Source organism: Priestia sp. FSL W8-0001, from assembly GCF_038050335.1.
Lineage (GTDB): Bacteria > Bacillota > Bacilli > Bacillales > Bacillaceae_H > Priestia > Priestia flexa.
Genome location: NZ_JBBPAL010000001.1, coordinates 993,097 through 1,108,439, shown reverse-complemented (window position 1 = coordinate 1,108,439; position 115,343 = coordinate 993,097). Strand labels below are relative to the sequence as shown.

General features: G+C 38.6%; 109 protein-coding genes, 4 pseudogenes and 2 riboswitches (2 of these 115 only partly in view). Of the genes and pseudogenes, 38 read left to right on the top strand and 75 right to left on the bottom strand.

Features of this window, described 5'->3' with window-relative positions; genetic code table 11:
- The 4 genes and pseudogenes from MKZ18_RS05780 to MKZ18_RS05765 all read left to right on the top strand — a co-directional run.
- Positions 1–385: pseudogene (locus tag MKZ18_RS05780) on the top strand (transposase) (its annotated part extends 662 nt beyond the left edge of the window); the annotation flags it as partial.
- Between the two features lie 122 nt (positions 386–507).
- Positions 508–1,770, top strand: coding sequence for an IS21 family transposase (istA, locus tag MKZ18_RS05775; protein WP_251385950.1), 1,263 nt, complete (start codon positions 508–510; stop codon positions 1,768–1,770).
- Positions 1,767–2,531, top strand: a complete 765-nt coding sequence (gene istB, locus MKZ18_RS05770) for an IS21-like element helper ATPase IstB (RefSeq protein WP_000980839.1) — start codon at positions 1,767–1,769, stop codon at positions 2,529–2,531. Before istA ends, istB begins: the two co-directional genes overlap by 4 nt.
- A 61-nt stretch (positions 2,532–2,592) precedes the next feature.
- Positions 2,593–3,108 (top strand): annotated as a pseudogene (locus MKZ18_RS05765) (transposase); the annotation flags it as partial.
- Between the two features lie 101 nt (positions 3,109–3,209).
- Here MKZ18_RS05765 and MKZ18_RS05760 read toward each other — a convergent pair.
- Together MKZ18_RS05760 and MKZ18_RS05755 are read right to left on the bottom strand one after the other, a co-directional pair.
- Positions 3,210–3,914, bottom strand: a complete 705-nt coding sequence (locus MKZ18_RS05760; protein WP_340842844.1) for a CpsD/CapB family tyrosine-protein kinase — start codon at positions 3,912–3,914, stop codon at positions 3,210–3,212.
- A complete protein-coding gene (locus MKZ18_RS05755; RefSeq protein ID WP_340842845.1) occupies positions 3,904–4,656 on the bottom strand; it encodes a YveK family protein in 753 nt (250 codons plus the stop codon). Before MKZ18_RS05755 ends, MKZ18_RS05760 begins: the two co-directional genes overlap by 11 nt.
- Before the next feature lie 205 nt (positions 4,657–4,861).
- Here MKZ18_RS05755 and MKZ18_RS05750 point away from each other — a divergent pair, with 205 nt between their 5' ends.
- Entirely contained in the window at positions 4,862–6,448 is a 1,587-nt protein-coding gene (locus tag MKZ18_RS05750) for a glycosyl hydrolase family 28-related protein (protein WP_340842846.1), read from the top strand.
- Between the two features lie 49 nt (positions 6,449–6,497).
- Here MKZ18_RS05750 and MKZ18_RS05745 read toward each other — a convergent pair whose 3' ends face one another.
- Genes MKZ18_RS05745 through MKZ18_RS05705 form a run of 9 tightly spaced genes read right to left on the bottom strand, consistent with a single transcriptional unit; the run spans position 6,498 to position 15,496 of the window.
- On the bottom strand, positions 6,498–7,913 hold the full coding sequence (locus MKZ18_RS05745) for a UDP-glucose dehydrogenase family protein (RefSeq protein WP_340842847.1): 1,416 nt from the start codon (positions 7,911–7,913) through the stop codon (positions 6,498–6,500).
- Between the two features lie 19 nt (positions 7,914–7,932).
- Positions 7,933–8,904, bottom strand: coding sequence for a UDP-glucuronic acid decarboxylase family protein (locus MKZ18_RS05740; RefSeq protein ID WP_340842848.1), 972 nt, complete (start codon positions 8,902–8,904; stop codon positions 7,933–7,935).
- A 25-nt stretch (positions 8,905–8,929) separates the two neighbouring features.
- A complete protein-coding gene (locus MKZ18_RS05735; protein WP_340842849.1) occupies positions 8,930–9,682 on the bottom strand; it encodes a WecB/TagA/CpsF family glycosyltransferase in 753 nt (250 codons plus the stop codon).
- On the bottom strand, positions 9,675–10,868 hold the full coding sequence (locus MKZ18_RS05730; protein ID WP_340842850.1) for a glycosyltransferase family 4 protein: 1,194 nt from the start codon (positions 10,866–10,868) through the stop codon (positions 9,675–9,677). Before MKZ18_RS05730 ends, MKZ18_RS05735 begins: the two co-directional genes overlap by 8 nt.
- 25 nt (positions 10,869–10,893) lie before the next feature.
- Entirely contained in the window at positions 10,894–11,826 is a 933-nt protein-coding gene (locus MKZ18_RS05725; protein ID WP_340842851.1) for a glycosyltransferase family 2 protein, read from the bottom strand.
- A gap of 31 nt (positions 11,827–11,857) precedes the next feature.
- A complete protein-coding gene (locus MKZ18_RS05720; RefSeq protein WP_340842852.1) occupies positions 11,858–13,141 on the bottom strand; it encodes an oligosaccharide flippase family protein in 1,284 nt (427 codons plus the stop codon).
- A gap of 19 nt (positions 13,142–13,160) precedes the next feature.
- Complete coding sequence (locus MKZ18_RS05715) at positions 13,161–13,784, bottom strand: sugar transferase (protein ID WP_340842853.1); 624 nt, start codon at positions 13,782–13,784, stop codon at positions 13,161–13,163.
- Positions 13,784–14,668, bottom strand: a complete 885-nt coding sequence (gene galU / locus MKZ18_RS05710; RefSeq protein WP_340842854.1) for a UTP--glucose-1-phosphate uridylyltransferase GalU — start codon at positions 14,666–14,668, stop codon at positions 13,784–13,786. Before galU ends, MKZ18_RS05715 begins: the two co-directional genes overlap by 1 nt.
- Positions 14,669–14,725: 57 nt before the next feature.
- Complete coding sequence (locus MKZ18_RS05705) at positions 14,726–15,496, bottom strand: tyrosine-protein phosphatase (RefSeq protein WP_340842855.1); 771 nt, start codon at positions 15,494–15,496, stop codon at positions 14,726–14,728.
- A 507-nt stretch (positions 15,497–16,003) separates the two neighbouring features.
- Here MKZ18_RS05705 and MKZ18_RS05700 point away from each other — a divergent pair.
- Positions 16,004–16,450, top strand: a complete 447-nt coding sequence (locus MKZ18_RS05700) for a VanZ family protein (protein ID WP_062954540.1) — start codon at positions 16,004–16,006, stop codon at positions 16,448–16,450.
- 311 nt (positions 16,451–16,761) lie between these two features.
- Here the strand turns inward: MKZ18_RS05700 and MKZ18_RS05695 are convergent, their stop codons facing one another.
- From MKZ18_RS05695 to galE, 4 genes are all read right to left on the bottom strand, one after another.
- Entirely contained in the window at positions 16,762–17,223 is a 462-nt protein-coding gene (locus MKZ18_RS05695) for a competence protein ComK (protein WP_062687092.1), read from the bottom strand.
- 132 nt (positions 17,224–17,355) lie between these two features.
- Positions 17,356–17,847, bottom strand: coding sequence for a sigma-70 family RNA polymerase sigma factor (locus MKZ18_RS05690; protein WP_035321392.1), 492 nt, complete (start codon positions 17,845–17,847; stop codon positions 17,356–17,358).
- Positions 17,848–17,993: 146 nt separating this feature from the next.
- Positions 17,994–18,260 carry a hypothetical protein gene (locus MKZ18_RS05685; RefSeq protein ID WP_251385924.1) on the bottom strand — a complete coding sequence of 89 codons (267 nt, stop codon included), beginning with the start codon at positions 18,258–18,260 and terminating at the stop codon, positions 17,994–17,996.
- A 275-nt stretch (positions 18,261–18,535) separates the two neighbouring features.
- A complete protein-coding gene (gene galE / locus MKZ18_RS05680; RefSeq protein ID WP_340842856.1) occupies positions 18,536–19,516 on the bottom strand; it encodes a UDP-glucose 4-epimerase GalE in 981 nt (326 codons plus the stop codon).
- A gap of 205 nt (positions 19,517–19,721) precedes the next feature.
- Between galE and MKZ18_RS05675 the strand changes: the two genes are divergently transcribed.
- A complete protein-coding gene (locus MKZ18_RS05675) occupies positions 19,722–20,207 on the top strand; it encodes a DUF2062 domain-containing protein (protein ID WP_328101064.1) in 486 nt (161 codons plus the stop codon).
- Between the two features lie 368 nt (positions 20,208–20,575).
- Here MKZ18_RS05675 and MKZ18_RS05670 read toward each other — a convergent pair whose 3' ends face one another.
- On the bottom strand, positions 20,576–20,875 hold the full coding sequence (locus tag MKZ18_RS05670) for a DUF7668 domain-containing protein (RefSeq protein WP_076512515.1): 300 nt from the start codon (positions 20,873–20,875) through the stop codon (positions 20,576–20,578).
- 302 nt (positions 20,876–21,177) lie between these two features.
- On the opposite strand from MKZ18_RS05670, the gene MKZ18_RS05665 reads away from it, so the two are divergent.
- Positions 21,178–22,329, top strand: a complete 1,152-nt coding sequence (locus MKZ18_RS05665; RefSeq protein WP_340842857.1) for a hypothetical protein — start codon at positions 21,178–21,180, stop codon at positions 22,327–22,329.
- Positions 22,330–22,577: 248 nt separating this feature from the next.
- Here MKZ18_RS05665 and MKZ18_RS05660 read toward each other — a convergent pair whose 3' ends face one another.
- Positions 22,578–23,426: a hypothetical protein gene (locus MKZ18_RS05660; RefSeq protein ID WP_341344509.1), complete on the bottom strand. Its 849-nt coding sequence runs from the start codon at positions 23,424–23,426 to the stop codon at positions 22,578–22,580.
- Here MKZ18_RS05660 and MKZ18_RS05655 point away from each other — a divergent pair, their 5' ends adjacent.
- The gene (locus MKZ18_RS05655; protein WP_445936764.1) at positions 23,427–23,720 is read left to right on the top strand and encodes a UPF0715 family protein; all 294 of its coding nucleotides are present in this window, start codon (positions 23,427–23,429) and stop codon (positions 23,718–23,720) included.
- Between the two features lie 71 nt (positions 23,721–23,791).
- Here MKZ18_RS05655 and MKZ18_RS05650 read toward each other — a convergent pair whose 3' ends face one another.
- Positions 23,792–24,115 (bottom strand): hypothetical protein, encoded by a 324-nt coding sequence (locus tag MKZ18_RS05650; protein WP_340842860.1) that lies wholly within the window; start codon positions 24,113–24,115, stop codon positions 23,792–23,794.
- A gap of 265 nt (positions 24,116–24,380) precedes the next feature.
- On the opposite strand from MKZ18_RS05650, the gene MKZ18_RS05645 reads away from it, so the two are divergent.
- Positions 24,381–24,635, top strand: a complete 255-nt coding sequence (locus MKZ18_RS05645) for a hypothetical protein (RefSeq protein WP_340842861.1) — start codon at positions 24,381–24,383, stop codon at positions 24,633–24,635.
- A gap of 109 nt (positions 24,636–24,744) precedes the next feature.
- Entirely contained in the window at positions 24,745–24,963 is a 219-nt protein-coding gene (locus MKZ18_RS05640) for a hypothetical protein (RefSeq protein WP_016766044.1), read from the top strand.
- 348 nt (positions 24,964–25,311) lie between these two features.
- Here the strand turns inward: MKZ18_RS05640 and MKZ18_RS05635 are convergent, their stop codons facing one another.
- The 6 genes from MKZ18_RS05635 to MKZ18_RS05610 form a co-directional block, all read right to left on the bottom strand.
- Positions 25,312–25,995: a hypothetical protein gene (locus MKZ18_RS05635; RefSeq protein WP_253346904.1), complete on the bottom strand. Its 684-nt coding sequence runs from the start codon at positions 25,993–25,995 to the stop codon at positions 25,312–25,314.
- A 14-nt stretch (positions 25,996–26,009) separates the two neighbouring features.
- Positions 26,010–26,552, bottom strand: coding sequence for a matrixin family metalloprotease (locus MKZ18_RS05630; RefSeq protein WP_098279016.1), 543 nt, complete (start codon positions 26,550–26,552; stop codon positions 26,010–26,012).
- Positions 26,553–26,669: 117 nt separating this feature from the next.
- Complete coding sequence (locus MKZ18_RS05625; protein WP_340842862.1) at positions 26,670–27,017, bottom strand: hypothetical protein; 348 nt, start codon at positions 27,015–27,017, stop codon at positions 26,670–26,672.
- Between the two features lie 158 nt (positions 27,018–27,175).
- Positions 27,176–27,565 (bottom strand): Y-family DNA polymerase, encoded by a 390-nt coding sequence (locus MKZ18_RS05620; RefSeq protein WP_224840148.1) that lies wholly within the window; start codon positions 27,563–27,565, stop codon positions 27,176–27,178.
- A 181-nt stretch (positions 27,566–27,746) separates the two neighbouring features.
- Positions 27,747–27,917 carry a hypothetical protein gene (locus MKZ18_RS05615; RefSeq protein WP_340842863.1) on the bottom strand — a complete coding sequence of 57 codons (171 nt, stop codon included), beginning with the start codon at positions 27,915–27,917 and terminating at the stop codon, positions 27,747–27,749.
- Between the two features lie 161 nt (positions 27,918–28,078).
- The gene (locus tag MKZ18_RS05610) at positions 28,079–31,168 is read right to left on the bottom strand and encodes an efflux RND transporter permease subunit (protein ID WP_340842864.1); all 3,090 of its coding nucleotides are present in this window, start codon (positions 31,166–31,168) and stop codon (positions 28,079–28,081) included.
- A 204-nt stretch (positions 31,169–31,372) separates the two neighbouring features.
- Here MKZ18_RS05610 and MKZ18_RS05605 point away from each other — a divergent pair, with 204 nt between their 5' ends.
- The 6 genes from MKZ18_RS05605 (at position 31,373) to MKZ18_RS05580 (ending at position 36,574) form a co-directional block, all read left to right on the top strand.
- Positions 31,373–32,227 carry a TetR/AcrR family transcriptional regulator gene (locus MKZ18_RS05605; protein ID WP_025911769.1) on the top strand — a complete coding sequence of 285 codons (855 nt, stop codon included), beginning with the start codon at positions 31,373–31,375 and terminating at the stop codon, positions 32,225–32,227.
- A 245-nt stretch (positions 32,228–32,472) separates the two neighbouring features.
- Complete coding sequence (locus tag MKZ18_RS05600) at positions 32,473–32,748, top strand: hypothetical protein (protein ID WP_340842865.1); 276 nt, start codon at positions 32,473–32,475, stop codon at positions 32,746–32,748.
- A 161-nt stretch (positions 32,749–32,909) separates the two neighbouring features.
- Complete coding sequence (locus MKZ18_RS05595; RefSeq protein ID WP_341344508.1) at positions 32,910–34,106, top strand: methyl-accepting chemotaxis protein; 1,197 nt, start codon at positions 32,910–32,912, stop codon at positions 34,104–34,106.
- Between the two features lie 9 nt (positions 34,107–34,115).
- Entirely contained in the window at positions 34,116–34,622 is a 507-nt protein-coding gene (locus MKZ18_RS05590; protein WP_341344606.1) for a methyl-accepting chemotaxis protein, read from the top strand.
- 388 nt (positions 34,623–35,010) lie between these two features.
- Complete coding sequence (locus tag MKZ18_RS05585; RefSeq protein ID WP_076512520.1) at positions 35,011–36,264, top strand: C40 family peptidase; 1,254 nt, start codon at positions 35,011–35,013, stop codon at positions 36,262–36,264.
- 91 nt (positions 36,265–36,355) lie between these two features.
- Positions 36,356–36,574, top strand: coding sequence for a hypothetical protein (locus MKZ18_RS05580; RefSeq protein ID WP_025911774.1), 219 nt, complete (start codon positions 36,356–36,358; stop codon positions 36,572–36,574).
- A gap of 404 nt (positions 36,575–36,978) precedes the next feature.
- On the opposite strand, the pseudogene MKZ18_RS05575 reads toward MKZ18_RS05580, so the two are convergent.
- The 10 genes and pseudogenes from MKZ18_RS05575 to MKZ18_RS05530 form a co-directional block, all read right to left on the bottom strand.
- Positions 36,979–37,095: pseudogene (locus tag MKZ18_RS05575) on the bottom strand (GNAT family N-acetyltransferase); the annotation flags it as partial.
- Positions 37,096–37,315: 220 nt separating this feature from the next.
- A complete protein-coding gene (locus MKZ18_RS05570) occupies positions 37,316–37,441 on the bottom strand; it encodes a hypothetical protein (protein WP_257788889.1) in 126 nt (41 codons plus the stop codon).
- A 146-nt stretch (positions 37,442–37,587) separates the two neighbouring features.
- Positions 37,588–38,019, bottom strand: a pseudogene (locus tag MKZ18_RS05565) (PepSY domain-containing protein); the annotation flags it as partial.
- 176 nt (positions 38,020–38,195) lie between these two features.
- Entirely contained in the window at positions 38,196–39,431 is a 1,236-nt protein-coding gene (gene nagZ / locus MKZ18_RS05560) for a beta-N-acetylhexosaminidase (protein WP_144594258.1), read from the bottom strand.
- 2 nt (positions 39,432–39,433) lie between these two features.
- Positions 39,434–40,825, bottom strand: a complete 1,392-nt coding sequence (locus MKZ18_RS05555; protein ID WP_340842866.1) for a zinc ribbon domain-containing protein — start codon at positions 40,823–40,825, stop codon at positions 39,434–39,436.
- A 70-nt stretch (positions 40,826–40,895) separates the two neighbouring features.
- Entirely contained in the window at positions 40,896–41,792 is an 897-nt protein-coding gene (locus MKZ18_RS05550; RefSeq protein ID WP_340842867.1) for a DUF6574 domain-containing protein, read from the bottom strand.
- Between the two features lie 34 nt (positions 41,793–41,826).
- Complete coding sequence (locus MKZ18_RS05545) at positions 41,827–43,761, bottom strand: zinc ribbon domain-containing protein (protein ID WP_340842868.1); 1,935 nt, start codon at positions 43,759–43,761, stop codon at positions 41,827–41,829.
- Between the two features lie 454 nt (positions 43,762–44,215).
- Positions 44,216–45,484: a PTS ascorbate transporter subunit IIC gene (locus tag MKZ18_RS05540; RefSeq protein WP_076512525.1), complete on the bottom strand. Its 1,269-nt coding sequence runs from the start codon at positions 45,482–45,484 to the stop codon at positions 44,216–44,218.
- 26 nt (positions 45,485–45,510) lie between these two features.
- The gene (locus MKZ18_RS05535) at positions 45,511–45,777 is read right to left on the bottom strand and encodes a PTS sugar transporter subunit IIB (RefSeq protein WP_062687283.1); all 267 of its coding nucleotides are present in this window, start codon (positions 45,775–45,777) and stop codon (positions 45,511–45,513) included.
- Positions 45,778–47,841 carry a BglG family transcription antiterminator gene (locus tag MKZ18_RS05530; protein WP_341344507.1) on the bottom strand — a complete coding sequence of 688 codons (2,064 nt, stop codon included), beginning with the start codon at positions 47,839–47,841 and terminating at the stop codon, positions 45,778–45,780.
- 753 nt (positions 47,842–48,594) lie between these two features.
- On the opposite strand from MKZ18_RS05530, the gene MKZ18_RS05525 reads away from it, so the two are divergent.
- Together MKZ18_RS05525 and katA are read left to right on the top strand one after the other, a co-directional pair.
- The gene (locus tag MKZ18_RS05525) at positions 48,595–48,888 is read left to right on the top strand and encodes a WXG100 family type VII secretion target (protein WP_025909237.1); all 294 of its coding nucleotides are present in this window, start codon (positions 48,595–48,597) and stop codon (positions 48,886–48,888) included.
- 188 nt (positions 48,889–49,076) lie between these two features.
- Positions 49,077–50,537 (top strand): catalase KatA, encoded by a 1,461-nt coding sequence (gene katA, locus MKZ18_RS05520; RefSeq protein WP_138117284.1) that lies wholly within the window; start codon positions 49,077–49,079, stop codon positions 50,535–50,537.
- A gap of 386 nt (positions 50,538–50,923) precedes the next feature.
- Here katA and MKZ18_RS05515 read toward each other — a convergent pair whose 3' ends face one another.
- The 3 genes from MKZ18_RS05515 to MKZ18_RS05505 all read right to left on the bottom strand — a co-directional run bounded on the left by MKZ18_RS05515 (position 50,924) and on the right by MKZ18_RS05505 (position 52,864).
- Complete coding sequence (locus tag MKZ18_RS05515; RefSeq protein ID WP_076512530.1) at positions 50,924–51,058, bottom strand: YjcZ family sporulation protein; 135 nt, start codon at positions 51,056–51,058, stop codon at positions 50,924–50,926.
- Positions 51,059–51,232: 174 nt separating this feature from the next.
- Positions 51,233–52,168 carry a nucleoside hydrolase gene (locus MKZ18_RS05510; protein ID WP_144594270.1) on the bottom strand — a complete coding sequence of 312 codons (936 nt, stop codon included), beginning with the start codon at positions 52,166–52,168 and terminating at the stop codon, positions 51,233–51,235.
- A 45-nt stretch (positions 52,169–52,213) separates the two neighbouring features.
- Positions 52,214–52,313: riboswitch (purine riboswitch) on the bottom strand.
- A 68-nt stretch (positions 52,314–52,381) separates the two neighbouring features.
- Entirely contained in the window at positions 52,382–52,864 is a 483-nt protein-coding gene (locus MKZ18_RS05505) for a GGDEF domain-containing protein (RefSeq protein ID WP_340842870.1), read from the bottom strand.
- Between MKZ18_RS05505 and MKZ18_RS21045 the strand changes: the two genes are divergently transcribed.
- Complete coding sequence (locus tag MKZ18_RS21045) at positions 52,858–52,986, top strand: IS3 family transposase (protein ID WP_420910144.1); 129 nt, start codon at positions 52,858–52,860, stop codon at positions 52,984–52,986. The genes MKZ18_RS05505 and MKZ18_RS21045 overlap by 7 nt on opposite strands.
- A 102-nt stretch (positions 52,987–53,088) precedes the next feature.
- Here the strand turns inward: MKZ18_RS21045 and MKZ18_RS05500 are convergent, their stop codons facing one another.
- Positions 53,089–53,934 carry an AraC family transcriptional regulator gene (locus MKZ18_RS05500; RefSeq protein ID WP_239428989.1) on the bottom strand — a complete coding sequence of 282 codons (846 nt, stop codon included), beginning with the start codon at positions 53,932–53,934 and terminating at the stop codon, positions 53,089–53,091.
- Positions 53,935–54,125: 191 nt separating this feature from the next.
- Between MKZ18_RS05500 and MKZ18_RS05495 the strand changes: the two genes are divergently transcribed.
- Together MKZ18_RS05495 and MKZ18_RS05490 are read left to right on the top strand one after the other, a co-directional pair.
- Positions 54,126–55,487, top strand: coding sequence for an IS4 family transposase (locus MKZ18_RS05495; RefSeq protein WP_239428988.1), 1,362 nt, complete (start codon positions 54,126–54,128; stop codon positions 55,485–55,487).
- Between the two features lie 97 nt (positions 55,488–55,584).
- A complete protein-coding gene (locus MKZ18_RS05490) occupies positions 55,585–56,133 on the top strand; it encodes a TauD/TfdA family dioxygenase (protein WP_239428987.1) in 549 nt (182 codons plus the stop codon).
- Between the two features lie 225 nt (positions 56,134–56,358).
- Here the strand turns inward: MKZ18_RS05490 and MKZ18_RS05485 are convergent.
- Both MKZ18_RS05485 and MKZ18_RS05480 read right to left on the bottom strand, forming a co-directional pair.
- A protein-coding gene (locus MKZ18_RS05485; protein ID WP_318757758.1) for an IS3 family transposase occupies positions 56,359–57,488 on the bottom strand; the annotation gives its coding sequence in 2 pieces (ribosomal slippage) (positions 56,359–57,209 and positions 57,209–57,488; 1,131 coding nt in all).
- 47 nt (positions 57,489–57,535) lie between these two features.
- A complete protein-coding gene (locus tag MKZ18_RS05480; RefSeq protein ID WP_340842871.1) occupies positions 57,536–58,696 on the bottom strand; it encodes an MFS transporter in 1,161 nt (386 codons plus the stop codon).
- A gap of 541 nt (positions 58,697–59,237) precedes the next feature.
- Between MKZ18_RS05480 and MKZ18_RS05475 the strand changes: the two genes are divergently transcribed.
- The 5 genes from MKZ18_RS05475 (at position 59,238) to MKZ18_RS05455 (ending at position 67,272) form a co-directional block, all read left to right on the top strand.
- The gene (locus MKZ18_RS05475) at positions 59,238–60,668 is read left to right on the top strand and encodes an IS4 family transposase (RefSeq protein WP_047933940.1); all 1,431 of its coding nucleotides are present in this window, start codon (positions 59,238–59,240) and stop codon (positions 60,666–60,668) included.
- 220 nt (positions 60,669–60,888) lie between these two features.
- Positions 60,889–62,319, top strand: a complete 1,431-nt coding sequence (locus MKZ18_RS05470; RefSeq protein ID WP_047933940.1) for an IS4 family transposase — start codon at positions 60,889–60,891, stop codon at positions 62,317–62,319.
- 220 nt (positions 62,320–62,539) lie between these two features.
- On the top strand, positions 62,540–63,970 hold the full coding sequence (locus MKZ18_RS05465; RefSeq protein ID WP_047933940.1) for an IS4 family transposase: 1,431 nt from the start codon (positions 62,540–62,542) through the stop codon (positions 63,968–63,970).
- Positions 63,971–64,190: 220 nt separating this feature from the next.
- On the top strand, positions 64,191–65,621 hold the full coding sequence (locus tag MKZ18_RS05460; RefSeq protein WP_047933940.1) for an IS4 family transposase: 1,431 nt from the start codon (positions 64,191–64,193) through the stop codon (positions 65,619–65,621).
- Positions 65,622–65,841: 220 nt separating this feature from the next.
- Entirely contained in the window at positions 65,842–67,272 is a 1,431-nt protein-coding gene (locus MKZ18_RS05455) for an IS4 family transposase (protein WP_047933940.1), read from the top strand.
- A 100-nt stretch (positions 67,273–67,372) separates the two neighbouring features.
- Here the strand turns inward: MKZ18_RS05455 and MKZ18_RS05450 are convergent, their stop codons facing one another.
- Complete coding sequence (locus tag MKZ18_RS05450) at positions 67,373–67,714, bottom strand: histidine kinase N-terminal 7TM domain-containing protein (protein WP_282023315.1); 342 nt, start codon at positions 67,712–67,714, stop codon at positions 67,373–67,375.
- 251 nt (positions 67,715–67,965) lie between these two features.
- Positions 67,966–68,052: riboswitch (cyclic di-GMP riboswitch) on the top strand.
- A gap of 26 nt (positions 68,053–68,078) precedes the next feature.
- On the opposite strand from MKZ18_RS05450, the gene MKZ18_RS05445 reads away from it, so the two are divergent.
- From MKZ18_RS05445 to ftsZ, 3 genes are all read left to right on the top strand, one after another.
- Entirely contained in the window at positions 68,079–68,210 is a 132-nt protein-coding gene (locus tag MKZ18_RS05445; RefSeq protein ID WP_081801837.1) for an anti-repressor SinI family protein, read from the top strand.
- 124 nt (positions 68,211–68,334) lie between these two features.
- A complete protein-coding gene (locus MKZ18_RS05440; RefSeq protein ID WP_062686569.1) occupies positions 68,335–68,589 on the top strand; it encodes a hypothetical protein in 255 nt (84 codons plus the stop codon).
- A gap of 202 nt (positions 68,590–68,791) precedes the next feature.
- Positions 68,792–69,745, top strand: coding sequence for a cell division protein FtsZ (ftsZ, locus tag MKZ18_RS05435; protein ID WP_025909243.1), 954 nt, complete (start codon positions 68,792–68,794; stop codon positions 69,743–69,745).
- 34 nt (positions 69,746–69,779) lie between these two features.
- Here the strand turns inward: ftsZ and MKZ18_RS05430 are convergent, their stop codons facing one another.
- The 12 genes from MKZ18_RS05430 to iolG form a co-directional block, all read right to left on the bottom strand.
- Positions 69,780–72,257, bottom strand: a complete 2,478-nt coding sequence (locus MKZ18_RS05430) for a GGDEF domain-containing phosphodiesterase (protein WP_253346863.1) — start codon at positions 72,255–72,257, stop codon at positions 69,780–69,782.
- A gap of 141 nt (positions 72,258–72,398) precedes the next feature.
- On the bottom strand, positions 72,399–73,007 hold the full coding sequence (locus MKZ18_RS05425; RefSeq protein WP_061785302.1) for an ABC-2 transporter permease: 609 nt from the start codon (positions 73,005–73,007) through the stop codon (positions 72,399–72,401).
- A complete protein-coding gene (locus MKZ18_RS05420; protein WP_340842872.1) occupies positions 72,988–73,869 on the bottom strand; it encodes an ABC transporter ATP-binding protein in 882 nt (293 codons plus the stop codon). The genes MKZ18_RS05425 and MKZ18_RS05420 overlap by 20 nt, the downstream gene beginning before the upstream one ends.
- On the bottom strand, positions 73,869–74,246 hold the full coding sequence (locus MKZ18_RS05415; RefSeq protein ID WP_025909247.1) for a GntR family transcriptional regulator: 378 nt from the start codon (positions 74,244–74,246) through the stop codon (positions 73,869–73,871). Before MKZ18_RS05415 ends, MKZ18_RS05420 begins: the two co-directional genes overlap by 1 nt.
- 123 nt (positions 74,247–74,369) lie before the next feature.
- Positions 74,370–76,709 carry an immune inhibitor A domain-containing protein gene (locus MKZ18_RS05410; RefSeq protein ID WP_076512532.1) on the bottom strand — a complete coding sequence of 780 codons (2,340 nt, stop codon included), beginning with the start codon at positions 76,707–76,709 and terminating at the stop codon, positions 74,370–74,372.
- Between the two features lie 513 nt (positions 76,710–77,222).
- Complete coding sequence (locus tag MKZ18_RS05405; RefSeq protein WP_328101216.1) at positions 77,223–77,744, bottom strand: YtxH domain-containing protein; 522 nt, start codon at positions 77,742–77,744, stop codon at positions 77,223–77,225.
- Positions 77,745–77,851: 107 nt separating this feature from the next.
- Positions 77,852–78,643 carry a 5-deoxy-glucuronate isomerase gene (locus MKZ18_RS05400; protein WP_025909250.1) on the bottom strand — a complete coding sequence of 264 codons (792 nt, stop codon included), beginning with the start codon at positions 78,641–78,643 and terminating at the stop codon, positions 77,852–77,854.
- A gap of 27 nt (positions 78,644–78,670) precedes the next feature.
- A complete protein-coding gene (gene iolE, locus MKZ18_RS05395; RefSeq protein ID WP_061785305.1) occupies positions 78,671–79,567 on the bottom strand; it encodes a myo-inosose-2 dehydratase in 897 nt (298 codons plus the stop codon).
- A gap of 36 nt (positions 79,568–79,603) precedes the next feature.
- Positions 79,604–81,538 carry a 3D-(3,5/4)-trihydroxycyclohexane-1,2-dione acylhydrolase (decyclizing) gene (iolD, locus tag MKZ18_RS05390; RefSeq protein WP_340842873.1) on the bottom strand — a complete coding sequence of 645 codons (1,935 nt, stop codon included), beginning with the start codon at positions 81,536–81,538 and terminating at the stop codon, positions 79,604–79,606.
- An 81-nt stretch (positions 81,539–81,619) separates the two neighbouring features.
- On the bottom strand, positions 81,620–83,077 hold the full coding sequence (locus MKZ18_RS05385; RefSeq protein WP_318757665.1) for a CoA-acylating methylmalonate-semialdehyde dehydrogenase: 1,458 nt from the start codon (positions 83,075–83,077) through the stop codon (positions 81,620–81,622).
- Positions 83,078–83,098: 21 nt separating this feature from the next.
- Positions 83,099–84,109 (bottom strand): 5-dehydro-2-deoxygluconokinase, encoded by a 1,011-nt coding sequence (gene iolC, locus MKZ18_RS05380; RefSeq protein WP_025909254.1) that lies wholly within the window; start codon positions 84,107–84,109, stop codon positions 83,099–83,101.
- Positions 84,110–84,175: 66 nt separating this feature from the next.
- The gene (iolG, locus tag MKZ18_RS05375; protein ID WP_025909255.1) at positions 84,176–85,201 is read right to left on the bottom strand and encodes an inositol 2-dehydrogenase; all 1,026 of its coding nucleotides are present in this window, start codon (positions 85,199–85,201) and stop codon (positions 84,176–84,178) included.
- Positions 85,202–85,540: 339 nt separating this feature from the next.
- On the opposite strand from iolG, the gene MKZ18_RS05370 reads away from it, so the two are divergent.
- Positions 85,541–86,815 carry an MFS transporter gene (locus MKZ18_RS05370; protein WP_163070746.1) on the top strand — a complete coding sequence of 425 codons (1,275 nt, stop codon included), beginning with the start codon at positions 85,541–85,543 and terminating at the stop codon, positions 86,813–86,815.
- Positions 86,816–86,865: 50 nt separating this feature from the next.
- Here MKZ18_RS05370 and MKZ18_RS05365 read toward each other — a convergent pair whose 3' ends face one another.
- The 9 genes from MKZ18_RS05365 to MKZ18_RS05325 form a co-directional block, all read right to left on the bottom strand.
- Positions 86,866–87,366, bottom strand: a complete 501-nt coding sequence (locus MKZ18_RS05365) for a Gfo/Idh/MocA family oxidoreductase (RefSeq protein WP_341344506.1) — start codon at positions 87,364–87,366, stop codon at positions 86,866–86,868.
- Between the two features lie 2 nt (positions 87,367–87,368).
- The gene (locus MKZ18_RS05360; RefSeq protein ID WP_341344505.1) at positions 87,369–87,905 is read right to left on the bottom strand and encodes a Gfo/Idh/MocA family oxidoreductase; all 537 of its coding nucleotides are present in this window, start codon (positions 87,903–87,905) and stop codon (positions 87,369–87,371) included.
- 15 nt (positions 87,906–87,920) lie between these two features.
- Entirely contained in the window at positions 87,921–88,925 is a 1,005-nt protein-coding gene (locus MKZ18_RS05355; protein WP_025909258.1) for a LacI family DNA-binding transcriptional regulator, read from the bottom strand.
- A gap of 144 nt (positions 88,926–89,069) precedes the next feature.
- A complete protein-coding gene (locus MKZ18_RS05350) occupies positions 89,070–90,029 on the bottom strand; it encodes a sugar ABC transporter substrate-binding protein (protein ID WP_340842874.1) in 960 nt (319 codons plus the stop codon).
- Between the two features lie 46 nt (positions 90,030–90,075).
- On the bottom strand, positions 90,076–91,071 hold the full coding sequence (locus tag MKZ18_RS05345) for an ABC transporter permease (RefSeq protein ID WP_061785308.1): 996 nt from the start codon (positions 91,069–91,071) through the stop codon (positions 90,076–90,078).
- A 5-nt stretch (positions 91,072–91,076) separates the two neighbouring features.
- Positions 91,077–92,585, bottom strand: a complete 1,509-nt coding sequence (locus tag MKZ18_RS05340; protein ID WP_035320431.1) for a sugar ABC transporter ATP-binding protein — start codon at positions 92,583–92,585, stop codon at positions 91,077–91,079.
- 215 nt (positions 92,586–92,800) lie between these two features.
- Positions 92,801–93,124 (bottom strand): hypothetical protein, encoded by a 324-nt coding sequence (locus MKZ18_RS05335; RefSeq protein WP_340842875.1) that lies wholly within the window; start codon positions 93,122–93,124, stop codon positions 92,801–92,803.
- A gap of 97 nt (positions 93,125–93,221) precedes the next feature.
- Complete coding sequence (locus MKZ18_RS05330; protein WP_318757662.1) at positions 93,222–93,992, bottom strand: EAL domain-containing protein; 771 nt, start codon at positions 93,990–93,992, stop codon at positions 93,222–93,224.
- A 171-nt stretch (positions 93,993–94,163) separates the two neighbouring features.
- Positions 94,164–95,345, bottom strand: coding sequence for an amidase (locus tag MKZ18_RS05325; RefSeq protein WP_144593640.1), 1,182 nt, complete (start codon positions 95,343–95,345; stop codon positions 94,164–94,166).
- A 192-nt stretch (positions 95,346–95,537) separates the two neighbouring features.
- Here MKZ18_RS05325 and MKZ18_RS05320 point away from each other — a divergent pair, with 192 nt between their 5' ends.
- The 3 genes from MKZ18_RS05320 (at position 95,538) to MKZ18_RS05310 (ending at position 98,794) form a co-directional block, all read left to right on the top strand.
- Entirely contained in the window at positions 95,538–96,248 is a 711-nt protein-coding gene (locus MKZ18_RS05320; protein WP_025909265.1) for a M50 family metallopeptidase, read from the top strand.
- Between the two features lie 790 nt (positions 96,249–97,038).
- Positions 97,039–98,292 carry a L,D-transpeptidase family protein gene (locus tag MKZ18_RS05315; RefSeq protein WP_076512540.1) on the top strand — a complete coding sequence of 418 codons (1,254 nt, stop codon included), beginning with the start codon at positions 97,039–97,041 and terminating at the stop codon, positions 98,290–98,292.
- Positions 98,293–98,605: 313 nt separating this feature from the next.
- Complete coding sequence (locus tag MKZ18_RS05310) at positions 98,606–98,794, top strand: hypothetical protein (protein WP_025909267.1); 189 nt, start codon at positions 98,606–98,608, stop codon at positions 98,792–98,794.
- Between the two features lie 30 nt (positions 98,795–98,824).
- Here the strand turns inward: MKZ18_RS05310 and MKZ18_RS05305 are convergent, their stop codons facing one another.
- Together MKZ18_RS05305 and MKZ18_RS05300 are read right to left on the bottom strand one after the other, a co-directional pair.
- Positions 98,825–99,727 carry an NAD(P)/FAD-dependent oxidoreductase gene (locus MKZ18_RS05305; protein ID WP_340842876.1) on the bottom strand — a complete coding sequence of 301 codons (903 nt, stop codon included), beginning with the start codon at positions 99,725–99,727 and terminating at the stop codon, positions 98,825–98,827.
- A 101-nt stretch (positions 99,728–99,828) separates the two neighbouring features.
- Positions 99,829–101,715, bottom strand: coding sequence for a hypothetical protein (locus MKZ18_RS05300; protein WP_340842877.1), 1,887 nt, complete (start codon positions 101,713–101,715; stop codon positions 99,829–99,831).
- Positions 101,716–101,854: 139 nt separating this feature from the next.
- Between MKZ18_RS05300 and MKZ18_RS05295 the strand changes: the two genes are divergently transcribed.
- A complete protein-coding gene (locus tag MKZ18_RS05295; RefSeq protein WP_025909270.1) occupies positions 101,855–102,448 on the top strand; it encodes a YdbC family protein in 594 nt (197 codons plus the stop codon).
- A 32-nt stretch (positions 102,449–102,480) separates the two neighbouring features.
- On the opposite strand, the gene rpiA is transcribed toward MKZ18_RS05295, so the two are convergent.
- A complete protein-coding gene (gene rpiA, locus MKZ18_RS05290; RefSeq protein WP_076512543.1) occupies positions 102,481–103,149 on the bottom strand; it encodes a ribose-5-phosphate isomerase RpiA in 669 nt (222 codons plus the stop codon).
- Between the two features lie 15 nt (positions 103,150–103,164).
- Entirely contained in the window at positions 103,165–104,673 is a 1,509-nt protein-coding gene (cls, locus tag MKZ18_RS05285; protein ID WP_061786236.1) for a cardiolipin synthase, read from the bottom strand.
- 293 nt (positions 104,674–104,966) lie between these two features.
- On the opposite strand from cls, the gene MKZ18_RS05280 reads away from it, so the two are divergent.
- Complete coding sequence (locus MKZ18_RS05280; RefSeq protein WP_025909273.1) at positions 104,967–105,461, top strand: NUDIX hydrolase; 495 nt, start codon at positions 104,967–104,969, stop codon at positions 105,459–105,461.
- Between the two features lie 55 nt (positions 105,462–105,516).
- Complete coding sequence (locus MKZ18_RS05275; protein WP_062686582.1) at positions 105,517–106,626, top strand: AI-2E family transporter; 1,110 nt, start codon at positions 105,517–105,519, stop codon at positions 106,624–106,626.
- A gap of 31 nt (positions 106,627–106,657) precedes the next feature.
- Here MKZ18_RS05275 and MKZ18_RS05270 read toward each other — a convergent pair whose 3' ends face one another.
- The 3 genes from MKZ18_RS05270 to MKZ18_RS05260 all read right to left on the bottom strand — a co-directional run bounded on the left by MKZ18_RS05270 (position 106,658) and on the right by MKZ18_RS05260 (position 108,519).
- Positions 106,658–107,317, bottom strand: coding sequence for a haloacid dehalogenase type II (locus MKZ18_RS05270; protein WP_340842878.1), 660 nt, complete (start codon positions 107,315–107,317; stop codon positions 106,658–106,660).
- 91 nt (positions 107,318–107,408) lie between these two features.
- A complete protein-coding gene (locus tag MKZ18_RS05265; protein WP_025909276.1) occupies positions 107,409–107,882 on the bottom strand; it encodes a hypothetical protein in 474 nt (157 codons plus the stop codon).
- 469 nt (positions 107,883–108,351) lie between these two features.
- Complete coding sequence (locus tag MKZ18_RS05260; protein WP_165932531.1) at positions 108,352–108,519, bottom strand: hypothetical protein; 168 nt, start codon at positions 108,517–108,519, stop codon at positions 108,352–108,354.
- Positions 108,520–108,678: 159 nt separating this feature from the next.
- On the opposite strand from MKZ18_RS05260, the gene MKZ18_RS05255 reads away from it, so the two are divergent.
- Complete coding sequence (locus MKZ18_RS05255; RefSeq protein WP_062686584.1) at positions 108,679–109,140, top strand: staygreen family protein; 462 nt, start codon at positions 108,679–108,681, stop codon at positions 109,138–109,140.
- A 16-nt stretch (positions 109,141–109,156) separates the two neighbouring features.
- On the opposite strand, the gene MKZ18_RS05250 is transcribed toward MKZ18_RS05255, so the two are convergent.
- From MKZ18_RS05250 to pgsB, 6 genes are all read right to left on the bottom strand, one after another.
- Positions 109,157–110,716 carry a gamma-glutamyltransferase family protein gene (locus MKZ18_RS05250; RefSeq protein WP_061786241.1) on the bottom strand — a complete coding sequence of 520 codons (1,560 nt, stop codon included), beginning with the start codon at positions 110,714–110,716 and terminating at the stop codon, positions 109,157–109,159.
- 384 nt (positions 110,717–111,100) lie between these two features.
- Positions 111,101–111,298, bottom strand: coding sequence for a CapE family protein (locus MKZ18_RS05245; RefSeq protein ID WP_025908231.1), 198 nt, complete (start codon positions 111,296–111,298; stop codon positions 111,101–111,103).
- A gap of 16 nt (positions 111,299–111,314) precedes the next feature.
- Complete coding sequence (locus MKZ18_RS05240) at positions 111,315–112,877, bottom strand: gamma-glutamyltransferase family protein (protein ID WP_100347250.1); 1,563 nt, start codon at positions 112,875–112,877, stop codon at positions 111,315–111,317.
- A gap of 21 nt (positions 112,878–112,898) precedes the next feature.
- Positions 112,899–114,128 (bottom strand): CapA family protein, encoded by a 1,230-nt coding sequence (locus MKZ18_RS05235; RefSeq protein ID WP_025908233.1) that lies wholly within the window; start codon positions 114,126–114,128, stop codon positions 112,899–112,901.
- Between the two features lie 32 nt (positions 114,129–114,160).
- The gene (pgsC, locus tag MKZ18_RS05230; RefSeq protein WP_025908234.1) at positions 114,161–114,610 is read right to left on the bottom strand and encodes a poly-gamma-glutamate biosynthesis protein PgsC; all 450 of its coding nucleotides are present in this window, start codon (positions 114,608–114,610) and stop codon (positions 114,161–114,163) included.
- Between the two features lie 16 nt (positions 114,611–114,626).
- Positions 114,627–115,343 carry the 3' portion of a poly-gamma-glutamate synthase PgsB gene (gene pgsB / locus MKZ18_RS05225; protein ID WP_025908235.1) on the bottom strand. The gene runs 465 nt beyond the window's last position, so 717 of the gene's 1,182 nt are visible here — the last part of the coding sequence; the start codon falls outside the window, past its right edge — the gene reads right to left on this strand; it ends in the stop codon at positions 114,627–114,629.

The window sequence follows — 115,343 nt, the reverse complement described above, 5'->3', positions numbered from 1 at the left end:
CGATGAACGAAAACAACTGCGATCAAGCAGAAAAGAACCGAAGAAAGCGTATAAGCAATTTCAAGACTTTGTGAAACGTAAGTTAAAGTATGAAAAAGACATGGAGATTTTTAACGAACGGAATAGTTATTCAAAAACAGATCATGATGCCACGTTTATGCGTATGAAGGATGACTACATGAAGAATGGCCAACTGAAGGCGGGGTATAATGTGCAAATTGCGACAGAAGGTCAATATACACTTGCTTACGATGTCTTTTCAAATCCAACGGACACACGAACACTTTGTCCGTTTCTTGACGCAATTGAACATCACTACTTCGAACTCCCAGACTATATTGTCGCAGATGCGGGATATGGAAGTGAAGAGAATTACCTCGATGTGCAGAAAAGAAAGCGTACGCTGTAATCAACGATTGTAAAATACCCAATAACAACGGTTTTAAATTCCCCAAAAATAACAGATAATCGTTTCGAAACAAACATCAAAGATGGAGTGAAGAAACGGTGCTGAAGATTGGGGAGTTTTTTATGATTAGAGAGTTATTTCAGAAAGGGTGGACGAAAACAGCCATTGCAGAAGCAACAGGCTTCGATCGTAAAACGATCAGCAAATATCTAAAAAGCAATCAGTTGCCGGAACGTAAGGCAAGCGAGCAGCAGAAAGAGAGTAAGCTCGAACCCTATAAGTCCTACATCCTTCAACGAGTCAAAGAAGGAACAACCAACTGTGTCGTACTGTTAGAGGAAATTCAAACGATGGGTTACGAGGGGAAGATGACAATTTTAAGAGACTTTGTTCGTCCTCTTCGTCAACAGCCAAAGAAACAGGCAACCTTACGGTTTGAAACACCACCAGGGAAACAAGCCCAAGTGGATTGGGCGTACGTGGGAAAATACTTAGTGAATGGCAATCTGCAAGACATTTATGCATTTGTGATGATATTAGGTTATTCCCGAATGAAGTACGTAGAGTTTACAACCAACATGAATCTCGAAACCCTCATGAAGTGTCATATGAATGCTTTTTCTTACTTTAATGGGGTACCAGAACAAATTCTCTATGATAATATGAAAACCGTTGTAATCAAGCATAGTCCTGTAGAGATTCGTTTCAATCGCAAGTTTGAGGATTTCTTAGCCTACTATGGGATTGTGCCAAAAGCCTGTCGTCCTAAACGTCCGCAAACAAAGGGGAAAGTAGAAAGAACCATTAAGTATTTGAAAGATAACTTCTTTCAGCGAAAACACGAACCAACTTTACATGCATTAAATGAAGCCGTACGTACATGGTTGGATCAGATAGCTAACAAGAAAACCAATCAGACTACTAATGAGTCACCATTTCAACGATTTGAGCAGGAACAGAAGTTCCTGCAGATATGGGGAGTGAAGCCTCTGTTTCCCACTTCACATTGGGAAACCAGAGAAGTCAGTCGGGACTGTGTGGTGTCGTACCGCGGAAAAAGGTATTCAGTTCCTTACCGTTACGCTGGACAAATGGTTAAGATTAAAGAAACACTCGATCATCATTTAGAGATTTACGATGAACGTGAATGTATCGCAAAGCATCCGGTTCTTACAGGAAAAGCAACTACTCATATCCGAATGGAACACTATGATGGGCTACATACAAAAGAAAAAGGGCAGAAAGCGAAGAACGTTGAAGATTTGGCGACCGACGGTCTTCACTCTCATACCCCATCTCCAAATGTGGAAAAACGCCCTCTCGCTGCTTACGCAGCACTGGAAGAAGGTGAGTCTGTATGATGAACGAACTCTTATTGGAGCGTTTAAAGAAGCTCGGCTGGCATCATACAGCCAACCAACTTGATAGTTTACTAGAAGACGCTTCTAAGGATAATGTATCATATTCTGAGTTTCTTCACACTATCGTTTTGCATGAAACGGAGCAACAAGATTCTGATCAACTAGAAAAGCGAATGAAACGGGCAAAGCTGCCTTACACCAAAACGATTCATGATTTTGACTTTACATTTCAACCAAGTCTGAGCGAGAAAAGGGTCAAGGAAACCTTAACATGTCGCTTTATTGCCAATGGGGAAAATCGCATATTACTGGGTCCTCCGGGTGTAGGAAAAACTCATTTAGCCGTCTCCTTTGCGATTGAAGCGATTACCCAAGGATATACAGCCCTATTTTTGTCGGCCGACGACTTAGTGGCTCAGTGCCGCAAGGCCAATGATAAAGGGACACTCCAGCGACTCGTAAATCGTTGGAGTCGTCCAGACGTGTTAATTGTAGATGAAGTAGGTTATTTTCCTTTTGATGAACTAACCGCCAATGTTTTCTTCCAGGTTGTTTCAAAGCGATACGAACAAGGAGCAATGATTTTAACATCTAATAAATCGTACCTTGAATGGGGAAAAGTTTTTGGTGACGATGTATTGGCAACGGCTATCTTGGATCGCCTCTTACATCATGCGATTACATTTAACATCAAGGGTGACTCCTACCGTTTGCGAGAAAAGAAAAAAGCAGGAATTTATCCTGCCCAAACAACGATTTAGCCGTTCATAATGGGGAATTTCATTTCGTTGAAATTGGGGAAATTTGAATCGTTGTTGACATACGCCTCTTATCACATATAGTATGTATCGAAAAGAGAAGAAAAAACGCGTTAAGAATGACCCATTTCAGACAGCGAATTGGGATTATCATGAAGAAGATGATTCCTTTACTTGTCCCAACGGGAATAAGTTGACGTTTCGTTACAAATCGCATCGCACAGACCGTTACGGATTTACAAGGTTATTCAATGTGTACGAATGTGAAGACTGTTCAGGTTGTCCTTTTCGTTCACAATGTACGAAGGCGAAGGAAGGAAAGAACCGAAGAATCCATTATAACGAAAAGTGGGAACAACAAAAGAAAAGCATTCAACAGCTGCTTTCAGAAGAAAAAACGGGTAAAATCTACGGAAAACGTAAGATTGACGTAGAACCAGTTTTTGGATATCTGAAGGCTAATTTGCGTTTCACTCGAATGTCCGTAAGAGGCAAAGAGAACGTGAAAAACGAATTAGGGTTTGCGTTCATGGCGGTGAATGTACGAAAGTACATCGCCTCCAGTGTAAAATGTGCATAGACCAATCAAACAGATCAACAAAAAAAGGGTTCTCATCATCAAAATGCGATGATGAGAACCCTTTTTCATTATTTTTGGCTAGTTATGTCCCAGCCTCAATTTCAATTACCATAATAGTAATAATAGTTTCCACTTTCCTCAACTTTTCTGTTGTTTAGTACTACTCCTAATATATTAGCATTGGCATTAATTAAAAGCTCCTTAGCTCTTATTGCACTACTTTTTTCGGCTTTTCCACTACTAACAACTAAAATAGTACCATCCGCTTGATTAGCCAGTATTTGTGCATCCGTAACTGCTAAAGTAGGTGGGGTATCTAAAATTATAAAGTCAAACTCTTCCTTCATTTCTTGTAACAACTTTTTCATTTGGATAGAAGCCAAAAGTTCTGACGGGTTTGGTGGGATAGGACCACTGGTTAAGACTGATAAATTTGGAATTTCAGTGCTTTGCACGGATTCTTTTAATAAAGTATTTTTAGTCAAAATGCTTGTAAACCCTATAAAATTTTCAAGTTTAAATGAGTAATGAGCGGTTGGTTTTCTCAAATCAGCATCTACCAGTAACACTTTACTACCTTGTTGAGCATATACTATGGCTAAATTAGCCGCTGTAGTAGACTTTCCTTCTCCAGGCCCTGAAGAAGTCATAACAATTGATTTAATATCTTTATCTACATTTGAGAATTGAATATTTGATCTTAAAGTACGATATTGCTCAGCTGTAGGTGACTTAGGAATTATATGAGATATAATTCTACGATGAGCTGTCAATTGCTTATTATTATGTTTTTGCTTACGAGCCAATTGACTCCCCCCTAGCTCTATGATGATTTGAAACTCGTGAACTTCGGCTATCTTTAGCATTAGGTACGTCTGTAATACTTGTAATTACTCCTATTATAGGTAGTCCTAATATTTTTTCAACATCTTCCTCAGATTTAACTGTATTGTCTAAGAATTCCAATAAGAACACTATTCCAATGCTTAAGACCAGGCCTAAAATAATACCTATCGCTATATTTAACATAGGATTAGGCTTAACTGGAGAAATATCACCTTCGACAGCTGCAGGTGACACAATGCTAACGTTGTCTATTTTCATCATTTTCTGTATTTGTTCTTGAAATATTGTTGCTGTAGTATTTGCAATACGCACTGCTGTATTTATTGAATTATCTTCAACTGTAATCTCTACAATTTGCGAATCTTTTACGCTAGTAACCTGAATTTGTTGATCTAACTCTTCAACAGTTTGCTTTAAGTTTAATTCTTCTTTCACTAACTCTAATATTGCTCTACTTTTAATAATTACACTATACGTATTTACCAATTGGATATTAGCTTGTACTTCATTAAAATTATATGCTTGCTGCTCTGTCTTTTCTTGGTTAACAAGTAATTGAGTTTTCGCTTGGTAAACCGGTGTTAAAATAAAAAAGCTAATTACTGCACTAAAAATTGCAATTAAAATAGTTATTATCCCGATTAACCACAAGCGTTTTTTCAATACTTGAAACAATTCAATAAAACTAATTGTTTCTTTCATGATGACCTCCGATATTTATAAATTCAAGCAGTTTCTATTATAATAAAAAATACCTATAACTTCTATAAATTTCTAATAAAAATTTCATATTAATATTCCTAGAATTTAAGAAAACCTATATATATCATGCTTTTTTACTGTATAATAGAAACAAAAACATTTTATTCCAATTAAAACCCAAAAAATAGGATTCTAGGTGAGTATATTGAAATTAAAAATAGTACTAATATCACTTTTTTTCTTACTGATATCTATATCGTTATATTTACAATTACAGAAGTATTATTATGTTAATATAGAAGACTTTGGTGCAACTCCAAATGATAATAAAGACGATACTACCGCAATAATATATGCTATAGAATATGCTAAAGAAAACCATTTAAAAACTGTATATATTCCTCCAAAAGAATACTTAATTAAAGCTCATACATATTCTGAATTTGAAGGGGGTATTTCTATTCCCTCGGGTATTACATTAAGAGGAAAAAAAAATAAAAGCACCCTTAAACTTAACCCAAAAAGTATAAACAAAAAGGGTATATATGCAGGTATATCTCTACAAAGTAATACAAAATTAAAAAATTTAATAATAGATGGTCAAAAAAATCTGATTAATATGGAAAATAAAGAATATATTGGGTTTCGAGCTATACGGTTAAAAGACCCCTATACTAAAAACGTAAGTATTAAAGCTTTAGAAACCAAAAATTTAGCTGGAAAAAATAAAGAAAGCTTTGGAATCTTTTTAAATGATGCTTCTTCAAATATAAATGTAAAAGATATTAAAGCTTTTAATATTGATGGAACCGGCATACATATAAATGGAAACTACCTAAACGGTATGCTTTCTACAAATATATCTGTTAAAAACATCCTTGTTTATAACAATTCTTGGTCTGGCATAAGTACCTATGGGGCAAAAAATGTAAAGATATCAAATGTTATTGCGTTTAATAATAAGAAACATGGCCTTAATTTTGAATGGTGTTATAACACAGTTGCCAAACGCATTATTTCTTTTCATAATGGTGCAGGTATAGGCAGTTTTGGAAAAACAAGCTTTGATTTGTCTTATGCCGTATTGTATCATAACAACCGCAAATTTTCTCAGTCAGAGCTAAATCTCAGGGCTGGTAGTTGGTGGGCTGGTACACCTCCTCCACGTGGAGTCGCAAGAAACATTAATATTAGTAAATCTATTATCATCCCATCTTTAAAAAGCAAATTATTAACAGCGGAGTCAGACAATAAAGTAACTACAGGTTTACAAAGTCCTTATAACATAACAATTAGTAAAACTTACTCTACTAATTGGCAATATATAATTATAACTTCACACAAAGAAATTAAATATAATTGGAGTATTCCTAATATAAGAGTTAATCCGTTATTACAGCCTCATCTACTCTACAAAGGTAATGCTAGTTCATTTAAAAGTTGGAATACATTAACTCAGTCTAATAAAAATGGTAGTACTTCAATTATCAGTTATAAATTATATGGAAACGTTTCTTCTATGCCTATTCTACCAGCTAATAAGAGGTTATTAATAATGATTAATTATAAAGCTTCGCCCAACAGTAGATGGGTTTTAGGAATTAAAACTATTGCTCCTGCTTCTTCTATAACTCAAGGTATACTATTGTTACCAGAATCAAGAAGTAAACAGTGGTCAAAAGCTGAATTAATTATAGAACCGAGCAACGAAAAGAGACTAATTCAATTACAAAGTAATTATGAATCTCAAACAAAAATTAAAATCAAAGAAATAAAAATATTAGAATTTTAATTTCCATAAATACCCCCACTGCTTCCATAAGTTGCAATGGGGGTATTTTTTACACTGAAGCTTCTACATTATAAGGAATAGTATTATACTGTGAGATACCTAGACCTTCATATTTAAATCCAATTTCTACCATACTAAAGTGATTTAACACATTTCTAGTATCAAAGACATACGGGTTGCGTACACTATCAAATATAGTTTTCCAGTCAAGTTCTATATATTCATTCCAGTGAGTTAGTAAAATAATTCCATCAGTGTTTCGAGTCATTTCTATAGGGTTTTCATAATATTCAATATCAAGATTATTATTTAAAGATTTAAACATTTCCATACCTTGTGGATCATGAACTTTAACTCTAGCACCTAAAGCAATTAATTTTTCTATAATATAGGATGCTTGAGTTTTACGAGCATCATCAGTATTTGGTTTAAAAGTCAATCCTAATATACCTATAGTTTTACCATTTAAACTTTTAAGTTCATGCTGAACCTTGCTGACACAATAATCATGCATCTCTAAGTTTGAGCTTACAGCAGCCTCTACTACAGATAATTTTGTATTGTAACTAGTACTAGTAGCTAAAATTTCAGCGGTATCTTTAGGAAAACAGCTTCCGCTCCAACCACTAGAAGCTTGTAAGAATTTGTTACCTATTCTAGAATCTAAGCCCATACCTAAGGCTACATCTAGAATGTTAGCATCTAAAGACTCACATAGCCTGGCCATTTCGTTAACATAACTAATCTTCACTGCTAGAAATGCATTAGATGCATATTTAATTAATTCTGAACTTTTATCATCAGTTTCAAAATAAACTGGACTTGGACTATTTAATTTTTCTGCATAGTTAAATTGAAAGCCTTCAATTAATTCACCATAGCCTTGACGGTTAATTAAATTCGAATATAAATCTCTCATGATTAAGCGTGCTTGTTCACTTGTTGTACCAATAACAATTCGATCTGGGAAGAATACATCTTCAATTGCAAATCCTTCTCTTAAAAATTCTGGGTTACTTACTACAGCAAAGTCAGCATTTCTACGTAAACCCGACGTATCTTCAATAATACCACTTACTAAGTCAGCTGTTCCTACTGGTACAGTAGATTTATTAACAATAACAGTAAATCTATTAGAATTTAAGTTCTCTCCAATGTTTTTAGCAGCAGATTTAATATACGCTAAATCTGCTGTTCCATCTTCTCTCGAAGGTGTACCTACACCTATAAATACTACATCTGCTTCTTTAACACACTCATAACTAGTTGTAGCTGACAAGGTTTTACCAATAAATTTTTCAATTAAATTATCTAACCCCGGTTCATAAATAGGACTTTGTCCATTTAAGATTGTGTTAACTTTATTAATATCAATATCTACTACCGTTGTTTGATGACCTAGTGCTGAAAAAGCGATACCAGTTACGCTTCCGACATATCCTGAACCAATTACTACTACCTTCATAAATGAACTCCCCTAACAATTAATTTGTAATTTTTTGATTTAACTTTTCTTTATACACTTCAATTGTTCTTGACAACCCTTCTTTTATATCTACTTTGGGTTCCCAATTAATTAGCTCTTTCGCTCGATTGATAATTGGTCTTCTAACCTTTGGATCATCCTGAGGTAGTGGATGGAATGTAATCTCACTATTAGAATTTGTCAATGCCTTGACTAGGTGCGCAACTTCTAAAATAGAGTATTCACAAGGGTTTCCAACATTAATAATTTCTCCTGATGTATTATTAGAGGCCATTACTAATTTTAAAGCTCTAATGTTATCGTCAACATAACAAAATGACCTTGTTTGTGAACCATCCCCATAAACTGTTAAATCTTCTCCCTTAATTGCTTGAGTAACAAAATTGGAAATTACGCGCCCGTCATCATTTCTCAGTCCCGCTGAATACGTATTAAAAATTCTAACTACTTTTACATCAACTTTAAAACGATTAAAGTATTCATAACACATTACTTCACCTAAACGCTTAGCCTCATCGTAGCAAGCTCTCGGACCCCAAGTGTTTACATTTCCACGATAGGATTCTGGTTGAGGATGAATCTCTGGATCCCCATACACTTCACTTGTACTTGTAAAAAGAAGCTTTGCATTATTTTTTTTCGCAATACTTAGCATGTTCTTAGTACCAATTGTGTTAACATAAATTGTATCAAAAGGATTTTCTTGATAAAAAACAGGTGACGCGGGTGATGCCATATGATAAATTTCATCAATCTTTTCGAAGATAGCTTTATTAACAATTTGAGGATTCGAAACATCTTCACATAAGAAAGTGAAGCATTTATTATTCATATGCTGTTCAATGTTTTCTTGTTTTCCTGTTGACATATTATCAATACCAATTACACTATTACCTTCTTTTAATAACTCCGTTAGAAGGTGTGACCCTAAAAACCCTGCTACACCCGTAATAATTATCTTTCGTGACATTTAATTTCCTCCCTAAATTAATTACTTACTTTTTATATAGTTCTTTCAAAATAATGGGTATTAAAAACAAAGGTTCAATTAAGTATCTTTTCCATAACCTTTTTGGTTCACCTATTAATCTAAAAAGCCATTCTAATCCAAATTTCCCCATCCATCTAGGCGGTGTTGCCACTTCTCCAGCGACATAATCCATACAAGCACCACTTTGTAAAATTACATTTGCATTGATATGCTGAAGATGTTCCTGAATCCACTTTTCTTGTCTAGGCATACCCATTCCCATAAAAAGAATATGAGGTTGGAAAACATTAATATCATTAATGACCTTTTCATTTTCCTCAATATTATTAACATTGAAATAGCCATGATGAAATTTAAATTTCACATTTTCGTATTTCTCTGCGTATATATCAGAAACTTTCTCTCCAACCCCAGGTTTGGATCCTAAAAAATACACTTTCCAACTTTCTTGATTTGCCAAAGTCATTAGTGGATCGACCCAATCTACATAGGTAACTCTATTGGCTTTTTCTAAATTTTGTTTGAATATGTTTCCTAATAAGACAACTGGCATACCATCTATATGAGTATAATTAGCTAATGAATAGAACTCCCGCATTTTGGGATCTTTGTGAAAAAGATATAAACTATGTAAATTATGATTAGCTATAATACTCTTAGATGAAGTACTAACTACCTCTTTTACAATGGCGTTCAAATGTTTAACACTATAAGCATTTATTTCAATCCCAAGAAAACTTTTTTTGTCACTAAACATTTGTATCCTCCGTTATTTCAATCACTTTTGGAATTAATTCTTTTACTCTCTGTTCCCAACTATGATTTAAAAGGATTTCTTGTCTAGCATTTTTACCATAATTTACAAGTCTATCATTCAAAGAATAAGCTACATTAATTTTTTCAGCTAGATCGTTAACATTTTTGGGAATAAACAAAAAGCCTGTTTCTTTCCCTTCAATGAGTTTTTTTGCATCTTTATATGAGGTTGCTATCACAGGTTTCCCCATAGACATATATTCATACAACTTAAGTGGGGAATGATACATTTTTTCATTTTCAAGGTCTACTTGGCCAGAAAAACATAAATCAAATCCCTCCACATAATTAGGAACTTCATTCCCAGGAACTCTTCCTACAAATTTGACTTGAGAACTTAACCCTAAATTCTTACTCAATTCTTCCCACTCATTCTTTTTAGGACCATCACCAACTATTGTTAAATTGATAGTAATGCCTTTTTCTTTTAACAAATGAATTGCTTGAACTAAGTAATTAATACCTTGCCATGGATATAAACTACCAACAAAGCCAATTGTAAATTCATCAGACAATTTCTTTGGTTCATATATTCCTGGGGCAAACCTATTTGTATCTACTCCATTTGGTACAACTAAAACTTTATTCTCTGGAATATTTGCTTCCCGAACAATAATTTCTTTTAAGGTATCACTTACACAAATTAAGACATCGCACTTACGATAAGCTCTTAATTCTAAAAATTTCGCTATTTTAGATAGTACAATAGCATTTCTTTCGGTAACAGCTTCTTTGTATATTATTCCGTTTGTTTCCAATATCCACGTTTTTTTATTTTTTTTAAATTTATTACCTAATGCTTGCATAGCTGCATATCTTTCATACACCCAATCGACATCATGTCCAAAGTTCTTCCACGCTTTTTTAGAATTAGAATACCCTAGTAGTATTCTCACAATGTCGGATGCTAAAGTAAAAAGTTTATTCTTAGTGAACTTTTCTTCAGACTTCGTTTTAATATTTTCAGAAATCATATTTCCTAATATGTATTCTTTCACTTCTATTTCACTTGCCTGAAAACCGTTAATTACGCCTAAAACATGCGATCTTGCTCCGCCTTCTTGGGCATTTTCTTTAGTGCTTACTCTTGGTGCACCTGATAAATATCCTAACTTTTTAGGAATCATTAAAATTCCTCCTGGTTTTTTAAGTTTATACTTTGTGAATTTTTTTATATTCATCATATTTAAACCCAAACGTTGCCATGATGAAACCCAGGCCCCTAGATACTCCACGTAACACTCTTATTAGCTTATGCTTTCCGAATGCTAATGATGGTATTGCCAATATAGTACCTAACACAACACGCCCCATCCCTCTAACTAATTGCTTAATATTAAAAAGCTTACTAGGGAAAATCTCTCTCTCACAAATTGTATCTGTAATTCCGATTCGATAGGCTCTCTTTAAAATCCATTTCACATTTGCCCTACTTACAGGAACCCATTCATATACCACAGCTTCGTTAGCCCAAATCATTTTAAAACCTTTTTTATACACTCTTAAAAAGAAATGGTTATCTGTTCCCCCTGTTAGGGACATTTTTTCATTAAATAATTGTGTTTGTTTCATATAATCGATTACGTCTTTACTAATTAACACATTATTTGTAGCTACATGTTTCATATCTGTACCAGATACATGTCTAGTTCGCGCAAAGAAGTTTCCTTCTTCAATCCATCTTGGGGGGGCTTTAGTAAATTTAGGTATAACAGGACCTGTTACTACATCTGCATTATATTCTTTTTGAGCTATTAATAATTCCTCTAGCCATAAAGCCTCTACATACTCATCATCATCAATAAATACAATATAATCAAAGTTATCACTACAATTATAAATAGCAGTATTTCTTGCAAAAGGAATACCTCTTCTCTTTTCACACACATATTTTATTGACCAGCGATATGACTTCTGTAAAGTTGATACGAATTCCTGACTAGTAGCTTGCGGGTCGTTATCTACAACGATAATTTCAATTACTGGACAAGTAATTTTCTTAAATGTCAACTTTTCAATACTACTTAGTAGCTGTCCTAAAGCTTCTTGGCGTTGCATTGTAGCTACACATATGGAAACATTCACTTTATTCTCACCTCGCTACTTAGCTTTATTTTTAAGATATATTATAAAATTTTTGTTTCTTTGTTCCTTTTGATTCTTTAACAATTAAATAAATGATATTAGATCCCAATAATATAATCAGTAGTACCTCACAAACAACTGTAGCAATCACTGCACCTAACCAACTATATTCTGGAATTAAATAAAAGCACAGACATACGTTAAGAATTGCCGAAGAAATTTGACAACATGTACGAAATAAGTGATTCCCTGAGCATGTTAAAGTATTAGATAAAAAATATTGAACACCTTTTATTAAAGGAATTATCGCTAAGTATTGAATGGCTACAATAGTACTCTCATATGCATCCCCTAATACTATAGGGACAAAAGGAGCAAATAAATATAAAAACGTACCAATGGCTACTCCATAACAAAGAGAAATTAAATAAAATTTCAGTGAGTACTTAAATAATTTTTTAATACCATCTTTTCCAAATGCAAAAAAACTGGTATAAGATGCATTAATTAATGACCGCATTGGCATGAACGCAGCTTCTATTAAACGATAAGCAGCTGCGTATATCCCTGTGGCTTGAAATGTAGAAAATTTACTTAACATGGTTTTATCAATATCATTTTGAATAGTTATAAAAGAAATATTTAAAGAAAAGAAGAAACCTTCCTTAATATCATCTATAAGTCCTTGTAAATCACATACAGGTGTACCAATTTTCTTAGTTACCATAACAAAAGAATAAATTGCTGTAATACAAGTAGAAAGACAATATAATATGGCCCAGTATGTTAATTCGTTGTTTGAAACTAGGAGATATAAAATAATCGCTGAAATAAACCTATTTAAACTAATAATTAACTGAAACTGCGCCGTTAGCTTCATCTTATTAATGGCTTGGAAAGCTTGGCCACTAACTTCTACTACTTTTGCAAATATTAATTCTGCTAATGCAATTAATAGAATCACGGTCAGACTTACTTTGCTTGTCCATAAAAGCTGAGATATCCCAACAAATAAAATCGACAATACAAATCCTAAAAAAACCGTAACGAATAGCGTCTTCCCCCATTGCTTATTAAATTGCTGTTTATCTCTTGATACTTTTTTAACAAGTGTATGACCAAGTCCAAGGTTAGAAAACGGTGATAGAATTAAAGCAAGGGCTACAACACCCGTAAAAACACCATAATCATCTACACCCAGACTTCTGGCGATAATTACAAAATACCCTAGTTGTAGTACTGTTTTTCCACCTAGTCCTAATAACATCCACATTGTATTTTGTACTAATAAGTTCCCTTTTAATTTATTGATCATAAATTCAACTCATTACTTTCTAATGTGTATTGCTTTTAATTAGCATTACTTGAACAGTTCCTAAAATTACACGCATATCAGTTGTAAAACAAACATTATTTATGTATACAAAATCATGCTCTAAATGATCGTGTATTGGTTGAGTTCTGTGTTCACTAATCTGCCACAAACCTGTAATTCCGGGCTTAACTAGAAATCTTTGTGATTCATATTCACCATAATATTCTTTTACAATCAATTCTTGCTCTGGTCTAGGTCCAATAAAACTCATTTGTCCCAATAAAATATTAAATAATTGTGGCAATTCATCTAGACTAGTTTTTCTCAAGAATCTGCCTACTCTTGTAATTCTAGGATCAAAAGACGATGTAGGTGACTTTCCTTGTGACGGAGCAACAGTATACATTGTACGAAATTTAAATATAGTAAATTTTTCACCTTTATAACCTATCCTTGGTTGTCGAAAAATAGCTGGTCCTTTAGAATCCAGTTTAATTGCTAAAAAAATGAGTACAAAAATAGGTGATGAAACGATTAAAGTAATTAATGCAGTAACTATATCAATAACCGGTTTAAAGAACTTTATATAGATTGTAGATTTCACTTTAACTTTTATCTCTTTGATAGAAGGTGCTCCTTCCATTAACTCGTCACCACTTCTTTTTCCTCAATTAAATTCTTAAGATAATTAGAGAACTCATGCTTTAACTCTGGTGATTTTAATGCATATTCAATATTAGCTGCTAGGAAGCCAATTTTACTTCCTACATCAAATGTTTTATCTGTATATTCTTTGCTATACATTTGCTTTTCTTTTGCTAACACATTTAATGCATCCGTTAATTGAATTTCTCCACCAGCACCCTCACCAATATGCTCTAAGATATTAAAGATAGTTGGATCTAATACATATCTTCCTAGGATTGCTAAATTCGACGGTGGGTTTACTTTTGGCTTTTCAACTAATTGTTTAATCAAATGTTTTCCTGTTTCAATTTCATCCCCATCAATTACACCATATTGGTGAATATCTTTAGTTGGTACTTGTTGAACAGCAATTGTTGAAGTTTGTGTTTCTTCGTAACAATCAATTAAGTCTTTTAAACACGCATTGCCTTTATCAATAATAATATCTCCTAATAGTACAGCAAAAGGGTCATCTCCAATAAAAGTACGCGCGCACCAGACCGCATGCCCTAAACCTTTTGGCTCTTTTTGGCGTATATAATGTACATCTACCATATTACTTATACTTCTTACTGTTTCTAACAATTCTAGTTTTTGTTTTTCAAACAAATTTTGTTCGAGCTCAAATGCGTAATCAAAATGATCTTCGATAGCTCTTTTATTTTTCCCTGTTACAATAATAATGTCTTCAATTCCTGCTGCTACAGCTTCTTCAACAATGTATTGAATTGTAGGCTTATCTACAATTGGTAACATTTCTTTAGGCATTGCTTTTGTTGCTGGTAAAAAACGTGTTCCTAGACCTGCTGCTGGAATAATTGCTTTTTTGACTTTTTTCATAAATATGCACCCTTTTTTAAGTTTTATTTTCAAAGGAAAATTATTATTTAGTTCTCTTTAAAATATATGCCAAAATTTCTTCTTCACTTTCACCTTCTCAGGCGAATCTTTAAAACATGCATTTCCCTTCACAATCGCATCTGCGTTGTCTTGGAACAAATACAGCATGTCCACACCGAACTCAGACTCAATCACATCATTTGCTTGCTCCATGTAGAAGTTACGCCCCGATACGTTATGAGCATCTGAAGCGATGACGTGCGTTAGATTGGCTTCTATTAAGTCTAGTGAGAATTTTTTGATTTTCTTTCCGAATCGTCCCGTTAGGCTTCCGGCAGTTACTTGAGTGAGAGCTCCTTTGTTAACAAAGTTATAAAGTAGATCTGGCTCTTCAATTAACCGACTGTTTCGCTCAGGGTGAACGATAATTGGCGTTAAGCCTTCTGATTGAATGTCATATAGTAAACGTTCTGTATAACGCGGCACTTGGCTAGAAGGAAACTCTACGAAGACGTATTTTGACGTGTCGTTTAAGGTTAGTATTTTACCAGCCTGATAGTCCTCTACTAGTTCTCCATATATACGAGACTCTTGTCCTGGTAAAATAGTTAAAGGTATATTCTCGTCTAGCAGGCGGTTGTTCAGCTGCTGTACAAGTTCTAGAATGTCTTGTTTCTCATTTATGTACTTTCCGTTCTGATGATGGGGCGTTGCCACAATGGTACGAATGCCTTCTGAAACTGCTTGTCTCGCCATTTCAATACTATCATCAATCGTTTGCGCACCGTCGTCCACTCCAGGTAGTATATGGCAATGTATGTCAATCATTTCTTTACACCTTCAATCCTTCCAAAGTCCCGAAAATCTTTTTTAATGTTATCACAGCGACAAAACAGGTTCAATGAATTATTTTGTCGAAAAATATCGAATACAGATTTTGTGTCACTTCATGTCTTTTTTCGCCCTTAAAATAGGTCTTATGCTTTACTTTTACTGTCGAACTCTACGGCTAAATTATAGTCTATTTAAATAGTCCTAACAACCTGTTTTTACATAAAAATTCCTTTGCTAAAAGAATTATGAAAATGAAAACGGCTTTGTTATAGGGTTTAACAAGATATCTCTCTATTTTTTCTAGGAATCAAAATGACAACGTTTACATATTTATAATAGAAGAAAGACGTTTTTAAATAAAAAGAACCACTTCTTTCCGACTTATATAATTAAGTCTTTCAATATAGTTCTATCGGTGTATGAATTCTCACCATTTTTCTTGCATTTACCTGTTGTTTTCCCTACTATAAAAGAATCTGGTAAAGAATAGGACGTAGTTATATGTTGAAACGAGTGTTATTAATTGGTTTACTGTTAGCCATTTCAAATTTTTCACATACGCCGCACTTAAAGGTGACGGACCCAGGCACGTGGCAAAATGAATCGGTATGGGATCACACGGCTACGCTTCAATCCATATTGGACCCAAGCGGTGAGTTTTTCACGCAGTATACATATGCGTTTGATGCAGAGTTTGTTTTGCGAAAGATTGCTCATCTTTCTTTCTTTGGATTGCTAGCTCTGTTAATCTATTGGAACCTACCAAAAATGAAAGGACGCTTTGTCCTTGCGTGGCTCTTGCTTGCAGGATTTGCGTTTATGGATGAAGTTCATCAAGCATTTATCGTAGGGCGCGATGGGCGCATTATTGATGTAATCATTGATTCGATTGGCGGAGCGTTGTTTTTATATTTATATGACCGATTTAAGAAATCAAAAAAAGCGTAGCAAGAGTAATCTTGCTGTGCTTTTTCGTTTAGACAAATACCATTTTCATATTCTGAACAACATCTCTTCCAATCGAGTCATAAATCATCTTTTCTTTCTTCACGTCTTCCAAGCAATAGCAATTTCGTCCGTCTAGCACGATGGAGGTTCTCATAAGCTCAGAATAGCGCTTTCGCTCATGAATTAACTGCTCGTATGGTTCCCTTTATATAATGCATCATGAACTATGCTCATTCCTGTCTAGAAAGCAACTTTACAAAATCTTAGCAATCCGCACCTATCAGCTAACCCTACAACCGAATATGTACCCACTACTTACGAATATCGTGCTGTACGGTTAAAGCCTTTGATAGCTTTTCTTTTAAGCTGTGCCGAGAAAGTGACGTTGGAAGATAAGTTTGATCGTGAAAGTAGATGATCTGTGAAGCTTGTTTCGAAGAAGAAAGCGTCTGAGTAACGTCGATATGGGATAGAAAATACCAGCTGCACAAATGTGATGTTGGAGACTTTGTCGGAATGACAATGAGCTCGTTGGCTTTATCGATGACAAGCGGAGGTTCTTTCGTGAAGCCAAATCGTTTTCTGACGGCGTATAGTGCGCCCTCGAAGGTTGTGAGGTGCTGAATGCAAGATTCCATGAGTAGTTCTTTGCACGTTTTCGTGGAATAGTACTCGCCTTTCGCATCTACAATTTTTGTTTGGTACTGAAAGTGTTGAACTGGCTTCAACGCTTTTGTGTCAACGTTTATAACATAGTTTTCGTTTACTTCCATTTCACCAACCCCTTTACTTTTTTACTATTTTATAAAAAAGAGTTGTAAAAATCTAGTATTTTTTACTCAAAATTCATAATTATTAGTTTAATTATAAAAAAGCAGAAAGCTACCGCCTTCTGCTTCTTACTCTTATAAATACGGAAGCGTCTCTTTCAACTTTTTCCTAGCTGTTTTCCCCCAGTTTTTCACCGCTCCTGTTGATACCCCGTACTTATCTGCAAGCTCCTTATAAGAATAGCCTCCTAATAGGTATTCCAGAATATAAATCTTTTCTCTTGGCGTGAGGTGTTGGATCATGTCGTTAATAATGGACGACTGCAGCGCCACGGGAAGCGAATCGTCTGGGTGCATCACCAACAGCGTATCTTCTGTCAGCGCTTCTCGCTCGTCTCGTTTTACGCTTGCTCTTAGCTCCATTAAAATGGTGCCGCGCACGGTGCTGTAAGCATAAGCCGAAAACGAACCTTTGCTTTCATCAAACTTTTGGTAAGCTTTCCACAACCCAATAAGAGCGAGCTGATAGTATTCTTCTTGTTCTTTATAAATATGATGCTTTTGAATCATCGAGACAATGAGAGGATGAAAGGATTCTGCGATTTGTTCAAACGATACAGATTTCATAGATTTGTCCTTTTGAAAAGCGCGCTTTTTCTTGTATTCCGCCGGTAGGTTTACTTTATCGAAAAGAAGATTTGAAGAACACTGACCTAATTTGACGATAATGGTTAGACACCATTCGTACTTTCCTGGGAAATAGTGAGGTTATTCTACAAGCGTAGTAATGGTAAAGGGTTCTTAAATAAAAACAGCTTAGAGTTTAAACTAGCATTCTGTGATTGTAAGCCCTCGTTCACGCTACTTGTCATCACTTCATCTGCTTCATCTGCAACATCACCGAGCTGATCTGCTAGAAAGTTTCCTACATCTGAACCAAATTTATCAATTAATGTACTTCTTATCGTATCAGCTCGTAATACATTTCCACTTAGCGTATCTGTCATGTTGACCGATTCTTTCCGTTTATCCCACATCACAACGACTTTTCCTAGCTCTGGAAAATGACGATTCAGTAGACTAAGACCGTCATTTAAGTTGATGTATTCCGTTAAGCGCTCGCGATAGTCTCCGTTTTTCGCTTTTTCTTAAAGATCTTTTGTCAAATTGGCGTTGGCATTTGGATTTTCACACGTGACGCCCTGCTTTACAAAGTCATTGTCTACAACTACGTAAGAAGCTCTTAATGAACAAGAACAAAAGAAGCATGAAGGAAAGTAAAAAGCCGAGACCCCGGGTGTCTCGGCTTCCTTCATTACTTCACTACCTTCACTTGACTTTGATGCCACTTCCACGCAGATGCAATAATTTCTTCTAGCGAACGCTCTGCTTTCCAGCCTAGCTCACGGTAAATTTTTTCCGAAGACGCAACGAGTCGAGCCGGATCGCCAGCACGGCGGTCCGCCATTACGACGTTGGCTTTTTTGCTCGTTACGCGCTCGCACGTATCGATCACTTCTTTTACTGAGTAGCCAAGGCCGTTTCCTAGATTGTACGTCGCTGTTTTGGTTTCGTTTGCTAAAAGTGACTGAAGCGCAGCGATATGTGCGTTGGCAAGATCGGTTACGTGAATGTAATCGCGAATGCACGTGCCGTCTTCTGTATCATAGTCAGAACCAAACACGGAAATGTGTTCTCTCTCACCTAGTAAGTGCTCAAGAATAATTGGAATGAGGTGCGTTTCCGGGTCATGGGACTCGCCAATTTCTGCTGTTTCGTACGCACCCGCTGCATTAAAGTAGCGAAGTACAACGTATTCCATATCGTACGCATGCGCGTAGTCCGCTAAGATGTGTTCAATCATCAGCTTAGAGCGACCGTACGGGTTGATTGGACTTGTGCTTGTTTCCTCTGTAATCATATCAACAGACGGAATGCCGTACGTTGCCGCTGTGGATGAAAAGATAAACTTTTTCACGTTATGTTTCATCATTGTTTTCAATAACGTAAGCGTCGCTGCAACGTTGTTTTCATAGTACTTCACAGGATCAACAACCGACTCTCCTACTAAGCTGTTCGCCGCAAAGTGCATCACCGCGTCAATTTGATACGTAGAAAAAACGTGCTCCAAATCCGCTTCGCTCCCTAAATTACCTTCTACAAACTGCGCGCGTTCATCAATCGACCAGCGGTGTCCTGTTGATAGGTTATCTAAGACAACGACTTCATTTGTTTTCACTAATTCTTTTACAAGGTGGCTACCGATATAGCCAGCTCCTCCAACTACTAAAATCATAAAACCTCTCCTTTAGTCCATTTTGACTAGTTTTATCGTACTCTCTTCCCCTACTATTGTAAATGAGTTTTGTGAACTGAAAATGACTACTTTTCTTTATCTTAGTGAAATATGCGAAAAAATGCTTCTTCCAGCATTTTCATGATGTAAAATGGTGATATAGGTCTTAACCGAAACTGAGTTACCATAGAAGGGAAAGAATGATGTGAGCAAACTAAAGATCCTCAAGCGTCGATTTAAATATCTTCTTATCAAACTATTACGACTAAAAGATCATTCGCATAAAGTTGCACTTGGTTTTAGCCTTGGTTCAATTGTTAACTTTGTTCCTACCTTTGGGTTTGGACTAATCCTTTCTGTAGGTTTAGCCAAATTATGTAGAGGCAACAGCATGGCGGGCCTTATTGGTGGAATGCTGTTTATGTGGGCTTTTCCGCTCATGTTTTACTTAAACACGGTAGTTGGCGAATATCTCGTTCCCATCGATTTAGATCATGCGTTACTAGAAGTTGCCGACGATGATTTAACCGATCACTTAGAAACGGGGGCACACATCGGCAAAATATTTCTAGCCGGAATGCTTGTGAATGTGGTGCTGTTTGGCGGTCTTCTTTACGCTGGCGTTTATTATATGATTAATCAGTATCGAGCTGAGCTTTTATACTACGTTTATAAAAAATGGGTTGTATAATTTCTTAACAGCAAGAAAGGTATTACGCATGCCAAAAACCATTTCCTATCCGTTTCAACCAAAATCAAATCGCTATCTTATCCCTGGACAATTTGCCTGCGGAAGAGTAATGGTGTCTTAAAATAAAAAGAGGCTGGGACATAAGTAATTCAGCCAATGATAAACAATATTGGAAACAGGGTGGAATGGAGCGTAGGACACTCGACTCCTGCGGGAAAGAGAGGGAAAACTGAGATCCCGCAGCGCAATGGAACGAACGTGTTCAGACAAACCAAAGAGATGGGAACAGCTAGTGTTCGTCTCTTAGAAGCAATCATTTTGTTATGTCCCAAACCCTTTTTGACATTATTAGAACATGTAGGCACTTTTCACATCACGTGAATATCACTGACTTTGATCATCCAGTCTCCAGACTTATTTTCATAAATATTACACTGAAGTGTTAAATTACTGCGCTCATTATCGTAATACAAATCAAAATCGACCATATAGATTAATTTAGGGAATTGCTTCTTCACATTTTTCTTACCTAAACTAAAATGTGGAGCATCCGGTTGATCAATATAGAAACCATCTTCTAATTGATCGTAAGCTACTTCGGGAGGAAGTGTCATAACTCCTGGATACAAACTCAACTCTTCTTTTAAATTACTTATCTCTGCTATCATCAACTTATTACCAAATCGAAAATTGACTTAACGTCCTCCTGCCCTTCGTAAGCTTCAAACTGAATATCACCGAGCTTCGTTCCGGCATCAAACTCACCCATTAAGCTATCAAGCATGGTGATTATTTTTTTATATAAGTTTGAAAATTCACATCTTTTAGTTGATGACAAACACTATTTTTTTCATTACAATTGTAATATTACTGTAATATTTATTGAAATTAAACACATTTTTTCTAGTTAGTTGTAATTTAAGAATGAAACAAAACGATCAAACTATAAACGCACATAAAAGGTGAAGACATGAAAAAAAAGGTGCTTATACTGAGCTTGTCGATGTTCGGATTATTATCCACAAATACGTTTATACCGACCAAGGTGCTGGCTACTACTGCCGTGGAGCCCAATGAAAATACCGCTCCTGAAGAGGAGTTGGACGTGCTGTATGAACGCGTATATGATAATGGCTATGCGCTTGGAGAAAGCGATGGCTATAGCGGTGAGAAATTCATAAGCTTTGACGGAAACAACCAGCTTGCAGCTTATCCCTCAGAAGCTGCAAGCTGGTTCATGCTAGGCTATTCGGTCGGCTTTGAAAGCGGAAAGCGAAGTAAGACAGAAGAAGAAAAGACTGAAAAAGAAACCGATTATAGCGCTGGTGAAAAAGCAGGATACGAAATCGGAATTCAAGACTATGAGAACGCGACGGTCGCTTATACCCCTCCCACTATGAAAAGCAAGTCGGCTGACTGGAACGAAGGCTTCACGTTTGGCTACGAAAAAGCGATTGAAACGATGGATCTTTCTGTAAAAGCAAGAGAAGAAGGATACCAGCAAGGCGTACAAGATGAAGCAATGTCGGTACCAGAGCTTTATACCGAAGACCCTATGACGCAAAAAGCATTTGAAGAAGGCTTTCAAAAAGCAATGAACGAAAAAGAAGCGGCTAAAAACGTACAGTATGAAAAAGATGGCTATAAGCTTGGATACAGCATGGAGCCACTCGTTGTTCCCGATGGCCTTACGCCTGCCGGCACCGAAGCATTTACAAAAGGTTACAATAAAGGTGAAAAGAAGCGCTTAGAAGATGTGAAGATGGAAGGATTTAATGCTGCTTTTCTGAATGAAAAGTACAAAGTACCAAAAGTGTATGAATCGAATGTTCAGCTTCTAGAAGTCTACCAACAAGGATTTGTTTCTAATAAAAAAGCAGCCCAGTTCAAAAAACAAGCGTACCAAGACGGCTGGAAGTTAGGCACCAAAATGGATGTTCCCGCTGCCTATAAGAAAAACAAAGCAGCGGTGACAGCGTATAAAGAATACTATCAGCTTGGCCAAGAAAAGCAGGAAAAGACAGTTTACGACGTGTTGATTGCCCTTGGTATTTTGCTGAGTGGAATTGGCTTATTCCGCGTGATTAGAAAGCGCAAGAAAAAGGGAGATTTTTCGGTTTAGCTCCTCTTCTTTTTTATACTCTTACTTTTGGCTTGGTTTTTCCATTGTTTATTTTTGGAATCGGAACTCTTAGAAAACAAAATCTACACTTAAAGCAGTGAAGTACTTAGTTTTTGTTCTGTTGCATATTAAACTCCCTCACTCATAAAGGTTGAAATGGGGGAGTTACAAGCGATTCTATCTAAAGGATATGCTAAATTGACTTTTTATAAATTATAAAAATGAACAACGAATATACCCCTTGTTCACTATTCAGCTTCGTTGGGTGTAAATCTATATACCCCTTCATCCGTCCGCAAATAAATAGAAGCTCCTTTATAGAAACAGTCCCAAAAGTCCAGTCGGTTTCCTTGTTCGTCAACAGCAATAGCCGAAGAAAACTCTTTCGTTTGTAGCGAATAGGTCATCAACTCTTGTTCTGCAGCTTCAAATAGAAGTACGTTATCCCACACGGCAAAGCCTCCTGATAAATAATCCCTTAGGTTCGTATCAGGCCACCAGTTATGTAAGTGATTGTTTTTTAATTGCACAACAGGAAATTCCGCATAATAATAAAGCCAAATCTCATCACCCAACACGTTCATTCCGTAGCAATCATCAATAGACGGCAAATTATGCACATTAACTATATCTCCATAATCGAAAATTATGTTACCGTCTATGTCGAGTGCTACTAAACCAGATCGGCTCATTTCAAATCCGCTAAATATCCCCTCATCAAAATAAGTAATCCAGATTTGGTGTACATCATCTACCTGACAGTCTGCGATTCCTTCTCCTACTGAAAATTCTTTCATCACTTCTCCTTCACAGCTAAACACACAAATCACATTCGTTTCTTTTTCTTCATCATAATGCAGAAGCATCCATCTATCAGGCTTTACTTGCTGTACCGTTAACACATAATCTGCATGTACCACATGGCGAGGCAACACAGCAATGATCTTGCCCCTTCCGTTATGAATTTGAATAGGCCCCTTGTTGCTTTCCACTAAATAAAACAGCACATTATCTTTGCTAACATAGATGTGCTCTGGATTTTCTGCTTGGATAAAAGCTGAGTCTGCTTTCATTTTGGTAAAGGTAATTTTGTTCATATTTCTAAAACCTCACTGTTTGCCGTTTTATTGTTCATAATAGTATACATTTACGAACTTGTACCACTGCAAGCATTTTTAAATAAATGGCCTAAGAAATTTGATATACTCTACTTATTTATCTATTGTTTCGTAGCAATCCTATTCCTTTATATCTCTTATAAGCTTCAAGGAAATTGGTCTGATCCAATATGGGATTATCGTAGAATGTTTATATTTGCATTAGGTGCAGCAGTTATATACTGGTTTTGGGATTCCATTATCATGAACAAGAATGAATATCCTTATTACTAAAAATCAAACCTAAATTAGTTGATTAACTAATTTACATAAAACGGATCTCGGCAGCAAAGGTTTAGTTAAAACTACAATCTTACAGTTTTTAACGAAAAATGTGGTTTGAAACTAATTTCTACTTCCGTGTTACAATCATTTCCGAGAATTGTTAAGCAATTATTCTCACCTTTAATTTGGCTAATATCTTCTAATTCAAAATTAAAGATTAACCCTTTAAAGTGTTTATAACTTAAGCTTACACTACATTGACTTTCATGTACCGACATCGTCAATAGTAAATGAAAGCCATGATCGTCATCTTTGCTATACATAAACATACCTGTCTGATAATCAACTATTACTGAAGGTTCAGCTTCAAATAACTCAAGCAGCTCGTATTCATCGTACTTCATTAATGTTTAAAGCCTCCTATCTTATTGCTGTAATAACATGGATATTATTATTTACAACAACCTTAAATGTATCAGATATGCTCTGTATGTACCTAGGTTTTGAACCCGATTTTTATTATATCTATATATACTCTTAGTTACCATAATCATAGTTAACGGTAGTTAAGATTTCTTTTTTAAATATGTATTTTCTGGTAACATCAGGATCGTTAAGAATACTTATTTATAACTCATATAAACTATTAAGCAAGCGAGGCATAACACAATGAAAAACCATTTTGGTAAAATTTCATTTGCTTTTTTAATTTTGACTTTTGGCTTTTATTTCATGGTTCCAACAAATAATAATTACTCATCAACAACTATTAACACATGGTTATTGGTTGGATTAGCTTTGACGTTATTTTTTGCTTTTTTAAGTCCTAAAAGTATATGGAAAAAAATCTTACTAACCGTTATTACAATAGCAATTGTAATATTTTTATTTATTGCTATTGCATTTGGAATATCAGGTCTATAAAGGATGGAGCTGTTATTTACATAATGTAACTTATTGAAAAATCCACCCAAAATACATTTTTTTCTTTTTATGGTAATATAAAAAGTGAAAATGTATAGGAGGATTTACTTTGATAAAAAATTTACCCTTACTAATTTCCATTTTAATAATAGGAGTCAGTTCTTCTACGATAAGTTTGAATGGACACTTACCTACGTTTTTTGAATGGACATTACCAATTATGAGTATTATTTTAAATATCATCGCAGTTATAGGGCTATCTTTACACGTATTTGTATACAAGCCTATGAAAAAAGCAAAAGATAGCCTTAATGGAGCTATTAAGTAAAAATGAAGAGGATGGGACATAAGTAATTCAGCCAATGATAAACCTGAACGATTGAGAGTTTCTCACTTTTAATCGTTCAGGTTTTTTGTTGATTGTGAAAACAATGTTGGAAACAGGGTGGAATGGAGCGTAGGACACTCGACTCCTGCGGGAAAGAGAGGGAAAACTGAGATCCCGCAGCGCAGCGAGGAAGCTCAGGTTCCTCCCCGCGGAAAGCGAGTGGCCGTAGCGCAATGGAACGAACGTGTTCAGACAAACCAAAAAGATTGGAACAGCTATTGTTCGTCTCTTAGAAGCAATCATTTTGTTATGTCCCAAACTCTTCCAAAAGCTTCGAATAGACGTTGTCTACTTGGTGATTATTTCTGCTATAGGTTCATTGACTTCTCCCTGGGATGAATCTTCAATAAATTCATCAGCAGTTTCACCGTTTACAGATTGTGTATCGATGCTTTGGTCTATAACATTTTCGTTTAGATTAAATTTTCCATTTGGGCCAGCAATCATAATCAATTTTTCTTCATTATTATTATTTAAAACTCGTTTTAAAAACAATATATACTCTTTATTTACTTCCATTAGAGGATGTTCATCGAAATTAAGGTCACTATTTCCATCTTGAGTAACAACTAATTGTTTAATTGAATTGTTTTCCTCTTCCTTTAAATCACTTTTCCAATACTCCTCTACATTAAAATTAAAATCAGTAAAAGGTATATCTGTATTTTCCATATACTCTTTATTGATAGATTCAACCTTCCCCTTGATTACTATATCAGCTTCTTGAAACGCTTCCTCTTTATTTACATCGGGAAAAACTGCGCTTTGGCTGAGAACTTTTTCCTCACCACTAGCAACCTTTGAATTTAACTCCTCGACTTTTTTTCTTGCTAACGCTTCCTGCGAATCTGTTTTAGCCTTTATTTCTGCCTTTGTATCTATGTTTTTTTCTGTGGCACTACTAATATACAATCCTGTTCCTACTGTTAAAGAGAGGACTCCTATTGTAATTGCTGTCTTCCTAATATTCATTGACGTTCCTCCCTTTAGTAAATATAATTAAATCCAGCTTTATCTGATGATTGCATGTATCTCACACCACTATCATAACCATACATTAGCTTTTTGTTATTATAACCTTCGTATAAATCGTCTAAGCCAAACACATGTCCAATTTCATGAGCTGCGACAGTAGTCCAACTATTTGCAGATTTAGCACTGTTAAATTGAATCCTCCATCTAGCTGGATGGTCATTACTGACACTATAAACTGTTCTTCTGGCAACCCATGTTGCTGAAGAAGAAGAATAATTTTCAATGAAATTTTGGGTATTCCCTACAGAAACCTCACTAATGGAAAATTTACTGCCTGATTCACTTCTAAATTTACTAGCACCACTCTTAAATCGACTTTCCCAAGTATCAGTAGTGGCTTCAAAATATTTTGTACTTGTACTCGGCCAATGAGAGCCAACATATTTCCATCCTTTACTTTCAGAACCAGCATTAGGTAGATTATGAGCTGACACACTGTTGATCCCGGTGAATAATGAAGTTGTAACTATTAATCCTAAGACAATTTTCTTCAATATATTACCTCCTGTTGTTATTTTATACAAAATTATAATGCAATTTATCTATTTATTTTACAAATATTTTTAAAATTTAAATTATTTTAACAAAAGAAGGTAACAAAAGAGGGTATATTATCCCTCTTTTATTACCTTCTTTAATAATTGTTTTTTGTTATCTTTATCTTCAACAATAATATATTCTTCTGTTCCCTTGACTGAATAGATTTTTGTACCAACTTCATAATAGTTTGATTGATTATTTTCTGGCATCTCATTCGCTTTTGTTTTCTTTTCTACCGTACCAATCTGTTCTCCTATTTCTTTACTTTTATCTAATTTATCCTCAGTTCCGTTATATTCGTTATTTTGAACTACAATAATTACAGCAGAACTTCCTTTGTCAGTACCTGTACTTTCCTGATTACATGCAGTTAATATAACTAAATAAGCTATTGACAGAAAAATAATCAATTTTTTCATATTGGCCTCCAAAGATTATTTTATGGAATATATTCTACCTTTTATTGTTTTTATAAACAATTGATTTTTTGAATATTTAATATATTAACATCCTAATATGCTGCTCTTCACTTATATAAAACGAGATTTTGCATAGTAAAGACTTGTTCTTTCCTAAATTAATATTTTCTACGATTTAAAGGTCTTTCCGTAGCAGAGGAGATTCCCCAAAAATCTTTCATTGGGCGAATAGCCCACAACTTAAAGGGAATATCCTTATATCGCCAATACGCCACTCCTGTTGGTCTATTCTTGGCCTCATGGTCTAAGCTTACCTTCGCCAGTAAGAGATTAGGTCCTATGCCTGCCGTAGCTGTCAGGCGTGTCTTATGATAAATTTCGTCGATAATCTTGTGGGCTAATTCTTCTGGTGTACGAGCAAATAGATGCAACGCAGCTGTCGCATCAATAAACAATTCATCAATGCTATACGCATGAAAGCCTTCAGGAGCAACATCCTGTAACACCAAACTAGAAATATAATTCGAAGCCTTGATATATCTCTCCATTATCGCTTATAAATTTCCTTGTTAATAACAAAAGTTTTTATTAAGTCGGATAGGAAGACAATCTAATGAATACTTTCTTAACCAATCAAATTTAAATTGAGCATTTCATTCTCTTTTTTAAATAAAATACGTTCATAAAAGTGTATGACATTAAGTGGACGTTCGTAATTTATTTTTGAATTTAAACGAACGATAAAAATAATAAATTTTCTATCCAAAAGAAAAGTCCGTAAAAGTATGCTTTTACTCCTGGATAGTTTTTCCCTTTTTCTTTTAACACACAAAACTTCTTAAACAGCGGATAATCATTTAAGCGACGGTTGTTTAAAAGTTTTGTTTCAATTGGTTCCATCTAATCGCACTCCGTTTCTTGCTGTTGGCTTTAGAGATAGTCGAATAAACAAACGACCCTCCTCTTAAGGAAAAATTATACAATCTAAAACAATAGAAAGATAGTAGTTTTTGAGTTAAAGTTCAAACAAAAAAGCGCCCCTTCCAAAAGGGCGCTTTCTATTACATGTCTTCTTCTACCACTTGACGATTTTTCTTCAATAGCTTCGATAATGCTTCATAGACAATTGGTACAATGACTAGCGTTAACAGCGTTGAAGATGTTAACCCACCGATTACGGTGATCGCTAATCCTTTTGAAATTAGTCCCGCTCCGCCTGCACCGAACACCATTGGAGCCATTGCGCCTATCGTTGCGATTGCTGTCATCAGAATTGGACGAAGTCGCGTTGATCCTGCTTCAAGAATCGCGTCACGAATGGACATTCCCGCGCGCTCCATTTCAATGATGCGGTCTACAAGTACAATGGCGTTGGTTACAACGATTCCAATTAACATCAGAAGTCCCATCATAACGGATACGGAAATCGTTTCACCTGCAATCCACAGTCCGACAAACGAACCGATAACTGCAAACGGCAGTGAGAATAAGATCGCAAACGGTGCTAAACCTTCACCGAACGTTACCACAAGGATAAAGTAAACGATGAGAATCGCTGCAAGCATCGCTACGCCTAGCTGCGTAAAGGATTCCTGCATATCCGCTGCCACTCCGGCAACGTCTATTTTTACACCATTTGGTAAGTCAATGTTGTCAATCTTTTTATCGGCTTCAGCCGTTGCTTTTGATACGTCGTCGCCGACAATTTTACCAGAAATCGTTGTGTAGAATTCACCTTTGCTACGAGCAAGCGTCGTATAGGTTGTTCCTTCCTCTACCTCTACAATTTCAGATAAAGGCATTGCTGTTCCTTGAGCCGTTGGAACCTGTGTTTCTAACAATTCATCCATTGATTTTGGCTCTTTTTTTGCATCGCTTTGAACTGTAACGTTGACTTCTTCTCCGTCTTTTTCAACGGTAGTCAGCACGTCACCACTATTTTGTGCAGATAGCGCTCCTGCAATTTGTGCTGTTGTTAACCCATATTGCAGAAGCTCTTGTTGATTTATTTTCATCATGTGCTCAACGTATGGATTTTCAAAATCAGATTTGACGTTTTCTAATTCTTTTACGTCTTTTAATGCTTTTTCAACGTCTGAAGCTGCTTTATTTAAGTCGTCTAAATTCTTGCCGTATAGCGTATAGCTTACTTCATCAGACGACATGCCGCCCATGCCAAAATCCTGTGACTTCCATTCACCTGACTGGTCAAGGTTTGTTGCGTAGTCAATGACTTCTTCTTTTACGTCAGCAAAGTTCTTCACATCTTCGTCAAAGAATAAGTACATCAACGCTCCGCTTCCGCCACCCATCATGACTGCTGATGCGTCTGTGCTTGTTTCGTCATTGATTGAGAACTGAATTGTTTCTAAGTCATCACGCTTCATGAAATGCTCTTCAACTTTTTCAACATTTTTGAGCGTTTCTTCTTTCAACTCACCAGCCGCTGGCGTATACGTTAAGTACACAACTTTTTCTTCTTCTGAACCCATGAAGCTAAAGCCAATGAGCGGTGTTAAAGCAAGTGACCCTACAAGTAATACAACTGCGATTAAAGATGCAATAATTTTATGGTTTAAGACTTTTCCTAGGAAACCTTTATACCAGTTTGCTAGTTTTCCACCTTCTTTATGCGCTTTTACTTCTTTTTCACCCGATAAGTTTTTACGGAATAAGAAGTGAGAAAGCGCTGGTACAATCGTAATCGCAACGAGTAGTGATGCTCCTAACGCGAATGCCATTGTTAAAGCAAACGGTCTGAATAATTCACCAACCATACCGCCAACAAACATGAGCGGCGCGAATACAGCAACCGTTACGAGCGTAGACGAAAGAATTGGTTTAAACATTTCAATCGTTGCTTCACGAATTAACGCGCGGCCACGAAGTTTTTCGTCGGACAAGTTCATGCGTCGGTAGATATTTTCCACTACGACAATCGAGTCGTCAATAACACGACCAATGGCTACTGTGATAGCCCCTAGCGTCATAATGTTTAGCGTAATATCAAGCCAGTTTAGTAGCAGTAGTGCCATGAAAATGGAAACTGGAATTGAAATGATTGAGATAATGGTAGATTTAATGCTGCGCAAGAACAACAAGATGATGATAACGGCGAATAAACCACCGAATAGCGCTTTTTCTACCATCGTAAATACGGATTCTTCAATCGGTTCACCTTGGTCTAGCGTTACGTCGATTGCTAAGCCATCAATCTCTTTTTCTTGATCTTTAATTAAATCTTTCACCGCATTAACAACTTCTACGGTATTTGCTTCCTGCGTTTTCGTAATTTGAATTGAAATCGCATCTTTTCCATTTGTGCGCGAAATAGATGGCACTTTACCAACCGTTTCAATTGTTGCAATATCTCCTAGCTTCACAAACGGACTTTGGTTTTGAGCAGTTGGTGTAACTGGAATTAACACGTCTTTTAAGTCTTCAATCGTTGTGATATCACCATCGAGTGAAACAGCTTCTTTCCCTGTTTCAAATTCTTTTAAGCCGAGTGATAGTGACATATCGCTTGCTTGAACCATTTCTTTGACTTTGTCTTCTGTTAAGCCAAGCTCTTTCATTTTGTCTTGATTGTAGACAAGGTTTACCTCTTCAATATGTTGACCTGTGAGCGTTGCGCCTGCTACGCCGTCGATGTTTTCAATTTTAGGAAGAACCGTGTCTTGTACTGTTGAAGATAACTCAACAATGTCTTCCTTATCGCTGCTGATGGATAACGCAACAACTGGCATCATGTTCATGCTGATTGCCATAACCGATGGCTCTTCCGCGTCTTCCGGCAGCGTGACGTTATCAAGCGCCGCTTCTAGCTCACGCTTTTTCTCATCCATATCCACACCGTACTCATATTCGATTTGAACCTGAGATACGTTGGCAGATGAGTTTGAGTAAACAGCCTTCACATCTTCTAAGCCTTCGATATTTTGTTCCATTGGTCTTGATATGTCTTCCATAACCTGTTCTGCCGTCGCTCCTGGATACACGTCCATCACGATTAGGTACGGAACAGAAATATCAGGTATGCTTTCCATTTTCATTCTTGTTCCAGCATAAATACCCGATACGGTGACAATAATCGTTAATAACCATACGGCTAACTTATTCTTTAAAACGAAATTAACTAACCCCTTCAATAACTAGCACCTTCCTTTTTGCTTAAGTGTCATGCATTCGGTATAATTTTAAACTGACTGGTCAGTCAGCACAAAATCAACTATAATTGTCCTAGTGATTATCTGTCAACTATTTTGATAAGGAACGAAAAGATACCATAACGAATTAAGAGGTTTTGGTCTCTTAAAATACGGGGAAACTAATTGTTTAAGGAGGGTTCTTTCATGACTGAGAAGAATACACAAATTATTGAAGCTGGAATGAAGCTATTTGCAAACAAGGGGTTTTCGGCAACCTCGGTTCAAGAGATTGCAACGGAAAGCGGCATTTCAAAAGGTTCGTTTTATTTACATTTTAAATCCAAAGATGATTTATTATTAGCGATCTTGCAGCATCAATTTGCCATAATTAGCGAAGCATTCGATAAACAAACAGCGACCAATCAGAGCCCTCGGGAAAAGTTTATTCACCAGCAGGCCGCATGGTTTTCACACTTTATTAACCACCGCGAATTTTTCATTATGCTTGCCAAAGAACAAGCTATTCCGCGAAATGAAACGGTTAAGAAGCTACTGTTTGAAAAACAAATGGAAGCGCATCGCTATTATCGTCAAAGCATGTTAGCAATCTATGGTCCAGACGTAGAAAAGTATTCGTGGGACTTAACGTTTCTAATTGACGGAATGATTCATTCATATATGCGCGTCATCTTGCTGTCAAATGAAGACATAGATCTAACAAAACTTGCAAATTTCATTTTGAGCAGAATGGACAGCATCGTAAAGGATATTCATAACGATACTCCCCTACTCACGAATGACAAAGCAAACGAACTATTATCTCGCTTCCTTTTTGATAATGAAACAAACCTTGAAAAAATTGTAGCCAACTTAGAAGAAGAAATTCAAAAGCTAGACGAAGAAGAGCTATTCATAACGCTTCAAGTGATTAAGGAAGAAATAATGAAAGAAAAGCCGCGAATTCCTGTTATTCAAGGAATGCTTTCAAACTTTGACGATTATCCTAGCCTCCATCATTATCGAAACGTCATTTTAGGTTATTATGCAAACAAACAATAAATTCAGGAAGCTAGTCCCCTACCTTTACACAGGTAAGGGACTTTACTCTTTTCTATGTTTGTTCCTTATTTGCTACTGTATGTTACTTCTATTTAACTTTAGAACCCAGTCTATAATCTATGAAAAGGAAAAATATATTTTCCCTCTATCTTCACTTCGCATATAGTCGATTCGCAAAGAATGCGACATTTTTCAACCACCTTTTAAACACTTCTCTTTCTCTACCGATATAGTAAATATACTGAATGAGTATCGCGATTGAAGCAGGCACATCGTTTGCCACGATTAATGATGCAATTATGGGCTTAGCGGCTCAAATTCAAGAAGTAACGGCAACCATCGAGGAAGTATCAAACGGAACTACCGCAGTAACAAATTCCATCACCCAAGTGAAAGCCGTATCCGAACAAGCGGCTGGCAGCTCGCAAAATGCATCCGCTGCCACGCAAAAACAGCTCGCTTCAATGGAAGAGATTACAGCTTCAGCTAACTCTCTTGCAGAGTTGGCTGAAGAACTCTAGGAGTCCATTCGACATTTCAAAGCATAATGGCCACCCGCTTTTGCGGATGGCTTTTTTATTTATCCAGACAATTTTTTATGACTCTAAATTTTTAGGCAAATAGTCCGATATATGTAGTAGCTACAATATGCATTTAATTTTATTTTCAAAGGAGAAAACGGATGAATATTCTTCGTAATTTAAAGCTTTCATTGAAATTTTTCATTTTACTTACCATAGCCTCTATTTCTCTCATCATTGTTGGAACGATTGGCTACCTATCCACCCAATTCACTGCTCGTGGATCTGAGATTATGTATACGGAACAATTAATTCCAAACAGCCTTGTTCAACAGATTCAGACCAACAACCGCGCGCTAGATACGTTTGTTTTAGAAATGATGATTACAAAGGAACCAAGACGTAACGGAGAGCTGAACACTCAGATTACTAGTATCCTTCGTACACAGGACAAAAACTTAGAAAAACTCAAAAAAATTAAGATGTTACCAGAGCAAGAAAAAGCACTGGCATCCTATGAAGATAAGCTTGATGAATTGCGAGACTTACGCAATCAGACAATTGAGTTAGCAACCACAAATAAAAAGGACGAAGCATATGAGTTATATACAAGCGAAGTCGCCCCTGTTCGTAGTTTTGCGAATCGCTATTTGGCAACGCTTCAAGAATTAAATACACAGCAAGCCGAAGTTATCTATAAACAAAACCAACAAGATGCTAAAGAAGCAACAAATTTAACAATGATTGTAGCAGGTGTGGCGCTTCTTTTATTAATAACTATTGGCACCTTTATTGGTCGCTTAATTGCACAACCAATTCGAGAACTGCGCACGTTAGCCTTACAAGCAGCTGACGGTGATTTCACTGTCAAAAGCACTTACAAATCAAAGGATGAAATTGGAGTTTTGACAAATGCGTTCACAGATTTAATTCAGAATACTCGACGCGTCATTCAAACTACCAATATGACGTCTGAGCAGGTCGCAGCCTCTTCACAGCAGCTTAGCGCCAGCGCTCAGCAAAGCACGGCGGCAAGTCAGCATATTTCAAGCGTGATGCAAGAATTAGCTGATGGTGCAACGCAACAAGTCGGCTCTGTTGAAAAGTCAATGGCAGTTATTGAGAATATGGCAATGTCCTCAAGCGTTGTATATGACCATATCGACAAAGCAGCTACAACAGCTAAAGAAGCATCTCATTTATCTGCAGAAGGTAGCACAGCCATTCAAACGGTTAACACACAAATGAACTCTATTAACGATACGGTCATTGGCTTATCAACCGTGTTTCAAAGCTTAGCCGAGCGCTCAAACGAAATTGAGCGTATTAACGAAGTGATTACAAATATTGCGGGCTAGACAAATCTCCTGGCGCTAAATGCAGCAATTGAAGCTGCTCGTGCTGGTGAGCATGGGAAAGGATTTGCAGTTGTTGCCGCTGAAGTGCGTAAATTAGCTGAACAGTCGGCTCAATCAGCCGAGCAAATTGCAGCGCTTGTTACGCTTATCCAGAATGAAACGAAGCAAACTACAGAGTCAATTGACTCTGCTTTGGCAGAAGTAAAAGAAGGAATGGACGTAACAACAAAAGCCGGTACGTCGTTTGCAACAATTAACAAGACGGTAACGGATTTAGCGGCTCAAATTAAAGAAGTGACCGCAACGGTAGAAGAACTATCGATTGGTACCGCTCAAGTAACGCAAGCTGTTTTTGAAGTAAACGGCGTCGCCGAAGAAGCAGCAAGCAGTACACAAAATGCAGCTGCTGCAACGGAAGAGCAGCTTGCTTCGATGGAAGAAATAACAGCTTCCTCTACTGCTCTAGCAAGTCTTGCACAGGAACTCCAAGAATCAATTCAACGATTCAAAGTCTAAAAAAAGAGGCTGAGACATAAGTAATCCAGCAAATGATAAACCTGAACAGTTGAGAGTTCCTGACTTTTAATCGTTCAGGTTTTTTGCTGATTGGGAAAAACTAGTTTGGAAACAGGAGCGTAGGACACTCGACTCCTGCGGGAAAGAGAAGGAAAACGAGTGGCCGTAGCGCAATGGAACGAACGTGTTCTGCCAACGTAAAGAAGTGAGAAAAGGGCGTGTTCGTCTTTTTGGAAATTTGTTTTGTTATGTCCCACCTTCTTTTTATTTTTCAGGTAACTAGTTCTTTTATCTTATTTTATACATAGAATTAGATAAGTTTATTATCCTTTTAAATTCTCTTCCGATAAGAAATATAGATATTTAGAATGATAAGGAGATAGTCAAAATGAAACCATACAAACCGTTACTAATTGCAACACTTAGCGTTGGCCTTTTAGCTACGCCGTTTTCTTCACTTTCATCATCACCAGAGCACGTAGAGGCAACTGAAACAGCATCGGCACTACTTACGCAAAAAGCGAAAGAAATGCTGGGTGCCCCTCACACAACAGGCGGAGAATCCCTTGAAGAAGGGTTTGATAGTTCAGGCCTCGTACAGTATGTTTGGAAGCAAGCCATTAACGTTAAACTTCCACGTACATTAATAGAGCAATCACAGCTTGGTGAAACCATTTCTCGTGAAGAAATTGCACCTGGTGATTTAGTATTCTTTAGCTCAAAAGAAGATGGAAGCGTGACAAGCGTAGGGATTTATGTAGGCAATGGCGATATGATTTACCCTTCCCCTTCTAAAGGAAAAGTAATTCAACAAAATTTTGCAAACAGCTCGTTTTGGTCACCTAAATTTGTGACCGCAAAACGTATTACGTCTTCACCTGAAATCGCAAAAGAAGATCCGTTAGTTGCAGAGGCACTTAAACTCATTGGCACACCTTACGTATTTGGCAGTGATTCAATTGAAGAAGGCGTTGATTGCTCAAGTTTTGTTCAGTATGTATTTGAGCAAGCTAAAGATATTTATCTTCCACGCTCAACTGACCAGCAGTGGAAAGTAGGAACCGAAATTGCAAAAGAAGATATGCAGGTTGGAGACGTGATTTTCTTCCAAAATACGTACCGCGAAGGTATCTCACACGTTGGAATTTACATTGGAGGAGGTCAATTTATTCACGCTAAACGCAGTGAAAACGTCGCGATTGACTACGTGTCAAACAGCTATTGGACGTCTAAGTTTGCGGGAGTCCGACGCTTTGAAGGGTTATCTTTACCGAAAGAAGGCCCCGTTGTATCCACCGCTACGAAATATATCGGAGAAGTGCCTTATTTAAGCGGTGGGACAACTCCTGATGGCTTTGATACAGGTGGATTTGTACAGTATGTATATAAAGAAGCTTTAAACGTTGACTTACCTCGCTACGGATCAAGCCAGTGGAACGTCGGTACACCGGTTGAGAAAAATAATCTTCAACCTGGTGACATCGTGTTTTTTAAAGCCTCTACTTTAAACCCGGCTATTTATATCGGCAATGACTATGTTGTTCACGTCACACCATCAAAAGGCGTAACGGTGACAAATATGAAGGCAGATAGCTATTGGGCACCTAAATATTACGGGGCAAAGCGCATCGGAGAAAGCTAAACATTCTTCTAGAAATTTGAATAATCCCTCTAAAGGTGGTAAATTTTTTAATAGGAATATCTATTATACATAACCACTAAGGAGCTTTCTTATGACTGAAGCAAAGAAAAGCATGTTTTTAAGCATTATTTACGCCGTCATTATTTTAAGCGTTTATTTCTTTAACTTACCGCTATGGATTGCGCTAGTCATCCTGGCAATTATTATCGCATTTGAACTGTTCTTAGCTATTAAAAAAGGCGACAAATTTAAAATGAGTATTAACGCCGTTACGCTTGGACTCATTATATTAGCGGCGATTATGCTGTAGAAAGAGACTGAGACATAAGTAATTCAGCCTCTACTATACCTGAACGATTGAGAGTTTCTCACTTTTAATCGTTCAGGTTTTTTGGTTGATTGTGAAAACAATGTTGGAAACAGGGTGGAATGGAGCGTAGGACACTCGACTCCTGCGGGAAAGAGAGGGAAAACTGAGATCCCAAAGCGCAGCGAGGAAGCTCATGTTCCTCCCCGCGGAAAGCGAGTGACCGTAGCGCAATGGAACGAATGAGTTCAGACAAACCAAAGAGATGGGAACAGCTAGTGTTCGTCTTTTAGAAGCCATCATTTTGTTATATCCCAAACTCTTTTTCTTATGTTTAATCTTCTGATTCAATTTATGTGTAACAATAGCAAAGGAGCTGGGCGGGTACCCAACTCCTCTTTTAATTTCTAACTTTCCATATATTTTACAACCGCCATCTCTCTTCCAAAGCGGTTTCCTTCATCCGTAAACCCAAGCGATGCGTAGAGCTCTTGTGCTCTTTCATTGTTTGGGTGATAGCCGACTTCATCCATTTGTTCCCCCTTCATAATAAGGGAACGCACACATTTAGGCAGACGTTCCCTCCTGTTTCACTGCTGAGATAACGATATACGTAGTTGTCATAATGAACGCCTCTTTTACCAAACTACTTTTATTTTAAATATTCAGACTAATGATAACGTAGATAACTATTTTTCACCATTTTCTTTACTACTCATCTGCTTTTTTAATAACCTGTCCCTTTCAACCTACTGATTCAACCGGTGGCTGATAGCGCGACTGCTTTAAAAGATAGTCTAAATATATCTCTAAATCAAATTGATCCTCTGTAATAAAATCCTCTAACGTTAACTCATTCTTTTCCTTCATCTTCCTTTCTCCCTTCACCGTTTTTTCCGTTTATTTAGTTGTTTAAATTCATTATGAAGGTTTTAACAGAAAAGGGAAATGCTTTCTACAAAAGTTCCTATAAAGATATAAAACTTGACATGTTCATCTCATTCGACAGCATTAGCCTAAAAAAAAAGCAACACAAGCCCTGATGTTCCTTTTTCTATCAAGTTGTTTAAGTTTTGGTAAAGCATTTCACGGTTCGGAAGCCTCGTTAGTCCATCGTGGAACGCTTCAAACTCAAGCTGTTTTTCCATACGCTTACGCTCAGTAATATCCGTATGCACAGCAATATACTCCACAATGTCACCTTCAATGTTTTTCAATGGAACCACGGTTTTATATCCCCAGTAAATTTGACCATTTTTATTTCGATTCGCGACTTCACCTCGCCATACGTTTCCTTCTCGAATCGTTTGTTGCGCTGCTGTCACCTTCTCACCCTGTGCTTCTACCGTATAATATTCATCGTATAAAGACTGTTCAATTTGCGGTTTAAACAAATAAATGCCGCCCGTAATCGCTAACACAACAAGAAACGGCGCAATCAAAATCCCCGCATAAAAATGCTACCTCCAAATTGTTTTATACATCGACTTCTTCGAATCTTCACTAGCCCTCACTTTTTCTTCCCTACCCCTTTTCCCTTTCTCTCTTTTGTACTTACATATATAGCATAAAGTTGTGAGAAAAAAATGAAGTCAGGCCGAATTTGGCCTGACTTCTTCTTTGGTTACTTCCCAACAAGCTGCTCTGCTTTTTGTGGGTTTGCGATTTCTCGATTCATTGCCTGTTGTTTATAACTCAAAATTCGCTTAACTGCTTCATCTAATCGCTCCTCGGAAATTTGACCAGCCTCAACTGCATTTTTGATTCCTCGAAACACTTTTTCTTGATTTTCAAACGTATGACACACAAGCAGTAAATCTACGCCTGCTCCGACGGCTTTTGCACCTAAATCCCCATACGTAAAGTATTTGTTTACAGCGCCCATTTCTAAATCATCGGTCACAACAAGTCCTTGATAGCCAAGCTTCTCCCTTAGCAAATCATTAATAATAATGGGTGAAACGCTCGCTGGGTTTTCTTTATCATAAGCTGGGTACTTTACATGGGTAACCATCACAAAGAATTGATTATAATCCACGGTATCAATCATATTTGCAAATGGATAGATGTCTTGGTTTTCAAGCTCTTCAGAACTGACTTTTACAGCTGAAGTTTCCACATGCGGGTCAACTGTCGTTCGTCCATGGCCTGGAAAATGCTTAAGTGCTCCTGTTATATTTCCATCATGAAATCCTTTTATCACTTGTTTGCTAAATACCGCTGCTTTTTGTGGATCTGTACCAAAAGATCTTGTATCGGTTTCAGACAAATCTAAGACTGGGGCGAAATTCACGTTGAACCCCATTGCGTTGAGTTCTTGTGCGTTATGATAAGCAGATTCATATACTTTATTTTCGTCACTTTGCTTGCCAAGCTCTTGCTGCGAAGGAATAGGAGATACCTTTTCCTTCATGCGCACAATTTGACCACCTTCTTGGTCCACACTAATAATTAGCGGAATTTGATGCTCTTGCTCTAGAGCAAGTTTCTGTAGATTTTGGTTGAGCGTAGCAACCTGCTTTGGATTGTCCATGTTGCGGTCAAATAAAATAATCCCTCCAACATGGTAATCTTCAATCATTTTTTTCGCATGCTCATCCAATTCACTACTTTGGAACCCAACGACCATCATCTGACCAATCTTTTCGTCTATGGTCATATCAGCTACAAGTTGTTCAATTTCACTTTGTTCATTAAATGTTTCTTTAGAAATAGCTTCTGAACTTGCTTTCTTTATTTTATGATCTATTTCATTTTGTACTACTGGTTTAGCTTTTTCATTGGAAAAGCTGAAGGCTAGAAATACACCTGCAGCGATAATAAGTATAAGTAGAAAAAATGCTGTGTACTTTTTTTTCATTATTACTCTACCCTCGAATCTACCTTTTCAAGATCAGCGCTATCTAACTTCCATTCTCCGTCTTCCTTCACAAGGCTCCAATACCCTTCCCACTCTTGTACAAGGTGTGTTCCGTCATTATTATCATCATAAGATGTCATTTCAACGTAAGCTCTCGCTTCATTTCCATCTACATCAAGAACTTCAATGTTCGTTACATTATCCGAGATATTTGCTTGTAGCCCTTTTTTCCAGTCGCTTAAATCTACTTTTGACTTTCGGCTTGATGAGAACAGGTCATGTGCTGATGCAAAGCTATCCGATGTAATATAATTGTAGTGAGAACGAACGGCATCTTCAATATCTGTCTCTTCGTCGATAGAGTCAGAGGCATCAACTTCCGTACTTACGTCGTCGAAATCATCACTCATGCTAAAATAAAGTTCTGCTTCCACAATGTCACCTTCAAGAGTAATAGCTGGTGTTTTCTTCGTTTTCGAACCAAATTTTCGTTCTGCATGTACTTCCACTGATCCATCTAAATTAACCGGACCAATGTATTCAAGCTCTTCAACCGTTTTACCTGTACTCTTACCGTTTACGAATACAGTTCCATCAAAGTAATCAGAGTATAACGAAACGTAATGATCTCCCCAATCAAAGTCAACACTTATTTCTTCATCGCTATCCGTTGACTCAATCGTTTGTTTCATTTCAACGGTTCCATAATCACCTTTTGTAGACAATTTCATTTCGTGTTCTCCAGGTAAAAATGGTCCAACTGTTTGGGATTCATCTGCATTTTTGATAGTATCTACTTTTTGATTATCAATGTAAACATCTGCTTTTTCCAAGTTAGACGTGACTTCCGCATACGCAGGCTGAACACGAATCGTGTAATGATCGAATAAGACCCATTTCTTGCCGTTAGATTCGATTTGAACGTGTGAAGAGGTAGCTTCATCACCTGTTGCCATTTGCACACGATTTTCATATACATCTGCATCCTTTTTTAACCCTTTTGACATTTCTGTCAGCATTTTTGGATTGTCATGTACATATTTAACAAACTGCTCAACTTGCTGATCACTAGCTTTTAATTCAATCTGACCTTCATTCACAAACTTTTTAACCGTTTTGATGTCTTTATGTTGAACAGCTTCTATGAATGTATCTGAAATGGCAGTTGGTGACATAACCTTTTTATCAACAATGTAGAACCCTCCAAATGCTATCGCACCTAAAGCCACAACAGTAGCTGTGATAACTTTTGCTTTTAATCCCATTACTTTCTTCTGAACAGGGGGTGCACTTTCAGTAGTAGCTGTTTTGGAAGGATTCACAACTTCTCCGCATTCGGGACAAAACGTTTGTTCTTCATTCATTTTATAACCGCAATTATTACAATAACTCATCTTTTATTCTCCTTCACATGAAAAAGCACCGTCTAGCCACGATGCTTTTTCTACGATTTACTCTAATGTGTTACCAGTCACCAAACGTATCCTGCATATTAGAACCCAGACTAGAAACAACGGCTTCAATTAAGTGTCGTCCAAAAAGTACAAGTAAAATTGCCATAACGATATAAGTAAGTAGCGTACCATAGACACTATCTAAGCCATTTGAGTCACTGTGCTTAAAGCTTAAAATTGTAAATGCTACTGTTAGAAATAATCCTAGGATTCCAAAACCTAAGATATATGAAAATAGTGAAATCTTTAATAAAGCGAATACTACACCCACAAGCATCACCGCTGTTGGGGCAATTAAAAATGCACCAAAACGTGCAAAGACATCTTGAATAGAAACATTAACCTTTGCTAGCTTAACAGCTCCAAAAGTTACAAGAACAATTGCACCAATACATAACATAGAAATAAGTCCATTAATAATAACAATATCCGTGAAATCCAACTTAACTACATTCTTCAAATCTTCTCTTAGATCTATAAAATCTGAGCCTAGCAAAGGCAATAGTAGAACTGAAAATTTATTAAGCACTTTATCTAAGATGGAATCAATTCCAAGATAAATCATTAGCGGTATGCTGATAGCAAAAAGAATCATTGTAATAAGACCATTAATAAACTGTTCTCCACGTACTCCTTGAGCCGTTGCAGTTGGGTTTTTTAAGCCTTGCATAAAGTAACCGATGTACAGCTTTGAAATTTTCTTTGCGTTTTCTACATGTTGATTCGGTTGTTGTGGCACTTGTTGTTGTGAATAGTTCGGTATTGGTTGTTGTTGAGCTGGCTGCTGAGTTGGCACAGCCTCTACTCCTGCTGCTGCTTGCTGAGCAGCCACTGCTTCTAATTTTTTTCCACACTTTACGCAAAATTTTCCGCCATCGTTGTGATGACCACAGTTTAAACATTGCATTTATAAAATCCTCCCTCTAGATGTTATGCTACTTTTAATTTGTTTCAGTCGTTTTAACAAGCTTGTAAACACCTAGTTCTCCGTCACTATCTTTTACTTGATGAACCGTATTGAAGTTTGCTTGTTTACTAGTTCCATCAGCATATGAAATTGTATACTCTTCATATGTAGAGACTTCGTATAGACCGTCTCCTAGATCTTTTACGTTTTTCACATCAAACGTATGTAGCTCTTCCGTAATTCCTTTTTCATTTAGATACGCTGTGTAATCTTTTTGTTCTTTATACTTTGGACCATTGGGGTCAATATAAGGTGATGCGATAGAGAAATCTTCGTTATTAATAGAAGAAATTGTTGCGTCCATATAGTTGGCCATAAACGAACCAATTTCGTCAGATGAATAGTTTGCTTGTCCTTCTTCACTTTCGTCTTCCGAACTTTCATTCACAGTCTCTGCTGTCTCTACTTCTTCGCTTGTTTCACTATCTTTCTTTGATGATGAGCTAGCGCTTGTTTGATACGTTTTTGGCTTATCTTCCATGACTTCTTTCACTTTTTTCGATAACTCACCGTATGTGCTAGAAGCGTTATGAACTAACCACTTTTCTTGTTTTTCATCATAAATTAGCGTGTATTCCATAAAGGTGTTTTGCTTGCTCATTTCTGGAATGTCACCTTGGTAGTAATAAGCCTCTTCGTATTCTTGAAGCCCATATACGGTAGCCGTCCAGTCTCCATCTTCATATCGAATATCCATATCATCTAAATTAAACGTCGTGCCAATATACTTGTTTTTATACAGACGACTAATATCTTGATCATAGCTAATGTTTTCTTTTAAATCTGCTAAGTGATTTGCGGTTACATTTACAGCTTTACTTGGGTCTTGAGCCGTGTATGCACTTAACCACCCTTTTGTTGAACTCACAATCGTATCAATCAGCGCATCTTGTGTTTTTTTATCGGTGCCAAAGTTCACGTACACTTCTGACCCATCAATTGCGTGATTAGCAGTCGTAGCTTCTCCCCAAGGAAGCTTAGCTTTTACTTGTAGCTTCATAGAACCTTCTGTTAGCACTGGACCAAACGTATCTTTTTTTGCTAAATCTACGCCAACGTCTTTTCCATCAATCAATACGTTAGACGAAATCTCTGCATCTTCAATTCCGGTATACACCGTAACATCCGAGCCGTCTAATGAAAGGTTAACGTTTTCTGTATCCACTGTATTAGTAAGCTCTACGTTTTTTTTAGCTACTAAGTCCACAAAATCAGCTTTTAATTTACCTTCAATTTTATAAGTACCAGGCAAATAAGGACCGTATGTGTCTTTAAAATCATCCGATGTTGCCGTATCAATCTTTTTACCATTTATGTATAATTCCGTATTTTTGTAATTAGTGCTAATGTCGACATATACAGGGTCCACTTGAACTGAATACTTATCAAAGATAAGAGCTGTTTTACCACCTTTATTTAGCCTAATAGGACTATCTTCTAGCTCATTACTTAATACGCTCACAGCTGAGCCATCCATTGATGCTGACTGTCTCTTTAAAAACTTAATAACGTCTTTTCGTTCATCAGGGTTTTTCTTAAAGTAGCTTACAAAGCCTTTGACATCCTTTTCTCCAATCTTCGAACTTGGATCTGTAGATGTTAGAAAACTAGCAACCTCTTTTTCATCTTGTTCAATAAGAGCCGTTTCAAAGCGATCAATTATTTTATCTTTATCAGTGGCTGCTTTTCCGTACTGATACCCACCGAATAATACTACGATAGCAGCACTAACTGAGATAATTAACGCCTTTTTCTTTTTCGTCATTGGTGACTTTTGTGTATGTCGTGAATTTGTGGTTACCGTTTGCTCTGTGGGCTGAGCTAACTGTTGCTCAAACGGTTCTCCACAGTTTTGACAAAACTGTGCTCCTTCTTGTTGGTTTGTTCCGCATTCTTTACAAAATGCCACACGCATAACCTCCTTTTTTAAATATAAAATAAGTAAAAAGAATCATAAAAAAACACCCATCATTTATCCACAGTTCTTTATATCGGTAGGTTTCTCTAACTTTTAACCATTAATTTTCTATTTTTAACAATCACATCCAAGTCAACAACTTTTTAATCTTAAAAGACGAACACTAGCTGTTCCCATCTCTTTGATTTGTCTCAACACGTTCGTTCCATTGCGCTACGGCCACTCGCTTTCCGCGGGGAGGAACCTGAGCTTCCTCGCTGCGCTGCGGGATCTCCGTTTTCCCTCTCTTTCCCGCAGGAGTCGAGTGTCCTACGCTCCATTCCACCCTGGTTCCAACATTGTTTTCACAATCAACAAAAAAACCTGAACGATTAAAAGTGAGAAACTCTCAATCGTTCAGGTATAGTAGAGACTGAACTACTTATGTCTCAGTCTCTTTTTTTAGTTAAGATAATCCCAATAGTTTCATAATCATTAAAATCAGGATTCCAACGACACCAAAGTCAGAGTCACCAAAGGTTGTTCCTTCAAATCCAACGTCTCCCATAAATACTAATAGAAGAGCTGGAATGAAGCTGATGATTAAACCGTTACAGAACGCTCCTGCCATCGCCCCTCTACGACCACCCGTTGCATTCCCGAATACACCGGCTGCTGCACCTGTGAAAAAGTGCGGCACGAGACCTGGTACGATGACTTTTAAACCTAGTAGAGGTAAGAAGAACATGGATAATAACCCTGCAATAAAACTGAATAAAAACCCAATGATCACTGCATTTGGTGCGAATGGAAAGACCGTTGGACAGTCAAGCGCTGGCTTCGTGTCAGGCGCAACCTTATCCGCAATCCCTTTAAACGCCGGAACGATTTCAGCAATCAGCATGCGAACTCCGGCTAAAATGATGTACACACCTGCTGCAAACGTAATAGCTTGAATGAATGAAAACACAATAAAGTTTGATCCGCCGGATAAAGTAGATTCAATGTACTCTTGTCCGGCAAACAGTGCCACAACTAAGAAGAAAATCGTCATCGTCAGTGAAACCGCAACGGACGTATCTCGCAAAAAACCTAAAGATTGAGGGACTTTGATTTGTTCCGTTGTTCTTTCTTTGTTCCCGACTAATTTTCCGACTTTCGCCGATACGAAGTAACCGATTGTTCCAAAGTGTCCGATGGCAAAATCGTCACTTCCCGTAATTTGACGCACGTACGGCTGAAGGATAGCTGGGAATAATACCATACATAAACCTAAAAGTATGGATCCAATCAGCACGAGTGGAACTCCTTGAAGTCCACCAATCGATAATGTGGCTGCAATTAAGCAAGCCATGAACAGCGTGTGATGTCCGGTTAAGAAAATATATTTGAAACGAGTGAACTTTGCTAATAGAATATTAGCAATCATCCCAAACACCATAATTAAAGCGGTGGATGTGCCGAATTTACTTTGAGCAGCCGCGACAATCGCTTCGTTATTTGGAATAACGCCTGCCACGTTAAAAGCTTTATCAAACATATTGCTGAAAATATCAAGCGATCCCGTTAACACGGTTGCTCCCGCTCCGATAATGATAAAGCCCATAACGGTTTTTAACGTACCGGACACAACGTCCGCGGTTTGCTTGCGCTGAAGAAGTAAACCAACAAGCGCAAACAAACCAACGAGAATAGACGGTGTTCCTAAGATGTCTTTCATAATAATGTCTAACATAGTCTGACCCCCTTATTGATCAGGAATTATGAAACGATTGGCTCTAGCTTTGATTTGATTTCTGGAATGCTCATCATATTTTCCAACGTCACGATTTGACGCGTACCGTCGTTTAATTGACCGACAATATCAGCAGCTCCGATGAATACATCGGCCTTTTCCGTTTTTGCTGATGCTAAATCCGTGTGGTCCACCTCTGCTGTTTTCCCCATCTCTGTTAACGCTTTCTTTACGTTCATCTCCATAATAAAGCTGCTTCCTAATCCATTTCCGCATACAACCATGATTTTCATTTACATTTCCTCCTCTGAATATTGGTTAATATAAGTTAAAATATGTTCAACGCTTGAGCTAGCAATGATATCTTCAATATTACTTGGTTCACCTAAAAGCTGCGTTAGCTGAACGAGCGCTTTTAAATGTGACTCATTATCCGTTGCGGCCAGCACAATGATAATTTGAACCGGCTTGTTTCCCCCAAAATCCACTGGCTCATCTAACTTTAATAAGCTCATAGACAGTGAGCGAACTCCGTGTTCAGGACGAGCATGTGGAATCGCAACCCTTGGCGTAATAACGACATAAGGTCCTGTTTCTTCTATAGAAGTAATCATAGCTTCCACGTAGCTTTTTTCAATGGCGCCAATCTTCAAAAGCGGTGCGGCTGCTTCTTCAATACTTTCTTGCCAACTTGAAACGCTTGGCTTCAGCTGAATCGTTTCAGCCGTCAATAATTCCTTAAGCACAGGCTTTTCCACCTCCTCTAATGAATACTTCGTTGTTTTTTGCATGTGCGTCTGCAGCTGCCACTGAAGCGCGCTCTGCAGCTCTTTACGCTGATGAATTGTCGCGTAGCTTTCAATGACCTTCATAACCGCTTCTAAGTCCACATGATTGGAAGTATAGCCGTACAGTTCCTGCATGACGTGCTGCTTTAATTTTTCTTTATCCTCTACGCCTAAAATCGGTGGAACGACAAACAGCAGTGCGTTCGTTCGTAAGTGAACGGTTGAAAAGATAAGATCATAGCTTAATGAATACGTCGACATCTCGCGAACAGACAAAGCGTCCAAAAATAAAAGATCTGGAAAAAGTTCGCGCAGTGTATAAATAAGGATATTACTAATTCCTACGCCGTTTGGACAAACGACGATTGCTCGCTTTCTACCATCTAACGTTGTTCCTTGTCTTCTTAACCACCCGCCAAAATAAACGGTAAAATAAGCAACTTCGCTTTCAGGTATCGGGCAGTCAAGTTCTTTCCTCATCGGCCAAAGCGATTTATTCGTTAAGTGATATAGCTCTGGATACACGTTCTTAATTCGCTCAACCATCGTATGAGCAGGCGTAAGCTGATACTTCATGCGATAATACGCAGGCTTAAAGTGAACAAATAATTGCTGATACAGCTCTTTTTTATCCTGCATTTCAATACAAGACAAGTGCTCAAATTCATCAATAACCGAAAGCAAGCAGGTTTCAATCAGTTCATTTTCTTGAAAAGGAGAAACGTCTTTTGTTCGGTTCATTCCAAGTAAATGAAGCGTTGCATACAGCTTGTCATCCTTGCTCCAAGCCGGTGAGAACACCTGGCTATTTGTTAATGCTTCGACTACCTTGTACTCATTTATTTCAATTAAAGGTTGCCAACTCTCTTGGTATGGCAAGGTGTCACCCTTACAAATTAATTGGTCTAGTGCTAAAAATAAAAACGATAGCTCCTCTAGCCTTTCATCTGTAAAAGACACGCCAAGCTGATGTTCCGCTCCTTCAAGCTCACTTTGAATATGTTCAAGCTGAGCTTGCTTCGTTCCCCAAATGCACGTAACAACCGGCTGACTGCTGCCGTTTTGCAAAAGCTCATGAATGATTTGCTCAAGGAGATAAAGCTTCGACTCATGCTCGCCTTTTATGACATATCCTTTCACTTTTGAATAGTGAATATCTAGACCATAGCTCTTGGCTTTCTTTTTTAATTTTTGAAGGTCCTTCAACACGGTATTTCGCGAAACGCCTACCGCACTTTGAAAATGATAAACGGACAGTTCTTCCTCACTAAGAAGCAGCATTAGGTAGAAAACTTGTTCACGATCACTCTCTGAAAACACGTAGCTTTGCTTTGTCAGTTTTGCCTGTAAATCTTTCACTGGAAGACTAGCAATCAAGTAGTACCCTACTTTTCGATCAAACTGAATAGGTTCATAGCCGTGCGCTTCTAACCAATCATTTGCTTTTTTCATCCCATACTGAACTTGTCTTCTTGTCAGACTGGTCTTTTCTTCAAGTTCTGCCATCGTTAAGCTTTTTACCTGCTGCAAGTTCTGCAACAGCGCTGCGCTTCGTTCATCTAAAACCATGTTGTGTTCCTCCTTATCTCTACAATACGCTATAACCACAGCAAAGAAAACGTTTTCTAAAACCCTTTCTTGTTCTCTCCACTGCACACAAATATACTCTGCCGTTATTGTAACAAACTTTTTGTGTGGGCTTTGCTTCTTTTAATAAGATGTAGTCAAACCTCTAGTTAAAAAGGCAAGTATGGAATATTGTGCACCCTCTTTCCTCTTTCAAAAACAAAGAGCGAAAAGGTGTGAGACCCATACGAGGTTAGCTTAACGCGAGTCCCATGGAAAGCAAACAATCCGGAGTGAAAATCATGACTCGTTGCGTGCGTTCTCCCCTCTTCCACACTCAAACAATACATAGAAGTAATTGTTTTCCCTTCTATTCCAGATAGCCCATGATTGAAACGGAGGATGCGAGACTCCTGCAGGACTAGCGAGTGTTCTGAGATCCCGCAGTTTACGAGGAAGCTCAGGCCGAGCCCTGCGGAAAGCGAGCAAGCCAGAGTGAAAATCATGACCCGTTGCGTGCGTTCTCCCTTACTTCCTGCACACACTTCTTCCAATCTAAGAATCATTAGACCTACTTTACCGGTGGGAATAAAGACCAAAACACCCAGGTTTAATCGTTCTTTATAAGCATAAAAACTTCTATTATCTAGAACTATTGATTCGTTTTTGCTAATTTTTTCAAATTTCTTTTGACTGTTACTGGAATTTTTTTTTAAAATAGTAAATGAAAATACATATTAAAGGAGATGTTTTTCCATGTCAGGAATCATTCGCGTAACGCCTGCTGAACTTCGTGAAATGGCAGCTCGCTACAATAACGAAAGTGGTCAAGTACAAGATCTAGTAGGTCGCCTTGACACTATGAGAAACCAATTACAAGATATGTGGGAAGGTTCTTCTAGCCAAGCATTCATCGCTCAATACGAAGAATTAAAACCATCATTCGTTGAAATGTCAAACCTGCTTAACAAAATCGCTAAGCAACTTGACGACTCTGCGAACGTTCTTGAAGACACAGACAACCAAATCGCTAGCCAAATCCGTGGCTAATAAAAAAATGCTCTATCTTTTGATAGGGCGTTTTTTTTGTTAATGTTTTTCCCTCTTTGCCCATACCCATGAAAATAGGAAACACATTGCAAAATTTCAGTTATTTATAATTATTATAAAAAAATATTGATTTTTATCTGATATATGGTATTATCAAACTATCAACTAAAACTTTACGAGGTGATCTTATGACTGAAAATAACAAAAAATTGACGACTAGCTGGGGTGCTCCTGTTGGTGATAACCAAAACTCGATGACAGCGGGATACCGTGGCCCTACGTTAATTCAAGACGTTCATCTATTAGAAAAACTAGCTCACTTTAATCGCGAACGCGTACCAGAGCGTGTTGTTCATGCCAAAGGTGCTGGTGCACACGGTTATTTCGAAGTAACAAACGACGTTTCAGCTTATACAAAAGCAGACTTCTTATCTGAAGTTGGAAAACGTACACCCATGTTCATTCGCTTCTCAACAGTAGCTGGCGAAAGTGGCTCAGCTGACACGGTTCGTGACCCACGCGGCTTTGCAGTAAAGTTTTATACCGAAGAAGGAAACTACGACTTAGTTGGTAACAACACGCCGGTATTTTTCATCCGTGACGCAATTAAGTTCCCTGATTTTATTCATACCCAAAAAAGAGACCCACAAACGCATTTAAAAAATCCTAATGCAGTTTGGGACTTCTGGTCTTTATCACCTGAGTCTCTTCATCAAGTAACAATCCTTATGTCCGACCGCGGAATCCCTGCAACATTCCGTCACATGCATGGGTTCGGTAGCCATACATTTAAATGGGTAAATAAAGAAGGAGAAGCTGTTTGGGTGAAATATCACTTCAAGACAGAGCAAGGTGTGAAAAACTTGCCAACAGATCTTGCGGCAAAATTGGCTGGTGAAAATCCAGATTATCATACAGAAGATTTATTTAATGCGATTGAAAAAGGCGACTTCCCTGCTTGGAAGCTATATGTACAAATCATGCCTGTTGAAGATGCGGATACATACCGCTTCGATCCGTTCGACGTAACAAAAGTATGGTCTCAAAAAGACTATCCATTAATTGAAGTTGGTCGCATGGTGTTGAATCGCAACCCAGAAAATTATTTTGCAGAAGTTGAACAAGCAGCGTTCTCACCTGGCGCATTCGTTCCTGGTATCGAGGCATCTCCAGATAAAATGCTTCAAGGGCGTCTATTTGCTTATGCAGATGCACATCGTTACCGCGTAGGTGTAAACCATAATCACCTGCCAATCAACCGTCCAAAATCAGACGTTCACCACTATCAGCGTGATGGACAAATGCGCTTTGATGGCAACGGTGGTGGATCAGTTTACTACGAGCCAAACAGCTATGGTGGTCCAACTGAAACGCCTGAGCATAAGCAAACAGCTTTCCCTGTTAGCGGCGTAGCAGAAAATGCACCGTATGACCATAATGACCACTACACGCAAGCTGGTGACTTGTACCGTTTAATGTCAACAGAAGAGCGTGAACGCTTAGTAAACAACATCGTAGAAGCGATGAAGCCCGTTGAAAAAGACGAAATTAAGCTTCGTCAAATCGCTCACTTCTACAAAGCTGACCCAGAATACGGCTTGGGCGTGGCAAGGGGCTTAGGGCTTGAAGTCCCTAACCTAAAAGCGTAAGCGACTGGTAGTTCATGAAAGGCATTAGAGCTTTTAACTTAAAAAAGTAAATAGGAAAATTCAGATTATCTATTCTCAACTATTATTTTCATTTCTCAATTAATCTATTTCTCTACTGCCCACGTCAAATTGGCGTGGGCAGTCATTTTCAGCTTTAGAAAGGATGAAAAAACAATGGCCAAACAGTGCCCTGTATGTATGACTGAAATCAAACAATTAAAACATACGTTATTATGCAGCTGCGGTGTACGATTAAAAAAGAAAAAAAACAGCTTATTCAAACAGGAAAAAAGCTAGCGGTGCGCTAGCTTCTTTAAGGCCTTTACAATAGGAGAATGAAGAGGAGCATACTCTTAACTGTTGAAGTACTAATCATTTACTTGCTATTAGCAATCGCCTTTGTATCCCCAACAAGCGCAACCGATAATAACTAATAGAATGAAAAGGACGATGATTAAAGCGAAGCCGCTTCCGCCGCCGTAACCACCACAACCGTAACCGCAGTTTCCGTAACCGTACATATTGTCTCACCTCCTCTTGTTGATACTCTCATCATATGTACCGATACAAAAAATGCTCCTAAAAAATCCAAAGTAAACTTTTGCTTTTACACGAACATCTTTTAGGTTGATAGGCTTGTGCATATAAGAAAAAGCCCAAACCAGACGGCTTGGACTTCTCAATCTTGCATGTATTTATTGCTTTTTAGACAGCTCTGTTATGTAGTGGAAAAACGCTTCTGAATCAACGTCATACACGACATGAACCCGTCTTCCCCCTACTGTTTCATACGTTCTTCCTTGGCTTGGAACTTTCGTTTCTACCTCGCTGCAAACTGTTTTCATCTTCACAAGATCTGGCTTACCAACGGAAGCGGTTGTTAACACATCCCACAAATAGTACGTGGAATTGGTTTCAAAATGTTCAAGTGGTGGGCACGCAGCGTAGCACTGACCCACGAAATCCACTCCCGTATAGCGGCGAAGGGATGCCCAATAGTTGCGAACTGAAATCGTTAATGGTACTTGATTGGTACTTTCAAGAGCCACCATTTCAATCGTTAAGCCGCTTTTCCACACGCGAGCTACGGCTTCAGGATCCCAAAATGCATTCCACTCCGCCGTTCCGTCGTGCTCAGGCTCTTGAACGTTTCCTACTTCTTGGAATGTTCCGCCCATCCACACTAACTTTTCAATTTTCTCTTCAATATCAGGTGCTTCATCAAGCGCTCTGGAAAGGTCTGTCAGTGGGCCTGTAAATAGGAGCGTTGTTTTTTCTTGTTCTGCGCGCACTTTTTCAATTAAATGACGATGAGCAGGCTGATTGCTGACCGGCGCTTTCATTTGACCTGACTCATTTAAAATCGGAAGCGCGTCAACAAAAAACGTATGCATGCGCCATTCTTTTGGAAATGGATACATTCCTCTTGACGTCGAACGCGCGACTTCAACTCGCTGGTTGCTGAAGCGATCGATGATTTTTCTACTTGCGCTAATACCAGCCTCGAGATAGCCGTCCGCTGGGATAACCGATACACCCGTTAGCTCCACATCATCCATTTGGAGCAGTAAAAATAAAGATACTAAATCATCAATTCCTGCATCATGGTTAAAATATACTTTCTTTTTCATCGCTTTTTCATCCTCCTAGGTACACTAAAAACTGCGAAAAATATGCTAAAGAAGCATATTTTTCGCAGTAAGAAATTTGTGGTTTCTATGTATTGCCCTTAAACCATATCATTAAGGATATACGAAAAATAAAATTTTTTTGTGTGTAATTGTTCGTATTTAAAGTCTATTTTACCTTAAAAATTCACCTAAAACAACCTTTTATAATTAGAATCAAACCTCCACACAATTTCGACCGTTTCGTTTTGCAGTGTATAGCGCTTGATCTGCCTTGCGCACAAATTCATCTAACGTACACGCTGCGTTTCCTAGTTGTATATCAAGAGCAGCAACACCAAAACTTGCCGTTACACGAATTTTCACTCCATCAGCTTCAACGGCTGTGTTCTGAATAGCTTCCCTAAGTTGAGCTGCTAGGCTATGAGCCTCATAAAGAGCAGTTGCTGGAAGGTAAACAATAAACTCTTCCCCTCCGTAGCGTCCAATGATATCGGCTGGTCTTACGTTTTTCTGAACAACTTCACTGATTTTTCTTAACACGGCGTCTCCCATTTCATGCCCGTACGTATCATTGACTGTTTTGAAGTAGTCAATGTCAAACATAATAATTCCGGCTACCCCGCCGCGTTTCATGAGCGATATGAACATTTTTTCTGCTTGTCGAACAAAGAACGTTCTACCTTGACGAGTTGACATACACTACGACTACCATCATAGAGCAAACCGTCAAAAGCTATATTACGTATTATAACCATGCCCGTATTCAAACAAAATTAAACAACCAGTCTCCTGTACAATACAGAAAACGGGTTGTTTAAAAGGTGTTTTGATTCCTGTCTCAAAAACAGGGGTCAGTCCCTAATCGAGAAATAAGGCTTTTTTGTTCACCATAAACAGAGTTCTATTATTGAATATGTAAATTACTTAGGGATGACAGGGACCCAGAGTTCATGTCTTGGTTTATGATTCGGCCCGTAATAACATTCTATACACGGTAAATTTGCAAGTTCGTACTCGGAGGTAGGGACCCACTCGGAATATAATCGTTTCCATGCATCTACTATGTTCGGAAAAACTGCCCATGTACTTGCGGGAAGAATAAGCGTCTCCATATTTGAGGGGGGTTCACCATCGTATCTTACGCCCATGAAATAGGAAAACTCTTCATCTGTGATGGCTGCTTCTTTTCCGCAAACCCCCAGAAGGCTTTCAAGCGTGCATTTTGGGTTTTCCCATGACATATCTACTAGTTCTTGCATAAATCCATCTTTGTTGGCATTGTTCCAAAGCGTAGGGATTGTTTGAAATGCTCTGCTTGTTTTTACTGGCTTGCTTTTTCCAACAATTCTTAATTCAAAATCAAGGTTTTCAATTCTGTAGTCCATCTCGGTATCTCCTTTAATAGAAATTTGAAAGGAAATTCTCGGAAAAGCTTTTAACTGTACCCCTTTTTTACGAGCAGTGGAAGGGGTTACTCCATGCATTTTTTGAAAAGCACGTGAGAAAGTATCAGAAGAAACATAACCATATTTAATTGCCACATCGATGATCCGAATATCACTTTTTTGAATTTCAAATGCTGCAAGTGTTAACCGTCTACGTCTAATATATTCTGATAGCGATACACCTGAGACTGAAGAGAACATTCTCGAAAAATGAAACTCAGAACAATTAGCTGCTTTTGCAATCTCTTTGTAGTCTATTTCTTCATCCAGGCTATTTTCAATGTAGTTTAACGCATTGTTCATTCTTTCTAGCCAATCCATAAGTTTACTCCCTTTCAATATTTACTCAAACTTCGCACCTAAATAATTAGATTCGATAGTTGGCTCTATTAGGTTCTTCATGATTTCAATAAAAACCTTGACAAAGTTTTTTAAGATACAAAAAACACCTCATTCTTTGGTATAGTGGATTTGTCGAGAATACACTACCAAACAGAAGAGGTGCTTCCATTATGATAGAGCATAATGACCAAAACAATCAACTGCAAAAAGAATTAAAATCGGTATTTCGTGAATTAGAAATCGTAAAGCACCTTCGTAAAGCTGGCATTACGAAGAAGTTTGGCTTTACAACTTCCTATTTGTTTCAGCTTGTTTTTTGTTTAATCTTTCATCATAAGAGCTGGTTCACCCTTTTAAATTCAAAGAAGGGAGACCGTTACCCTGCCAAAGATTCTGTTTATCGTTTCTTGAATCATTCCAAGTTTGCATGGCGTCGCTTTTTAACGTATTTAAGTGTGCACGCCATTCAAAAGGTGGAGCAGCTGACGGATACAAAACGTCCAAAGGTATTCATCATAGACGATTCTATGTTCGACCGTAACCGCAGTAAAAAGGTGGAGCTTCTTGCGCGTTGTATGGATCATTCCTCCTTAACAAAACGCTTTTATAAAGGATTTCGCATGCTTACATTGGGTTGGTCCGATGGCTTTACATTTATGCCACTAGACTTCACATTACTAAGTTCAAAAAAGGCGCAAATCAACGGAATTTCTGAGAATATTGATAAGCGTTCTTCTGGCTATAAACGTCGTGTCGAAGCATTAGAATCTGCTCCAACCGTCATCCCAGGTATGCTTGAACGAGCATTACAAGCAGGTGTATCGGCTGACTATGTGTTACTGGATACGTGGTTTACGCAACAACCTCTTATCCAATCAATCGTTGAACTCGGTCTTGACGTCATTGGCATGGTAAAGGCAACGAACCAACGCTATTTGGTGAACAATAAAAAGCTATCTCTGAAGGAACTATATAAGGTTGCCGCACCTGTTTCTGGCAAGAAAGGCATCATGCGATCGATTCAAACAACCATGGCAAATGGCGTTCAAGTAAAAGTCGTATTTATTCAAAACCGCAATAAAAAGAGCGAATGGCTTGCGATTCTCAGCACGGATTGTACGCTTTCTGAACAAGAAATCGTCCGTATTTATGGTATGCGCTGGGATATTAAGGTCTTTTTCAAGACGACTAAATCCCTCTTACGCCTTCAAAAAGAATTTCAAGGCATGTCATATGATTTACTTATTAGCCACACAACGATTGTGTTTTCGAGATACATCGTTTTGTCCTGGCAGAATCGTTGCCATAACGATCAACGAACACTAGGTGGCATTTTTTATGAGCTATGTGATGAAGTGAACGAACTGGATTGGGCTGTCGCATTACAGCAATTAATCGAGCTTCTTGAAGATGCCTTAAAAAAGACGAATAAAACGATTCAAAAAATAATCAAAAGTCAACTACAGCAATGGATTGACGGTCTGCCTAACTATATCAAGGCTTATTTGTCGATTTCAGTCTGCGAAGTTTGAGTAACTTAATACCAAGCTTAAAAGCAAAAAAGAATATACAGGACTTGGTTCGGAATTCGAGCTAGATTTTCATATTGAGAATGCTGCATTAAAGTTTATGGGATCTAATAATTTTTCACCTTCAGGATTACTTCTCACAGGTGTCAATAATGATCCTAAAAAACCTCTCACTCGCTTGTCTGATGGACGAAAAGCATTAAGCATTTTGTCCGAAGAAGATATTATTTTATTAAAACAACCTCTCTATCGAATTAAAGTTCCTTATCGTTGGAGGATTGAGACTCCGGTGGAATTACAAGAGACAAGTCCATCGCCAATTATAACGGGAACTGCTGATTTACCTGAGGTTACAGCAGCATTTTATCCTGATATGGTAGCCCCTACTACAGAATCAGCAGCCAAGGCATTGGAGAACTTCAGAAATGCAATTCGTAATGTTTCTTTTGGGATTGATGTTGTTCCTGGTCGTCTCGTATACATTAATAATCGATTTACATTCCATTCAAGGGATGCCTTTAAACCCACATTAGATGAGTTAGGTAACCCTGTTCGCTGGCTGCAACGTATTTTTATAGCGCCTGATCTATGGAATCATCGTACCCTAGAACCTGTTAAAGAGAGAGTTTTTAAATTGGCTTTAAACTAATGAATGTAGTGTTAATAACGCCGTAGGTTGACCTTTGGTCATTCTACGGCGTTAACATTTAGTTTCTCTAATTTCACATCATATCTTGAGCTTTATTTTGCATTGTGAATTTATTAGCCTTTTCCATAATATTAAGCCATATCCCCCCTATTGATATAAATAATATTAATAAAGAGAAAGGAATTTTGTATCCGTTTGGAATGTCAACACTAAACTGGACAAAAATTATAAGGGCTGTTGTTTAAATTCAGCAGGCGTTAAATAGGCCAATGTTCCGTGAATTCGAATGTTATTGAACCAATGCACATAATCGTTAAGTTCAAGAGCTAGTTGTTCAAGGGAAGAGAAATGAGCTCCGTTAGCGAACTCTGTCTTAAATACCTTAAATGTCGCTTCAGCTACAGCGTTGTCATAAGGGCATCCTTTCATACTCAGTGATCGTTTGATACCAAACGTATCAAGTGCCGTTGAAATAAGCTTGTTATCAAACTCTTTCCCACGGTCTGTATGAAACATTTTGACATCATTCAAATTCGCTTGGATGCTTGCAATGGCTTGATACACAAGCTCTGCTGTCTTATTCACACCAGCACTATGACCAATGATTTCTCGATTAAAGAGGTCGACAAATAGGCATACATAATGCCACTTTTTTCCGACACGGACGTATGTTAAATCGCTGACTATGACAGCTAACGGTGCTTCTTGTGTAAATTGGCGTTGTAATTCGTTCTTAACAGGAGTTTCATTACAAGTTGATCGATGTGGTTTAAATTGTGCCACAGTGTAGTTTGAAACAAGACCCATTTCGTTCATTAATCGACCAATTCGGCGACGTGAAACTTGCTTGGCTTTAGGTAATTTTGCTAATACTTTTTTGATCTTTCGTGTGCCATAATTATTACGGCTTTCTTTGAAAATACGCATAATTTCTCTAGAAAGCTCTTTATCTTCAGCTTTCTTCGCGCATTCGTTCCTTTCATCGGCATGATAATAATAAGTACTTTTTGGAATATTGAGGACGTCACACATTGCTGATACTGAATATTTGTGAGAATTGTTACGAATCACATTTATTTTCGTCCCATGATCAGCGCTGCTTGCTTTAAAATATCGTTCTCCATCAGTAAACGTTGGTTTTCTTTACGTAATCGAGCAAGTTCATTTTCTTCTTCTGTTCGATTATCTTTCGCAGCGAATGAACCAGATTCAAGATAGTTTTTAATCCAACGATCTAAAGCAGATGGTGTAATATCATATTCTCTGGCAATATCTGCGCGAGATTTGCCATTTTCATAAAGCTTCACTAATTGCAGTTTAAATTCGGGTGTAAAAGTTCGACGTTGACGTGTCATAGTAGCACGCTCCTTAAGTTAATAGTCTAAGTTTACATCCCCTTATTTTATCTGTCCAACTTAGTGTAGCCTATCCAGTTAAAATAATCAACTAATAAACCAAATAATGATGGTGCAAGCACAATAAAGAATTGGTTTAAAGTTAAGCCAAAACTAACAGTTAACCCAATAAAGTCTTTATCTGCTTTTTCAGACATTAACACGATAAATAAGCTATACCATCCAACGCCTAAAAAGCCTAAAGTAAAACAAAGTATATAAATTACCCATAATGGTAGATAATTCAAGATATAAACAAAAATAATTAAAGTAAAAACGGTGAGTAGTATTGTAAATTGTAGAGGCTTACTTCTATCTCCATTAAACAGATTATCACTGATCCATGCCAATAAAATTCTCCCAAGGGCACCACCAATTAAAGCAAAACTTAAAAAAATCCCAGATATACTTAATGAAATATTTAATGTACTGCTTAAATAACTCATTAAATGAGCTAATATTATTAGTTGTAAAGAAATCATACTTATTCCAATAAAGAAGACTGGATAAAGGTTAGACTTTCTTTTTATCTTATTAATTTTTTCAAAAAAGCTGTAACTCTGCTGTCTTTGCTTATTCATTCCGTGGTCTTTATAGAAGAGTAAAAAGACTAGCCCTCCTATAATAGCTACAACAGCTTGTGTTAATTTAGCTGCAGATAACCCATAATTATAAAAGAAAAAAGGTAAAGTCGTTGAGGCTAAAGCACCGCCAAGTGGTATTCCAGTTTGGCGAATTCCCATTGCAAGGCCTCTATTTTTGTTTTTAGGAAACCAATGAATGATTGCACTACTTCCTCCTGGCTGTGCGGTTCCGTACCATATTCCAACAAAGAGAAGTACAATCAATAGATATACATATTCGTTAATAGGTATTAATATTAACATGCTAAAACCTAAAAAAATTGATCCTATCCCTACAATCCATCTCTCTCCATGTTTATCCATTATATTCCCGAATATCAACATAGAGAATATAGGACCAACATTTACAGCTGACACAATTAATCCTGTTTGGAATTGTGATAAATTATATACTTCGCGACAAAATGTTGCTAAAGGACCTATTCCATAGTTCACAAATGTTGCACAAGTTTGCGCAAACGTAGCTATCATGAGTATAACCCATCTATAGCCCTCTTTTTCAGAGTTTGATTTAACTTTTAACACCTAATACACCTCTTTCTCTAGAATATGTAAATTTTATACTATCATCTCAAAGACAATCATAAATTTGAACGCCTTTTTTAATTTAGAGCGTAATTTAATAGCCAAATAGCTATTAAGATCTTTTCTTTCTATACCTTTTATGAAGACTGCTTTTAACACGATACCAACAGCAATACTAAGCACATTATGCGAAAGATCTGCAAGCTTTTTAAAAGATGATAAGCTTACTCTTCTTTCCTTAGAACATATCTTTTACACATTATGAAGTTGCGGTTAATCCTGAGTAGTTTAAAAAATAGATTTTTTATGTAGTTCATATATCATATTTACATATACCTTACGTCCCTTAAATATTAAAGAGTCAGTTTACTCTTAACGGGGTAACATCCGGCTCGTTTTTTGTCGAAATTTGCTTAGGGTGGTTTTTTTCCGATTTGCTGGTGGTACCCCATACCCATCAAGCTAACGCAATGGATTTTCCCCAAAACGAAAAAAACGTTATTCTTTTTAGTAAACTACTCGAAAAGGATGGCGTTTTTTTATGGATGTTCAGTTTTCCGAAGAATTACACCTATTTGCACAAGAATTACAACGCTCTTTGTCTCCCATTGCCTTACAAGAAATCGCTAAGAAAGTGGGATTTGTGAAACGATCGAGTAAGTATCAAGCAAATGAACTGATGGCTCTTTGCGTGTGGCTTAGCCAGGAAGTCGCTCGCACATCGCTTGCACAACTGTGTAGTCGACTAGAAGCTTCAACAGGTGTCCTGATGAGTCAGGAAGGATTGAATCAACGGTTTAATCCAGCAGCCGTCCAGTTTCTTCGTGAGGTGTTTGCTTTACTTCTCACACAGAAACTTTGTGCAACACAATCGCTATCGTCAACGCTCTTCTTGATTTTTAACCGTATTCGGATTTTAGATGCCACAGTGTTTCAGCTACCCGATGCCTTCGTAAGTGATTATCAAGGGTCTGGAGGAAGCAGTAATACGGCAGGTGTAAAGATTCAGCTTGAATATGACTTATTGAGTGGGCAATTTTTACACGTACAGCTAGGACCGGGAAAAGATAATGATAAAACGTATGGCACAACTTGTCTTGAAAGTGTGAAAGCAGGCGATTTCTGTTTACGTGATTTAGGTTATTTTGATTTACGAGATTTACAAACGATTCATGAATTAGGCGCCTTTTATCTCTCTCGATTAAAGCTAAATACCCGTATTTATGTAAAAAACCCTGAACCAGAATACTTCAAAAACGGCACACTGAAAAAGCAGAGCGAATATATTCAGCTTAATATGGCACACATCTTGAACGAACTGGAACCGGGTGAGACCATTGAACTTTCAGAAGCTTATGTTGGTCAAATTCAAAAATTACCGACACGTGTCATCATTCACCGACTAACGAACGAACAAACTAAAACCCGTTTAAACAACCAAGCTGTACGTGAGAAAAAGAAAGGCATTGTCATGAAGGATAAAAGTAAACAGCTGATGGGAATGAACGTTTATATTACGAACACACCACCAAAAGAAGTACCGACAAACGATGTGCATTCATTGTATTCGTTACGTTGGCAGATTGAAATTTTATTTAAAACATGGAAGTCCTTCTTCGAAATAGATGAATGTAAAACCATCAAAAAGGAACGGCTAGAGTGCCATTTATATGGGCAACTCATCGGGATTCTTCTCTGTTCTTCCACCATGTTTCAAATGCGGCAGATCCTGTTGAAAAAGAGAAAACAAGAGCTGAGTGAATACAAATCAATTTATATGATTAAGGACTATTTTCCGTTACTATTTCCAGCAATGGCAGGTGATCTGACTGAACTCGTAACGATTCTCCAACGACTGTATCACCTGTTGAAAAAGAATGGGCGTAAGTGTCATCGGTATCAGAAAAAAACCGTTTTTGACATTCTTGGTATTGTGTATGAGACAGCAGTAAAACAACAACAAGTTGCCTAACGAAAAAATGATAGTTTCATAGGCTTCTTTGTCATGCCGATTTTTCTGATACTCACCGATGTTAGGACAAGGATCATTACATTTTTAATCGTTTCTGTCGTTAGCTTGATGGGTATGTGGTGGTACCCCATACCCATCAAGCTAACGCAATGGATTTTCCCCAAAACGAAAAAAACGTTATTCTTTTTAGTAAACTACTCGAAAAGGATGGCGTTTTTTTATGGATGTTCAGTTTTCCGAAGAATTACACCTATTTGCACAAGAATTACAACGCTCTTTGTCTCCCATTGCCTTACAAGAAATCGCTAAGAAAGTGGGATTTGTGAAACGATCGAGTAAGTATCAAGCAAATGAACTGATGGCTCTTTGCGTGTGGCTTAGCCAGGAAGTCGCTCGCACATCGCTTGCACAACTGTGTAGTCGACTAGAAGCTTCAACAGGTGTCCTGATGAGTCAGGAAGGATTGAATCAACGGTTTAATCCAGCAGCCGTCCAGTTTCTTCGTGAGGTGTTTGCTTTACTTCTCACACAGAAACTTTGTGCAACACAATCGCTATCGTCAACGCTCTTCTTGATTTTTAACCGTATTCGGATTTTAGATGCCACAGTGTTTCAGCTACCCGATGCCTTCGTAAGTGATTATCAAGGGTCTGGAGGAAGCAGTAATACGGCAGGTGTAAAGATTCAGCTTGAATATGACTTATTGAGTGGGCAATTTTTACACGTACAGCTAGGACCGGGAAAAGATAATGATAAAACGTATGGCACAACTTGTCTTGAAAGTGTGAAAGCAGGCGATTTCTGTTTACGTGATTTAGGTTATTTTGATTTACGAGATTTACAAACGATTCATGAATTAGGCGCCTTTTATCTCTCTCGATTAAAGCTAAATACCCGTATTTATGTAAAAAACCCTGAACCAGAATACTTCAAAAACGGCACACTGAAAAAGCAGAGCGAATATATTCAGCTTAATATGGCACACATCTTGAACGAACTGGAACCGGGTGAGACCATTGAACTTTCAGAAGCTTATGTTGGTCAAATTCAAAAATTACCGACACGTGTCATCATTCACCGACTAACGAACGAACAAACTAAAACCCGTTTAAACAACCAAGCTGTACGTGAGAAAAAGAAAGGCATTGTCATGAAGGATAAAAGTAAACAGCTGATGGGAATGAACGTTTATATTACGAACACACCACCAAAAGAAGTACCGACAAACGATGTGCATTCATTGTATTCGTTACGTTGGCAGATTGAAATTTTATTTAAAACATGGAAGTCCTTCTTCGAAATAGATGAATGTAAAACCATCAAAAAGGAACGGCTAGAGTGCCATTTATATGGGCAACTCATCGGGATTCTTCTCTGTTCTTCCACCATGTTTCAAATGCGGCAGATCCTGTTGAAAAAGAGAAAACAAGAGCTGAGTGAATACAAATCAATTTATATGATTAAGGACTATTTTCCGTTACTATTTCCAGCAATGGCAGGTGATCTGACTGAACTCGTAACGATTCTCCAACGACTGTATCACCTGTTGAAAAAGAATGGGCGTAAGTGTCATCGGTATCAGAAAAAAACCGTTTTTGACATTCTTGGTATTGTGTATGAGACAGCAGTAAAACAACAACAAGTTGCCTAACGAAAAAATGATGGTTTCATAGGCTTCTTTGTCATGCCGATTTTTCTGATACTCACCGATGTTAGGACAAGGATCATTACATTTTTAATCGTTTCTGTCGTTAGCTTGATGGGTATGTGGTGGTACCCCATACCCATCAAGCTAACGCAATGGATTTTCCCCAAAACGAAAAAAACGTTATTCTTTTTAGTAAACTACTCGAAAAGGATGGCGTTTTTTTATGGATGTTCAGTTTTCCGAAGAATTACACCTATTTGCACAAGAATTACAACGCTCTTTGTCTCCCATTGCCTTACAAGAAATCGCTAAGAAAGTGGGATTTGTGAAACGATCGAGTAAGTATCAAGCAAATGAACTGATGGCTCTTTGCGTGTGGCTTAGCCAGGAAGTCGCTCGCACATCGCTTGCACAACTGTGTAGTCGACTAGAAGCTTCAACAGGTGTCCTGATGAGTCAGGAAGGATTGAATCAACGGTTTAATCCAGCAGCCGTCCAGTTTCTTCGTGAGGTGTTTGCTTTACTTCTCACACAGAAACTTTGTGCAACACAATCGCTATCGTCAACGCTCTTCTTGATTTTTAACCGTATTCGGATTTTAGATGCCACAGTGTTTCAGCTACCCGATGCCTTCGTAAGTGATTATCAAGGGTCTGGAGGAAGCAGTAATACGGCAGGTGTAAAGATTCAGCTTGAATATGACTTATTGAGTGGGCAATTTTTACACGTACAGCTAGGACCGGGAAAAGATAATGATAAAACGTATGGCACAACTTGTCTTGAAAGTGTGAAAGCAGGCGATTTCTGTTTACGTGATTTAGGTTATTTTGATTTACGAGATTTACAAACGATTCATGAATTAGGCGCCTTTTATCTCTCTCGATTAAAGCTAAATACCCGTATTTATGTAAAAAACCCTGAACCAGAATACTTCAAAAACGGCACACTGAAAAAGCAGAGCGAATATATTCAGCTTAATATGGCACACATCTTGAACGAACTGGAACCGGGTGAGACCATTGAACTTTCAGAAGCTTATGTTGGTCAAATTCAAAAATTACCGACACGTGTCATCATTCACCGACTAACGAACGAACAAACTAAAACCCGTTTAAACAACCAAGCTGTACGTGAGAAAAAGAAAGGCATTGTCATGAAGGATAAAAGTAAACAGCTGATGGGAATGAACGTTTATATTACGAACACACCACCAAAAGAAGTACCGACAAACGATGTGCATTCATTGTATTCGTTACGTTGGCAGATTGAAATTTTATTTAAAACATGGAAGTCCTTCTTCGAAATAGATGAATGTAAAACCATCAAAAAGGAACGGCTAGAGTGCCATTTATATGGGCAACTCATCGGGATTCTTCTCTGTTCTTCCACCATGTTTCAAATGCGGCAGATCCTGTTGAAAAAGAGAAAACAAGAGCTGAGTGAATACAAATCAATTTATATGATTAAGGACTATTTTCCGTTACTATTTCCAGCAATGGCAGGTGATCTGACTGAACTCGTAACGATTCTCCAACGACTGTATCACCTGTTGAAAAAGAATGGGCGTAAGTGTCATCGGTATCAGAAAAAAACCGTTTTTGACATTCTTGGTATTGTGTATGAGACAGCAGTAAAACAACAACAAGTTGCCTAACGAAAAAATGATGGTTTCATAGGCTTCTTTGTCATGCCGATTTTTCTGATACTCACCGATGTTAGGACAAGGATCATTACATTTTTAATCGTTTCTGTCGTTAGCTTGATGGGTATGTGGTGGTACCCCATACCCATCAAGCTAACGCAATGGATTTTCCCCAAAACGAAAAAAACGTTATTCTTTTTAGTAAACTACTCGAAAAGGATGGCGTTTTTTTATGGATGTTCAGTTTTCCGAAGAATTACACCTATTTGCACAAGAATTACAACGCTCTTTGTCTCCCATTGCCTTACAAGAAATCGCTAAGAAAGTGGGATTTGTGAAACGATCGAGTAAGTATCAAGCAAATGAACTGATGGCTCTTTGCGTGTGGCTTAGCCAGGAAGTCGCTCGCACATCGCTTGCACAACTGTGTAGTCGACTAGAAGCTTCAACAGGTGTCCTGATGAGTCAGGAAGGATTGAATCAACGGTTTAATCCAGCAGCCGTCCAGTTTCTTCGTGAGGTGTTTGCTTTACTTCTCACACAGAAACTTTGTGCAACACAATCGCTATCGTCAACGCTCTTCTTGATTTTTAACCGTATTCGGATTTTAGATGCCACAGTGTTTCAGCTACCCGATGCCTTCGTAAGTGATTATCAAGGGTCTGGAGGAAGCAGTAATACGGCAGGTGTAAAGATTCAGCTTGAATATGACTTATTGAGTGGGCAATTTTTACACGTACAGCTAGGACCGGGAAAAGATAATGATAAAACGTATGGCACAACTTGTCTTGAAAGTGTGAAAGCAGGCGATTTCTGTTTACGTGATTTAGGTTATTTTGATTTACGAGATTTACAAACGATTCATGAATTAGGCGCCTTTTATCTCTCTCGATTAAAGCTAAATACCCGTATTTATGTAAAAAACCCTGAACCAGAATACTTCAAAAACGGCACACTGAAAAAGCAGAGCGAATATATTCAGCTTAATATGGCACACATCTTGAACGAACTGGAACCGGGTGAGACCATTGAACTTTCAGAAGCTTATGTTGGTCAAATTCAAAAATTACCGACACGTGTCATCATTCACCGACTAACGAACGAACAAACTAAAACCCGTTTAAACAACCAAGCTGTACGTGAGAAAAAGAAAGGCATTGTCATGAAGGATAAAAGTAAACAGCTGATGGGAATGAACGTTTATATTACGAACACACCACCAAAAGAAGTACCGACAAACGATGTGCATTCATTGTATTCGTTACGTTGGCAGATTGAAATTTTATTTAAAACATGGAAGTCCTTCTTCGAAATAGATGAATGTAAAACCATCAAAAAGGAACGGCTAGAGTGCCATTTATATGGGCAACTCATCGGGATTCTTCTCTGTTCTTCCACCATGTTTCAAATGCGGCAGATCCTGTTGAAAAAGAGAAAACAAGAGCTGAGTGAATACAAATCAATTTATATGATTAAGGACTATTTTCCGTTACTATTTCCAGCAATGGCAGGTGATCTGACTGAACTCGTAACGATTCTCCAACGACTGTATCACCTGTTGAAAAAGAATGGGCGTAAGTGTCATCGGTATCAGAAAAAAACCGTTTTTGACATTCTTGGTATTGTGTATGAGACAGCAGTAAAACAACAACAAGTTGCCTAACGAAAAAATGATGGTTTCATAGGCTTCTTTGTCATGCCGATTTTTCTGATACTCACCGATGTTAGGACAAGGATCATTACATTTTTAATCGTTTCTGTCGTTAGCTTGATGGGTATGTGGTGGTACCCCATACCCATCAAGCTAACGCAATGGATTTTCCCCAAAACGAAAAAAACGTTATTCTTTTTAGTAAACTACTCGAAAAGGATGGCGTTTTTTTATGGATGTTCAGTTTTCCGAAGAATTACACCTATTTGCACAAGAATTACAACGCTCTTTGTCTCCCATTGCCTTACAAGAAATCGCTAAGAAAGTGGGATTTGTGAAACGATCGAGTAAGTATCAAGCAAATGAACTGATGGCTCTTTGCGTGTGGCTTAGCCAGGAAGTCGCTCGCACATCGCTTGCACAACTGTGTAGTCGACTAGAAGCTTCAACAGGTGTCCTGATGAGTCAGGAAGGATTGAATCAACGGTTTAATCCAGCAGCCGTCCAGTTTCTTCGTGAGGTGTTTGCTTTACTTCTCACACAGAAACTTTGTGCAACACAATCGCTATCGTCAACGCTCTTCTTGATTTTTAACCGTATTCGGATTTTAGATGCCACAGTGTTTCAGCTACCCGATGCCTTCGTAAGTGATTATCAAGGGTCTGGAGGAAGCAGTAATACGGCAGGTGTAAAGATTCAGCTTGAATATGACTTATTGAGTGGGCAATTTTTACACGTACAGCTAGGACCGGGAAAAGATAATGATAAAACGTATGGCACAACTTGTCTTGAAAGTGTGAAAGCAGGCGATTTCTGTTTACGTGATTTAGGTTATTTTGATTTACGAGATTTACAAACGATTCATGAATTAGGCGCCTTTTATCTCTCTCGATTAAAGCTAAATACCCGTATTTATGTAAAAAACCCTGAACCAGAATACTTCAAAAACGGCACACTGAAAAAGCAGAGCGAATATATTCAGCTTAATATGGCACACATCTTGAACGAACTGGAACCGGGTGAGACCATTGAACTTTCAGAAGCTTATGTTGGTCAAATTCAAAAATTACCGACACGTGTCATCATTCACCGACTAACGAACGAACAAACTAAAACCCGTTTAAACAACCAAGCTGTACGTGAGAAAAAGAAAGGCATTGTCATGAAGGATAAAAGTAAACAGCTGATGGGAATGAACGTTTATATTACGAACACACCACCAAAAGAAGTACCGACAAACGATGTGCATTCATTGTATTCGTTACGTTGGCAGATTGAAATTTTATTTAAAACATGGAAGTCCTTCTTCGAAATAGATGAATGTAAAACCATCAAAAAGGAACGGCTAGAGTGCCATTTATATGGGCAACTCATCGGGATTCTTCTCTGTTCTTCCACCATGTTTCAAATGCGGCAGATCCTGTTGAAAAAGAGAAAACAAGAGCTGAGTGAATACAAATCAATTTATATGATTAAGGACTATTTTCCGTTACTATTTCCAGCAATGGCAGGTGATCTGACTGAACTCGTAACGATTCTCCAACGACTGTATCACCTGTTGAAAAAGAATGGGCGTAAGTGTCATCGGTATCAGAAAAAAACCGTTTTTGACATTCTTGGTATTGTGTATGAGACAGCAGTAAAACAACAACAAGTTGCCTAACGAAAAAATGATGGTTTCATAGGCTTCTTTGTCATGCCGATTTTTCTGATACTCACCGATGTTAGGACAAGGATCATTACATTTTTAATCGTTTCTGTCGTTAGCTTGATGGGTATGTGGTGGTACCCCTAAATAGAAGATAATAAAAAGCTGGATAAATCTTTTTCCCAACGTAGTTAAAGCACATTAATACGATGAATGCTGGGATAAATGGCAGAGGAAGATACTCTACGCTTAGCCAAAACTTAACTTCTTCAATCGATGTACTCATCATTTCAAACATGTATCCAAAAGCAAAAACAGATGACAGAAAGGTTAATATGACATAGTGCTTAACCCGAGGACTGTCTCGAATTTTAAACGCACCGTATAAACTTAAAGCTAAACTAAGGACACCCGAACTTCCAACAATCACTACATATTTGAGTAGTTCACTATGCATGAGCCACGACTCCATTTTCATTAAGGTTAGCGTACGCTACATTATTATATAGCAGCGCGTTTCTCTTAGACTATATATTTTCGTTCATCTAGCCTATTTATCCTCCATAAAACCCAATTACTTCACATTTAATAAGTATATATTCATATAAATCCGATAATTTTTTCAATTTTTTAAAGATAAACAACACCTTTCGACATCTTTTTCATTTTGTTTAGCATATACTTTTAATACTACTAAAAATAATTCTCTTCAGAAAAAGGCAAATCTTTCGAAAGAAAGCGACGCAAAGCTACAGATCTAAGGTGCAACGGCACTATGATGGCTGAGCTCCCTGGGATGGGTCGAGGGGGATATTAAAGTAATGACAAATCAAATAACAGTAAAAGCAGAAGAAGATGTACAAGAATGGATTTCACTCATGCAGCACGCAAAAGATCTCGGTCTCACCATTGAAGAAATACAGCATTTTTTACTTCAGAACGAAACTACATAAACAGTCCTCAAGCTGAAATAAGGCACCGTAAACCTTCAGGTATAGACTACCTGAAGGTTTTTTCGTGCTTGCTTTTCTTGTATACTAGTAATAGGTAAAAACTAGAAAGGATTGTGAAGAAACATTGAATATAGCATCGTTTATCATAATCGCTGCCCTAGTCGTCTACATTTTTACACTACATTCAAAAATACGGGCGCTTGAAAAGCAGATTAAAACAACACCGCTTACGGAAAACCAACAAGAAGCGCTCGCAATAAAAGTCTCAGCCATGCTTGAAAAAGGGTATACAAATGTAGAAGTTATAAAAGCCGTTCGACAAGATACAGGGTGGGGCTTACTTCAAGCAAAACAGTACGTTGATACGTTCAAAAGATGACCAAAATCGAGTTCTTTGGTCATCTTTTTTGCGATTTGATAACGTTTTTCGTCAAATACAGACAGATAACCTTAATTAATGGTACAATGGCGATAAAACAGTGAATTTAACATCATTATGTCAACGGCGATAAAGATGATGATTATTTAAACAATCACTTACCTTTTTTGAACAATCGAATGAGAGAAAGTAGGCTGAACATATGATTGATTTTGATACAGGATCTCCACTAGTGAAAATTAAAGTAGTTGGTGTGGGAGGCGGTGGAAACAATACCGTTAACCGCATGATTGAACACGGCGTGCAAGGCGTTGAATTTATGGCTGTAAACACCGACGCTCAGGCTCTTAATCTATCAAAAGCAGAAAAACGCATGCAAATTGGTGCTGCCTTAACGCGTGGACTGGGTGCGGGTGCAAACCCCGAAGTCGGACGCGCTGCTGCTGAAGAGAGCAAAGAGGAAATTCAAGACGCCCTTCAAGGTGCGGACATGGTGTTTGTAACAGCAGGGATGGGCGGCGGAACAGGGACAGGTGCTGCACCTGTTGTTGCGGAGATGGCTCGTGAGCTCGGTGCGCTAACAATTGGTGTCGTAACAAAGCCGTTTCGTTTTGAAGGAACAAAACGTACTCGTCAAGCAACAGGCGGTGTTGACGAAATGATGAACGCAGTTGATACGCTAATTGTCATTCCAAATGACCGCTTATTAGAAATTGGTGATAAGCGCACGACAATGCTGGATGCTTTCCGCGAAGCTGATAACGTACTGCGTCAAGGGATTCAAGGGATTTCCGACTTGATTTCTATCCCAGGCTTCATTAACCTTGATTTTGCTGATGTAAAAACCATTATGTCAGACCAAGGCTACGCGCTGATGGGAATTGGGATTGCAAGCGGTCCTGAACGCGCTGCTGAAGCGGCGAAAAAAGCAATTTCTAGTCCACTGTTAGATCGTTCAATTGACGGTGCACAAGGAATTCTAATGAATATTACAAGCGGCTCTAACCTCAGTTTATTTGAAGTACAGGAAGCTGCAGATATCGTAACGTCTGCTTCTGACCAAGAATTGAACATGATTTTCGGTTCTGTTATTAATGAAGATCTTCAAGATAAAGTAATGGTAACCGTTATCGCAACTGGCTTTTCAGAAAGCTAACAAAAAAACACTTGGATGATCCAAGTGTTTTTATTTATACAACAGGTTCCAAATATTTCGCCTTTAAATAGATAATAGCCTGCTCAATACACACGGGCTTGCTAAAAATATAGCCTTGAATAAACGGACAGTCATTCTCCTCTAAGAACGAAAGCTGCGCACGCGTTTCCACACCTTCAGCAATCACCTTCATATTCAGCCCCCGTGCTAAGTAAAGAAGGCTCTTTGTAATGGTTTGATGTTTTTCGTTTTCAACAACGGACTGAATAAACGTTTTATCGATTTTCAACACGTCAAAATCAAGCTTTTGCAAGTGAGACAGCGAACTAAACCCTGTTCCAAAATCATCTAAAGCGAACGTCACGCCCTGCTTTTTTAAAACGGTCATCATCTTTTTTACTTGCTCTTCATGATGAATGATGGAGTTTTCCGTAATCTCAAGTTCAATAAGCGATGGATCGATGTCATAGCGTTCTAAAAGCTCCATGACAAATTCAACAAAGTTAGGTTTTAATAAGCGTTTTGACGATAAATTAACCGACACAGGAACGACTGTTAATCCTAACTGCTTCCACTCTTGCAGCTGTTGACATACTCTCTCTAGTACCCAATCTCCAATTTTCACAATTAAATTAGACTCTTCTGCTAGAGGAATAAATTCTCCTGGTGATACAAATCCCCATTCAGGATGATCCCAGCGAATTAACGCTTCAAAGCTATCAAGCTCTCTCGTTTGCGTATTGATCTTCGGCTGATAATGAAGAAAAAACTCATTTTGTTCAATGGCATTTCGCAGCCCTTTTTCTAAATGAAAACTTTTGTACGTTCGGCTATCCATATGAGGTGAATAAAGCTGCCAGTCATTTTTTCCAAGCTCTTTTGCTCGATATAAAGCAAGACTTGCATTTTTCAACAGCGTTTTTGCGTCTTTTCCGTCATGCGGATAAATTGTAATCCCCATGCTGGTGGTTGTGTGAAGATGAAATTCATCAATTTCAACTTCTCTTTCTACTTGTTCAAAAAGCGATTTGGCAATTTGCGTACATTCTTCTAAACGGTCTAATGACTCAAAAAATATCGCAAATTCATCGCCGCCCACTCGTGATAAAGACCCTTTACCTTGTACCGTTTTCTCCAGACGATGCGCTAACTTTTGCAGCATGAGATCACCGATATCATGACCTAAAGTATCGTTTAAATATTTAAAACGGTCAAGGCCGAGATAAAAAACAGCAATGAACGAATGATTCTTTTTAACGCGTGCAATTGCATTAGTTAAATCTCGTTCAAACTTACGGCGGTTTGGCAAATTCGTTAGATAATCGTAATTTGCTAGATATTCAATTTCATCCGTATAGCGCTTTTGCTCCGTAACGTCTTCTACAATTCCGTCGAGACGAATGACGTTTCCTGAATCATCTAAAACTGGAATCACTTGATCTTTTAGCCATTTAGTAATTCCTTTCTTTGTCACGATGCGATAATAGTGACAAATTGGCTCACCGCCCATCAGCTTTACTTGTTCTGCCTCTACTTTTTCAAGGTCATCTGGATGAACACACTCTTTCCACAATGAGCGACTTTGAATAAATTTCATTGCCGCTTCCTCATAGATATTTGCCACTCCGTCGGAACAAAACGTCACTTTGTTTGTGCGAACATCCGCTGACCATATCCCAACATCTAAGCTGTTATAAACCATGGAAAACTGACGCTCAACTTGCTTAAGCTGCTTTTTTATTTGATGTATTTCAGTTACATCAAATACGACGCCAAGAAGCTGCACAACTTGATTTTTCTCATCTATAACAGGATCTGCTTGTTCAAATACGATGCGTGAATGACCGCTGGGCTGAACTAAACGATATTTAATACTGTAGCTATCTCCCTTTTCAATGGCACGCTTTATAGTTTGATTCACTCGCTGCCGATCACCAGGGTGCACAAACGTCAGCACTTCATCGTATGAAGGAATAAAATCTGATGTTTCTTCCATACCAAAAATGACGTACATCTGTCGGGACCAGTACGATTCATTTTCCAATACGTCATAATACCAACTTCCAATATTCGCTAGCTTTTGCTCCATATTCAATTGGGTTTGAAGCGTCATTACATTCAGCTGTTCTTCCGACTTCTTTTTACAGATGGCATACACTGCCTGTAGCTGTCCCTCAATAAGAATAGGAACATAGCTCAGCATCACTCTAGTACTCTTTCCAAACTTTGTTTTTAGAATGGTAGTAAACCGAACGACTTCACCTTTCAGCGCTTCTGTAAAATACTTTTGATGATCTAACCCGTACTCTACAAGTTGAAAAAAAGAGAATTGATCTTGTACTTCAGTACATACAAAAGCCGAAGCCTGCTTGTTATAAAAAAGCAAATCACCTTTTTCATCGAGCAAAAAAATAGCGTGTGAACTGGCTTCTATGAGTGCTGTATTAAAAGTATGAACACCCATCGCATCTTGTGTAGTAGATGCGATGTGATTAAAAAATGAGTCATGCATCTGGTTCTCTTTTCTCCTCGCTCTATCAGTCTTATCTTTAATTGTAAAGGTTCAGTTTGATTTTGCAAGCCTATCCTTACAAAACTGTCATTATTTTCTTAAGGATAATATTTTCATTGAGCTCTGGAAAAGAATAACCGTTTAACGTGTTTTTTGTTTATAGATAAAAATTGACGTTAGCCACGATAAAAGATAGAGAAGTAAAGCAGGTAAAAAAACAAGCATATAAAGGTTTGAGACCTCTAAAGACATGATTGTGCGTGCCGTGTTAATTACCCGCTCCTGCAGGTTATGCACAAAGGTATTAGCAATGATCATATAGATAACGAACAGCCCAATAAAAGCTATTCCTAAATACTTACTGTGAAAAATATACGAAACCGGAAAGGCAATGGAAACAAAAGTTAAAACAACGCTGAGACTAAACACTAATTGCGCCCACTGCATCCCTTCGCTGTGAATAATCCAGTTTGAAGCAGCGATAACAAAAAGCGTAATGACTGCAAACAGGAGCGCACCGAGGTATTTAGCGGTTACAAGCTCTTTGCGTGTATATGGAAGTGAATTTAGTAAAAGGTGCACAGCCGATTTCTCATCTTCTGAAAAAGCATTCATGATGAGTGCGATGCTAAAGATAATACCTATCCAAGTAGTCGACGTATCAAGCAGCAAGTATATAAACAAAATCGGTAGTAGAATGAAAAATACATTTCTTTGCAATAAAAAGTCTTTACGAATAAGCTGTAGCATGTTCACGCTCCCCCTTTTTTGTATAGAACATAATGTCCTCAAGCGTCGGCTTTTCAATGAGCACCTCTGCACCAAAGATATCGTGTACTCGGTCCTTTTTATTGGTCAGCGCTTCAAACCCATGATTAGATGTTTGAATGGCTAGAAATTCTTTTTTCGTGTCACGATCTAGTAAATCAACTGTCCCTTTTACGAGGGCATATTCTTCAAAGATTTGATGGTGCTCTTTTGTAAACATATGCTGTCCGTTATGGATAAGGGTAATGTAGTCTGCGATTTTATCTAAGTCTGTGGTGATATGCGTCGAGAAGAAGATCGTTTTCTCATGATTGAGCATGAGCTCCTGTAGAATCTCTAATAGCTCTCTTCGAAAAATGGGATCTAAGCCAGATGTTGGCTCATCCATCACAATTAAATCCGCGTGATGAGACAATGCCATCGTTAACGAAGCCTTCATCAGCATCCCTTTTGAAAACGTTTTGATTTTTTTACGTAAAGGGAGTTCAAATCGTTCAACATACTGTGTAAACAACGTATCATCCCAGTTTCTGTACATCGGCTTAATAATACGTTGAAGGTCTCGTAGCGTAATGTTTTCGTAGTACATATTTTCATCACATACAAATCCAATCCGTTGCTTGATCTCTTTCTCGTGCTGAGTGTAGTTTAAGCCAAATACAGAGACGCTCCCGCTATCAGGCTGTAAAAGATTCATAATTATTTTAATAACCGTTGATTTCCCTACTCCGTTTCCACCGATTAATCCCGTCACAAAACCTTTTTTTACTGACAGAGATACATCCTTTAGTTGAAATCCGCTAAACGACTTGGTCACATTGTTCAGTTCAATCACGCTACTCATTACCTTTCCTCCTCATACAAAATGATTAAAAGCTCCTGGAGCTCCTGCAAGCTAACTCCAATTTCTTTGCTGTTTTGAATGGCTGCTACTAATTGTTCTTCGATGACTCTTCGCTTTCGCTCACGAATCATCTCGTGATTTTGTTCTGAAATGAATGAACCTTTCCCTACAATTGAAAAGATAAACCCGTCTTTTTCAAGCTCTTCATAAGCTCGTTTGGTTGTAATGACGCTAATACCTAAATCCTTAGCAAGCTGACGCATCGAAGGTAACGAAGCTCCTGGTTTTAATTCATCCGCTAAGACCTGCTTTTGAATTTGATGGTAAATCTGTTCATATATAGGCTCTTTTGATTGATTTGAAATCACAATATGCATATTCATACCTCTTTTAAATAATGTATATATACTTTATATACATTATATACACATTGTGTTCCTTATTTCAATATTTCCCATAGAAAAAAGCGGTAAGTTTTTCACTTACCGCTTTCTGCCTTCTTATTTATGAATCCAAACTGCTCCAGCTGAATTATCATTTGCTTCGCCAATCACATCGATTTTCAAACCGTATTTTGGAAGAATGCGGCCGGCATCTTTAATGCGATCATCGATATAAGAACGACGGTCGTTAAAGCTTGTCACCCCTTTTGCTTCTTTGGAAGAAATTGTTCCCCATGTTGAATGCGTATATGTCCATGGAAGCGTTGAATCAAATGAGAACGCAGCGTCTGCGATTTGATAACGAGTTGAGTTTGCCGTTGTGCTAATTCCGTTTCCGTTAAAGTATAGAACTTTTTTCGGATGTGAATCAACAACGCCTAAGAAACCTTCACCAGGGTGCTCTCCAACCCAGTTATCTAAGTAGCTATCGTCAGCGTACCATAACAGCATTCCCGTATTGTACTTCGCTCCGCGTGCAAATTGCAGCGCCTTGTCACTTCCAGCGTAGTTTCTCCACTCAACGTAGTAGTAGTTATCCTTGTACATTAAGCCGTCCGTTTGCTCAAATCCATCTAGCGTAAACGTTGGTTGACCTTCAGCATCATCTGTAAATACAACGTTACCATCCACTACAAGCGATGCGTTATCCAGCCCAAACCCTTCAAGTGCTAATCCGCCGTCCGTTACGTATTCAAACTGAAGCTTGATTTTCTTGCCTTTAAACTGACTTAAATCATAGCTTACATCTACCCATTTTCCATTTGTTGTTTCGGCAGAGTTATCAGCATTATTTGCTTTATCACCAATTGTATCTAAAAGAACTTTAGAGCCATCTGGGAGAATAGCATTTACATATAGGTAATCATATTCTGCTTCCACTTCATAGTTTGCTTTAAAGTTAAATGAAGCTTTTGTTGCACTTGTTAAATCTACCTCTTTTGTCGTCATTGCTGTGCGCAGGTCGTCACCTTTTTGACTGTAATAAAACTTCTTACCGAAGTCTGTTTTCATCCCTTGCACGGCTTTTTGAGGAAGGTTAATCTTCACAATGCCTGGGTTTTTAGATTTCGTTACGCTTTGGTCAATGATGCTTACAGCGCCCGTCTTTTTAATATCTTTTAAATCCATTTCTTTAATGTTTGCCCAGTTTCCTCCCATTACCTTTTGGAAGAACTCTTTGTTTTGTGGTGAAAAGCTTGTTGGCTCTGTTCCAGCAATTTCTCCAGCCCAGCTTCCGCCACTCATAATAGACCAAACACCAACCGGCTCACCTTGACCTGTATATTGCGTATCATACTCATCTGGAAGACCTAAGTCATGACCGTATTCATGAGCGAAAACCCCAACAGCTCCGTCTTCCGGCTGAATTGTGTAATCATATGCGGACACATCAGAACCAGGTACTTTATAAGGCTGTCCTAACGTCCAGCGGTGTGACCAAATTGCATCATCGCCTAACTTACCTCCACCTGCTTCTTGACCTGTACCAGCGTGGATAATCATTAAGTGATCCACTAATCCGTCCGGCTCGTTTAAGTTGCCGTCACCATCTAAATCATATTGATCAAATTGATCAAATTCTTTTAAATCAATACCGCTTTTAACAGCTTCTTGAAGTGCTTCTTTTACAAGGTCACGAGGGCCTTTGGGTCCGCGATTGTCATTTCCACCGTTTGGATTATCAGCACCGTAATCTGCCGCGTTACCTTTAACGGTTAACCATTCAGAAACCGTACCATCCATTGTATAGCTTCCACCTGATTGCTCTTCGTAATATTGTTTAAATGTTTTAACTTTTTTACCGTTAAACAGCTTGAATTCTTTATCTCCAAACATTAACTTTTCATAATGCTTCCGATTAAAATCATCAGCATACATATAACCAGGCTCTTGAACCACGTTATTATGTTTAAAGTCTGCATATTCAACTAACAGTACAAGCACTTTATCTGTACGAACATTTCCATTGTATTTTGCTTCTTTAGCTGGCTTAACTTTCACGCCATTTCCGCTTCCTTTTGTTACAGCGTTCATGTTAACGTTCTTTGCTTCCTTTACTTTCTTTTCATTTTTAGCACGGGCTTGTTTTGCTTTTACATCAATTTTATTTGGCTTTTGCCCTTTCACACTTTCTTTATGGCTGTCTTTCTTCTCTATGTATGCATTAACAGCCTTCTTTACCTCTTGAGGTGTTGCCTTTTTTGAAATGACCCCTTGCTGCTGCAAAGCTTTCCCTAATCGTTCTTCTGGAACAATATTCATATCCAGCGGTGGACTTTCAAGCTGATCAGCTGTTTTCGCTGATGCACTCGTCGCATTAAACAGAGGAAGTCCTCCACCGATTGCAACGGTTGTTGCTAGCAACGAGGTTCCTAGTACTTTTTTCCATGTAACCAAAGATAATACCCCCTTCTAAATTATCGCACTATTAGCAAAATTTATTTTAATCTGAAGTTTCTTGTCGGTCAATAGGTTTTGCTTTTGTAATAAAGCATTACATACCGCTAAAATCCTACATACTCCTCTATTTAGATCGTCTTACAACTCGACATTATAGGCTAAAAAGAGGATAAAAAATGTAAAAAAACTGTAAATATATAACTATAAGAATAATATGTAATCTTATATACCTATCGGCTGTTTTGTTATGGGTATATATTATTATTTTCAAAATTTTCGTATTTCGTAGTGTTCTATAAAGAAGAAGCTAAGACACAGCTAAATGATTCCTTTTCAAAGACGAAGCATGACTTTTCTACAATAACAAGTTCGTTCCATTACGCTGCAGACACTAGGTCTCTAAAATTGATTTCAAATCAACAAAAAATCCGAACTATAAAAGAGTCGTTAACTCTTAATAGTTCGGATAGATCATTAACTGAAATACTTATGTCCCAACCTCTTTTTGGTTTATTGGTATCGAGTTGGTTGACTCGGTACGGTTTCCGGCTGAGGAGCTGGATATTTTTCAAGTTCAGGATTTGCCTTAGTTGCAACTTCTTCACCAGCTTGCTTTACTTTATCACCAATGTCTTGCAGGTCTTCTTGTACACCTTGCGCAGACTCTACTAGTTGAGAAGACTCTTCTTTAATTGACTGTACGGGACCATTTAGTTCATTGTTCACTTTCTCATATAAACTTTTAAGATCTGACGTTACTTCTTTAATAACACCTGAAGCTACTTTAATACGATGTTGCCAATCATCTTTTACTTCAGATGGGTTCTCTCGTAGGCGCGTGACAAAACCTGTTGTCGAATTCTTAGCACACTGTGCACTGTTTATGACCTTTGTTCGCGTGCGTTTATCAACAAGCGCTACCACCCCTCCAACCGCTGCTCCTACCGCAATGCCTGTTAAAAGCTTATTTCCCTTTTGAGAAGGATCTTGTCCTTGGACCGCTTGTGTTTCATGAGTCGTTGCCTGCTTCATCTTATCCACTCTCCCTTTGTGATTAAAATAGTTGTTAGTGTAGATATTCCCCTTTTCTTTCCTCCTAAACTGTGAAAAAACGCCCAACTTTTGTTAGGCGCTTTTCACTACTCTTTCTCTGGCCAAATTTTTGCTCCTGGCTCAAGTAACCATTCGTGATCTCTTTCCATAATGCGCGCATTCCACGGATTATCATCAAGGTGACGAATCATCCAGCAAAAGTACATAGCATACCCTGGAGCCGTCGCTTGAGGATGATCTAGCTCTCCCGGGATGGTGATAAAGCTGTTGTGCACAACGCGATGAGCATCTTCTCCAACCATTGCACAGCCAAATCCTTGAGGCTTATTAAAGCGATAGTAATATACTTCAGGCTGGTCGTGATGATGCGGAGGATAGCTGGACCATCTGCCTGGATAGGAAATCACTTCACCAATGACCATGTTCGAATAAGGGGCGTTCTCGTAATCAAAAATAGTTCGGATCACGCGCTGAGCTGTTCCGTCCCATACACCTTCTCCTGCTACTTCACTTTGGCAATCCGAAGGCATATAAAGTTTAGAAGGAAAATTGCGATCATTGTCTGTTTTTTGAACAAGGACTTCGCTTTTTCCAAGCGATGTAATCTTTACTTCATTATTGCTAGCAACGTGAAGACACCATGGATCTTCTTCAAACACGCTTTCACGCTCTATCTCCTGGACGTTGCCATCCCACTCGATGCGAACTTTTCCTTCTAATAAAAGTACTGCCGTTTCTTTTTCGGAATCTCGCAATACTTGCTCCGCACCCTCTCTTAAACTATAAATCCCAATATCAAGCATCATATCTTCGTGCTTGCTTGCCATATTCGTTAATTCATTGTACCCTTCTTTTAATTGTCCAAGCTTTTCAAACATTTCTTTCAGCTCCTTACGTTACCTACTTTATAGTCCACTTTTTTCTCTAATAAATTGACGTGCTTTTAGCGCGTATTCAAACGGATTAGCAACAGCAGGGTCCTGTTCGGCTTCTACTACAAACCATCCGGTATAATCAGAATCAGCAAGCTGTTCAAAGATTGGTTCAAAGTTGATGCTACCGTCTCCTGGCACGGTAAATACTCCTTGCCGAACCGCTTGTAAAAAGCTCCATTTCTTCGCTTTCACAGCTTCGACTACGTCCCGTCGCACATCTTTCAAATGCACATGCTTAATGCGCGGTAAATACTTCTTTAAAATATACAAAGGATCTTCACCTGAAAACACTAGATGTCCCGTATCAAACAAAAGGTGAACCAACTCTGGATCGGTCATCTCCATCAGTCGATCAATCTCAGACGTCGTTTGAACACCCGTTCCCATATGATGGTGATACACGATATGCATATCCTTTTCTTTGGCAAGCATCCCTAAGTGATTTAGGCCTAGAGCAAGTCGCTGCCACTCATCTTCTGTAAACTGCGGCTTTTCATCAAAAAGCGGAGTATCCATAAGCCCTTGAATGCTGCGTCCTTGCTCTGACACAACAATCACGCTTGCACCCATCGCGTGTAAAAAGTCGCGGTGATTAATAAAAGCACTCACCGTTTCCTCCAGTGGCTTTGTCGTTAAATATGTGCTAAACCAAGCGCTTGCAATCTCTAATCTGCGATGAGACAGCGCTTTTTTTAAAACCTTCACATCACGTGGATACTTATTGCCAACTTCGCTTCCTTTAAAACCAGCAAGCGCCATCTCGCTAATACACTGTTCAAACGTATTTTCTCCACCAAGCTCCGGCATATCATCGTTCGTCCATGCAATTGGCGCGATGCCAAGCTTAATTACACCTTCTTTAAACATAGCCCCTTCTCCCCTTCAAGCTCTTATTCAATCGTATTAATACAATCTTGCTTTTGTTAGATGCGCTTTTTTCTCTTCAAACGCTTCTTGCGTTTTTCCATTTTCAGATACTTCAGCAACCCCAACATGCCACCATGAGTCGTATCCACTTGTCATGGTCTTCGGCAGCACCTTAATATCAATGAGCGTAGACACATCTTGTTTCTTCGCATCTTCAAGCGCAAATCTAAGCTCTTCTAAAGTCTGTGCTTCGTACGTTTTCACTCCGTATCCAGCTGCGCTTTGTGCAAAGTTAATTCGGAGAATCTCACCATCTAACTTGTTAGACTGTTCGTTTCTGTAGCGAAACTCCGTACCAAAGCTACCCATTCCGTTGCCCATCTGCAAGTTATTAATACAGCCAAACCCTGAATTGTCAAACAATAAAACGTTAATTTTCTTTTTCTCCTGCAAGCTTGTCACTAGCTCTGAATGAAGCATTTGATAGCTTCCGTCTCCAACCATCGCGTATACTTCTTTATCTGGCTCAGCTAACTTAGCGCCAAATGCTCCGGCGATTTCATAACCCATGCATGAATAGCCGTACTCCATGTGATACGTATTGGGCGTGCGAGACGTCCACATCCGCTGAAGATCACCCGGCAAGCTTCCTGCTGCGCCTACGATAATCGCATCTTCATCAAGTAGATGGTTCACTTGACCAATGACGCTTGTTTGCGTTAATGATGTTCCAAGCGCTTCTTTATACTCAGAAAGTACATCATCAAGCTGTCCGCTTACTTCTGGTACAAATGCTTCCTCTTCGTAACGCACGTGATGCAAGCGTTCAAGCTCTGCTTGCCACTTCCGTTTAGCCTCAGCAATCTCCGTTCCGTAACCTGATTGATATCCGCTCTGTGTCAATTCAGCTGTTAGTGTTCGAAGCGCTTCTTTTGCATCAGCCACCACCTTTACGGCATCCAATTTATTGGCATGAAATTCAGAAATATTTAAGGTTAAAAACTCAACGGCTGGGTGCTGAAACAATTCTTTTGACCCCGTCGTAAAATCGGTGAACCTCGTCCCAATTCCAATGACTAGGTCTGCTTCACGAGCAATTGAGTTCGCAGCGAGATTACCGGTTACACCTACTCCGCCTAGGTTATAAAAGAAATCGCTTTCAACAGCACTTTTACCAGCTTGTGTTTCACCAAAAGGAATATGGAATGCTTCTGAAAAAGCTTTTAATTGAGCTGCTGCTTCCGAATAGCGAACACCGCCGCCGCAAATAATAATGGGCTTTTTCTTGCTTTGAATAAGCCGAACGGCATCTCTCACACTCTCTCGCGTAGGCAAACGTCTTTCCATTCGATGCACGCGCTTTTTAAAGAAGTAGCTAGGAAAATCAAAGGCTTCTCCTTGTACATCTTGCGGCAGCGAAATTGTCACCGCTCCCGTATCAGCAGGATTGGTCAATACGCGCATAGCATTGATCATTGCCGTCATGAGCTGTTCCGGTCGATTAACGCGGTCCCAATACTTACTCACCGCTCGAAAGGCATCGTTTGTTGAAATGGATAAGTCATGAGTTTGTTCAATTTGTTGAAGAACAGGATCAGGCTGACGAGTAGCAAACACATCACCTGGAAGCAATAAAATAGGAATGTTATTAGCTGAAGCAGTAGCGGCTGTTGTTACCATATTGGCAGAACCAGGTCCTACTGAAGAAGTGCACGCCATGATTTGTTTTCTGTGCTTTTGTTTTGCAAATGCCATCGCAGCATTTGCCATACCTTGTTCGTTTCTTCCTTGATAGACCTCCAATTCTCCTGCATCTTGTTCAAGAGCTTGTCCAAGCCCCACCACGTTACCATGGCCGAAGATTGTAAAGATTCCTTTGATAAACTTTGTTTCGTTTCCATCAACTTCTACGTACTGGTGATTTAAAAACTTTACAAGCGCTTGTGCCGTTGTCATTCTTTCCGTTGTCATTTCTTTTTCCCCTTTCATAAAAAAGGGAAGTCTTCAGAACAAGCTGCTCCTACTACTTCCCTCTCCTTTTTTGTTTACAACTTACCAGCGAGCTGTTACCATTTTCTTTCTTGTATAGAACTCTACACCGTCTGTTCCATTCGCATGCAAATCACCATAGAATGAGTCCTTCCATCCTGAAAATGGGAAGAATGCCATTGGAGCTGGAACACCTACGTTTACCCCTAACATACCCGATTCAATTTTTTCACGAAACTCACGAACGCTTGAACCGCTGTCTGTATAGATGCACGCACCGTTTGCAAAGCGTGAGGCATTCGCAATATCAATGGCTTCGCCAAGGTCATTAACTCGAATAATAGATAGCACCGGAGCAAAGATTTCATCTTGCCAAATTTTCATTTCTTGCGTAACGTTATCAAAAATGGTGGGGCCAACGAAATATCCGTTTCCTTGAACCTCAGCATCACTACGGCCATCACGAACAAGCTTAGCACCTTGCTCAACGCCTAATTCAATATAGCCAAGCGTGCGTTCTTTATGCCCTTCACGAATAACTGGACCTAAGAAAACATTTTCTTCAAGACCATTTCCAATCACAATACGATTTGCTTCTTCTACCAATCGAGTGATAAGTTCATCCGCTACGTCTTCTTGCACCGTAACAACAGATGCAGCCATACAGCGCTCACCAGCAGAGCCAAATGCAGCCCCTACAATTTGCTTTGTCGCTACGTCTAAATCAGCATCGTTTAACACGATTGAGTGATTTTTTGCACCGGCTAAAGCCTGAACTCTTTTTAGATTTTCCGTTCCTTTTTTATACACGTATTCCGCTACTGGCTGTGAACCAACAAACGAAATTGCTTTCACGTGCTTATGTTCCAATAGTCCATTTACGACATCATGAGCACCGTTTACGATATTTAGCACGCCTTTTGGCAAACCAGCTTCTTCAAATAACTCTACTAAGCGCGCTGCTAACAGCGGTGTACGCTCAGATGGCTTCAACACAAACGTATTTCCACAAGCGATGGCTAATGGGAACATCCAGCATGGCACCATCATCGGGAAGTTAAACGGCGTAATTCCACCAATGACGCCGATTGGATAGCGGTACATCCCCGATTCAATTCCCGTTGCGATATCAGGCAGCTGTTTGCCCATCATAAGCGTCGGTGCACCTGCAGCGAACTCAACGCACTCAATTCCACGCTGAACTTCACCGTATGCTTCGTTATAAGACTTACCGTTTTCAAGCGTTACAAGCTTTGCTAGCTCATCCCAATGGTCAACAAGAAGCTGCTGGTACTTAAACAAAATGCGCGCACGCTTTGGAACAGCTACTTGTGACCAAGTTTGAAACGCTTCATTTGCGGTTTCTACTGCGTGATCGACATCTTCTTTTGTCGATAATGGAACATTAGCAATCACTTCGCCTGTTGCAGGATTGTAAACAGGCTCCGTTTTCGAAGTAGAAGCTTCTACCCATTGTCCACCAATATAATTTTTAACGTCTTTGACGGCTGTTTGTGTCATCGTGAAATCTCCCCTTTGTTATTAATAAGTTTCCTGTAAAATTTCTTCTGCTGAGCTCATAAACTCTTTAATTTCGGCAACGGTTGGCATCGCATCAGAACAGCTATGACGTGAGATAACAATCGAGGCTGATGCACTTCCAAACCTCATGGCTTCTTTTACACTCATCCCGGTCATCACGCCGTAAATAAAAGCTGATGCATATGAATCGCCAGCACCAAAAGTTTTCAGTACCTTTGTTTTAAAAATGCCGCCGCGATAGGAGTTGCCATCTTTCGTATAGGCGATTGATCCTTCACCACCGTGCTTGATAATCACGATTTTGGCATTATAAGAAAACCATCTATTTGCCGTTACCTCATCACTAGAAGCTTCTAAGTTTAATAGCTTTTCCATCATGTCAAATTCTTCACGCGTACCGATAATCACATCGCATTTCTCTGCGGCCAAATTATAGTAAGTTGACGTTTCTTCTTCTGAAGCCCACGTATACGGACGATAATCGATATCAAAAAACACTACTACTTCATGTTTTCGTGCATATTCTAACGCTAAAAAAACAGCTTCACGAGATGGACTTTGTGCGAGTGCTGTACCAGAAATTAAAAGTGCTTTTGATTGCTTGATATAGCCTTCTGATACGTTGTGGACATCAAGCTTTAAATCTGCAACATTGTCACGATACATCAATATGCTACAATCCGTCGGGCTTTTAATTTCTGTAAAAGCTAATCCTGTTACCGCACCTGTGCGATCAATTGCAACATGATCCGTATCGATATTGGTTTCTGTGAGATAAGATGTAATAAAACGCCCCATTTGATCATCGGAAACTTTACCGATGAATCCTGTGTTCAAACCAAGGCGAGATACACCAATTGCAATGTTCGCTGGAGAGCCTCCAACGTATTTCGTAAACGTCTTTGTTTCTTCCATCGGACGCTGCGTTTCATTGGCATTTAAATCGATACACAATCGTCCTAGGGCAATAAAATCAAGGGGACGGTCTTGCTTAAATTGTAGTTTGTTCATTATCTATCCTCCTGCTTTTTATCAATCGAGTTAAGCGCTTACTCATTTTGCATGATAAAACGTAATTCATCCATTAGTTACGTATGATTCTTCTAGACGTACAGGTCTTCCTGATAACAGTGATTCTTTTGCTGCTTTCGCAATTCGTTCTGCTTGAAACCCATCATTTCCGCTGCAAGTTACAGGTTGGTCTGTTAAGCACGCTGTCGCGAATTCTTTTACTTCTTCAACATAAGCTTGCGTATAGCGCTCTAAGAAGAAGTATAATGGTTTTTCTTTTACCACATGTTCACTTGTTGATACCTGAACCGTTGTTGGAATGCAGTTATCAGCTGTCGCTACACCTTTATTTCCAAAAACTTCGAGGCGTTGATCATAGCCGTATACCGCTTGTCGGCTGTTATCAATGACACCAAGCGCTCCGTTTTCAAACTTTAGCGTTACAATCGCCGTGTCAATGTCTCCTGCTTCTCCGATTGCCGGATCCACTAGTACCGTTCCCTGAGCTGAAACCTCAACGACTTCGCTATCCATTATGTAGCGAGCCATATCAAAATCATGAATCATCATATCCATAAATAAGCCGCCAGATGCTCTCACATAATCGATGCTTGGAGGCTGTGGATCACGAGACGTTATCTTTAAGACGTGAGGCTGACCAATTTCGTTCGTTTGTACAAGTTCTCGTACCTTTTTAAAGTTTGGATCAAAGCGGCGATTAAACCCTACTTGAAGCTTCACTCCAGCTGCTTCTACCGCTTTTAACGCATCATGTGTTTCTTCAACAGAGAAGCTGACCGGCTTTTCACAAAAAATATGTTTTTTAGCTTGAGCAGCTTCTTTAATAATAGCTGCGTGCGTATTGGTTGGTGAACAAATAAACACTGCATCAATTTCACCATCATTTAAGAGGTCGCTATAGTTTGTTGTTAACACATCAATTTCGTTTGTTGTAGCCCAGTCATGCAGATGATCTACCACCACGTCTGAAACCGCTTTAATTTTAATTTGTGGAATTAACTTTAGATTGTCAACATGAAGCTTTCCAATTCTTCCTGCTCCTATTACCCCAACCGTTAAAACATTACTCATTGTTTTAAATCCTCCCATCCATACTGTTGATTCTAGTACGCATTGCTTAATTTGCAATTAAGTTAAGCGCTTTCTTAATTTCTATTATACACACATTCTATAAAACCTCAATATTTTTTTAATTTTTACATAATTTATTTTAAAGAAAAATTGAATTCTCTTTATCTAACCTTATTATATAGACATTTATTCTTCCTTCGCCAACAATAAACAGGGTTTTAAAGAGTCTAAAAATCCCATAAATTTAATTGACTTTTCAGAAATGTAACCGTATACTTCTATTATGAATGAAGTTAAGCGCTTTCCTTTTAAAAACTTTGAAAGTGGTGGATGGGACAAATGAATATGCTTGGAACGAAGAACTCATGGATCGACAAGATTGGCATTCCTTCTAATCTATTTTGGGGGTACATAGGTATCGTTGTATTTATGATTGGGGATGGCCTTGAGCACGGTTGGCTATCACCTTACCTAGTAGAACGTGGTTTATCAATGGAACAAGCTGGTTTTTTATTCTCGCTTTACGGTATTACCGTTGCCATTAGCGCATGGTTTTCTGGTGTTCTTGTTCAAATGTGGGGGCCGAGAAAGACAATGGTTATTGGCGTTGTTTCATTTATTATCGGTTCTATTGTTTTTATTGGCATAGCTATTCCAAGCTTGAATTATCCTTTAATTCTCTTATCTTATGGACTTCGCGGATTAGGCTATCCACTTTTTGCTTATTCATTTTTAGTTTGGGTTTCTTACAATACCCCTCAGCAATCATTAGCTAGAGCTGTTGGCTGGTTTTGGTTTGTCTTTGAGCTTGGTCTTAGCGTTATCGGCGCTTTATACTCCAGCGTAATGGTAAGCCGAATTGGGGAAATTGCGACGCTATGGACTGCTTTAGTGTTCGTAGCAATTGGTGCTATTTTATCTATCGTCATTAACAAGGATCGATTTAACGGCAAAATTGTAAGCGATAACAAATCTAAAGAGTTGCTAAAAGGTTTAACTATCATGGCTGAGAAGCCGAAAGTAGCCATCGGTGGCGTAGTAAAAATTATTAATTCCGCTGCAAAATTTGGCTTCGTAGTCTTTTTACCAACTTATATGGTTGGCTTTAACTTTACCATTACAGAATGGCTCCAAATATGGGGCACCTTATTTTTTGTGAACATTGTGTTTAACCTCATCTTTGGTGTTGTTGGCGATAAATTCGGCTGGGTTAACACCGTGACGTGGTTCGGCGGTGTTGGATGCGGACTAGCTACGTTGGCGCTTTACTATACGCCCCAGATTTTTGGCCATAATTACTGGGCACTGATGCTAGTTGCTTGCTTCTATGGAGCTACTTTAGCTGGGTACGTGCCGTTAACTGCTCTTGTCCCATCTCTTGCTCCTGATAATAAAGGAGCTGCAATGTCCGTTTTAAATCTTGGATCTGGTCTTGCAGCATTTGTTGGTCCAGCTATTGTCGCACTATTTATCGGTCCTGTCGGTGTCGGTGGCTTAATGTGGATCTTTGCTATCCTTTATTTTGTAGGCGCTTTCTTAACGAGATTTTTAGCGTTACCTGAGCAAACCACGAGTTATCAATCCACAGACCAACAGCAAAAACTGTCTGTTTAACTGAATAAAATATGCAGAGAACGCCTCACACGATGTGAGGCGTCTTATTGTTACTTTGTACTAGAGTAAGCTTTAACGTGAACCAGCTCACCCGTTTCAAATGATTCTTTACAAGCATATCCTAATAGTGAAGCCTGCACGCCATCTTTAGCAGTGATAGCTGGCTTGCTACCAGTTTGAATACAATGAATAAATTCTTCAACCTCTGACAAATATGCCTGTGCGAATCGTTCATTAAAATTAGATACGCACTCTTTCAGAGCACCCGCGTCGTTGAAAATGGTTACTGCATTCTTTTCAGGAACAGTACCAATTCGCAGACTTCCTTTTGTACCGATAATCTCTGTTTCAATATGATATCCGTGACGGCTATTTCTCCCTGCTGCAAAAAGACCCATCGTACCATTTGAAAACTTTACAAGAGCAGCTCCTGTTTCTGCATCATTTAACTCCGTGAATGCTGGGACTGAATAGGCTCCACCGATTGCCCACACTTGCTCCGCTTCAGCTCCAAGATACCATCTGGCAAGGTCAAAATCATGCACAGCCATATCTAAGAATATGCCCCCGCTATAGTTTTTTGAGCAAACTTTAAAAATGATTCCAAACCTTCCGTAGGATCAAATCCGTAGCAACGAACCATCACAGGTTCACCTATTGCACCTTGTTCAATTTGCTTTTTGGCATATGCATATGAATCATCATACCTTCTCATGAACCCAAGCATAAATACTTTGTCTTGGTGGCGATTAATAATTGTCTCAATCTTTTCCACCTCTTCTAGGTAAAGGCCTAATGGCTTTTCACTAAATACGTGATATCCCGCTTCTAATGCTTGCTGAATTTGATCACAGTGGAAGTTAGAAGGTGAAGCAATAAAAATGGCATCAAGCTCACTGTTCTGTAGCATTTCTTCATAGGATGTATACGTATATGGAATGTTCCACTTATCACTTAGTTCGGCTAACTGTTCCTTATTTAAACCACAAATTGCTTTTAATTCACAGTTTGGAATGCGAAAAGCTAAATTCTCAGCATGCTGAATTCCAAGCCTGCCTAACCCTACAATTCCTACCTTTACTTTGTTCACAGAACCTCTCCCCTTTTACTCCAGTATGTTTTTAACAGACCCCCGCTCGACAAGCTCAGGAGTTAGCATAACCCTTTGTTTAATCGACTCACTTCCGTTAATTGTCTTTAAGAGCTGCGCAAACGTATATTCAGCCATTTGCGTAATCGGTTGCTCAATGGTTGTTAATCCCGGATCAGCCATTTCAGCATAGATCGTATTGTCAAATCCAATAACTGATAAATCACCAGGAATAGCTAACCCCTGTTTTCGAGCCTCATTCATAACTGCTACGGCAATTAAGTCCGTACAGGCAAAGACAGCAGTAGGTTTTTTAGGACCTGATAAGAGTTCACGCGCCGCTCTTTTGGCATCTTCAATAACTGAACGACAGCTAATTACATCACCGTCTTTTAAAAAAACCTGCTCTTCGTTTAATGCCTGTGTAAACCCATTTAGACGTGCTTTACTACTGCTACGATCTTGTTCCATAATAATAGCTATTTGACGGTGCCCTTTACTTGTTAAGTGGTCCCCCGCTAAATAGCCACCTCTTACATCATCTGTGGTAACCACATGAGTAGAGACTGATGGATGATCCACAGAAAACAGAACAAGCGGTAGTTCTCTGCTTACAATTTTATTTACTAGCTTAAAATTATTTAGCTCAGTGGCAACTACAATGCCATCTACCTGCTTTTTCAACAAGAGCTCTACATATTCATTTTCACGTTCTGGCTGATTATCAGTACTGCAAAGAAACAGCGTATACCCTGCAGATCGCGCGCTATTTTCAAAAGCACGCGCTACCTCTGCAAAAAATGGGTTTGAAATATCGGGTACCAGCACGCCGATTGTATACGTTTTCTTTCCAGTTAAAGCTGCCGCTACGCTACTTGGCTGATAATCGAGCTCTTCCATCACCTTGTGAACTTTTTTTCGCGTTTTTTCACCGATACGACCTGTTTCGTTAATAACTTTTGATACAGTGGCGATAGAAACTCCAGCTTTTTTTGCTACATCATAAATTGTTGTTTTCATTCTAGCTCTTCTCCTCTTAATCTTCTCTTTTAATTATCTTATCACGAATGAGTTGTTCATATCCTTTACAAGGCGCTTTCTACATGGATTCTTAACACGCCTGATTAAGAGTTTCTATCGCACATCAAGAGCTTAATACTGCTATTATTTTGAAATACTTTGTAAGAACTCTAGCTTTTCCTGAGCGTTTTCTTTTGTGATAATATCGATCCCACTATCAATACGTTTTTCAATTTTTTCACCCTTAATTGTTTTCAGCGCATTTTCTACACCTTGATATCCCATATCATATGGACTTTGTGCAATCGTACCGGCCATTTTACCAGCAATGATTGATTCAACAGCTTCAACGGTTCCATCTGTACCAATTACAGGAATATCCCCTTTACCTTCAAGAGCACGTAAAGCCCCGAGTGCCATATCATCATTTGCAGAAAATACACCTTTTACATCTTTGTTTTTTTGCATAATGTTTTCCATAACAGACATCGCTTTTGTTTTATCACTATCAGCTGGCTGTTCAGCAACAATCTTCATGCCTGCCTTTTCAAGTTCTTCTTTCGCTCCTTTAATACGAGCATCCATTGCTGAGTTCCCAAGTGCTCCCGCAATTAAAGCAACGCTATCTCCTTTTTCTAGCATAGATGCAAGAAGTTTTCCTCCTTCTTGACCAGCCGTATAGTTATCTGTTCCAATAAACGCTGTTTTTTCATCAAAATCAGCATCTGTATCAATTAATAGTACCGGTAAATCACCTTGAGTTGCTTGCTTTAAGACAGGTACAACCGTTGAAGGCTGAGATGGTGACACTACAATTGCTCCCGGCATCTGATTGATGGAATCTTCAATCATATTTACCTGTTCAATAACTTGAGATTCAGATGCTGGCCCAACAATATTTACATCCACGCCTAGATCTTTTCCCGCTTCTTTCGCTCCCGCTTCAACGTACTTCCAATATGGACTACTCAGCGTTTTTAAAACGACCGTTACGCTTTCTTCTCCTCCTCCAGACGCTTTATCACTGCTGCACCCTGCTGTAACTAGTAACCCGGCTGCAATTGTTAACATCCCTAACTTTTTTAACCCTTTTTTCATCATCATTTCCCCCTTTAGAATAGATAACCAAAAATGTAAACGCTTAATTTTTTTATGAACCCTTTTTGCTTTTTCTCTGTCTAAGTACGTCCACATATACGGCTGCGATAATGACGACTCCAATAACTGCCATTTGAAAATCAGCTGAAACATTGAGTAAGTTCAGGCCATTTCTTAACACAGCAATGATCATGGCTCCAATTAGCGTTCCCCATACAGTACCTACGCCTCCAAAGAAGCTTGCACCTCCGATAATAACGGCTGCAATTGCATCTAACTCGTAAGATAAACCGGCGAGCGGGAACGCAGAATTGACGCGTCCAACCATAACAAGTCCAGCCAGCGCTGCCATAAAGCCGCTGATTGTATAAACAATAATGAGAACGCGATCTACATTAATCCCTGATAAGTGGGCTGCTTCTTTATTGCCCCCAATTGCATAAATGTATCGGCCTGTTTGTGTTCTTGTTAAAAAGATGTGAAAAATAATGTACATCACAATGACAAGTAAAAAGCTGATTGGAATTGGGCCAATAAATTCTCCACCTAAAAATTGAATCATAAAAGGAAAGCCTGCAATAGGTGCTGCAGCGGTAATGATTAACGCAATACCACGAGCAATGTTCATGGTGCCAAGCGTTGAGATAAATGGATGAGGCAAGCGAAGTTTTGTAAGTAAAATTCCGTTTAACCATCCAAAGAATATACCAACTAATAAGCAAACAAGAATACCTAGAATTGGATTGAATCCCATCGTAACAGAGACAATACCCATGACCATAATTGAAACAGCTAATATTGACCCAACAGATAAATCAATACCTGCTGTTAAAATAGGTAAAAGCATTCCCAGTGCTAATAAAGCATTGATAGAAGACTGACGAGCGATATTCATAATATTATTTACAGTAAGGAATTTGTCAGATAGCAGTGTAAGAATACCGCTTAATATAATAAGACCGATTAAGGCACCAAACTTACCTAAAAAATGCTTAAATGACTTCTTTTCGCTGGGCGCTGGCTTTTTTTGAATAATAACTTCACTCATTACGTTCAGCCTCCTGTCGCTGCTTTCATAATTATTTCTTGATTTGCTTCTTGAATTTCTAAATCAGCCGTAAATTTACCTTCATTCATTACGAGTACGCGATCACACATACCAAGAATTTCTGGTAAATCAGATGAAATCATAAGAACAATCGCACCATTCTCTACAAGCTGATTCATTAAACGATATACCTCGACTTTGGCACCTACATCAATTCCTCGAGTCGGCTCATCAAAAATGAACACCTTTGCTTGTGTACAAAGCCATTTGGCAATAACTACTTTTTGCTGATTACCACCGCTTAGCTTACGAGCATGAAGCTCAATATTATCAGGACGTACCCGCAGTTCTTTAATATAGTTGTCTGCTGTTTTCTTAATGGTGTTTAAATTGATAAGATTATTTTTTTGTTTAAACATTTTTGTATTAGCTAAGGAGATGTTAAAATCTAGAGGTTGATCCAACAGGAGGCCCTCATTCTTTCGATCTTCAGTAATGAATGCAATACCTGCATTGATGGCGTCTTTAGGTGATTTAATATGAACTTCTTTCTTATCGATATATACGCTTCCGCTTTCTTTTTGGTCAGCTCCAAAAATCGCTCTAGCTAACTCTGTTCTTCCTGCTCCAACCAATCCGGAAATACCGACAATCTCGCCGTATCTCAGGGTAAAGTTCAGCTTTTCTTTAAAGCCTTTGACATGGAAATCTTTGATGCGAAACCCTTCATCTCCAAGTACAAACGACTGCTTTGGATATTTTTCATCTAACGTTCTTCCAACCATAAGCTCAATCCACTTGTCCGTTGTTGTTGTGCGAACTGGTAGCGTATCAATTTGAAAGCCATCTCGTAAAATGGTTATTCGATCACCCATCCGCTTAATCTCATCCAACCGATGAGAGATAAAAACAATTGCAATACCTTTTTTCGTAAGGCCTTCTACTGTTGAATATAGCTGTTCAACTTCTGTAGAACTTAGGCTGGCAGTTGGCTCATCCATAATGATTAACTTCGCATCTAAGGTAAGCGCTTTAGCAATTTCCACTAATTGTTGCTGACCAATCCCTAATTCACTGAGCTGCTTATCAGCAAGATCTGGGCTTTGTCCTAACATGGTCAAGTAGCGCTTTGCTTCTTCTCTCATTTGTTTATGGTTTAAAAAAGAAGCCTTTCCACGTTGCTTTAATTCCCTTCCAAGGAAGATGTTTTCATAGACTTTCAGCTGTGGAATAACGTTGAGTTCTTGATAAATTGTTGCGATGCCAAGCTTCATAGAATCCACAGGATTATTAATCTGCACATGCTTTCCTTCCCAGTAAATCTCACCTTCATCCTTTTCATAAGCCCCTGTTAAAATTTTAATGAGAGTTGATTTTCCAGCTCCATTTTCTCCTAACAGAACATGTACTTCTCCAGCTTTAACATTTAAATCAATGCCCTTTAAAACATGGTTGTTGGAAAAACTCTTTTTAATCCCTTTCATTATAAGCAACGCTTGATTGTCACCTATCATGTAAAGACCCCTTTCATCTCCTAAGTAAAGAAAGCGCTTTCCTAATTGATTTGAATTATAAATAGTTTTGTAGAGATTGGCAACAACTTTTTTCAGAAAATTTTATCTTTTTATAATTATAGGCATGCTCTCTCCTAATCAAATCTATATTCTAAGATATTAATTATTTTTTCACATACTATCCAAGGAGTTATGTATTAAAACATTCCTCTTGCTTATCTATCGAAAACAAAAAGGCTATTCATTGTATAAAATAATAGTTTGTGAAAGAAAAGATATAAAAAAGCCACATGAAATTTTTTCATGTGGCTTTTCCAGATTGACGAGAACCTTACAGGTTTCTCGTCAATCTGCTCTTTTTTATATTGAGGTATTCTCTTAATTACATCGACAATTGTTTTTACAATGGTCATAACCGTAAATAGTCTCGTGTCATTCTCCACTTCCATTTCTTTTTGGCTGCTTCCTGCTTTTACTGTCCAAGCTGTTGTTGCAGATTCTTTCTTTTCCACTTCCGTTCGCTTGAAAAAACTGCCCATCTCCCTCGCCTCACTTTTGTAAGTCCTCTTTCTATTTACTATGGCAAGGTTTTGTCCCTTCAACAGCTACCAAGCCACTTAATAAAGCTCATATTCCTCAACGAATACCCCCAAAGCTCAGCGATTGCCTAAGCTGATGAGTCTTTAAAAATGTATCGATTGCCGCAGGACGATCTAGTAAATAGCCTTGTACTACCTTAATATCTAGCGCAAGTGCAATAGCCAAATCCTTTTCACACTCAATTCCTTCTAAAATGAGCGTGGTGTTTCCTTCATTATATTGTGATAAGCATTTCACCATTTCTTGCTTTTCTTTTGAATCAGCTAAACCCCTTGAAAAATAGCGATCTAGCTTAATAATGTCTGGCCGATGCTCCACAACGTGCTGAAGACTCCCCATCCCTGTTCCTACATCGTCTATAGCGATTTGAAACCCACATTGACGCAAATAGTTCAGCCCTTCTTTAAACAGTGGAGATGACCAGACACTGTGCTCAAATGGACTTTCATTCAGTTCGAATACCACGCGCTTGAAGATGCTTGGATACATAACTAATAAGTGCTGAATAAAAAAGTGAAACTGTTTATCTATTAAAGTGGATGGAAAAATATTCACAAACAGCTTTTCACCTTGTAAAATTTCAAATGGAAAACAATCAATGGCTCCTTCAATCGCCATCATGTCAAGCTGAGTCAGCTTTTTTTCTTCGTGCGCCTGTAAAAATACATCCATAATGGGTGCATGAGAATAATGTAATCTTAACAGTGCTTCAAACCCTACTTTACTCCATCTATTCACACTATAAATTGGTTGATAAACAAACGTAAATTGTTCTTTGTCAAATTGTTTTGAAAAATAATCTTCCATATTGCCCCCTCAGTTCTCTGCATAATTATTGCGTTTCGTACATTTTCTATCCTATATGTTAGTTAACTGTTTAATTAGCTATTATCTTATAAATCGGCAAAGCACTTGATTATTTTAACACAAAAAACACCCATTTTTTGGTAATGAGCGTTTTTTTATCATTTTTATATTTTACTCTTTCAAGGAGACTCTTTCTTTACTTCCCATCCATGCTTGCACCCATTTCACTAATTGCTGATCTTGATTTCTTCCTGCAATAACGGATAAACCAACAGGGAGTTGATTAACATAACCAGCTGGAATCGTAAGCTGTGGTAACCCGGCTAAACCAGCTAAGCACGTCATCTGCAGCGTATACAACCTTCGATTTTGAAGTTCTGGACCAACGGCATTCTTCAGAGGGGCTACTCCAGGAGCTGTTGGTAGCACTAAGATTGTTTGACCATCTAAAAGATGAGTAAGCTCTTTAGTAATCGTGTCACGAATTTGTTTAGCATCTGACATATCTTCTTCTTTTAATGTGCTGGCCCATTCAAAACGTTCGGCTACATCAGGACCAAATGTCGGGTTATATCGTTTAATCCATTCTCCGTGAGCACGCCAAATTTCAATTCCCTGCAGCGTGCGAAATGCTTCCATACATTCACTTAGCTTGTAAGAAAGCTGTAAATTCTTGTAGCTAACAGCGTGATCTTCTAATAGAACTTCTACTTTCTTACAAGCTTCCTCATCCGTTAGTTCAAACAAATTGTTTACTCCAACGACGTTCTCAAAAGAAGGTGCTGTAGCTTGAGACGCAAACAACACGGATGCAACATCAAGCATCGTGTTTATATCTTTTGCCATAAACCCTACCGTATCAAAACTGGGTGCTAACGGTATTAATCCTTTAACCGATAAGCTACCGTGCGTCGGTCTAAATCCATAAACCCCGCAATAGCTAGCTGGAATTCGTATCGATCCCCCTGTGTCCGTTCCAATTGCAAAATCGACGAGCCCAGCAGCTACTGCCACCGCTGAGCCGCTTGATGAACCTCCTGGAATTCGGTTGTGATTAATTGGATGAAGTGGCGTTCCATAATGAAAGTTTTCACCATTTAATCCATACATTAGCTCATCTGTATGCGTTACGCCCGTCAGCTTAGCACCTGAAGCTAACAAACTTTTAACAGCTTCAGCATGATCACTCGCTTGTTCATGGGTATGTAGCCAGTAAGGGTTTCCCGCACTAGCCGTATGTCCTTTTACATCAAATACATCTTTTAAAGCAAATGTTTTTCCACTTAACACTCCGTGATTCGTTGGCTCTGCGATTATTTCTTTATTAAGAAATGCATTCCATTTATCGTTCATCCTCACCGCTCCCTTTTCACTTATGTCTCTTTTAAGCGTAATAACTAGAAGGATGATTGGTCAACGAATGTGTAATAACTTCTGACAAATGTTAAAACACTGTAAGGATAACGATTAAAAATTGCTCTTTCTGTTTTAAACAAGGTAAAGTAATAGTAGCTTTTGATTTTATACGCAAAGGAATAGAATACTATGTCACAACACACCATTTTGTATGCGTTTATCGTTCTTGCCATTATTTTAACAAGAGGCATTCCGTTAGCAGGCCGGCAAATGCACGGCCTTAACCAAGGTCTCACACACATAGGGCGCTATTTTTCTAATTTAAATACGCTTTTGCACGAGGATGGTCATGCCCTTATGGGGCTGATTTTCGGAAAAGGTGTAAAGCGAATCGAGCTATACACAAACACAGAAGGAGTAGCCATTACGTCGACCTATGCTGGTGCTCGCGGCTGGCTTCCTCGCGTTATTATTGCACTAGCCGGTTATCCTTTTAGTTCGGCCATGACGTATTTATTCTTTTATCTGCTTATACAACATCGCTACGACTTACTGTTTTATGGATTAGGGGGCATTTTATTATTCAATCTTCTTTTCTTAGTAAGAAATCGCTACGGAGTACTTTGGCTTGCGTCCATTCTTGTTATTTTAGGAGGGATTTACTACCTAAATTCCCCCGCTCTCGTTATGTATAGTATGATGTTTGTTGGAGCCATTTTGTTGGTTGAGTCTGTTTTATCAGCAGCTGTTATTTTTGTATTAAGCGTCAAGCAACCTTATCATGCCGGTGATGCAACCAGCTTAAAAGAGCTTACGATGATTTCAAGTCGCATTTGGGGACTTTTGTTTTTCGCTCAAGCTTTATACATCGCTTATTTAAGTATTACACTACTACACTAGAAAGGCTGGGGCATAAGTAATTCAGCTCATGATAAACCTGAACAATTGAGAGTTCCTCACTTTTAATGGTTCAGGTTTTTTGCTGATTGCGAAAACGATTTCATAAACAGAGTAGAATGGAACGTAGGACACTCGACTCCTGCGGGAAAGAGAGGGAAAACTGAGATCCCACAGCGAGGAAGCTCAGGTTCCTCTCCGCGGAAAGAGAGTGGCCGTAGCGCAATGAAACGTGTTCTGACAACGTAAAGAAGTGAAAAAAGGGATTGTTCGTCGTTTTGAAAATTTGTTTTGTTATGTCGCACCCTCTTTTAACATTGATAAAAAGAAAAAAAGCACCTTCCTCTTTTCTTTTTAGACTTTCTGTCAACTTCCCCTGTCGAACGCTTATCAAAAACCGACGTTAAAAATCTAGTTATTTTGACATAACCCCAAGAGAAAGATGTCGAAAATAGTGGGTTCATACAGAGAATTAGAGATAGATACTTCCTCCTATTTTGTCTATATCTGGTATAATAATAGTTATTAAAAACTATTATAGTTTAGAGTTTTTTATGAAGGGACGTGATTACTTACACAAATACCTTAGTCCACTCTACTCCTAGAAATGGAGTGAACGTGATTTGTAAACATTCGCACCCTATACTCCTCACTTTATACACTTACGTTCATTCTCGCACTATTTTTACGCAACATATCACCTAGATATCGAAAAAAGCAAGCGCTATCTTTTTTTGAATTACTTGTAATTCAAAACGTGTAAACGGCCAAAAAATAAAAGGGGGATGGTCCGTTGGCAAAGAAAAAAACAAAGGTAAGTGTCTTAGTTTTAGCGGTAATTTTAGTAGTGGGAACTCTCTTCTTCAGCGTAAATAAAACAGAAGCTGCAGGCGGTACAACTCATTTCATCGTCATCAACAAAGCAAACAATCAATTAGCTTATTACAAGAACAACAAGCTCGTTCGTACGTTTTCAGTTGCAACTGGACGAACGAATTCACTTACACCAGAAGGTAAGTTCCGCATTGTTAATAAGATTGTAAATCGTCCTTATTATACGGGCAAAATACCGGGAGGAGATCCACGAAATCCATTAGGAAATCGCTGGTTGGGAATTAACGCTCGTGGTACAAATGGTACAACGTATGCTATTCACGGTAACAACAATCCTAGTTCCATCGGAAAGTACATAAGCAGCGGATGCGTTCGTATGTACGATAACGAAGTGGAATGGTTATTCAGTCAAGTAACAGTGGGAACTCCAGTCGTCATTACGAATTCATCAAAATCATTTGACGCAATTGCGGCAGCTAATGGATACAAAGTATCTGGCAGCAGTCAGCCTTCCCAGCCGGCTGTTAGCGGTCTTAAAAAAGGAAGCCGTGGCAATGAAGTGCGCACGCTTCAGCAAAAGCTCACTTCTCTTGGTTATGATACAAAAGGCGTGGATGGAATCTTTGGAAACAATACAGACACGGCTTTAAGAAGATTCCAAAAAGATCGCGGCTTATCTGTTAACGGAGTGGTTGACTCAGCTACCCAAAAAGCGCTAAACGGAGCAAAACCAGGCGTCAAACCACCAGCAACAAGCACTGGTTTAAAGAAAGGAAGCCGTGGTAACGAAGTGCGTGCTCTTCAACAAAAGCTTACCTCTCTTGGGTTTAGCACAAAAGGAATTGACGGCGTATTTGGAAATAATACGGATGCTGCTTTGCGTCAGTTTCAAAAAGCTCGCGGACTATCTGTCACTGGAGTCGTTGATGCTGCTACGCAAAAAGCGTTAAACGGAACAACAGCTAGCAAGCCTTCTTCACCCAGCAAAGGCCCTAGTTTAACGTCAGGGCCAACTTTGAAGCTTGGTAGCAAAGGAGATGCAGTTAAAGCACTTCAACAAAAGCTTACTTCTCTTGGCTTTAACACTCAAGGTGTGGATGGTATGTTTGGTTCTAATACCAGCGCTGCTGTTCGAAAGTTTCAAAGCGCAAACGGCTTAGCTGCTGATGGAATTGTTGGTCCAAACACATATAAAGCTCTTTCTTCTAAATAATACGATTAATCAAAGCAGAGTCTTTAAAGGCTCTGCTTTTTCGTGTTCTCTATGTATAAACCTTTACTGTAACTAGCATAATACAAGTGAATATGGAAGTTTACAAGTGCTACTCATTCCACATAACGAAGGTGTTGTTTATCGCCTGCAAAGTCTTGACATACTCTTTTTTCAATTGTGACAAAAGACACCTAGATTCACGAAACAAGTCGAAACTGTTTATGGTTAAGTCTTTTTTTCTAAAGCTTTATTTTCACAATTTCTTCAAATGTCTGCACCGAACGCTGGCGAACTTTCAAAAAGGAGAAGAACAATGGAGAATTTACGAAAAAGCTTAGGTTTTAACACGATGCTTGTCATTATCTCTCTGAGCATCCCGCTTATTTTAACGCAAATTTATGTGTCTCCCTTAACCGGTTGGACACTGCTTATCTTTAGTCCATTTGGAACGATTATTGGTGCGGTTAATCTATTCAAGCACCATATCTATACAAGCCAATAACAACCTCCTTGAAAAAGAAGGTTGTTATTTTTATACTAGCAAACGCTTATGAATCCAAATGGCTGCTTGAACCCCTTCTCCCATAGCTACTGCTGCTTGTTCTGAATGAGCAACTAAATCTCCAGCCGCCCACACGTTTTCTACGTTCGTTTCTTTCGTTCGATGATTCGTTAATACATGGTTATTCTCTGTCGTATAAACACCTAGCTGTTCTGCTAAATGACTTTGCACTTTGTTGCCACCTAATGCTAAAAAACAATGATTGGCATAAACCACTTCTCCGCTTTGTAATTCTATGCCTTTAAACTGACTTTTTTCTTCAACGAACACTTTTTCAATTTGTTCGTTTTTATACGTTAACTCTTGCTCCTGAAGTTTTCGCTTTGTCTTAGTAGGCAAGACCTTCATTTCTTCATCAACATAAACAACATCCTTTGTCCAATGAGTTAATGTACAGGCAAGGTTGGCTCCCGCTTCTCCTCTACCAATTACAATTACTCGACTGTCTTTTACTTCATAGCCATCGCAGTCTGGACAAATATAAACGCTAATGCCAAGACAACCAATCAGCTCTGGAAAGCTTGGCAAGTGATCTTTAATACCCGTGGCTAACAAAACTGTTTTACATTGATAGCATTCACCAGATTTTGTGTTTAAAATGATACCTTGGTCTTGCTTAGCTGCTGATATCACGTAGTCTGCTACAAACTGCACGTCATAACGCATAGCTTGCTTCTTCCCACTCAACCTTAATTCTTCTCCACTTACACCTTCTGGCCATCCTAATAAATTATGATATCTGTTACATAAATTTGAACGACCGTCATTGGAATCAATCACTAAGGTTTGATGACAGTACCTGCCAAGCTGAATCGCTGCTTGGAGACCAGCAATTCCGCCTCCAATAATAATGCAATCATAATAGTTCTCCAATGCTATTCGCCCACCTTAAAAGTTTTTTACCAGTAGTAATATGCACTTTTACGACTGAAATTATGAACCCACGAAAAAAAAGCAGCGTCGATTCGCTGCTTTTAATGAATAAAAATCCCCCCATGACTTTCTACCGCGTGCTTTACCACATAATATAAGCCTCGCTCAAACTCTTTGTTCATTTTTGTTTGAAGAAACCTTTTTACATAGTAACCCCATTCTTCACCTTTTGTACGTTGAACCGCTATCCACTCCTTCATGTCTTTACTCGTTACCTCATCTGAGACGTACGCTTGAACCGCTGAGAAAAGAGAAGTCGCTACGGCTTGGAACGTCCGCTGACGATCGGTGGCTGAATGATAAGAAGTCGACCATCCTGAAGGCTGGGTGACAAATCCGTAATAAAGCGCGGTCGCTAGTTGGCTGGTCAGCTCCGCATGAAATGTCTTATCGCTATCGTCAGGAAGACTTGAATGCAAATGGTTAATGGCCTGCGTTATGATTGGAGGAGCTAATATACTAAGATAAATAGGATTAAGCTCTGCACCAACTTGTGTTTGTGCGGTCCGAGCTTGATTTACATAAACCATTTCGGACAACTTATGATCATCTTCATCGCTTCGATTTAGATTGGAAACCAAATCTACATCGGCAGCCGTGAGGTAATAAGAAAGTTGAGTAGCAACTACTTGTTCTTCTCGCTGAATACATCCTTGGATTGCTGCAGATAAACGGTGCTTTTTCGCTCGTTCTTCAGCGTATCTTTCACCTTGCAAACGTTCTGCATGAGTAAAAATCAGCTGTAGCTTATATCCATATCCATATGAAATTAGCCGTTTTAACGTATCAATCTTTATTTCACGTGAAGCATCGTGAGTATATATAATATGATCCGCTTCTTTCACTTGATCATAAAGACTGGTTCCTCTTCTACTATCTTGGATGACAATAAGCTGTTCTTTTACTGAAGGAATAGTGGCATGGATAGACGTAATAAGAGGATAGCAGCTCGCTCCATCTGCTTTTTCCGCTTCCGTCGTTAAGCGATGTAAGGCCGTAAAGTAATGAGCCCGACTTTCCGTTGAAATGAATGCAAATTGAGGCCAGTCATCAATTCCATATGACCAAGTAAAATCACACTTTTCTTTAAATGATCTTTCAATACATGTTAAAAGCGTTTCAATTAGCTGCCGGCACTCTGCTTTTTGTAAAAACAGCTGTTCAAAATCCTCTGTTACTTCCTTGATTTCTTCTAAAACCGCACTTGCGATACTTTTAATGGATTCAACATACTGAAAAACTCGCTTTGTGCTTTTGGCAGTGGAAGCTTGTTCTGTAAAATAGCGAGGACCATACGGAACCTCTCCAAATAAAGCTTCAAAGTGTAGCTCGGGGTTTCCGTGCACAAGTGCAAATGCAAGGTCGTAGTCCGTGCCTCCGTTTGCATAAACCAAAGCACTTTCAATTAAAGATTTTTCAAGGTTTTCATATACTTCTTGGCGTGATCGGAACGACACCCTTGCTTCATAGGCAGCACTATGCGTCATCTCATACACCGCATCGTAATTTGCTTTTCGGAAACGAATTGGAAACTTTTCGCGCGCAGGGTGAATACCAAAAACAGCACGAACGATGGATGTTTTCCCACTTTGCGCTTCTCCGATTAGTGAAATCTTATAAGCATCCGGACTTTTGTTCACTGTTGGAGTATCTGGCTCGTCCACTTCATCATAAAATGCGTTCACCACGCGCTGGTCGTAGCGTGCTTTCGCTCGTCCTTTTACAGTGCTTGTCCAATACTCTTCTATACGTAACAGTTCATTCAGCTCTTCAACAAGCACATCTACTTCTTCTTGTTCATCACATAGATAACGCTTGACAATCGGATATTTCTGTCCGTTTTTATCTGTCTGAAACGGATGTTGAAATAGTACACACCATCCTTTTCGACTAACGGATGGGAATGCTTTTGCTCGAAAAAACTTCATTCTATCTCCCCACTTTCTATCGAAAGACCTTATAGTTGAAATGTATGGGACGATAGAAGTATGTATGTCTGTAATTTTCCGAATAAAGGAAGGATTTTTCTAACAAAGAGCGAACCTTTGTTAAAGAGGTGATGAGAGCATGTTAACAAAAATTATAAAAGGCAGCATACCGATGGATAAAAAGGGGTCATTTTCCTATGCTCAACAGCATTGGGCAGCGCTTGCCCATGTCGATGGTTTTATTGGACAGCTAGGGGGATGGAATGTTGAAGATGAAACAGATACGTGCATTATTGCATTATGGAAAGATGAAGACTCTTACCAAGAGTTTATGAAATATACGCACGACTCTATTTTCTACAGCAGCAACCAAGATCAAACCTATACGGCGCTTGATGTATCCATTTCAAACCCTTCACAGTTTATCGGCGGTCGCTACAATTATTATCGAAGCAGCGCGATGGAAACACGCTATTTAATGAAGACGGAAATTGAAGTGGACTTTTATGATCAAAAAGATGTAGAAATGTTAGTGCAAAGCTTAGTAAATCCTTCATACAGGTGCTTATCTCATATCGTTGCTCCGCTAAAACATAATGACATAACTATTTTTACGCTTTACAGCGCAGCGTGTCCAACGAAAACAGTTGATACGCTTGTCCATCCTAACGTTTTGCAAGCTCGCCAGTACATATACAAATTAGAACAGAATTGGAACGTTCTATCTCGTTAAAAACTAAAAGCTATGGCATCTGCCATAGCTTTTTATGGTGTTATCATATGGACTTGCTGATTACGGATTGTAATGACTCGACTTGTCATATGATTAAACAAACCATTTTCAACTACTCCTGGTATCATATTAAGGGCTACTTCTAGCTCATGAGGTCGTTTAATTTCTTGAAAGTGACAGTCCATTATATAGTTTCCATTATCCGTAATAAAAGGCGTATGGTCTTCTAACAATCTGAGCCGTGGTACACACCCAAGGTCTCTCATATGTTTAGCCGTCATTTCCCATCCAAAACGAACTACTTCTACCGGTAAAGGAAACGCACCAAGCGTTTGAACTAGTTTCGTTGAGTCCGCAACGACAATGAACTGTTCAGATGCTTTGGCGATTATCTTTTCACGTAGAAGTGCCCCACCTCCACCTTTTATGAGTGCAAATTGATTGTCCACTTCGTCTGCTCCGTCAATGGCAAGGTCTAGCTTGTTAACGTCTGCCAGCGTCACGAGAGGAATACCGATTTGGCGGGCAAGCTTTTCTGTTTCTTTCGAAGTGGGTACTCCTTGTATGCGAAGGCCGTTTTTTACTCGTTCACCAAGCTTTAAAATTGTGTAATAAACGGTTGAGCCTGTTCCTAGACCAACAATCATGTCGTCTTTTACAAACTCAGCAGCTTTTTCACCGACCGCTTGTTTTTCAACCATAAGCGTATCTCTCCTTTATAATATTCCTGAAAATAAGCGCGCGAAGGATTCTTTTGATCGCTCTATAAGACCTCGCTTATAGAAAGCAACGGGCTTAATAAGTTCGCTGTCTTCCATATCTTCTTCAAAGTGTTTAATTAAATCTTGAATAGCTTTTGAATTCATTAAAAAAGCGTTTACTTCAAAGTTTAAGTGAAAGCTTCTCATATCCATATTGGCTGTTCCAACAGAAGCAAAATCGTCATCAATAATGACAATCTTTTGATGCATAAAGCCTTTTTGATAAGAATAAATTTCGATTCCGGAACGAATGAGTTCTCCAAAGTAAGACCTTGTTGCGTACTGAGTAAGAAAGCCATCATTAATTTCCGGTACCATGATTCGAACGTCAATACCTTTTTTAGCAGCAACTCGAAGCGCTGTTCGAATCGTTTCATTTGGAACTAAGTAAGGAGTTGAAATCCAAATCGATTTTGTGGCACATGCAATCATAGCGTAATAGTATTCGCTCATATTTTCATGGGTATCAGGCCCAGTCGCAATAATTTGTGTAAAACCATCTCCTGAAGTGGAAACCGTCTTTGTGTAGCGCTCTTCAATAATTAAATTTTCTCCGGAAACATACTCCCAGTCAAATAAAAAAACTGCATGAAGAGTTTGTACGGATTCTCCTACTAGTTTTAAATGTGTATCGCGCCAAAAACCAATTTCTTTGTTTTCTCCCAAGTATTCCATACCGATGTTTAAACCACCGACAAAGCCAACTTCACCGTCAATGACAATGATTTTACGATGATTGCGGAAGTTAAACTTTTGATTAAAAAAGCCGCTTTTAATCGGTGAAAAGGCATAAACTTTAACCCCACTGTCTCTTAGCTCTTTAACATCCGAGCCTGATAGTGAGATGCTTCCAACGGTGTCAAAGGTAAAGCGAACTTCGACACCTTCTTTTGCCTTTTCAATCAGCAAGCTCATGATTTCTTTTCCAAGCTTATCAGAGTGAATCATATAATATTCCATATGTATAAAGTGTTTTGCATTCTTTAAACTTGCCGTTATTTCTGAGAAAGTTTCCTGTCCGTTTTTTAGAACTCGTGCTTTTGTGCCGTTGTTTACTTTTGTAAACGAAACTCGCTCCGAATACTCAGCAAATGAGCGTTGATGAGGGCTTAGAGAAGACAAGTCTATCTTTGCTTCTTTTTCTTTTTCCGTCATGCGTTTGAGCGTTTCACGGTTGTTCATTCTCTTTGATTTAAATAAGTAGCCTTTAAGGTACAGCTGACCTGAGTATAGATAAAAGATGTAGCCCACAACAGGGAAGAAAAAGAGAACATACATCCAAAGTAGCGTACTATGAGGCGTCCGATTTTCGAGCATTAAGGAATAGATGCTGATGAAGATGAGCACTGCATATAAAGTAACTAGCGCGATTTTCCATTCTTTCGATAAATCTGTAAAGAAAAAAAGATAGGAAGATACGAGCATAATAAATAAAAAGATAAAGTCGACTCTTCTTTTTTTCATTGTGTATTCTCCAAACTATTGATTAGTTACTTTTGTATTCCCTTTTATGCATATGTTTAACCCTTGTAGAATCAGCATTTCCATCTGAGCATAAAAATACTCTTAACAAGAACCGTTCTTTCTTAATTAGCAATTAAAAAAATACTCTCTGCTTGGCATGGTTGCCACTGAGGACTGTTTAATGAGACTTCCTATACTCAACTCGTCAGGAATCTTCCTTTTTACTAGAAAGCTAAGTTGAAACATATGTTAAAATGAGAATTATGCAATTGGAGAAAGTTGGTGAATATAGAATGGATCGATATGATCGTGCCTTTGGAGTATATGGCATTTGTATACAAGATGGAGAGATTCTCGTCATTCGCAAAAATCGCGGACCTTATATTCATCGTTTTGATTTACCCGGTGGTCAGCTTGAGCATGGCGAGACGCTAGTAGATGCGATGCAGCGAGAGTTTTTGGAGGAAACAGGTTTTGAAGTGAACATTACGAAACAAGCAGGTACAGCTGATTTTCAATATCCTTGCCTCTGGAAAGAGTTTACTCATGTTCACCACATTGCGGTCTTTTATCATGTAGTGATTAAAGGCGGAGAGCTAATACATATGCCGAGTCAGTTCGAAGGACAAGATGCAGCTGAAGCACTGTGGATTCCCATGGAAAAGTTGGATAAAAACAACGCTTCTCCTCTCGCCTTAAAAGCCATTGAAGCTCATTCTCTTTCAGCTTGGCCACATCAGCCAGAAGTCTATGATAGCTGGAAGCTAAAGAAAACGTTTGAAGAGTAATTAGATAAGGGTATGATAGTGATATTGTTTGACTTATTTATTTGGAGGTAATGAAGTGTCAAAAGCAAAGAAGTTTCAATTTTGGACGATTCAGCTTGTGCTAATCGCATTGTTCATTTACATTTGTACGAAAATTTCATTTGTATTTGAACCAATCGTTGTCTTTTTCACAACGCTCTTTTTCCCTATTTTAGTATCTGGATTTTTATATTTCTTATTTAGTCCTATTGTCTTTTTCCTTGAAAAAAGGAAAGTACCAAAAACGATTGGGATTCTCGTATTGTACGCCGTTTTTATTGGCGTGATTTCGCTCGCGGTTGGAACATTAGGCCCAGCTCTTTCAAAAGAAGCTAATCAGTTTGCCGATAAAGTCCCAACTTACGTAGAAAAGAGCCAGGAAGCGATTAATAATTTATCAGAAACAAAAGGATTCCAGTGGATTGTTGAGCAAGAATATGTATCAATTGAAAAGATTGAGGATTCCCTTGCAAACTTTTCATCTACGCTTACCACTGGTGTCACGAGCAGCTTATCAACTATTTTTAGCGTTTTGACTAACATCACGCTTACAGTTGTGACCGTGCCGTTTATTTTGTTTTATATGTTAAAGGACGGACATAGCTTACCTAAGTACATCGTTAAGCTTTTCCCACCATCTTATCGTGATGAAGGTCTAAAGATTTTAGAAGAAACGAAAGAAACGGTGGCTACTTATATTCAAGGTCAAATGCTTGTTGCACTGTTCGTTGGTGTGTGTGCATCCATTGGTTACTTAATTATTGGATTGCCGTTCGCACTCGTACTGGGCTTAATTGGTGCCGTAACAAATATCATTCCATACTTAGGTCCATTTTTCGGAGCTGCTCCGGCTGTTGTTATCGGAATCTTAGACTCTCCTACAAAAGCACTTTTAGTTATTCTTGTTATGGTGATTGTTCAGCAGCTGGAAGGAAACGTTATTTCACCTCTTATTATGGGTAGAAAGCTAAACATCCACCCGCTGACCATCATTTTACTGCTCTTGGTAGCTGGAAACTTAGCAGGAATTTTAGGAATGATTTTAGCCGTACCGTTCTATGCGGTTGTTAAGACATTAGTGCTTAATATCGTTCGTTTAATCAAGTTACGATCAAGGTCCAAAACAGACCCCGAGGCCTATAGCTAGAGCAAAAAAACAGGACGCGTGTCCTGTTTTTTTATTTGACTAAATTTGTTAAGTCATGAATTACACGATTAGGCGTTAATTCACGATGCTCCGGCACTTGATGATCACGGTTTACCCACACAGTTGAAAATCCGTAATTCTTTGCTCCAGCAATATCCCACGGATTTGATGATAAGAAAAGCACTTCGTCACGTTCCACTTCTAGCTTATTCGCTGCGTAGTGATAACTAGCCATGGACGGCTTGTACTGTTTGATTTCGTCAATAGAAATGACATCATCAAATAAAGGTGCTAACCTGTGGTGAGCTACGAGTGGATCAATCATATGCTTAGGTCCATTTGTAAAGATGGCAAGCAGATATCCTTTTTCTTTTAAATACGCCAGTACTTGTTTCACTTCAGAGTACAGGTTAAGCTTGAAATAAGCATGAAGTAACGCTTCTTCACTTTCAGGTGTTACTTTCTCATCCACAGCATCTATAGCATAGCGTAATGATTTTTTTGTGAGTTCATAAAAGTCAACATAGCGGTCCATAATTTGGCTTTGCATCGCATATTCGATTTGTTTTTGGCGCCACAACTGACTTATTTTTGTTCCTTTATCAGGATAGTATTCTTCACATGCTTTAATCACGGTATGTACATCAAATAATGTTCCGTACGCATCAAGTAAAATGGCTTTAAACTTCATTATCAGACCTCCTCCCTTATTCATTGTACCCCCTCTTTAAAAAACATAACGGAGTTTCAATAAAAAAAAGCACATGAGTTCATATGCTTTTTCACTGATTATAATCCCATGCAACGGTCCATTCTCCTTCATTTTTAACTGCGAATACATATTGGTCAATGGAGAAGTTCCCATATTTCCCTTTATAAACTTGAATCACTTTCATTTGATAAACGTCTGTTAACTCTTCGCCATCCGCTGTCATTTTCCATGTATCTAGTTTTTCCACTTCCGTAATGTCATAGGAAAATGTTTCGACACCAAAGTGATTAAAAAAAACATGAGCACGGTCCTGAATATAGGCACCCTTCTCGAAACGAACTTTCATAGCGGGATGAAAGGATTCCCACGAATCTGAGAAGTTTCCTTTTTGTTCAAGGTCATAGAATTCTTCAATCGTATTTTTAGCATGATATGTGGAAGAGAAAAAGGTAAATTGAAATCCCAAAGCACCTATAGTCAATACGGCTACGAGCCCTACAATGACGAGCATTAGTTTAATGAATCGCCTTCGCTTGTTATACAAACCCTCTGCTCCTTCGCAAATTGTAGTTTTATTTTCTACTATAAAGCTTATTCATTAGAACAAGCATTTAGCACATTTAATAAACGTAGAGTAATACGAGACTTCGTTTGATAATTTCTCTCTGCTTAGCATGATTTCCATTCCAGATTGCTCCCTTTCCGCAGGGCGAGCGCTGAGCCTCCTCGTATACTGCGGGGTCTCAGCTGTCTCGCTAGTCCCGTAGAAGTCTCGCATCTTCCATTCCAATCATGGGCTTTTTTATGGGGAGGGCTTTTGATAAGAACTGGTCTATCTTCTAATACTTTAAAAAGCACTCTTCTCAACTAGTACAAAGAGTACCTCTTTTCTATCTAACTTTCATCATTTCTGACGTCCTAAGCTTTATTTTCTTCAAATGTTGGAACAAATTTATTTAATCAATAAAAGAGAAACACAAAACTAAAAAAAACCACCTTGTCAGTGGTCTTTTCTACACAATTTGAAACGCCATCTGCATGGCTGCCAGAAATCCAATAAATACGAGAAACGTCACAAGGCCTTCTTTCCAGTCAGGTCTATCTCCTCGAACAAATTTTGCGATGTCGTATGAAAGCATCGCGGCTAAGAATATGGATAGAACAATATAAAACGGCTCCATTTTCTTCCCCCTTTTCCACTTTGTTTTTAGCGTTCGTTAGTCGCCTACACTTTTATAGATTAGCTGTTTTAGATAGGCGTTGTAAAGAATAGGGGTTTGAATGACTTTTTTTCCTAGTGCGGGCATAGACTACTTAAAAGCATGAAAGGATGACGCAGGATGGTTGCATTTAATCCTGAAGAGTTTAGCGTTACATACCGACACGGCGCAACTCCTACCCAGCCTTTTTTAAAAAGGCGCTATACGCTGACTTATGTCTCTGAAACGGATTCCCTGTATTTAATTATTGGAGCTTCATTTGCTAAAGACATGCTCAACGAACAGCGAAACGAACTTTTTGGGGAATGGGTTCATTACAAAGATACAACCGCTCTTTACGTATACGTTTTCATTGGTGATCACCATACTGATAAATCGATTCAAGCCATTCGATACGCTATTTTCAATAAAGAAATGCCGGTGCTTTTAACTGCTTTACGATACGGAGATCATTTCTTCTTTAGGCAAATGCTTGACTTGGACCACGCTCCGATTTACGTTCATTATCATTCAAATTATTCAGAGTTTCATACGATCCGCTACATGGAAACTCCATCCGTCTACGAAACGATAAAAAGGTAGCCCCTGCTACCTTTTCTTAGCTATGCTTCCACACACCGTTTCGGCGAGAATCACCGACACCTGTTATCCTGCCGTTACCAAGATCTTTCACAAGCAGCTGAATGCCTCCGTAATAGACGTCGCTTGTTTTGCTTTGTACGTCAAAAGCACTCATCTGCTCAATTACTTCTTCAGGCGTAGTTGGCTCGATATAAAGAGTATCTTGATCAAAGATAAAGCGAGGCGTTTCAACCGCTTTTTCCAACTCTTCTCCTCCTTGAAAATGGCGGGCTAATACTTGATTTAACACCTGTGGAATACGAGTTCCCCCCGGCGTTCCTACTCCCATTATCCATTCTCCTTCCTTGCGGATAATTAAAGGAGCTGTAAACGTTCGGGCTCTTTTCCCAGGCTCAGGGTTATTTACGCCGATTGAGCCATACGTATCAGCATTGTTATTAAGAAAAAAGCCATCTACTTGCTTACCTAACCCAAAAAAATTGCTTAGCGTATTGGTCGTGGATACGGTCGTACCTTCCTTATCAATAACGACAAAATGAGTCGTACTTTCATGTTCTTGGTCTGCACCTTCCACTTCGCGTTTTTCTGAGTTTTCTAATAAACTTTCAATGTATTCATCGCTAAGGAAACGCTCTACATCCTGTGGGTAAAAAGCAGGATCGCTAATCTCTTTTACTCGGTCAGCGTACGCTATTTCTTTAATTTTCTTAATAGCCTTATAGTCGACTTCTTGCTCGTTTATGTTAACGTTTTCTTTCTCCATCATTTTTAACATTTGAATAACCGTAATACCTGAAAATGGAGGTGGAGCCGCAATGATTTCATTTCCTTTGTATGTTGAAACAACCGGCTGCCTTTCTTCCACTTCATATTCTTGCAAATCTTCTAGTGAAATGCTTGTTTCTTCTGCTAGACGATTGGCAATGTCCTTTTGATAAAAGCCAGCCGCTCCGTTTTGTTTAATATACGTTAACTGTTCAGCAAGCTCAGGCTGCTTTAGCTCCTCTCCTGCTTTTATAGCTTCCCCCCTCGGAAAGAAGCTTGATAAATTGCTGACGTCCATCCGTCCACTTGCGTAAAATAATCGGCTCGCTAAGAGTTCGTCTACTTTAAATCCTTTTTCGGCATACTCAATAGCAGGATCAATCAACTTTGTCATAGACGTTGTTCCATATTTTTTATTCACATATTCCATTCCTGCTACAAAGCCAGGAACTCCCGTTTTTCCTTCCAAAGAGCTAGGTGCTACTTCGCGGTAATCAATGAAGGTCGGTTCTTCACCTTCTTTGGCAATAAGCATGCCGCCACCGCCACCAATTCCAGAACCGTACGGTTCGACAACGCCTAGCGCGTAAGATACAGCAATTGCTGCATCTACAGCATTACCTCCATCTTTTAGTACCTTCATACCTACATCAACAGCAATGGGGTTGGAAGAGCTAACTCCATAAGATGAATCTCCATTGCTAAATAACGGCGTATTATTTTCATCGTGATTACGAACAAACCATACTGAAGTCGCAATTAATACACATAAAGAAACTCCTCCTATAAGAGCTCTCCGTTTATTCCACATGCTGTTCACTTCTTTCTTTGTTGTGTGTAGTATAAAAAAGAGTTTGGGACATAACAAAATGATTGCTTCTAAAAGACGAACACTAGCTGTTCCCATCTCTTTGATTTGTCTCAACTCGTTCGTTCCATTGCGCTACGGTCACTCGCTTTCCGCGGGGAGGAACCTGAGCTTCCTCGCTGCGCTGCGGGATCTCCGTTTTCCCTCTCTTTCCCGCAGGAGTCGAGTGTCCTACGCTCCATTCCACCCTGTTTCCAACATTGTTTTCACAATCAACAAAAAACCTGAACGATTAAAAGTTATGAACTCTCAATCGTTCAGGTATAGTAAGGACTGAACTACTTATGTCCCAGCCTCTTTTAATCACGCTAACCGACGATGATTTACTTACTTGTTTAAAGATAATGAAGGTTGCTCAGTCGTTGTTTGCTGTTCAGTTTGCTCCATCATTTTTAAGTTCTTTTCAATTTTTTGTTCTTCAATTGTTGATAAAGTTGTTGGATGCTTTAAAGCTCCTAACGTAACCACAACTCCTGCTACGATAACAACTGGGGCTACTACTCCTACAATACGTTTAACTACCATGATTATTCCTCCTCAATTATTCTGTACTTTTATCCCACAAACCATGCCTTCTTTTATCTGCGCTTCCTGAAATCGTATACTCATTTCTATCTTGAATGAGGGCTTGTACCCCTCCGTAAAACATCGGATTATCGGTTTGTTTCACATCATATCCGTACGTTTTCAATCGATCTTTCACATCATTTTCAAGTTCTTTTTCAGAATATAGCTTGTCAGAATCAAAGATGACGCGGCTTGACTGCACTGCTTTATCAATCGATTGACCACTGTCAAAATAGTTGCCTAGCACCTGCGTTAACACCTGTGGAATTCGGTTCCCTCCAGGTGTCCCGATTCCCATTACCCACTCATCTTCACCGCGGATAATAGTGGGCGCTGTGAATGTACGTGGTCGTTTACCTTCTTCAATTTTATTAATGCCTTCACCAAAAGTACCAAGCGTGTTGTTTAAAAAGAAGCCTTCGATGTTTTTTCCACTTCCGAAGAAATTACTTAGCGTATTGGTTGTGGAAACAACCGTTCCTTCTTTATCTATTACAACAAAATGCGTTGTACTTTCGTGCTCTTCTACATCGCTAACTTTCGTTTTTTTCGTACGCGTTTCATTAATTTTATTTCCTAATAAACGAACGTAACGATCATCGATCCAGTCTTCAGGAGCTTGCTTAATGAAAGATGGATCAGCTACTTTATCTAATCGATCTTGATAAGACACTTTCGATATTTCACCTAGGTAGTGGTTAAACAAGCTTGGCTTTTCATTCTTTAGTTCCCAAATTTGTTCTTCATCAGCAAGCTTTAGCATTTGAATAAGCGTGACGCCTGAAAACGGCGGTGGAGCACTAATGATGCGATTACCTTTATAGTTCGTTTCTAAAGGCTTTCGCTCTACTGCTTCATAATCGCGCAAGTCTTTTTTTGAAATCTCCGTCTCATCAGCGATTTCATCACCAATATCTCCGCGATAAAAAGCAGAAGCACCTTCTTCTTTAATCGTTGTAAGAGTCTTAGCTAAATCTTTTTGCTTTAAGACTTCTCCCGCTTCAATTGCTTCTTCATTCGGATAAAACTGCTCAAGCTCATCTTCATCTAAGTTTTTTTGATACGAAATCAACCTATCATGAAGATCTTGGTCCACTTTAAAGCCATCTTTTGCGTAAGAAATCGCAGGGTTTATTAACTCACTCATTGATTTTGTTGCATAGTTTTGGTGAATGTATTCCATCCCAGCGACAAAGCCTGGAACACCTTCTTGCTCATCTTTATCTGAATTCGGAGCGACTTCGCGGTAATCAATAAAGGTAGAATCTCCATCAGCTGGATCAATCAGCATGCCACCACCTCCACCGACACCGGAGCCATATGGCTCAACAACGCCTAGTGCATAGGAAATCGCAATCGCTGCATCAACAGCAGTACCGCCATTTTTCAGTACATCCATCCCCACTTTTGTTGCGTAAGGGTCGGATGTACTAACGGCATACTCTTTTTTGGGAAATAAAAATTGATACGCTACGACGCTAATAATGAGAGAAAAGATGATAATGGCTACAAAAAGCAATTTTCGTTTTTTCATCATCTTTCATCTCCTTTAGCTGAATTATTGTTGTGTGTATGCTTCTTCTGTATTGTTAGCAGGAGCATCATCACTTTGGTTTTGACGTTCCTGCGATCTCTTCATTACGTGTGTGTGATCAAGTTTAATTTGAAACTTCTTATCCTCTTTTTCTAAACGACCTTCATTTGATGCGTACTTTGTTAAGTCGTTGTAAATTCGTTTCATGCGCCATGGATTATCTGTTGGCGTAGGACTACCTTCTTTAATAATCATCGGAATGACATCTACCGTAGCTTGGCCCTCTTTATTTAAGTTGTACTGAACCATCGCCGTATTTTTTGTACTTGACCAACCTTGGTCAAAGACAAAGTTTCCTAGACTATAGAAGATAATTGAACCATTATAAACATCAAATGACTGTAAAACGTGAGGGTGATGCCCGATGATGATATCCGCACCTGCATCAACCATTGCTTTTGCTAAGCCCTGTTGACGCTCACTAGGCTCTACATCGTACTCTGCACCCCAGTGCGCGTTTACAACAACTAAATCCGCATTTTCTTTCGCTTCTTGAATTGTTTCAAAAATAACATCTGGATCTGCATCTAAAATGCCTGGGTTATTCTTACCGGCCTTCATTCCTGCAACATATACGTCTGTGAAACCAACGGATGCAATCTTCACACCGTCTACTTCTTTATATGAAATATGTTTCGCTTCTTCTTTATTACGACCAGCACCGACATAGTTCATGCGGTTTTTTTCAAAAGATGCAAGCGTATCTTCTAGACCTTTTGTACCGTAATCCATCGCGTGGTTATTCGCTAGGTTTAATACATCAAATCCTGCATTTTTCATTGTTTTTAAATCTTCTTCTTCACTGTATAAGTGAATGCTTTTATCAATCTTCTCGTAAGAATCTTCGTCGTTTGTTAAAATAGGAGACTCATAGTTTCCACTCACATAGTCAGACTCATCAAAGAAAGGCTGAACATTTCGAAAAACAAAATCTTCTCCGTGACGGCTCGTCACTTCTTTGATATGTCGACCCATCATAATATCCCCAACCATCGTTAAGGTGATATCATCACTTGACTCTTTTTTTGCAAGATTAGGATCTTGAAGCGCATCCGAACGCTGAACCCAACCTGCTAGTGCCAAAACAAGGATTAAAATAGGTGTAAGGATAAGTGCTTGTTTTCCACTGCTTGGCTTCGTTCGTTTTATGAACATCAATACTTTTTCCTGAAAGTTTAGCTGCTTTTTCTTCACTGATGTTTGTCCTCCTTTCTTTTAACTTTTTATTAAAATAGGTAATAAATTTGCATTACACCAAACGTGATTCCACTTAGCAATACTGTTGTTCCAACCGTTAATGGTACACCTTGCTTTTGCATTGAGTTGGCGATTAATCCTGGTACGATAACTCCAATACCACGTAGCTCAAATACTTCAAATGGTAGGACAGGATAGAAATAATCAAAAATGACTTTAATTGCAATTCCTGTAATTAACATTGCGGTGAACTTACGACGTCCATATAAAATAACTACTTTTGAAATACCATAAACAACAATTACATATGTTAGTAAACTGATAACAAATACAACGACAATCATCATTGGCTGATCAAAGATAAGTGCCAAGTACCCTGGAACAATTAACCCTGCAGGTAGTACACCTGTTTTTTCCGTAAAAATTAAGCTGAGAGTTATCCCTAATACAAGGGCAATATATAAATCTGATCCGAACATGAAATGGCCTCCTAGATTAAACTGCTTTTTTCATCGTTTTCATTTCAATAATCGCTTCTACAAGTGGCTCTGCTGAACCATGAATATTTCCGACACCATAGACAATGCGATCTTTTAAATATGGTTTCATGCGCTCAAGAATTTCTTCTGTTGATGCACCTTCCATATCCCAGAACTCTTTCGTTGGTAACGTTCCTTTTGCATACGCATCCGCAATCGGTGAGGTTGTCTGACCAATTGCAATCATCACATCTGCTTCTATATAAGGCATTACGTCAACCGCGAATTGTTCTGTGCGATCGACACGGTCTGGACGGCAGTTCATGATAACAATCGGAAGCTTAGGGCTATAGTTCATAGAATCTACACGCTCCCAAATACGAAGTGTTGATGAAGCATCATTGGCTGCAAATCCATTTACTAAGAAAGCTGGATTACTTGTATCTCCAAACTTCGTAATTCTCATTGCACCTGGATCTGGCTGAGCGTTTAGCATTCCTCTCATTGCCGTTTCTTCATCAATGCCTAGTGCTTCAGCAACAGCTAAACCAATTGAAGCATTATCTGGGAATACCATGTAATCAAACTTACGTAAATACTCTTCAGAAATACGATCATTATCAGCAACGATTACTTTTGTATTTCGCTCCGCTGCAACCTTTTTGTAATACTCTAAATAAGGACCTTCAATTGTAACAAGGTGTCCATTATAAGGAATTGTCGCTAGGAAAGC

Coding starts and splice junctions, on each gene's coding strand:
- istB (WP_000980839.1), top strand. CDS start 1,767: ATGATGAACGAACTCTTATTGGAGCGTTTAAAGAAGCTCGGCTGGCAT.
- MKZ18_RS05755 (WP_340842845.1), bottom strand. CDS start 4,656: ATGAAAGAAACAATTAGTTTTATTGAATTGTTTCAAGTATTGAAAAAA.
- MKZ18_RS05745 (WP_340842847.1), bottom strand. CDS start 7,913: ATGAAGGTAGTAGTAATTGGTTCAGGATATGTCGGAAGCGTAACTGGT.
- MKZ18_RS05740 (WP_340842848.1), bottom strand. CDS start 8,904: ATGTCACGAAAGATAATTATTACGGGTGTAGCAGGGTTTTTAGGGTCA.
- MKZ18_RS05735 (WP_340842849.1), bottom strand. CDS start 9,682: ATGTTTAGTGACAAAAAAAGTTTTCTTGGGATTGAAATAAATGCTTAT.
- MKZ18_RS05730 (WP_340842850.1), bottom strand. CDS start 10,868: ATGATTCCTAAAAAGTTAGGATATTTATCAGGTGCACCAAGAGTAAGC.
- MKZ18_RS05720 (WP_340842852.1), bottom strand. CDS start 13,141: ATGATCAATAAATTAAAAGGGAACTTATTAGTACAAAATACAATGTGG.
- MKZ18_RS05715 (WP_340842853.1), bottom strand. CDS start 13,784: ATGGAAGGAGCACCTTCTATCAAAGAGATAAAAGTTAAAGTGAAATCT.
- galU (WP_340842854.1), bottom strand. CDS start 14,668: ATGAAAAAAGTCAAAAAAGCAATTATTCCAGCAGCAGGTCTAGGAACA.
- MKZ18_RS05705 (WP_340842855.1), bottom strand. CDS start 15,496: ATGATTGACATACATTGCCATATACTACCTGGAGTGGACGACGGTGCG.
- MKZ18_RS05700 (WP_062954540.1), top strand. CDS start 16,004: ATGTTGAAACGAGTGTTATTAATTGGTTTACTGTTAGCCATTTCAAAT.
- MKZ18_RS05695 (WP_062687092.1), bottom strand. CDS start 17,223: ATGGAAGTAAACGAAAACTATGTTATAAACGTTGACACAAAAGCGTTG.
- MKZ18_RS05690 (WP_035321392.1), bottom strand. CDS start 17,847: ATGAAATCTGTATCGTTTGAACAAATCGCAGAATCCTTTCATCCTCTC.
- galE (WP_340842856.1), bottom strand. CDS start 19,516: ATGATTTTAGTAGTTGGAGGAGCTGGCTATATCGGTAGCCACCTTGTA.
- MKZ18_RS05670 (WP_076512515.1), bottom strand. CDS start 20,875: ATGATAGCAGAGATAAGTAATTTAAAAGAAGAGTTGAGTTTGTATCCA.
- MKZ18_RS05665 (WP_340842857.1), top strand. CDS start 21,178: ATGAAAAAAAAGGTGCTTATACTGAGCTTGTCGATGTTCGGATTATTA.
- MKZ18_RS05660 (WP_341344509.1), bottom strand. CDS start 23,426: ATGAACAAAATTACCTTTACCAAAATGAAAGCAGACTCAGCTTTTATC.
- MKZ18_RS05650 (WP_340842860.1), bottom strand. CDS start 24,115: ATGAAGTACGATGAATACGAGCTGCTTGAGTTATTTGAAGCTGAACCT.
- MKZ18_RS05645 (WP_340842861.1), top strand. CDS start 24,381: ATGAAAAACCATTTTGGTAAAATTTCATTTGCTTTTTTAATTTTGACT.
- MKZ18_RS05635 (WP_253346904.1), bottom strand. CDS start 25,995: ATGAATATTAGGAAGACAGCAATTACAATAGGAGTCCTCTCTTTAACA.
- MKZ18_RS05625 (WP_340842862.1), bottom strand. CDS start 27,017: ATGAAAAAATTGATTATTTTTCTGTCAATAGCTTATTTAGTTATATTA.
- MKZ18_RS05620 (WP_224840148.1), bottom strand. CDS start 27,565: ATGGAGAGATATATCAAGGCTTCGAATTATATTTCTAGTTTGGTGTTA.
- MKZ18_RS05615 (WP_340842863.1), bottom strand. CDS start 27,917: ATGGAACCAATTGAAACAAAACTTTTAAACAACCGTCGCTTAAATGAT.
- MKZ18_RS05605 (WP_025911769.1), top strand. CDS start 31,373: ATGACTGAGAAGAATACACAAATTATTGAAGCTGGAATGAAGCTATTT.
- MKZ18_RS05600 (WP_340842865.1), top strand. CDS start 32,473: ATGAGTATCGCGATTGAAGCAGGCACATCGTTTGCCACGATTAATGAT.
- MKZ18_RS05595 (WP_341344508.1), top strand. CDS start 32,910: ATGAATATTCTTCGTAATTTAAAGCTTTCATTGAAATTTTTCATTTTA.
- MKZ18_RS05585 (WP_076512520.1), top strand. CDS start 35,011: ATGAAACCATACAAACCGTTACTAATTGCAACACTTAGCGTTGGCCTT.
- MKZ18_RS05580 (WP_025911774.1), top strand. CDS start 36,356: ATGACTGAAGCAAAGAAAAGCATGTTTTTAAGCATTATTTACGCCGTC.
- MKZ18_RS05570 (WP_257788889.1), bottom strand. CDS start 37,441: ATGAAGGAAAAGAATGAGTTAACGTTAGAGGATTTTATTACAGAGGAT.
- nagZ (WP_144594258.1), bottom strand. CDS start 39,431: ATGAAAAAAAAGTACACAGCATTTTTTCTACTTATACTTATTATCGCT.
- MKZ18_RS05555 (WP_340842866.1), bottom strand. CDS start 40,825: ATGAGTTATTGTAATAATTGCGGTTATAAAATGAATGAAGAACAAACG.
- MKZ18_RS05550 (WP_340842867.1), bottom strand. CDS start 41,792: ATGCAATGTTTAAACTGTGGTCATCACAACGATGGCGGAAAATTTTGC.
- MKZ18_RS05540 (WP_076512525.1), bottom strand. CDS start 45,484: ATGTTAGACATTATTATGAAAGACATCTTAGGAACACCGTCTATTCTC.
- MKZ18_RS05535 (WP_062687283.1), bottom strand. CDS start 45,777: ATGAAAATCATGGTTGTATGCGGAAATGGATTAGGAAGCAGCTTTATT.
- MKZ18_RS05530 (WP_341344507.1), bottom strand. CDS start 47,841: ATGGTTTTAGATGAACGAAGCGCAGCGCTGTTGCAGAACTTGCAGCAG.
- MKZ18_RS05525 (WP_025909237.1), top strand. CDS start 48,595: ATGTCAGGAATCATTCGCGTAACGCCTGCTGAACTTCGTGAAATGGCA.
- katA (WP_138117284.1), top strand. CDS start 49,077: ATGACTGAAAATAACAAAAAATTGACGACTAGCTGGGGTGCTCCTGTT.
- MKZ18_RS05515 (WP_076512530.1), bottom strand. CDS start 51,058: ATGTACGGTTACGGAAACTGCGGTTACGGTTGTGGTGGTTACGGCGGC.
- MKZ18_RS05510 (WP_144594270.1), bottom strand. CDS start 52,168: ATGAAAAAGAAAGTATATTTTAACCATGATGCAGGAATTGATGATTTA.
- MKZ18_RS05505 (WP_340842870.1), bottom strand. CDS start 52,864: ATGTCAACTCGTCAAGGTAGAACGTTCTTTGTTCGACAAGCAGAAAAA.
- MKZ18_RS05500 (WP_239428989.1), bottom strand. CDS start 53,934: ATGGATTGGCTAGAAAGAATGAACAATGCGTTAAACTACATTGAAAAT.
- MKZ18_RS05495 (WP_239428988.1), top strand. CDS start 54,126: ATGATAGAGCATAATGACCAAAACAATCAACTGCAAAAAGAATTAAAA.
- MKZ18_RS05490 (WP_239428987.1), top strand. CDS start 55,585: ATGGGATCTAATAATTTTTCACCTTCAGGATTACTTCTCACAGGTGTC.
- MKZ18_RS05475 (WP_047933940.1), top strand. CDS start 59,238: ATGGATGTTCAGTTTTCCGAAGAATTACACCTATTTGCACAAGAATTA.
- MKZ18_RS05470 (WP_047933940.1), top strand. CDS start 60,889: ATGGATGTTCAGTTTTCCGAAGAATTACACCTATTTGCACAAGAATTA.
- MKZ18_RS05465 (WP_047933940.1), top strand. CDS start 62,540: ATGGATGTTCAGTTTTCCGAAGAATTACACCTATTTGCACAAGAATTA.
- MKZ18_RS05460 (WP_047933940.1), top strand. CDS start 64,191: ATGGATGTTCAGTTTTCCGAAGAATTACACCTATTTGCACAAGAATTA.
- MKZ18_RS05455 (WP_047933940.1), top strand. CDS start 65,842: ATGGATGTTCAGTTTTCCGAAGAATTACACCTATTTGCACAAGAATTA.
- MKZ18_RS05450 (WP_282023315.1), bottom strand. CDS start 67,714: ATGCATAGTGAACTACTCAAATATGTAGTGATTGTTGGAAGTTCGGGT.
- MKZ18_RS05445 (WP_081801837.1), top strand. CDS start 68,079: ATGACAAATCAAATAACAGTAAAAGCAGAAGAAGATGTACAAGAATGG.
- ftsZ (WP_025909243.1), top strand. CDS start 68,792: ATGATTGATTTTGATACAGGATCTCCACTAGTGAAAATTAAAGTAGTT.
- MKZ18_RS05430 (WP_253346863.1), bottom strand. CDS start 72,257: ATGCATGACTCATTTTTTAATCACATCGCATCTACTACACAAGATGCG.
- MKZ18_RS05425 (WP_061785302.1), bottom strand. CDS start 73,007: ATGCTACAGCTTATTCGTAAAGACTTTTTATTGCAAAGAAATGTATTT.
- MKZ18_RS05420 (WP_340842872.1), bottom strand. CDS start 73,869: ATGAGTAGCGTGATTGAACTGAACAATGTGACCAAGTCGTTTAGCGGA.
- MKZ18_RS05415 (WP_025909247.1), bottom strand. CDS start 74,246: ATGCATATTGTGATTTCAAATCAATCAAAAGAGCCTATATATGAACAG.
- MKZ18_RS05405 (WP_328101216.1), bottom strand. CDS start 77,744: ATGAAGCAGGCAACGACTCATGAAACACAAGCGGTCCAAGGACAAGAT.
- MKZ18_RS05400 (WP_025909250.1), bottom strand. CDS start 78,643: ATGTTTGAAAAGCTTGGACAATTAAAAGAAGGGTACAATGAATTAACG.
- iolE (WP_061785305.1), bottom strand. CDS start 79,567: ATGTTTAAAGAAGGTGTAATTAAGCTTGGCATCGCGCCAATTGCATGG.
- iolD (WP_340842873.1), bottom strand. CDS start 81,538: ATGACAACGGAAAGAATGACAACGGCACAAGCGCTTGTAAAGTTTTTA.
- MKZ18_RS05385 (WP_318757665.1), bottom strand. CDS start 83,077: ATGACACAAACAGCCGTCAAAGACGTTAAAAATTATATTGGTGGACAA.
- iolC (WP_025909254.1), bottom strand. CDS start 84,109: ATGAACAAACTACAATTTAAGCAAGACCGTCCCCTTGATTTTATTGCC.
- iolG (WP_025909255.1), bottom strand. CDS start 85,201: ATGAGTAATGTTTTAACGGTTGGGGTAATAGGAGCAGGAAGAATTGGA.
- MKZ18_RS05370 (WP_163070746.1), top strand. CDS start 85,541: ATGAATATGCTTGGAACGAAGAACTCATGGATCGACAAGATTGGCATT.
- MKZ18_RS05365 (WP_341344506.1), bottom strand. CDS start 87,366: ATGGCTGTGCATGATTTTGACCTTGCCAGATGGTATCTTGGAGCTGAA.
- MKZ18_RS05355 (WP_025909258.1), bottom strand. CDS start 88,925: ATGAAAACAACAATTTATGATGTAGCAAAAAAAGCTGGAGTTTCTATC.
- MKZ18_RS05350 (WP_340842874.1), bottom strand. CDS start 90,029: ATGATGATGAAAAAAGGGTTAAAAAAGTTAGGGATGTTAACAATTGCA.
- MKZ18_RS05345 (WP_061785308.1), bottom strand. CDS start 91,071: ATGAGTGAAGTTATTATTCAAAAAAAGCCAGCGCCCAGCGAAAAGAAG.
- MKZ18_RS05340 (WP_035320431.1), bottom strand. CDS start 92,585: ATGATAGGTGACAATCAAGCGTTGCTTATAATGAAAGGGATTAAAAAG.
- MKZ18_RS05335 (WP_340842875.1), bottom strand. CDS start 93,124: ATGGGCAGTTTTTTCAAGCGAACGGAAGTGGAAAAGAAAGAATCTGCA.
- MKZ18_RS05330 (WP_318757662.1), bottom strand. CDS start 93,992: ATGGAAGATTATTTTTCAAAACAATTTGACAAAGAACAATTTACGTTT.
- MKZ18_RS05325 (WP_144593640.1), bottom strand. CDS start 95,345: ATGAACGATAAATGGAATGCATTTCTTAATAAAGAAATAATCGCAGAG.
- MKZ18_RS05320 (WP_025909265.1), top strand. CDS start 95,538: ATGTCACAACACACCATTTTGTATGCGTTTATCGTTCTTGCCATTATT.
- MKZ18_RS05310 (WP_025909267.1), top strand. CDS start 98,606: ATGGAGAATTTACGAAAAAGCTTAGGTTTTAACACGATGCTTGTCATT.
- MKZ18_RS05300 (WP_340842877.1), bottom strand. CDS start 101,715: ATGAAGTTTTTTCGAGCAAAAGCATTCCCATCCGTTAGTCGAAAAGGA.
- MKZ18_RS05295 (WP_025909270.1), top strand. CDS start 101,855: ATGTTAACAAAAATTATAAAAGGCAGCATACCGATGGATAAAAAGGGG.
- rpiA (WP_076512543.1), bottom strand. CDS start 103,149: ATGGTTGAAAAACAAGCGGTCGGTGAAAAAGCTGCTGAGTTTGTAAAA.
- cls (WP_061786236.1), bottom strand. CDS start 104,673: ATGAAAAAAAGAAGAGTCGACTTTATCTTTTTATTTATTATGCTCGTA.
- MKZ18_RS05280 (WP_025909273.1), top strand. CDS start 104,967: ATGGATCGATATGATCGTGCCTTTGGAGTATATGGCATTTGTATACAA.
- MKZ18_RS05270 (WP_340842878.1), bottom strand. CDS start 107,317: ATGAAGTTTAAAGCCATTTTACTTGATGCGTACGGAACATTATTTGAT.
- MKZ18_RS05260 (WP_165932531.1), bottom strand. CDS start 108,519: ATGGAGCCGTTTTATATTGTTCTATCCATATTCTTAGCCGCGATGCTT.
- MKZ18_RS05255 (WP_062686584.1), top strand. CDS start 108,679: ATGGTTGCATTTAATCCTGAAGAGTTTAGCGTTACATACCGACACGGC.
- MKZ18_RS05250 (WP_061786241.1), bottom strand. CDS start 110,716: ATGTGGAATAAACGGAGAGCTCTTATAGGAGGAGTTTCTTTATGTGTA.
- MKZ18_RS05245 (WP_025908231.1), bottom strand. CDS start 111,298: ATGGTAGTTAAACGTATTGTAGGAGTAGTAGCCCCAGTTGTTATCGTA.
- MKZ18_RS05240 (WP_100347250.1), bottom strand. CDS start 112,877: ATGATGAAAAAACGAAAATTGCTTTTTGTAGCCATTATCATCTTTTCT.
- pgsC (WP_025908234.1), bottom strand. CDS start 114,610: ATGTTCGGATCAGATTTATATATTGCCCTTGTATTAGGGATAACTCTC.